Origin of the sequence: Duganella sp. Dugasp56 (genome assembly GCF_047304105.1) — a bacterium.
In the GTDB taxonomy this organism is placed as follows: domain Bacteria; phylum Pseudomonadota; class Gammaproteobacteria; order Burkholderiales; family Burkholderiaceae_D; genus Rugamonas; species Rugamonas hordei.
In genome coordinates this window covers 1-113331 of sequence record NZ_JBGLYQ010000005.1, presented here as the reverse complement: position 1 = coordinate 113331, position 113331 = coordinate 1, and the positions used below count along the sequence as shown (strand labels likewise).

General features: G+C 65.0%; 99 protein-coding genes (1 of these 99 only partly in view). 40 read left to right on the top strand and 59 right to left on the bottom strand.

Translation table 11 applies throughout. From position 1 onward, the window contains the following. Positions 1–1039 carry the 3' portion of a flavodoxin family protein gene (locus ACCD07_RS04645; RefSeq protein WP_413446644.1) on the top strand. Its footprint begins 44 nt before the window's first position, so 1039 of the gene's 1083 nt are visible here — the last part of the coding sequence; its start codon lies off the left edge, out of view; the stop codon is at positions 1037–1039. Between the two features lies 1 nt (position 1040). On the opposite strand, the gene ACCD07_RS04640 is transcribed toward ACCD07_RS04645, so the two are convergent. Then, positions 1041–2432 (bottom strand): MFS transporter, encoded by a 1392-nt coding sequence (locus ACCD07_RS04640; protein ID WP_176651367.1) that lies wholly within the window; start codon positions 2430–2432, stop codon positions 1041–1043. Between the two features lie 74 nt (positions 2433–2506). After that, the gene (locus ACCD07_RS04635) at positions 2507–5383 is read right to left on the bottom strand and encodes a hybrid sensor histidine kinase/response regulator (RefSeq protein ID WP_353403766.1); all 2877 of its coding nucleotides are present in this window, start codon (positions 5381–5383) and stop codon (positions 2507–2509) included. Positions 5384–5533: 150 nt separating this feature from the next. On the opposite strand from ACCD07_RS04635, the gene ACCD07_RS04630 reads away from it, so the two are divergent. Further along, a complete protein-coding gene (locus ACCD07_RS04630; protein WP_176651365.1) occupies positions 5534–6163 on the top strand; it encodes a LysE family translocator in 630 nt (209 codons plus the stop codon). A 146-nt stretch (positions 6164–6309) separates the two neighbouring features. Here ACCD07_RS04630 and ACCD07_RS04625 read toward each other — a convergent pair whose 3' ends face one another. Further along, positions 6310–7041: a YceI family protein gene (locus tag ACCD07_RS04625; RefSeq protein WP_353403767.1), complete on the bottom strand. Its 732-nt coding sequence runs from the start codon at positions 7039–7041 to the stop codon at positions 6310–6312. 400 nt (positions 7042–7441) lie between these two features. Beyond that, complete coding sequence (locus ACCD07_RS04620) at positions 7442–10099, bottom strand: M1 family metallopeptidase (protein WP_413446643.1); 2658 nt, start codon at positions 10097–10099, stop codon at positions 7442–7444. A gap of 156 nt (positions 10100–10255) precedes the next feature. Here ACCD07_RS04620 and ACCD07_RS04615 point away from each other — a divergent pair, with 156 nt between their 5' ends. Then, positions 10256–10882, top strand: a complete 627-nt coding sequence (locus ACCD07_RS04615) for a glutathione S-transferase family protein (RefSeq protein WP_176651362.1) — start codon at positions 10256–10258, stop codon at positions 10880–10882. Between the two features lie 15 nt (positions 10883–10897). Here ACCD07_RS04615 and ACCD07_RS04610 read toward each other — a convergent pair whose 3' ends face one another. The 4 genes from ACCD07_RS04610 to ACCD07_RS04595 form a co-directional block, all read right to left on the bottom strand. Beyond that, entirely contained in the window at positions 10898–11785 is an 888-nt protein-coding gene (locus tag ACCD07_RS04610) for a CheR family methyltransferase (protein WP_413446642.1), read from the bottom strand. A gap of 8 nt (positions 11786–11793) precedes the next feature. Further along, on the bottom strand, positions 11794–16701 hold the full coding sequence (locus ACCD07_RS04605) for a HAMP domain-containing protein (RefSeq protein WP_413446641.1): 4908 nt from the start codon (positions 16699–16701) through the stop codon (positions 11794–11796). 17 nt (positions 16702–16718) lie between these two features. Continuing rightward, positions 16719–18596 carry a putative bifunctional diguanylate cyclase/phosphodiesterase gene (locus tag ACCD07_RS04600; RefSeq protein WP_413446640.1) on the bottom strand — a complete coding sequence of 626 codons (1878 nt, stop codon included), beginning with the start codon at positions 18594–18596 and terminating at the stop codon, positions 16719–16721. A gap of 152 nt (positions 18597–18748) precedes the next feature. After that, entirely contained in the window at positions 18749–20329 is a 1581-nt protein-coding gene (locus tag ACCD07_RS04595; RefSeq protein ID WP_413446639.1) for a CehA/McbA family metallohydrolase, read from the bottom strand. A 178-nt stretch (positions 20330–20507) separates the two neighbouring features. On the opposite strand from ACCD07_RS04595, the gene ACCD07_RS04590 reads away from it, so the two are divergent. Genes ACCD07_RS04590 through ACCD07_RS04570 form a run of 5 tightly spaced genes read left to right on the top strand, consistent with a single transcriptional unit; the run spans position 20508 to position 33682 of the window. After that, positions 20508–23678 carry a CHASE domain-containing protein gene (locus ACCD07_RS04590; RefSeq protein ID WP_413446638.1) on the top strand — a complete coding sequence of 1057 codons (3171 nt, stop codon included), beginning with the start codon at positions 20508–20510 and terminating at the stop codon, positions 23676–23678. A gap of 36 nt (positions 23679–23714) precedes the next feature. Further along, complete coding sequence (recC, locus tag ACCD07_RS04585; protein WP_413446637.1) at positions 23715–27119, top strand: exodeoxyribonuclease V subunit gamma; 3405 nt, start codon at positions 23715–23717, stop codon at positions 27117–27119. Beyond that, a complete protein-coding gene (gene recB / locus ACCD07_RS04580) occupies positions 27116–30865 on the top strand; it encodes an exodeoxyribonuclease V subunit beta (protein ID WP_413446636.1) in 3750 nt (1249 codons plus the stop codon). The genes recC and recB overlap by 4 nt, the downstream gene beginning before the upstream one ends. Beyond that, the gene (recD, locus tag ACCD07_RS04575) at positions 30855–32822 is read left to right on the top strand and encodes an exodeoxyribonuclease V subunit alpha (RefSeq protein ID WP_413446635.1); all 1968 of its coding nucleotides are present in this window, start codon (positions 30855–30857) and stop codon (positions 32820–32822) included. The genes recB and recD overlap by 11 nt, the downstream gene beginning before the upstream one ends. Before the next feature lie 29 nt (positions 32823–32851). Beyond that, the gene (locus ACCD07_RS04570; protein WP_413446634.1) at positions 32852–33682 is read left to right on the top strand and encodes an SDR family NAD(P)-dependent oxidoreductase; all 831 of its coding nucleotides are present in this window, start codon (positions 32852–32854) and stop codon (positions 33680–33682) included. 15 nt (positions 33683–33697) lie between these two features. On the opposite strand, the gene ACCD07_RS04565 is transcribed toward ACCD07_RS04570, so the two are convergent. The 3 genes from ACCD07_RS04565 to ACCD07_RS04555 all read right to left on the bottom strand — a co-directional run bounded on the left by ACCD07_RS04565 (position 33698) and on the right by ACCD07_RS04555 (position 36132). Continuing rightward, positions 33698–34570: a serine hydrolase gene (locus ACCD07_RS04565; RefSeq protein WP_413446633.1), complete on the bottom strand. Its 873-nt coding sequence runs from the start codon at positions 34568–34570 to the stop codon at positions 33698–33700. Positions 34571–34792: 222 nt separating this feature from the next. Next, positions 34793–35014 carry a TOBE domain-containing protein gene (locus tag ACCD07_RS04560; RefSeq protein ID WP_019919846.1) on the bottom strand — a complete coding sequence of 74 codons (222 nt, stop codon included), beginning with the start codon at positions 35012–35014 and terminating at the stop codon, positions 34793–34795. Positions 35015–35109: 95 nt separating this feature from the next. Further along, on the bottom strand, positions 35110–36132 hold the full coding sequence (locus ACCD07_RS04555; RefSeq protein WP_413446632.1) for a sulfate ABC transporter substrate-binding protein: 1023 nt from the start codon (positions 36130–36132) through the stop codon (positions 35110–35112). A 300-nt stretch (positions 36133–36432) separates the two neighbouring features. On the opposite strand from ACCD07_RS04555, the gene ACCD07_RS04550 reads away from it, so the two are divergent. The 5 genes from ACCD07_RS04550 to ACCD07_RS04530 all read left to right on the top strand — a co-directional run bounded on the left by ACCD07_RS04550 (position 36433) and on the right by ACCD07_RS04530 (position 43186). Beyond that, on the top strand, positions 36433–36978 hold the full coding sequence (locus ACCD07_RS04550) for a GNAT family N-acetyltransferase (RefSeq protein ID WP_413446631.1): 546 nt from the start codon (positions 36433–36435) through the stop codon (positions 36976–36978). A 146-nt stretch (positions 36979–37124) separates the two neighbouring features. Continuing rightward, the gene (locus tag ACCD07_RS04545) at positions 37125–40331 is read left to right on the top strand and encodes a type VI secretion system Vgr family protein (protein WP_413446630.1); all 3207 of its coding nucleotides are present in this window, start codon (positions 37125–37127) and stop codon (positions 40329–40331) included. 7 nt (positions 40332–40338) lie between these two features. Continuing rightward, complete coding sequence (locus ACCD07_RS04540) at positions 40339–40878, top strand: hypothetical protein (RefSeq protein WP_413446629.1); 540 nt, start codon at positions 40339–40341, stop codon at positions 40876–40878. Between the two features lie 14 nt (positions 40879–40892). Beyond that, positions 40893–42572, top strand: coding sequence for a LysM peptidoglycan-binding domain-containing protein (locus tag ACCD07_RS04535; protein ID WP_413446628.1), 1680 nt, complete (start codon positions 40893–40895; stop codon positions 42570–42572). An 11-nt stretch (positions 42573–42583) separates the two neighbouring features. Then, positions 42584–43186 carry a hypothetical protein gene (locus ACCD07_RS04530; RefSeq protein ID WP_413446627.1) on the top strand — a complete coding sequence of 201 codons (603 nt, stop codon included), beginning with the start codon at positions 42584–42586 and terminating at the stop codon, positions 43184–43186. Position 43187: 1 nt separating this feature from the next. Here the strand turns inward: ACCD07_RS04530 and ACCD07_RS04525 are convergent, their stop codons facing one another. Further along, a complete protein-coding gene (locus ACCD07_RS04525) occupies positions 43188–43985 on the bottom strand; it encodes a class II glutamine amidotransferase (RefSeq protein ID WP_413446626.1) in 798 nt (265 codons plus the stop codon). 166 nt (positions 43986–44151) lie between these two features. Between ACCD07_RS04525 and ACCD07_RS04520 the strand changes: the two genes are divergently transcribed. Continuing rightward, positions 44152–44982 (top strand): EAL domain-containing protein, encoded by an 831-nt coding sequence (locus ACCD07_RS04520; protein WP_413446625.1) that lies wholly within the window; start codon positions 44152–44154, stop codon positions 44980–44982. A gap of 7 nt (positions 44983–44989) precedes the next feature. Here ACCD07_RS04520 and ACCD07_RS04515 read toward each other — a convergent pair whose 3' ends face one another. Together ACCD07_RS04515 and ACCD07_RS04510 are read right to left on the bottom strand one after the other, a co-directional pair. Further along, positions 44990–45337 (bottom strand): energy transducer TonB, encoded by a 348-nt coding sequence (locus ACCD07_RS04515; RefSeq protein ID WP_176651343.1) that lies wholly within the window; start codon positions 45335–45337, stop codon positions 44990–44992. Positions 45338–45440: 103 nt separating this feature from the next. Next, the gene (locus ACCD07_RS04510; RefSeq protein ID WP_413446624.1) at positions 45441–45611 is read right to left on the bottom strand and encodes a hypothetical protein; all 171 of its coding nucleotides are present in this window, start codon (positions 45609–45611) and stop codon (positions 45441–45443) included. On the opposite strand from ACCD07_RS04510, the gene ACCD07_RS04505 reads away from it, so the two are divergent. Beyond that, a complete protein-coding gene (locus tag ACCD07_RS04505; protein WP_413446623.1) occupies positions 45610–46044 on the top strand; it encodes a hypothetical protein in 435 nt (144 codons plus the stop codon). The two genes, ACCD07_RS04510 and ACCD07_RS04505, sit on opposite strands and share 2 nt — an antisense overlap. Positions 46045–46161: 117 nt before the next feature. Continuing rightward, positions 46162–46887 carry a YcbK family protein gene (locus tag ACCD07_RS04500; RefSeq protein ID WP_413446622.1) on the top strand — a complete coding sequence of 242 codons (726 nt, stop codon included), beginning with the start codon at positions 46162–46164 and terminating at the stop codon, positions 46885–46887. Positions 46888–46890: 3 nt separating this feature from the next. On the opposite strand, the gene ACCD07_RS04495 is transcribed toward ACCD07_RS04500, so the two are convergent. Continuing rightward, positions 46891–47109, bottom strand: coding sequence for a DUF3460 family protein (locus ACCD07_RS04495; protein ID WP_176651341.1), 219 nt, complete (start codon positions 47107–47109; stop codon positions 46891–46893). A 52-nt stretch (positions 47110–47161) separates the two neighbouring features. On the opposite strand from ACCD07_RS04495, the gene ACCD07_RS04490 reads away from it, so the two are divergent. From ACCD07_RS04490 to ACCD07_RS04475, 4 genes are all read left to right on the top strand, one after another. Then, positions 47162–47596 (top strand): hypothetical protein, encoded by a 435-nt coding sequence (locus ACCD07_RS04490; RefSeq protein WP_176651340.1) that lies wholly within the window; start codon positions 47162–47164, stop codon positions 47594–47596. A gap of 22 nt (positions 47597–47618) precedes the next feature. Then, entirely contained in the window at positions 47619–48422 is an 804-nt protein-coding gene (locus ACCD07_RS04485; protein ID WP_413446621.1) for a transporter substrate-binding domain-containing protein, read from the top strand. 2 nt (positions 48423–48424) lie between these two features. Then, positions 48425–49090 (top strand): amino acid ABC transporter permease, encoded by a 666-nt coding sequence (locus ACCD07_RS04480; protein WP_176651338.1) that lies wholly within the window; start codon positions 48425–48427, stop codon positions 49088–49090. A gap of 78 nt (positions 49091–49168) precedes the next feature. Then, entirely contained in the window at positions 49169–51376 is a 2208-nt protein-coding gene (locus tag ACCD07_RS04475; protein WP_176651337.1) for a putative bifunctional diguanylate cyclase/phosphodiesterase, read from the top strand. A gap of 20 nt (positions 51377–51396) precedes the next feature. Here the strand turns inward: ACCD07_RS04475 and ACCD07_RS04470 are convergent, their stop codons facing one another. The 12 genes from ACCD07_RS04470 to flgB form a co-directional block, all read right to left on the bottom strand. Beyond that, positions 51397–52437, bottom strand: coding sequence for a hypothetical protein (locus ACCD07_RS04470; RefSeq protein ID WP_413446620.1), 1041 nt, complete (start codon positions 52435–52437; stop codon positions 51397–51399). Positions 52438–52454: 17 nt separating this feature from the next. Beyond that, positions 52455–53366 (bottom strand): flagellar hook-associated protein FlgL, encoded by a 912-nt coding sequence (flgL, locus tag ACCD07_RS04465; RefSeq protein WP_176651335.1) that lies wholly within the window; start codon positions 53364–53366, stop codon positions 52455–52457. Between the two features lie 11 nt (positions 53367–53377). Continuing rightward, positions 53378–54748: a flagellar hook-associated protein FlgK gene (gene flgK / locus ACCD07_RS04460; RefSeq protein WP_413446619.1), complete on the bottom strand. Its 1371-nt coding sequence runs from the start codon at positions 54746–54748 to the stop codon at positions 53378–53380. A gap of 103 nt (positions 54749–54851) precedes the next feature. Further along, positions 54852–55310, bottom strand: a complete 459-nt coding sequence (locus ACCD07_RS04455; RefSeq protein ID WP_176651333.1) for a rod-binding protein — start codon at positions 55308–55310, stop codon at positions 54852–54854. 9 nt (positions 55311–55319) lie between these two features. Then, the gene (locus ACCD07_RS04450; RefSeq protein ID WP_176651332.1) at positions 55320–56438 is read right to left on the bottom strand and encodes a flagellar basal body P-ring protein FlgI; all 1119 of its coding nucleotides are present in this window, start codon (positions 56436–56438) and stop codon (positions 55320–55322) included. 23 nt (positions 56439–56461) lie between these two features. Next, positions 56462–57130 (bottom strand): flagellar basal body L-ring protein FlgH, encoded by a 669-nt coding sequence (gene flgH, locus ACCD07_RS04445; protein WP_413446618.1) that lies wholly within the window; start codon positions 57128–57130, stop codon positions 56462–56464. After that, positions 57130–57921: a flagellar basal-body rod protein FlgG gene (gene flgG, locus ACCD07_RS04440; protein WP_176651330.1), complete on the bottom strand. Its 792-nt coding sequence runs from the start codon at positions 57919–57921 to the stop codon at positions 57130–57132. The genes flgH and flgG overlap by 1 nt, the downstream gene beginning before the upstream one ends. 33 nt (positions 57922–57954) lie before the next feature. After that, the gene (locus tag ACCD07_RS04435; protein ID WP_176651329.1) at positions 57955–58680 is read right to left on the bottom strand and encodes a flagellar basal body rod protein FlgF; all 726 of its coding nucleotides are present in this window, start codon (positions 58678–58680) and stop codon (positions 57955–57957) included. A gap of 14 nt (positions 58681–58694) precedes the next feature. Beyond that, positions 58695–59963 carry a flagellar hook protein FlgE gene (locus ACCD07_RS04430; RefSeq protein WP_413446617.1) on the bottom strand — a complete coding sequence of 423 codons (1269 nt, stop codon included), beginning with the start codon at positions 59961–59963 and terminating at the stop codon, positions 58695–58697. Between the two features lie 14 nt (positions 59964–59977). Beyond that, the gene (locus ACCD07_RS04425) at positions 59978–60664 is read right to left on the bottom strand and encodes a flagellar hook capping FlgD N-terminal domain-containing protein (RefSeq protein ID WP_176651327.1); all 687 of its coding nucleotides are present in this window, start codon (positions 60662–60664) and stop codon (positions 59978–59980) included. A gap of 3 nt (positions 60665–60667) precedes the next feature. Then, on the bottom strand, positions 60668–61090 hold the full coding sequence (gene flgC / locus ACCD07_RS04420; RefSeq protein WP_176651326.1) for a flagellar basal body rod protein FlgC: 423 nt from the start codon (positions 61088–61090) through the stop codon (positions 60668–60670). A 21-nt stretch (positions 61091–61111) separates the two neighbouring features. Continuing rightward, positions 61112–61474, bottom strand: coding sequence for a flagellar basal body rod protein FlgB (gene flgB / locus ACCD07_RS04415; RefSeq protein WP_176651325.1), 363 nt, complete (start codon positions 61472–61474; stop codon positions 61112–61114). A gap of 146 nt (positions 61475–61620) precedes the next feature. Here flgB and flgA point away from each other — a divergent pair, with 146 nt between their 5' ends. Beyond that, on the top strand, positions 61621–62331 hold the full coding sequence (gene flgA, locus ACCD07_RS04410) for a flagellar basal body P-ring formation chaperone FlgA (protein ID WP_413446616.1): 711 nt from the start codon (positions 61621–61623) through the stop codon (positions 62329–62331). Here flgA and ACCD07_RS04405 read toward each other — a convergent pair. The 17 genes from ACCD07_RS04405 to ACCD07_RS04325 form a co-directional block, all read right to left on the bottom strand. After that, complete coding sequence (locus ACCD07_RS04405; RefSeq protein ID WP_413446615.1) at positions 62312–63085, bottom strand: glycoside hydrolase family 73 protein; 774 nt, start codon at positions 63083–63085, stop codon at positions 62312–62314. The genes flgA and ACCD07_RS04405 overlap by 20 nt on opposite strands. Beyond that, entirely contained in the window at positions 63072–63560 is a 489-nt protein-coding gene (flgN, locus tag ACCD07_RS04400) for a flagellar export chaperone FlgN (protein WP_413446614.1), read from the bottom strand. Before flgN ends, ACCD07_RS04405 begins: the two co-directional genes overlap by 14 nt. Next, positions 63557–63832 carry a flagellar biosynthesis anti-sigma factor FlgM gene (gene flgM, locus ACCD07_RS04395; protein WP_176651322.1) on the bottom strand — a complete coding sequence of 92 codons (276 nt, stop codon included), beginning with the start codon at positions 63830–63832 and terminating at the stop codon, positions 63557–63559. The genes flgN and flgM overlap by 4 nt, the downstream gene beginning before the upstream one ends. Before the next feature lie 40 nt (positions 63833–63872). Further along, positions 63873–64895, bottom strand: a complete 1023-nt coding sequence (locus tag ACCD07_RS04390) for a flagellar motor protein MotB (RefSeq protein WP_176651321.1) — start codon at positions 64893–64895, stop codon at positions 63873–63875. Beyond that, entirely contained in the window at positions 64879–65799 is a 921-nt protein-coding gene (gene motA, locus ACCD07_RS04385; protein ID WP_176651320.1) for a flagellar motor stator protein MotA, read from the bottom strand. Before motA ends, ACCD07_RS04390 begins: the two co-directional genes overlap by 17 nt. Before the next feature lie 55 nt (positions 65800–65854). Then, positions 65855–66592 (bottom strand): FliA/WhiG family RNA polymerase sigma factor, encoded by a 738-nt coding sequence (locus ACCD07_RS04380; protein WP_176651319.1) that lies wholly within the window; start codon positions 66590–66592, stop codon positions 65855–65857. Positions 66593–66637: 45 nt separating this feature from the next. After that, positions 66638–67126, bottom strand: a complete 489-nt coding sequence (locus ACCD07_RS04375) for a flagellar basal body-associated FliL family protein (RefSeq protein ID WP_353403796.1) — start codon at positions 67124–67126, stop codon at positions 66638–66640. 16 nt (positions 67127–67142) lie between these two features. Then, positions 67143–68732, bottom strand: a complete 1590-nt coding sequence (locus ACCD07_RS04370) for a flagellar hook-length control protein FliK (RefSeq protein WP_413446613.1) — start codon at positions 68730–68732, stop codon at positions 67143–67145. Further along, a complete protein-coding gene (locus ACCD07_RS04365; protein ID WP_353403798.1) occupies positions 68729–69007 on the bottom strand; it encodes a hypothetical protein in 279 nt (92 codons plus the stop codon). Before ACCD07_RS04365 ends, ACCD07_RS04370 begins: the two co-directional genes overlap by 4 nt. A gap of 31 nt (positions 69008–69038) precedes the next feature. Further along, on the bottom strand, positions 69039–69428 hold the full coding sequence (gene fliS, locus ACCD07_RS04360) for a flagellar export chaperone FliS (protein WP_176651315.1): 390 nt from the start codon (positions 69426–69428) through the stop codon (positions 69039–69041). A gap of 31 nt (positions 69429–69459) precedes the next feature. Next, positions 69460–70884: a flagellar filament capping protein FliD gene (gene fliD / locus ACCD07_RS04355; protein WP_413446612.1), complete on the bottom strand. Its 1425-nt coding sequence runs from the start codon at positions 70882–70884 to the stop codon at positions 69460–69462. Between the two features lie 102 nt (positions 70885–70986). After that, positions 70987–71418, bottom strand: coding sequence for a flagellar export protein FliJ (gene fliJ, locus ACCD07_RS04350; protein ID WP_413446611.1), 432 nt, complete (start codon positions 71416–71418; stop codon positions 70987–70989). Beyond that, positions 71415–72725 carry a flagellar protein export ATPase FliI gene (gene fliI / locus ACCD07_RS04345; protein ID WP_176651312.1) on the bottom strand — a complete coding sequence of 437 codons (1311 nt, stop codon included), beginning with the start codon at positions 72723–72725 and terminating at the stop codon, positions 71415–71417. The genes fliJ and fliI overlap by 4 nt, the downstream gene beginning before the upstream one ends. Next, on the bottom strand, positions 72722–73432 hold the full coding sequence (fliH, locus tag ACCD07_RS04340) for a flagellar assembly protein FliH (RefSeq protein WP_176651311.1): 711 nt from the start codon (positions 73430–73432) through the stop codon (positions 72722–72724). The genes fliI and fliH overlap by 4 nt, the downstream gene beginning before the upstream one ends. After that, a complete protein-coding gene (locus ACCD07_RS04335) occupies positions 73429–74481 on the bottom strand; it encodes a flagellar motor switch protein FliG (protein ID WP_176651310.1) in 1053 nt (350 codons plus the stop codon). The genes fliH and ACCD07_RS04335 overlap by 4 nt, the downstream gene beginning before the upstream one ends. Further along, positions 74462–76234: a flagellar basal-body MS-ring/collar protein FliF gene (fliF, locus tag ACCD07_RS04330; protein ID WP_176651309.1), complete on the bottom strand. Its 1773-nt coding sequence runs from the start codon at positions 76232–76234 to the stop codon at positions 74462–74464. The genes ACCD07_RS04335 and fliF overlap by 20 nt, the downstream gene beginning before the upstream one ends. 33 nt (positions 76235–76267) lie before the next feature. Continuing rightward, complete coding sequence (locus ACCD07_RS04325; protein WP_176651308.1) at positions 76268–76615, bottom strand: flagellar hook-basal body complex protein FliE; 348 nt, start codon at positions 76613–76615, stop codon at positions 76268–76270. Positions 76616–77231: 616 nt separating this feature from the next. Between ACCD07_RS04325 and ACCD07_RS04320 the strand changes: the two genes are divergently transcribed. From ACCD07_RS04320 to ACCD07_RS04290, 7 genes are read left to right on the top strand one after another with little or no spacing between them, the layout of a single operon-like run. Then, entirely contained in the window at positions 77232–78116 is an 885-nt protein-coding gene (locus ACCD07_RS04320) for a FliM/FliN family flagellar motor switch protein (RefSeq protein WP_176651307.1), read from the top strand. A gap of 4 nt (positions 78117–78120) precedes the next feature. Next, positions 78121–78492, top strand: a complete 372-nt coding sequence (locus tag ACCD07_RS04315; RefSeq protein WP_218087782.1) for a FliM/FliN family flagellar motor switch protein — start codon at positions 78121–78123, stop codon at positions 78490–78492. Next, complete coding sequence (gene fliP / locus ACCD07_RS04310; RefSeq protein WP_176651305.1) at positions 78489–79265, top strand: flagellar type III secretion system pore protein FliP; 777 nt, start codon at positions 78489–78491, stop codon at positions 79263–79265. The genes ACCD07_RS04315 and fliP overlap by 4 nt, the downstream gene beginning before the upstream one ends. Before the next feature lie 12 nt (positions 79266–79277). Continuing rightward, on the top strand, positions 79278–79550 hold the full coding sequence (fliQ, locus tag ACCD07_RS04305; protein ID WP_176651304.1) for a flagellar biosynthesis protein FliQ: 273 nt from the start codon (positions 79278–79280) through the stop codon (positions 79548–79550). Positions 79551–79560: 10 nt separating this feature from the next. Beyond that, positions 79561–80343, top strand: coding sequence for a flagellar biosynthetic protein FliR (locus tag ACCD07_RS04300; protein WP_176651303.1), 783 nt, complete (start codon positions 79561–79563; stop codon positions 80341–80343). Beyond that, positions 80336–81475 carry a flagellar type III secretion system protein FlhB gene (locus ACCD07_RS04295; protein WP_176651302.1) on the top strand — a complete coding sequence of 380 codons (1140 nt, stop codon included), beginning with the start codon at positions 80336–80338 and terminating at the stop codon, positions 81473–81475. The genes ACCD07_RS04300 and ACCD07_RS04295 overlap by 8 nt, the downstream gene beginning before the upstream one ends. Further along, positions 81472–83559, top strand: a complete 2088-nt coding sequence (locus tag ACCD07_RS04290; protein WP_353403801.1) for a flagellar biosynthesis protein FlhA — start codon at positions 81472–81474, stop codon at positions 83557–83559. Before ACCD07_RS04295 ends, ACCD07_RS04290 begins: the two co-directional genes overlap by 4 nt. Positions 83560–83650: 91 nt before the next feature. Here ACCD07_RS04290 and ACCD07_RS04285 read toward each other — a convergent pair whose 3' ends face one another. The 3 genes from ACCD07_RS04285 to ACCD07_RS04275 all read right to left on the bottom strand — a co-directional run bounded on the left by ACCD07_RS04285 (position 83651) and on the right by ACCD07_RS04275 (position 87491). Then, complete coding sequence (locus ACCD07_RS04285) at positions 83651–84598, bottom strand: hypothetical protein (protein ID WP_176651200.1); 948 nt, start codon at positions 84596–84598, stop codon at positions 83651–83653. A 99-nt stretch (positions 84599–84697) separates the two neighbouring features. Continuing rightward, on the bottom strand, positions 84698–85579 hold the full coding sequence (locus tag ACCD07_RS04280; protein WP_353403802.1) for a flagellin: 882 nt from the start codon (positions 85577–85579) through the stop codon (positions 84698–84700). Positions 85580–85862: 283 nt separating this feature from the next. Then, a complete protein-coding gene (locus ACCD07_RS04275) occupies positions 85863–87491 on the bottom strand; it encodes an electron transfer flavoprotein-ubiquinone oxidoreductase (protein WP_413446705.1) in 1629 nt (542 codons plus the stop codon). A 250-nt stretch (positions 87492–87741) separates the two neighbouring features. Between ACCD07_RS04275 and ACCD07_RS04270 the strand changes: the two genes are divergently transcribed. Next, a complete protein-coding gene (locus ACCD07_RS04270; protein ID WP_176651197.1) occupies positions 87742–88518 on the top strand; it encodes an SDR family oxidoreductase in 777 nt (258 codons plus the stop codon). Here ACCD07_RS04270 and ACCD07_RS04265 read toward each other — a convergent pair whose 3' ends face one another. After that, a complete protein-coding gene (locus ACCD07_RS04265; RefSeq protein WP_176651196.1) occupies positions 88519–89079 on the bottom strand; it encodes a LuxR C-terminal-related transcriptional regulator in 561 nt (186 codons plus the stop codon). A gap of 127 nt (positions 89080–89206) precedes the next feature. Between ACCD07_RS04265 and ACCD07_RS04260 the strand changes: the two genes are divergently transcribed. Then, on the top strand, positions 89207–89905 hold the full coding sequence (locus ACCD07_RS04260; RefSeq protein ID WP_176651195.1) for a CoA transferase subunit A: 699 nt from the start codon (positions 89207–89209) through the stop codon (positions 89903–89905). Positions 89906–89922: 17 nt separating this feature from the next. Then, complete coding sequence (locus tag ACCD07_RS04255; RefSeq protein WP_176651194.1) at positions 89923–90573, top strand: CoA transferase subunit B; 651 nt, start codon at positions 89923–89925, stop codon at positions 90571–90573. A 46-nt stretch (positions 90574–90619) separates the two neighbouring features. Here ACCD07_RS04255 and ACCD07_RS04250 read toward each other — a convergent pair whose 3' ends face one another. From ACCD07_RS04250 to tssK, 8 genes are all read right to left on the bottom strand, one after another. Continuing rightward, positions 90620–91366 (bottom strand): hypothetical protein, encoded by a 747-nt coding sequence (locus ACCD07_RS04250; RefSeq protein WP_176651193.1) that lies wholly within the window; start codon positions 91364–91366, stop codon positions 90620–90622. Continuing rightward, positions 91363–92238 (bottom strand): hypothetical protein, encoded by an 876-nt coding sequence (locus tag ACCD07_RS04245; RefSeq protein WP_176651192.1) that lies wholly within the window; start codon positions 92236–92238, stop codon positions 91363–91365. The genes ACCD07_RS04250 and ACCD07_RS04245 overlap by 4 nt, the downstream gene beginning before the upstream one ends. 66 nt (positions 92239–92304) lie before the next feature. Next, the gene (locus ACCD07_RS04240; RefSeq protein WP_413446610.1) at positions 92305–92808 is read right to left on the bottom strand and encodes an Imm72 family immunity protein; all 504 of its coding nucleotides are present in this window, start codon (positions 92806–92808) and stop codon (positions 92305–92307) included. 131 nt (positions 92809–92939) lie between these two features. Beyond that, a complete protein-coding gene (locus ACCD07_RS04235; RefSeq protein WP_176651191.1) occupies positions 92940–93791 on the bottom strand; it encodes a hypothetical protein in 852 nt (283 codons plus the stop codon). After that, positions 93788–95221, bottom strand: coding sequence for a DUF2515 family protein (locus ACCD07_RS04230; protein ID WP_176651190.1), 1434 nt, complete (start codon positions 95219–95221; stop codon positions 93788–93790). The genes ACCD07_RS04235 and ACCD07_RS04230 overlap by 4 nt, the downstream gene beginning before the upstream one ends. 14 nt (positions 95222–95235) lie before the next feature. After that, complete coding sequence (locus ACCD07_RS04225) at positions 95236–98052, bottom strand: type VI secretion system Vgr family protein (protein WP_413446609.1); 2817 nt, start codon at positions 98050–98052, stop codon at positions 95236–95238. Further along, on the bottom strand, positions 98052–98819 hold the full coding sequence (gene icmH, locus ACCD07_RS04220) for a type IVB secretion system protein IcmH/DotU (protein WP_176651188.1): 768 nt from the start codon (positions 98817–98819) through the stop codon (positions 98052–98054). Before icmH ends, ACCD07_RS04225 begins: the two co-directional genes overlap by 1 nt. Positions 98820–98835: 16 nt before the next feature. Further along, positions 98836–100191: a type VI secretion system baseplate subunit TssK gene (gene tssK / locus ACCD07_RS04215; protein ID WP_353403811.1), complete on the bottom strand. Its 1356-nt coding sequence runs from the start codon at positions 100189–100191 to the stop codon at positions 98836–98838. Positions 100192–100411: 220 nt separating this feature from the next. On the opposite strand from tssK, the gene ACCD07_RS04210 reads away from it, so the two are divergent. Genes ACCD07_RS04210 through ACCD07_RS04170 form a run of 9 tightly spaced genes read left to right on the top strand, consistent with a single transcriptional unit; the run spans position 100412 to position 110332 of the window. After that, on the top strand, positions 100412–101017 hold the full coding sequence (locus ACCD07_RS04210) for a tetratricopeptide repeat protein (protein WP_353403812.1): 606 nt from the start codon (positions 100412–100414) through the stop codon (positions 101015–101017). A 17-nt stretch (positions 101018–101034) separates the two neighbouring features. Beyond that, positions 101035–101544: a type VI secretion system contractile sheath small subunit gene (gene tssB, locus ACCD07_RS04205; RefSeq protein ID WP_176651186.1), complete on the top strand. Its 510-nt coding sequence runs from the start codon at positions 101035–101037 to the stop codon at positions 101542–101544. A gap of 1 nt (position 101545) precedes the next feature. After that, a complete protein-coding gene (gene tssC, locus ACCD07_RS04200; RefSeq protein WP_176651185.1) occupies positions 101546–103027 on the top strand; it encodes a type VI secretion system contractile sheath large subunit in 1482 nt (493 codons plus the stop codon). A 44-nt stretch (positions 103028–103071) separates the two neighbouring features. Further along, the gene (locus ACCD07_RS04195) at positions 103072–103563 is read left to right on the top strand and encodes an Hcp family type VI secretion system effector (protein WP_176651184.1); all 492 of its coding nucleotides are present in this window, start codon (positions 103072–103074) and stop codon (positions 103561–103563) included. Positions 103564–103569: 6 nt separating this feature from the next. Continuing rightward, positions 103570–104067, top strand: coding sequence for a type VI secretion system baseplate subunit TssE (gene tssE / locus ACCD07_RS04190; RefSeq protein WP_176651183.1), 498 nt, complete (start codon positions 103570–103572; stop codon positions 104065–104067). A gap of 2 nt (positions 104068–104069) precedes the next feature. Beyond that, positions 104070–105914, top strand: a complete 1845-nt coding sequence (tssF, locus tag ACCD07_RS04185) for a type VI secretion system baseplate subunit TssF (protein WP_353403813.1) — start codon at positions 104070–104072, stop codon at positions 105912–105914. After that, positions 105878–106966, top strand: a complete 1089-nt coding sequence (tssG, locus tag ACCD07_RS04180; protein WP_413446608.1) for a type VI secretion system baseplate subunit TssG — start codon at positions 105878–105880, stop codon at positions 106964–106966. The genes tssF and tssG overlap by 37 nt, the downstream gene beginning before the upstream one ends. Positions 106967–106979: 13 nt before the next feature. Beyond that, positions 106980–109634 carry a type VI secretion system ATPase TssH gene (gene tssH, locus ACCD07_RS04175; protein ID WP_413446607.1) on the top strand — a complete coding sequence of 885 codons (2655 nt, stop codon included), beginning with the start codon at positions 106980–106982 and terminating at the stop codon, positions 109632–109634. A gap of 11 nt (positions 109635–109645) precedes the next feature. Then, on the top strand, positions 109646–110332 hold the full coding sequence (locus ACCD07_RS04170; protein ID WP_413446606.1) for a hypothetical protein: 687 nt from the start codon (positions 109646–109648) through the stop codon (positions 110330–110332). Positions 110333–110367: 35 nt separating this feature from the next. On the opposite strand, the gene tssA is transcribed toward ACCD07_RS04170, so the two are convergent. From tssA to tagF, 3 genes are read right to left on the bottom strand one after another with little or no spacing between them, the layout of a single operon-like run. After that, the gene (tssA, locus tag ACCD07_RS04165; RefSeq protein WP_176651178.1) at positions 110368–111417 is read right to left on the bottom strand and encodes a type VI secretion system protein TssA; all 1050 of its coding nucleotides are present in this window, start codon (positions 111415–111417) and stop codon (positions 110368–110370) included. A gap of 15 nt (positions 111418–111432) precedes the next feature. Further along, the gene (locus tag ACCD07_RS04160; protein WP_176651177.1) at positions 111433–112197 is read right to left on the bottom strand and encodes an OmpA family protein; all 765 of its coding nucleotides are present in this window, start codon (positions 112195–112197) and stop codon (positions 111433–111435) included. 3 nt (positions 112198–112200) lie between these two features. Further along, positions 112201–113187 carry a type VI secretion system-associated protein TagF gene (gene tagF / locus ACCD07_RS04155; protein ID WP_413446605.1) on the bottom strand — a complete coding sequence of 329 codons (987 nt, stop codon included), beginning with the start codon at positions 113185–113187 and terminating at the stop codon, positions 112201–112203. Between the last annotated feature and the right edge of the window lie 144 nt (positions 113188–113331).

Here is a 113331-nt window from a genome sequence, read left to right as displayed (position 1 = left end):
CCCGCTCGGCCGCGACGAATTTCATCTGCAGTTCATGCGTTCGTTCCAGGATCCGGCTTTCGGGCCGGTGCAAACGGCGCTGGCCCAAGTCGAGGAGGTCGCCTGGACCAATTACCGCGACGGCCGCAAGGCGCCTGTCACGCAAAAGGCGGGCGCCGGCTTCGCCGATCCCGGTTACGAGCTGTCGGTGGAATGGAAGGCCACGCGCGACCGCCTGCTGGCCGCCGAAAAAATCCAGAAGGATCCGAACAGCCGCTCGCGCGTGCTGCTGATCGTCGGCGCCGCCCGCAATGACGGCAGCTGTCCCGGCGAGATATCCAAGACCTTCCGCATGATGCGCTGGGCGGAGCAGACGCTGGCCGGCGCCGGCGTCGAAACCGACGTGCTCGACCTGAGCCTGCTGACCTCCAGCTACGACCTGCACATCCATCCCTGCAAAGGCTGCGTGTCGACCGCGATGCCGCTGTGCCATTGGCCCTGCAGCTGCTATCCCAACCACGGCGAGCGCCAGACCAACGACTGGATGGCGGAGATCTACGAAAAGTGGGTGGCCGCGCACGGCGTCATCATCCTGACGCCGGTGTACTGGTACCAGGCACCGTCGGTGTTGAAGTTGATGATAGACCGGCTGGTGTGCGCCGACGGCGGCAACCCCGACCCGAGCAGCACCCACGGCAAGAAGGCGCAGGAAGCCAAGGCGCTGGAACTGGCGGGCTGGGACTATCCCAAGCATCTGGCGGGCCGCGCCTACGGGCTGGTGGTGCACGGCGACGTGGCCGGTATCGAAGGCGTGCGGCGCAACCTGGCCGACTGGCTCGACTGGATGGGATTGATCGACGCCGGCAGGCAGTCGGCGCTGGACCGCTATGTCGGCTACTACGACTCGTATGCTGAAAGCCACGAAGTGCTGGACCGCGACCAGGCGTTCCAGCAGGAGGTGCGCAACGTGGCGCAGTCGGTGGCGATCGCGGTCGGGCAGCTGCGCAGCGGCTGGCTGAGCAAGCCGGACGCCGAGGTGCGGCCGGTGCGGCCAAAATAACTCATTTGCCGCCGACCGCCATCCGCGAAAAACTGGCGATGCTGGCCGCGGCCGCAAACGCGGCGGCCAGCATCAATGCATAGCTCGTGCCGCGCGTGGACGACAGCGTGAAGCAGTAGGCCACCAGCGCGGCGCCGGTGGCCTGGCCGATCAGCCGCGCCGTGGCGACGATGCCGCTGGCGCCGCCGGCGCGGTGCGGCGGGGCGCTGCCCATGATGGCCTTCAGGTTGGGCGCCTGGAAGAAGCCGAAGCCGATGCCGCACCAGGCCATGCGCCAGGCGATGTCGAACGCGGTGACGCCGGTGGACATGGTCAGCAGCGCCACCAGTCCCGACGACAGCAAGGCCAGGCCGATGCCGCCCAATGCACCGGGCGAATAGCGGTCGCTCAGGCGGCCGGCGATGGGCGCCATCACCGCCACCAGCGCCGCCCACGGCGTCATCAGGAAGCCGGTTTCTATCGGCGAGCGGCCCAGCGTGGTCTCGAAATAAAACGGCAGCGAAACGAAGGCCAGGCCCTGCGCCGCGAAGGTGCACACCGCCGTCATCGCGGACAGCGTGAACAGCGGCCGCCGGAACAGGTCGACCGGCAGCATCGGCGCCGCGTGGCCGGCCTGGCGGCGCAGCAGCAGCCAGAAGAACAGCAGCGTGGCGGCCAGCTCTGGCACCAGCTTTTGCCAGCTCTCCAGGTGCGCGCCTTCGCCGAAGGTCAGGATCAGCAAGCCGAAGGCGAACACGTTGTAGACGGCGGTCAGGGCGTCGATCTTGTGGCCGGAGCGCGGCGTCAGCGGCAGCGCGCTGCGGCCCAGCCAGACGGCGAACACGCCCAGCGGCACGTTGATGGCGAACAGCCAGGGCCACGGCGCGACCGACAGGATCAGCGAGGCCGCCGTCGGTCCGACGGCGAACGACACGGCCACCACCAGCGAATTGGCGCCGAAGCCGCGTCCCAACAGCCTGGCCGGATAAATCGCCCGCAGCATGGCGGTGTTGACGCTCATCAGCGCGGCGCCGCCGACGCCCTGCAGCAGGCGCGCCACCACCAGCGACGGCAGCGACCAGGCCAGCGCGCACGCCAGCGAGGCGGCGGTGAACAGGCACAGGCCGAAGACGAAAACGCGGCGGAAGCCCAGCGCCTCGCCCAGCGCGGCGAAGGGCAGCAGCGTGGCCACCATCGCCAGCTGGAATACGTTGACGATCCAGACCGAGGCCGCCGGCGTGGCGCGCAGTTGCTCGGCCATCGCGGGCAGGGCGGTGTTGGCGATGGACGTGTCCAGCGCGGTCATGCCGACGCCGATGGCGACCGACAACATGGCCAGGCGGCGCGCGGCGGGCGGCAAGCCGTCGCGCTCGGCCAGGGTGGTTGCGGTATCTGCGATGCTGGCTGTCGACATATGGTTACGGGGAGATGATGACCTAGACTGTCATTGTCCCGTAAACCGCCGGAGTCTGCTGGCGGCGGCCCGGGTCAGCCGGCCGATGCGCGCTGCGGCGCGTCGCCGTCCCCGCCGTTATCGATGGCGGCGCGGCGCAGGTCGTTGCAGGCCTTGTCCAGCGCCGCTTCCACGCCCGGCAGCATGTCGACCACGCCGGCCAGGTCGCCGGCCGCCGCCGCCTTTTCCAGTTCCGCGCACAGCGTGTGCAGATGCGTGGAACTGAGGTAGCCGGCGCTGCCCTTGAGCGCGTGGATCGCCGCCGCCGCCGCGCTGGAGTTGCCGGCGCCGATGGCGGCGCGCGCCGTCTCCAGCCGGCGCGGGGCCTCGTCCAGGAAGGCTTGCGTGATGCGCTGCATGTGCGCGTACGACAGACCGGCCAGCGGCATGATCTGCACCGTCGACGGGTCGGCGCGCTTGTCGGCGGACGGCGCCACGCCGAACTGCTGGTCCAGCGCCTCGCTGCGCGCCGCCGCCAGCCGCGCGGCGTCGGTCGGGCGCAGCGGACGCCCGCGGCTCAGGTGCTGGGCGATGGTCTTCTCGATCTGGTCGTACAGCAGGCGCTCGTCGACCGGCTTGCTGAGGAAGCCGTCCATGCCCACCGCCAGGTAGCGCGCGCGGTCATGGTCGCTGGCGTTGGCGGTCAGCGCGATGATCGGGATGCCCGGGTCGAGCACGCGGTAGTCCTCGCTGCCGCCGCTGCGGATCAGGCGCGCGGCCTGTTCGCCGTCCATCATCGGCATGCGGCCGTCCATCAGCACCAGGTCGTAGGCGGCGGTGCTCAGCGCGTGCAACGCCTGCAGGCCGTTTTCCACCACGCGGATATCGTGGCCCATGTTCTCCAGCAGCGTGCTGACGATGATCTGGTTGGTGCGCACGTCCTCGGCGCACAGCACCCGCAGGCGGTAGGCGTGATGGTCCTTGCGCGGCAGGCTGGCCGGATCGATGACCGGCGCGATGCCCGGCGCCAGCGGCAGCGTGAAGCTGAACGTCGAGCCGACGCCGACCCGGCTTTCGGCCGCGATCGAACCGCCCATCAGCTCCACCAGCTCCTTGCAGATGGCCAGGCCCAGGCCGGTGCCGCCGTAGCGGCGGGTGGTCGAATGGTCGGCCTGCTCGAACTTCTGGAACAGGCGCGGCAACGAGTCGGCCGGGATGCCGGGGCCGGTGTCGCTGATGTCGAAGCTGACGCTGGTGCGGCCGTCGACGGATTGCAGCGACGAGGCGTCCAGCCGCACTTCGCCGCGGTCGGTGAACTTGATCGCGTTGCCCATCAAGTTAAGCAGGATCTGGCGCAGCCGGGTCGGATCGCCGCGCACGTAGCGGGGCAGGTCCAGCGCCAGGTCGCAGCGCAGCAGCAGGCTCTTGGCGTCGGCCTGGCCCTGCAGGATGCCGATGGCGTCGTCGACCAGCGCGATCAGGTCGAAGTCCACGGTTTCTATCGACAGGCGGCCGGCGTCGATCTTGGAGAAATCGAGGATGTCGTTGAGGATGGCCAGCAGCGACTCGCTGTTCTGCAGGCCGATGCGCAGATACTCCTCGGTCCTGCCGTTCACCGACTGGTCGCGCATGGCGAACTTGATCATGCCGATCACGCCGGCCAGCGGCGTGCGGATGTCGTGGCTCATCGCCGACAGGAAATCGATGCGGTGGCGGCTGACGATTTCCGCATGTTCCTTGGCTTCGCTCAGCTGGGCGGTGCGCTCCTGCACGCGCTGCTCCAGGGTGTTGCGCAGCAGGCGGATCTGGTCGGCCAGCGCGAAGGCCAGCAGCACGCCGTCCAAGGTGCCGCCCAGCAGCGTGAACAGCTGGGCGTTGGTGACCAGCGCCGGGATCAGGCCGACGTTGGCCGGCAGGATGAACAGGCCGGGCACCATCAGCGCCACGAAGCCCAGCACGAAGAAGCGCGCCGGATAGTAGCCGCGCCGCCAGACGACGATGCCGCTGACCAGCGCCATCGTCATCCAGATCGAGATGACGATGGTGGCGATGGTGTGCGCGTAGCTGAGGAAGAAGAAGCAGCTCGGCAGCGTCAGCAGCGGCAGCACGATGTTGACGCGGCTGAACGCGTACAGCCGCGGCGCGTGCTCCTTCAGGCGCAGGAAGGTGGTGTAGAACAGCGTGCTGAGCACCGGCAGCAGGAAGAACGGCACGTAGTGCCAGTGCAGGTTGTGCCAGCCGAACAGGTCGGCCGACATGTGGAAGGTCATGCCCCAGGCGACGGCGTAGCACAGCACGTACAGCGAGTAGTACAGCGACGAGCGGTCGCGGGTGATCGAGTAGATGAAGAAGTTGAACACGGTCAGCGCCAGCAGCGCGCCGATGGAGCCGATGATCAGCACGTTTTCGCGCGCCACCAGTTGCTGGTAGGCGCCGCGCGGCAGCACCGACATGACCGGCGTGCGGGCATAGTAGGGGCTGGAAAAGCGTATCAGCACCTGGTAGCGCTGGCCCGGCTGCAGCTCGACGTCCCTGCCGTAATGCAGCAGGTAGGGATGCGGCTGGCGATAGCCGGTCAGCATCTGGCGGGTGCTGCCGTCGGCGCCGTAGACCTGGATATCGACCATGTCGATCAGCGTGTCGTTGGGATCGATGACCCAGGCCGCCTGGCGGCTGTCGTTGCGCAGCTCGGCATACAGCCAGTAGCTGCCGCCGAGCAGGTCGACCTTGGCGGCCGGCTTCAGCTGCGCCAGCATGGCCGGCAGACCGCCGGCCGTGACGGGGAAGGCCTGGCCGTCGTCGTCGTGGAACAGCTTGCCTTGCACGGCCAGGTCGACGCTGGCGCTGTTCAGGGGGATGGGAGCGGCTTGCGGCTGGGCCTGAGCCGGCGCCTGCCACCACATCAGCACGGCCAGCAGCAAGAATAGTAAGCCGCGTGGCAGGCCGCAGGACATCTCGCTCGCTTTAGTCATTGGTTTCCGAGGGCCGCGGGTCTGGAAAAAGTTGTTTTTTGTATTTTAAACGAGAACTTATTGTTTTAGACAAAAATTGACTGTCGGGCCTGCTTCAAGCGCTGTCGCGCGTCAGGTAAGATGGCGGCTTTGCGCCACAGGATAGCGACCATGCTCATTTCCCCAGAACAATTTATTGGTTTCCTCAGCGCCGCGCTGCTGATCACGCTGTCGCCGGGGCCGGACAACCTGATGGTGCTCAGCGTCGGCATGTCGCGCGGCCGCCGCCAGGGCATGGCTTTCGGCCTGGGCTGCGCGCTCGGTTGCCTGAGCCATACGCTGCTGGCGACGCTGGGCGTGAGTGCGTTGATCAAGGCCTCGCCGCTGGCGTTCGGCGCGCTCAAGCTGGTCGGCGGCGCCTACCTGATCTGGCTGGGCATAGGCGCCTTGCGCAGCCGCGGCGGCGCGCGCGTCGAGGGTGCCGGCCTGCCGGACGAGAGCCTGGGCAGGTTGTTTGGCAAGGGCTTGTTCGCCAACGCCGTCAATCCCAAGGTGGTGCTGTTCTTCTTGTCGTTCCTGCCGCAGTTCGTGGTGGCCGAGCGGGGCGACGCCAGCTGGCAGACCGCGCAACTGGGCCTGTTGTTCACGGCCCAGGGCGTGGTGCTGTTCGGTTTGCTGGGTTATTTCTCGGGCGCCGTCGGCGCCTGGATCAACCGCCATCCCGGCGCGGGCGCGTGGATGGACCGCGTGGCGGGCACCATATTTGTCGGGCTGGGACTGAAGCTGATCGTCAGTCGCTGAAAAAAAGCAAAAAAAGTTCGTACATGGGCGCGTATGTCATCAGGGCGTAATGCTGCACTGCGAAACTGGCTTTGCTCTTTCAAGTCTCTCCCGATTTGAAAAACCTTTGGCCCGCGCCTTTTTGTGCTGCGGGCTTTTTTTTTTGTTTATCGCGCGACCAGCGTGAACTTGAGTTCCAGCTGGTCTTGCACGGCCAGCGCGCCGCCCATCAGCGAGAACGGCACGATGCCGAAGTCGCTTTGCTTCAGGTTGACGGCGCCGGTGACGGTCATGACCCCGGCATTGACGCGGATGTCGACCGGGATCGCCAGCGTGCGGCTGACGCCGTGCAGCGTGATCGTGGTCTGCAGCGGCTGGCCGGGCGCGCCGCGCTCGGCGTGCACCGCGACCAGCGGATAGCGTCCCGCGTCCAGCACCTTGGTCAGCATATTGGTGCGGGTGCCTTCGATGGCGTCGGCCGACGGCTGTTTTTCCAGGCCGGCGGCGGTGCGCAGCGGGGCTTCGTCCACCGTCAGCTGGTCCAGGCGGAACTGGAAGTCGGCGCGGTTTTGCGCCGGCGCGACCGTGCCGCTGACGGTGCGGGCGGCCACCAGGTGATCGTGGCCCAGCCGCGCCAGCATGCCGCCGCGCCGCACGGTGACGGCGATCAGCGATTGCGCCGGGTCGATATGCAGCAGGGGAGCGGTCGCGGTCGCAGCTGCCGTAGGGGGCTTGACGCTGGCCCCGGCCGGCTTGGCAACGGCGGCCGGCGCCGGTGCCGTTGCGGCGGGCTGACTGGGGACTGGCGCGGGGGCGGACGGGGGCGGCGCCGGCAGCTGGCTGCACGCGGCCAGCAAGCTGCACAGCAACATTACTTGCAGGGAGATTTTTATGTTCATGCGTCCTGTACCCGTGGTCATTTGGCCGTCATATAGCCCGATTATGATGCGTGTCGCTGGTCCCAGCGTGCTCCAGCTGGTCGCCGTGCCCAAGCAGGCACGGGATTTCACAAAGCATGACTCAGCAGGCTCGCCGGTGGCCTGAAACACCGGCACCATCCTTCCAGAATTCCAACCTTAATGAAGTCCTAAGCCTGTGGCCGACGATAGCTGGCACAGTAACACCTGTAGCGCGTGGTTCAGCCTCGCGCCCGGTTGCCGGACTCGTTCAAGCCCGGCACAGAATTCGTCCAGGCGGCACCATCGCCGCCGGACCGCAGAACATCCCCACGCTTTCGAGCGTTTTCGAACCAGCATCATCTCACGATGACGCTGGTTTTTTTTGCTCTTCTTTTAACGATCAGCCGTGCTTGGCCAGCCAGGCGTCGATTTCCGGCAGGCGTGTGGTGCGCACTTTCACGCGGTACTGGATCGAGGCGATCGCGGTTTTGGTGTCGCCCTGGGCGTCGGCAGGCAGATGCTCCTTGGCGTAGGCGCGCAGCTTGTCGATCATCGCCGGATCGGCCGAGCGGCCACCCAGGCCGGGGAAGTAGCGGCTGCGCGAGGTGGCGTCGATTTTTTTCTCGACCTGCTCGCGGTGGGCCAGCGCGAAATCGAAGGCCAGGTCCGGATGCTGGCCGGAGACGCGGCCGATGATCGACGCGCCGGTGGTGGCGCCGCCTTCGTCGGTCAGCGCCAGTTCCAGCGCGCGCTGCGCCAGCGCCTTGTCCTTGGCGGTGCCCAGCAGGTCATACAGCTCGCTCTTGATCATCGTCGATTTCTCTTCCTGGGCGGCGGCGTGCAGCTGGTCCCAGGTCGTGACGTCGGCGTTGGCCGCGATCACCGCCAGGATAGGGCGGCGCAGCGCGGCCGGCATGGCGGCTGCGTCGGTGGCCGAGGCGGCGTAGCGGCGGCGCGCTTCGGCCACGACGCCTTCGTCGCCGACCATGCCCAGTGCCGACACCAGCGTCTCGCGCAGGTTGGCGACCGGCGCCGCTTCATCCTTGGCTGCGGTCCAGCCGATGCGGGCCAGCACCGGCGCCAGGCGCGCGCGGGCGAACTTGTCCAGCGCGGCGCGCTGTTCGGGCTTGCCTTCGTAGCTGGCGTGCAGGCTGGCCAGCACGCCGGCGATCTTCTGCCAGACCTGCGGCGCCGCGTCAACCGGCGCGGTGTTGGCCAGGTCCATGAAGCCGGAAGCCGGCATCAGGCCCGCCATGCCCAGCGACCAGGTGTCGGACAGCAGGCCCAGTTGGTCGATGGTGCTCATGCCGGCAAAGCTGCCGGCCAGCGCCGCGAAGGCTTTCGGCGCGTACAGCGTGCGGTAGTAGCCGCTCTGGCCGGCGTTGACCAGCACCGGGCCGCAACCCGGCAGCGTCATGCTGGCCTTGCCGCCGTTGACGACGGTGCGCACGGTGGTGCCGCCTATGGTCTGGGCGATCACCGGCACGCGCCAGCTCAGCGGCTTCTTGTTTTCCTGGTCCTTGCTGAATTCGCCCTGCGTCAGCGCGATGGTGGTCTTGCCGTTCTTGCAGACCGCTTCCGCTACGCGGATCAGCGGCACGCCCGGCTGCAGCGTGAAGTCGTGGGCGATCGCGGTGACCGGCTTGTGCGCGGCCTTTTCGACTTCAACCCACAGGTCGTCGGACCTGGTGTTGCCATAGGCGTGCTTGGCGATGTAGCTGCGCACGCCGGCACGCCAGGCTTCGTCGCCGACGTAGTTTTCCAGCATGCGGATCACCGACTCGCCTTTTTGATAGGTGATGCTGTCGAAGGCCTGGCTGGCCTGTTCGACGGTGGCGATGTGCTGCACCACGGGATGGGTGGTGGCCAGCGCGTCGCGCTCCATCGCCTGTTCGCGCGTGCCCACGGCCTTCAGCTCCCACTTCCATTCAGGATGCAGGCGGGTGGTGGTGCGCGACTCCATCCACGAGGCGAAGCCTTCGTTCAGCCACAGGTCGTCCCACCAGTTCATCGTCACCAGGTCGCCGAACCACTGGTGCGCCATTTCGTGCGCGGCCACCAGGAACGAGGTTTCCTTGTCCGACTGCGTGGCCACGCGCGGATCGAGCAGCATCGCGTATTCGAAGGTGAAGATCGCGCCCCAGTTTTCCATCGCGCCGAAGAACTGGCTGCGGCCGGGTGCGGCGATGTTGTCCAGCTTCGGCAGCGGATACTTGACGCCGAAGTAGTCGTTGTATTCCTTCAGCACGGCGACCGACGAATCGAGCGCGAACTGGGCCTGGCCCAGCGAGCCTTTCTGCGTCACGACGCCCAGTTCGACGCCGCTTTCGACCGCGCTGGCGCGTTCGAATTCGCCCAGGCCGAAGAACAGCAGGTAGGTCGACATCTTGGGCGAGGTGGCGAAGCGCACCAGTTCGCGCCCGTCGGCCAGCTTGCTGGTCGAGGTAACCGGCATGTTCGAGACGGCCATCTGGCCGGCCGGCACGGTGGCCTCCAGCGCGAAGGTGGCCTTGTAGTTCGGTTCGTCCCACGACGGGATCACGCGGCGCGCTTCGGAGTTTTCAAACTGCGTGTACAGCGCGCGCTTCTTTGCGCCGCCGTTCTGGTAGTCCAGCGAGAACAGGCCGGCGGCCTGGGTGCCGATCACGCCGGTGTAGTCCAGCTTGAGCTGGTAGCTGCCCTTGGCCAGCGGCTGGGCGAACTTGAAGGTGGCGGTCTGCTTGTCGTTGTCGACGCCGATGTCGCTGGCGGCCACTGCCGGCTTGCCGGGGCCGGCGCTGATGGCGGCGGCGCTGAACTTGAGGTCGGCCGCGTTCAGCGTCAGGGTATTGGTGGCTTGCTTGATTTCGAGCGCGATCGTCACGCTGGCGCTGAAGGTGCTGTTGGCGGCGTCCGGCACCAGCGATACGGCGTAGTGCGTCGGCACCGCATTGGTAGGTAACTGGGTAGTCACCTGGGCCGCCTTGGTGGCGGGGGCGGCTGCAACCATCGGGGAAGTCAGGCCGGCGGAAACGCCGATGAGCGCCATCACGGCGAGCGAAATCAAGCTGCGTTGCATGTCTAGTCCTTTTTATGTTAGTGGCCTCGTGAGCCAGCGTAGCAATCTAAAGGTAACGGCACGCGATGTCAATCTTGTATCACTCTGTAACAGCGATGTACCGCGTATCAGCTATGATGCGGCTATGACGCGGCTAACAAGAGACAGGAGACTGAAATGAAATTCTATACTTCGCCACGCACACCCAACCCGCGCCGGGTGGTCATGTTCATGGCCGAGAAAGGCCTGACCGGTATCGAGCACGTGACGGTCGATCTCGCCGCGGGGCAGAACCGCAGCGCCGAGTACCTGGAAAAGAATCCGTTCGGCCGCGTGCCGGCGCTGGAGCTGGACGATGGCCGCATCCTGTGCGAAACGCGCGCCATCTGCACCTGGCTGGAAGGCTATGCTCCCGAGCCCAACCTGATGGGCGACGGCTTCGACGAGCGCGCCTTCATCGAGATGACCGATCGCCGCGTCGAGCTGCACCTGTTCCTCGGCATCGCCAACTGCGTGCGCCACACGCATCCGGGCCTGGCGATGCTGGAACAACCGCAGTTTGCCGACTTCGGCGCGTCGCAAGGCGAGAAGATGCGCGAGACCGCGCGCTGGCTGGACCGCACGCTGGCGACGCAGCCCTTCGTCGCCGGGCAGCGCTTCACGATCGCCGATATCACGGCGTTCTGCGCGCTGGAGTTTGCGCGCGGCCTGATGAAATTCCGTCCCGGCGCCGAAGGCATGGACCATTTGCAGGCCTGGCGCGACCGCGTCGCCGAGCGCCCCAGCGCCACCACGCCATATTAAGTATCAAGCCGGGTATCAAGCCACGCGCTTGTACCAGGGCTGGCTCGGGAACACCGGCTTGTAGCGGCCTGTCAGCGGATTGCCCACCTCCAGCGGCCGGTCCAGTACCAGCAGGCCGGATTGCGCCAGGCTGTCGTCGAACAGCCGCAGCGCGCGCTGGCGCAGTGCCGGGCCGAAGTCGGGCAGGGCGCGGCGGGCCATGATCATCTGGAATTCATTGAACGAGGCGTCCGTCACCAGGTTGTACTGGGCCCAGGTGATGCGGTTGCGCAGCCGCGGCAGCAGCACCGCGCGCGCGTGGTCGTCGCTGACCTCCAGGTAATCCAGCAGCGAGCCCACGCCGCCGCTGCGCGCGTAATTTTCCTGCAGCTCGCCCAGGCGGTTCATCGGCAGGCTGGCGTCGAGCGCCTCCGCCAGCAACACGTCGCTGGAGACGGTGGCGTAGATTTCGGTGCGTTCGCCCAGCTGTTCCTGCTCCAGCAGGATGGCCAGCGTCCAGGCCTGCTGGGCGCCGGCGCAATCGGCCAGCCACACTCTCGGCAGAGGGGTGCCGTGCAGGCTCGCACCGAGCGACATGCGCAGCAGCGCCACTTCGGCGGCGTCGTCGAACATCAGCGCCGGTTCCACGTACAGCTGACGCAGCAGGGCGCCGCAGGCTTGCGGGTCGTGCAGCACGCGATCCTGCAGCGCCGAGATGGTCGGCGTTTCGAGCTGCTTCATGGTCGCTTGCACCTGGCGGCGCACGACGTCGCGCTGGTAGCCGCGATAGTCGTAGCCGTGGCACTGGAACATGGCTTCGAGCAGCAGCTCAAGTTCCAGTTCCTCCACCGACGACGGCGAGTGGCGGCGCGCCTCGGGCGGCGGCCGCAGCACCGCCTTCAACGAGGCCAACAGCGAAGTCATACCCGCCATCAGTGCAGCCAGACCCGCATCAGCGACAGCAGCTGCGCCACGTCCACCGGCTTGGTGATGTAGTCGGAGGCGCCGGCCGCGATACATTTATCGCGGTCGCCCTTCATCGCCTTCGCTGTCAGCGTGATGATCGGCAGCGACTTGAATTTCGGTATGCGCCGGATCGCGCGCATGGTGTCGTAGCCGTCCATCTCCGGCATCATGATGTCCATCAGGACGATCTCGATGGTCGGATCCCGTTCCAGCACCTCGATGCCGTCGCGGCCGTTCTCGGCGAACGACACCTGCATCTGCTGGCGCTCCAGCAGCGAGGACAGCGCGAAGATGTTGCGCAGGTCATCGTCGACGATCAGCACCTTGCGTCCCGCCAGGCCGCCGTCGGCCGCGTGGATTTCCTCCAGCATCTTGCGCTGCGCCTCCGGCAGGCTGGCCTGCGAGCGGTGCAGGAACAGCGCCGTCTCGTCCAGCAGGCGCTCGGGCGAACGCGCATCCTTGATGACGATGGTCTTGGCGTAGCGCTTGAGCTTTGCCACTTCCTTGCGATTGAGCTCCTTGGCCGTGTTGATCACGATGGGCAGGTCGCGCAGCGATTCATCCTTGCCGATGATGTCGAGCAGGTCGAAGCCGCTGATGTCGGGTAGCGTCAGGTCCAACACCATGCAGTCGAAGCGCGCCTCGCGCAACGCGTCCAGCGCCGCCTGGCCGGTGTCGACGGCGACGATGTGCAGGTCGGCGTCGCCGATCAGGGCGACGATGGAGTCGCGCTGCATCGGTTCGTCGTCCACCACCAGCAGGCTGCGTTTGCCGCCCAGCAGGAACTTCTGGATGCGGGTGAATTCCTCCAGCAGCACCGCCTTGCTGATCGGCTTGTTCAGGTAGGAGATCGCGCCCAGGCGCAGCGCGCGCTCGCGCTCGCGCAGGCTGGACATCACGTGCACCGGAATGTGGCGGGTGCTCGGATCGCGCTTGAGCCGATCGAGCACGGTGAAGCCGTCGATATCCGGCAGGTCCAGGTCGAGCAGGATGGCCGACGGCAGGTAGTCGCGCGCCAGGCTCAGGGCCGAATCGCCCTGCATGGTGACGATGCCCTTGAAGTTCTTCTCGCGCGCGTAGTCCAGCACGATCTTGGAGAAGCGCTCGTCGTCCTCGATGATCAGCACCGACGGATCGCCCGGCGCCACCAGGCCGCGGTCGTCGCTGCCGCCGTATTCCTCCATGTCGGCGTCGAGCTCCGACAGGGCGTTGATGTTGCTGCCTTCATGCCCGGCCGCAGTCAGTTCGTAATGCGGCGGCGAGTACACCACCTGCGGCGCCGGCATCGGCAGGCGCACCTGCGGCTGGCGGCCCATGTCGTAGTTGATGAAGCCGGCGCGGTTGTACGGCAGGAACAGCGTGAACGTCGAGCCGTTGCCGACCACCGATTCGACGCGGATCTCGCCGCCCAGCAGGCGTGCCAGTTCGCGCGAGATCGACAGGCCCAGGCCGGTGCCGCCGTACTTGCGGGCGGTGGAGCCGTCGGCCTGCTGGAACGCTTCGAAGATCAGCTGCAGCTTGTCGGCGGCGATGCCGACCCCGGTGTCGCACACGGCGAAGGCCAGCACCGCGTCCGCATGCAGCAGGTTCGGGTGGTCGCTGGAGAAGCCGCTGCTGACCATGCCGATCACCAGCGAGACCTGGCCGTGCGTGGTGAACTTGAACGCGTTCGACAGCAGGTTTTTCAGCACCTGCTGCAGGCGCGTGGTGTCGGTCATCATCGCCGTCGGCAGGTTTTCCTTCAGCTCGACGGAGAAGCCCAGGTGCTTGGCCTCGGCCATGTGGCGGAAGGTGCGGTCGACGTAGTTGCGCAGATTCTGGAAACGGTACTCGGAGACGTCCAGCGTCACGGTACCGGATTCGATCTTCGACAGGTCCAGGATGTCGTTAATCAGCGTCAGCAAGTCTGAGCCGGAGCCGTGGATGGTTTTCGCGAACTCCACCTGCTTGCCCGACAGGTTGCCGTCCGGGTTGTCGCCCAGCTGCTGCGCCAGGATCAGCAGCGAGTTCAAAGGCGTGCGCAGCTCGTGCGACATATTGGCCAGGAACTCGGATTTGTATTTCGACGACAGCGCCAGCTGGGTGGCTTTTTCCTCCAGCGCCAGCTTGGCCTGCTCCACCTCGCGGTTCTTGCGTTCCACCTCGATGTTCTGCTCGGACAGCAGGCGGGCTTTTTCCGCCAGCTCCTGGTTGGTCTGCTGCAGTTCCTGCGCCAGCGACTGCGACTGCGTCAGCAGCGACTCGGTGCGGCTGTTCGCCTCGATGGTGTTGAGCACCACGCCGATCGATTCCATCAGCTGGTCGAGGAAGGACAGGTGCGTCTCGGTGAAGCGGTCCAGCGAGGCGATCTCGATCACCGCCTTGACCTGCTGCTCGAACAGGATAGGCAGCACGACGATGTTGGTCGGCGGCGCCGCGCCCAGTCCCGACGAGACGACGATGTAATCGCGCGGCACGTCGGTCAGCCAGATGCGCACCTTCTCCACCGCGCACTGTCCGACCAGGCCCTCGCCCGGCAGGAAGGAGGTCGGCAGCTTGCGGCTGGAACGGTAGCCGTAGCTGGCGATCATGCGCAGGCGGGCGTCGGACTCCTGCGAGTCCATCATGTAGAACACGCCGTGGTGCGCCGACACCAGCGGTGCCAGCTCGGACAGAATCAGCTTGGTCACGGCCTGCAAGTCGCGCTGGCCCTGCAGCAGCCGGGTGAAGCGCGCCAGGTTGGTCTTCAGCCAGTCCTGCTGCGCGTTCTTCAGCGTGGTGTCCTTCAGGTTGCGGATCATCTCGTTGATGTTGTCCTTCAGGTAGGATACCTCGCCGCGCGCCTCCACCTGGATGGAACGGGACAAGTCGCCGCGCGTCACGGCGGTCGCCACCTCGGCGATCGCGCGCACCTGGTTGGTCAGGTTTGCCGCCAGCTGGTTGACGTTCTCGGTCAAGTCCTTCCACGTGCCGGCCACGCCGGACACGTTGGCCTGGCCGCCCAGCTTGCCCTCGGTACCCACTTCGCGCGCCACCCGCGTCACCTCGGATGCGAAGGAGGACAATTGGTCCACCATCACGTTGATGGTGTCTTTCAGCTCCAGGATCTCGCCCTTGACGTCCACCGTGATTTTCTTCGACAAGTCGCCGCGCGCCACGGCGGTGGTCACCGCCGCGATGTTACGCACCTGGCCCGTCAGGTTGGACGCCATGAAGTTGACGTTGTCGGTCAAGTCCTTCCATGTGCCGCCGACGCCCGGCACGTAGGCCTGTCCGCCCAGCTTGCCCTCGGTACCCACCTCGCGCGCCACCCGCGTCACTTCCGACGCGAAGGAGGACAATTGGTCCACCATCACGTTAATCGTGTTTTTCAGTTCGAGAATCTCGCCCTTGACGTCCACCGTGATCTTTTTCGACAGGTCGCCGTTGGCCACGGCGGTGGTCACGTCGGCGATGTTGCGCACCTGACCGGTCAGGTTACCCGCCATCGAGTTCACGCCGTCGGTCAAGTCCTTCCATGTGCCGGCCACGCCGGGCACGTTGGCCTGGCCACCCAGCTTGCCCTCGGTGCCGACCTCGCGCGCCACCCGCGTCACTTCCGAAGCGAAGGAGTTCAATTGGTCGACCATCACGTTGATGGTGTTTTTCAGTTCGAGAATCTCGCCCTTGACGTCCACCGTGATCTTCTTCGACAAGTCGCCGTTGGCCACGGCGGTGGTCACGTCCGCGATGTTACGCACCTGACCCGTCAAGTTACCCGCCATCGAGTTCACCGAGTCGGTCAAGTCCTTCCAGGTGCCGGCCACGCCTTTCACCTGCGCCTGGCCGCCCAGCTTGCCCTCGGTGCCGACCTCCCGCGCCACCCGCGTCACCTCGGATGCGAAGGAGGACAGTTGGTCCACCATCACGTTAATCGTGTTTTTCAGTTCGAGAATCTCGCCCTTGACGTCCACCGTGATTTTCTTGGACAAGTCGCCGTTCGCCACGGCGGTGGTCACCGCCGCGATGTTACGCACCTGGCCCGTCAGGTTGGAGGCCATGAAGTTGACGTTGTCGGTCAAGTCCTTCCATGTGCCGCCGACGCCCGGCACGTAAGCCTGTCCGCCCAGCTTGCCCTCGGTGCCCACCTCCCGCGCCACCCGCGTCACCTCCGACGCGAAGGAGCGCAACTGGTCCACCATCACGTTGATGGTGTCCTTCAGCTGCAGGATCTCGCCGCGCACGTCCACCGTGATCTTTTTCGACAAGTCGCCGTTGGCCACGGCGGTAGTCACCTCGGCGATGTTACGCACCTGCGACGTCAGGTTACCCGCCATCGAGTTGACCGAGTCGGTCAAGTCCTTCCACGTGCCGGCCACGCCCTTCACCTGCGCCTGGCCGCCCAGCTTGCCCTCGGTACCCACCTCGCGCGCCACCCGCGTCACCTCCGACGAGAAGGAGGACAACTGCTCCACCATGGTGTTGGCGGTGGTGGCCGCGCGCAGGTACTGGCCCTTCAGCGGCACGCCGTCGACCTCCAGCGCCATGGTCTGCGACAGGTCGCCTTTCGCCACGGCGCCGATGACGCGCGCCATTTCGGTGGTCGGCCGCACCAGGTCGTCGATCAGCGCGTTGACGGCGCTGACGATAGCGGCCCAGCCGCCGGACATATTGGGCACCTGCGCGCGCTGCGTCAGACGGCCTTCGCGGCCCACCACGCGGCTCACGTCCGTCACCACCCTCACCATTTTTTCCTTGGTTTCGATGATTTCGTTCAGCGTGTCGGCGATCTTGCCGGCCATGCCGGTCCAGTCGGACGGCATGCGGGCGGTGAAGTCGCCTTTTTTCAACGCCATCAGGGTGGACAGTAAGAGCTTGGCGTCCAGCTGCTCGCCCATGTCGGTCATATTATTCATCGGCTAGTCCTCGTTAATTAGGAGGGAACGGTGGTGGTGGTGATCGGTGTGCCATCCGGCTGTGCGGCGCCGGCATGTTCCAGCAAACCCGCAGCCGCAAGCGGCGGGCTGAATAAATCGCCCTGGCAGCTGTCGCAGCCGAGTGATTGTAGTACTTCCAGTTGACGGCTGTCGTCCACGCCCAGCGCCACCACCCGCATCGACAGCGCGCGGGCCAGGTGGATGACGGCGGCGACGATGTCGGTGCCGCCATCGTTGTTGCCGATGGCGTGGACAAACGCGCGGTCTATCTTCAGCGTGTCGAGTTGCCAGCGCTTGCAGGCGGCCAGCGAGGAGCGCGCGCTGCCGAAGTCGTCGAGCGCGGTGCGCACGCCGGCCGTATGCAGCTGTTGCAGCAGTTCCGCCAGCGGTTCGGCCGCGCCGAGCAGCAGTTTTTCGTTCAGTTCCAGGCCGATGCTGCCCGGCGCAAGTTGGTGCTTGCGCAGCGCCGGCAGCAGCACTTGCAGCAGTTCGGCGTTCAGCTGCGGCGCGGCCAGCGGAATCCAGATGCACAGCGGCTCGCCGCCGGGCAGGGCGCCGGCCGAGGCCTGCCACAGCGCCGCCTGCGCGCCGGCCTGCGTCACGACCCAGGTGTCGATACGCTCCAGCAGTCCCCGTTCCTGCACCTGCGGCAGGAACTGGCTGGCTTCCAGCAAGCCGCGATCGGGATGGTGCCAGTAGAGCAACGCCTCGGCGCCGGTCGTGCGGCCGGCCTTGATGTCGATCTGCGGCTGGTAGCGCAGTTCCAGCTGGTCGGCCGTCAGCGCCTTGCGCAGCTCCAGCGTCCATCGTTCGCGTTCGCGCTCACGTTCGTTGAGCGCCTCGTGGAAGAATTGCACCGGCCCGGCGCCATGTCGCTTGGCGTGGTACATGGCCGTATCGGCGTTCTTCATCAGCGTCTGGGCGTCGGCACCGTCTTGCGGATAGATCGCGATGCCGATGCTGGCCGCCGTCTTCAGGCGCTGGCTGCCGATATCGAACGGCAGCGCGCAGGCCATCGCGATTTTCTGCGCCACGCGCGCCGCATTGCCCGTCGCCGCGCGGCCTTCGATCAGCACCACGAACTCGTCGCCGCCCAGCCGCGCCACCACGTCGGCCACGCGCACCGCCGCCGTCAGCCGCGCCGCGACCTGGCGCAGCAGCTCGTCGCCCGCTTCATGGCCGAAGGTGTCATTGATCTGCTTGAATTTGTCGAGATCGAGGAACAGCAGCGCGAACCCATCGCCGCTGCGGTCGGACGTCGCCACGGCGTGTTCGAGCTGCTGGATCAGCGCGCGGCGGTTGACCAGGTTGGTCAGCGCATCGCGGATCGACAGCTCGTGGGCACGCTGCTCGGCCAGTTTACGTTCCTTGATTTCCTGTTCCAGCTCGGCGTTGATGCGCTCCAGGTCCTGCAGGCGCTGCACCCGCAGATCCTGGTTCAGCTTGGCCAACTGGTCGCGGTTTTTGCGCAGCTGGATATTCTTCTTCGTCATCTCGACAAACACCGCCACCTTGGCCTGCAGGATTTGCGGGATCACGGGCGTGAACAGGTAGTCGGCCGCGCCTTTCTGGTAAGCCTTCAGGCGGTTGATTTCGTCGGCGTAGTGCGCGGTGATGAAGATGATGGGCACGCCCGCCGAACGCGGATGGGAGTGGATCGCCTCCGCGGTCTCGAAACCGTCCATGCCGGGCATGCTGACGTCGAGCAAAATCACGGCGAATTCGTGCAGCAGCACCTGGCGCAGCGCTTCCTTGCCGGAAGCGGCGGTGATCAATTGATACTGATGCTGGTCGACGGCGTCGGCCAGCAGGCTCTCCAGCGCATACAGGCTGGCCGGATCGTCATTGACGAGGAGGACTTTAGGGATCGGCACGGCGGGCTGGACGGTTGAGGTAGTGGAGGGTAGTTACAAAGTTGCTGGTAGTAATTATCCCATTTTATCAATTTGACAATCGGCGCGTCAGATTTTTTTCGTCAAAGGAAGACTACTGCAATTAAATTTTCCGTAGCGCACGATTGCAGGGCTCAGCGACCGGCTTGGCTGACCCATATTGGCGCACTCCACAGTATTTTGCCATCATCCTGTGTCACCCGTGCGTAGTAAAAATGTTCGCCGGCCGCCGGCGTGACGACGGCCCTGGTTTTTGCGCCCAGTTTGGTCACCGTGCCGTTGCGTCCGGGCACGCCCTGGAACAGCGCGATCGCGGCGGGATTGTGGCCGTTGCCGCTGGTGTAGCGGACTTGCAGCGTCAGTTTGCCGCGATTGCGGAAGCGTTCGCCCATCGGATGGCCGTTGCCGGTCAACAGCAGTTGGGCATGCTTGTCCATCGTGGCGAATACGCGACGCGCGCGCAGCGCGGCCAGCAGGCTGTCGTTGTCCAGCGCCACGCCGCGCTCCAGCAGCACGCCCGTCCGGTTGCCGTACGCCGCGCCCCAGTTGGCGCAATGGTTGTCCTGGTTGCTGCTGAAGGCCAGGTGATAGCCGGCCTCGAGCAGCTTGTTGCAGGCGGCTTCGTAGTTGCTCAAATGGGTCTCGCCCTCGTCTTCATGGGTGGAAAAGGCGCTGCTGTTCATCACTTCGCACAGCAGCATGACCTCGTCGCCGTCCGCCGTCCACGCCAGCGGCTTGCCCTCGACGGCGAACTGGTCGTTTTGCGGATGGTTGAACTGGCCCGCCCAGCCGCGCGCGCGCATCAGGCTGTACAGGCCGGCGTAGTCGCCTTTCGGCGTTTCCGCGTCTGCCAGCAACTCGCCCTGGGCATTGCGCTCCCAGCCCAGCAGTTCGTTGCTGTTCAGTATGTTGAGGTGGCCGCCATGGTTGATGACGCCCCATTCCTGGCCGTAGATGGCGAGGAAATCCGGGTGCTCCCGGTTCCAGTCCGCCGCCTTCTGCAGGCCGCTGCGGTACAGGGCCAGCGCTGCGGCCCGGTCGGCGCCGGCGTTGGTGCCGTCCGAGCCGTCGTACATATGATTGTGCTCGGACGTCATCAGGAACCGCAGGCCATGCCGCTGCGCGTAGTCGTAGGCGTCCGACGGGCCGAGCGCGGCGCTTTGCGGCGGCTGCGCGCCGTCGCAATGGTCCAGCGCGCCGCCGCCGTCGCTGTGGTTGGTCTGGCTGTGCAGGTTGCCGAGGTGGACGGCGTAGGGCAGGGCGTCCGGCGCGGCCGCGGCCAGCGATGGCGCCAGGGAAGTGGCAGGTCTGACCGCGGCCCGGCCCACCGCGACCTCCCAGCTTTGCTCGATGTCGGGCTCGTTGTCGACGCGCGCCCGCAGCCGCAACCGGTAGATGCCGCTGCGCAGGCCGGGCCGGGGGCGCCACGGTATCGCCACGTCGACTGGCGTATCGGTCAACGATTGTTGCTTGCGCCACAAGCGTATGCGGCGGCCGTCCGGCGCCAGCAGTTCCAGTCGCCAGCGCAGCGTGCGCGTCTGCTGCGCTCCCGGTGCGGAAAAGTGCAGCCGCAGCGTGCGACCGCCGGCGGCGTCCGCCCGGAATGGCGCCACCAGCACGGCCTCGAACTCCTGATGGTCGGCAATGCCGGCATGGCTAGCATGCGGCAGGGCACTGAGAGTTCCCAGGAAAATTATTATGGGAATAGCGCGCATGATGAACTCCTGAACAACAGACTCATCATTTAGAGCGCGCCTTAGCGCATAAGGTTCCCTTCAATAGTGACGATTTATCGCTCTGAATTCTAACCAATTCTTGCACTGGTTCCCGCGCGGCATTAATAGTATGCTGCTGTGATGCAAAATTATCCCAAAATCCCACCGGTGGCGGCGCATGCTGAAAACGGGTAACAAGCCCAAGAAGGTCGCCGGTTCGCGCCTGCTGTTCTGGACGGCCGGCATCGCGCTGGCCCTGGCGGTCGGCGCGGTGCTGGCCGGCGCCGCGTCGCGCATCGTGGATGCCGCCGCCGCCCAGCGTTTCGAGAACCTGGCGCGCAGCGCGCAGTACGGCATCTCGGCCCGCATCAAGTCCTATTCGGACCTGACGCGCGGGCTGGTGTCGCTGTTTCAGACCACCGACAGCCTGAGTCGCCAGCAATTTCACCAGTATGTGGCCAACCTTGATATCCCACGGTATTTTCCGGCGATCGAGGCGGTGACCTGGGCGCCGCTGGTCACCGACGCCCAGCGCGACGCCTTTGTCGCCGGCGTGCGCGCCGACGGCTTTTCCGGCTTCGACATCAAGCCGGCCGGACGCCGCCCCCATTACGCGGTGCTGACCTATCTGGAGCCGGCCTCGATGCAGCAGGAAAAAATGGGCGCCGACCTGGCGTTCAATCCGGCGCAGGACAAGGCCCTGGCGGCATCGCGCGACAGCGGCCAGGTTGGCGCGTCGGGGCTGCCCATCGTGGTCAACGGCTCGACGCCGCACATCGGCCTGGCGATACGGCTGCCGGTCTACCGCCGCAACATGCCGCTCGACGATGTCGCCGCGCGCCGCGCCGCCTACCTGGGATCGGTCGGCATCGGCTTCAGCGTGCCCAAGCTGGTGCAGGGGGCGATCGACGAGATGACGGTGCGCCAGGTGCACCTGGTCCTGTACGCGGACGGCAGCACCGATGTCGAACAGCGCCGCTTGGTGATCGAGAAGACCGACCGCCTGCTGTTCAACGACGACGGCTCGATGACGGCGCCGCGCGCGCCGCAAGCGCAGCGCGGCGATTATTTTGAATCCGTGCTGCCCATCGATTTCAACGGCAGCCTGTGGAAGGCGCATTTCCAGGTGCGCAAGAACGAACTGCTGAGCGGTTTCGATTTCTACTTTCCGTGGATCGCCGGCGGCACCGGCTTCGCCGGCACGCTGCTGTTGTACAGCTACTTCTTCGTGCTGTACGCGTCGCGCCGGCGCGCGCTGAAGCAGGGCGTGCTGCTTGACACGGTGTTGAACAACGTCGACGCCCACGTCTACATGAAGGACCACAACCGGCGCTACATCTACGTCAACGCCAAGCTGGCCGATGCGATGGGTAAGCCGGTGCACGACATCGTGGGCCGGCTCGATCGCGAGCTGATGCCGACCGCCGCCGCCGACGCCGAGTGGGCGCTGGAACAGCCGGCGTTCGCCGACAACGTCAAGCGCTCTGGCGAGGCGCAGCATGTCGGCCGCGACGGCGTGGTGCAGCATCAATGGACCGTCAAGGTGCCGGTAGAAATCGGCCGCACCGTGACGGCGGTGATCGGGCTGTCGACCGACGTCACCGAGCTGCATAGATTGAAGGAAGAGGCGGATACGGCCAACCAGGCCAAGAGCGATTTCCTGTCCAACATGAGCCATGAAATCCGCACGCCGATGAACAGCATCATCGGCATGGCGCACCTGGCGCTGAAATCGGTCACCCATCCCAAGCAGCGCGACTACCTGCAGAAGATTTATCACTCGGGCCAGCACCTGCTGGGCATCATCAACGACATCCTGGACTTCTCCAAGATCGAAGCGGGCAAGATGGAGCTGGAGGTGCTGGACTTTACGCTCGACGCGCTGCTGGCCAACATCTCCAGCCAGCTGGGCGAGAGCGCTTCGGCCAAGGGACTGGAACTGGTGTTCGAGGTGGGAGCCGGCTTGTCGCAGCCGCTGCGCGGCGATCCGTTGCGGCTGGAGCAGGTGCTGCTGAACTTTACCAGCAACGCCATCAAGTTTTCGGAGCAGGGCAAGGTGTACATCCGCGCGCGGCCGCTGGAAGACCGCGACAGCCACACGCTGGTGCGCTTCGAAGTGGAGGACCGCGGCATCGGCATGACGCCGGAACAGGTGCAGCAGCTGTTCCAGTCCTTCCACCAGGCCGACACCTCGACCACGCGCCGCTACGGCGGCACAGGACTGGGACTGGTCATCAGCAAGCAGCTGGTGGAGCTGATGGGCGGCGGCGTCGGCGTCGACAGCGAGCCGGGCTCCGGCAGCACCTTCTGGTTCACCGCGCGCCTGGCCAAGGGCGTCAGCTTGCTGCGCGCCAGCGACGATTCGGTGCAGCCCGATGTGCTGGACACCATACGCGGCGCGTCCATCCTGCTGGTGGAGGACAATATCTTCAGCCAGCAGGTCGGCCAGGAGCTGCTGGAGGACGCCGGCGCCACCGTCTGCGTGGCCAACAACGGCAAGGAGGCGATCGATCTTCTGCTCAAGGAGCGTTTCGATTGCGTGCTGATGGACGTGCAGATGCCGGTGATGGACGGCTATGAGACCACGCGCCTGATCCGCTCGCATCCCAAGCTGTCGGCCACGCTGATCATCGCGATGACCGCCAACGCCGGCCGCGACGACCAGGAGCGCTGCCTGGAGGCGGGCATGGACGAATTTGTCACCAAGCCGATCGCGCCCAAGCAGCTGTTCAACATGCTGTCGAAGTGGATGAGCCAGAGGGCGCGCGCCGCCGCCCCGGTGCGGCCGCTGGCGCCACCGCCGCCGTCCTATTTCACGATGGCCGATGGCGGTCCGACCGCCGCCGCGACCGCGATGTTCGCGAACATGCAGCCGCCGCTGCAAACGATGACGAGCGGCACGGCGCCCGCGCCGGTGCCCATCGCAGCGCCTGCGACGGTGCCCGCGACGGCACCCATCGCAGCGCCTGCGACGGTGCCCGCGACGGCGCCCGACGACGCCGAACTGTTCGACGTCGCGATGCTGGCCCAGACCTTTGGCGGCAAGACCGACAAGATGCGCAAGTACGCGCTGCTGTTCCTGGAATCGGCCAGGGATGCCCTGGTGGAGATCGACGCGGCGCTGGCGCAGGGCGACCTGGCGCAGTTGTCGGAACTGGGCCACCGCACCAAATCGGCCGCTCGCGCCGTGGGTGCCATGCGCTTCGGGAACCTGTGCCTGGCGCTGGAACAGGTGCGCAAGGACCCTGACAGCACCAACGCCGGCGAGCTGGTACGGCAGATGCACGCCATGCTCGCTGTGCTGAACGATCATATCGCTCAGGAACTGCTGGCATACGACCCCGGCTAGAGCGATAATACGGGCACTATCCTCACGAAGAGCCCTATGCATTCGAGCATCACCCCCGGCCTGCTGATTTTGCACGGTAATCAAATGGAGCAGTTGCGCGCCGCCGTGTTCCAGTGGCTGCGCAACCATCCGCTCGGGGCGCTGGAATCGGACATCTTCCTGGTGCAGTCGAATGGCGTGGCCGAATGGCTGAAGATCGCGCTGGCCGAGGAAATGCGGGTCTGCGCGGCCACCCGCGTGGCGCTGCCTGCACGCTTTCTGTGGGAAACCTATCGCGGCATGCTGGGACGCGACCGCGTGCCGGTCCGTTCCGCCTTCGACAAAGGCCCGCTGACGTGGCGCCTGATGCGTCTGTTGCCCACCTTGCTGGCCGATCCCGTGTTCACGCCGCTGCGCCATTTCCTGGCCGACGGCGAGGCGGAGCGGCGGCTGCAGCTGGCCGAGCGCCTGGCCGACCTGTTCGACCAATACCAGGTCTACCGCGCCGACTGGCTCGACGATTGGGCGCATGGTCGCGACCAGATGCGCAACGCACGTGGCGAAGCCGTGCCGCTGCCGGAAGACCAGCGCTGGCAAGGCCAGTTGTGGCGCTCCGTCATCGCCGACGTCGAGCCGCACGAGCGGGATCTGGGCCGGGCCACCGTCCACACCGAATTCGTGCGCGCCAGCGCGGCCGGCGAAGCGCCGCTCGGCCGGCTGCCGCGCCGCATCGTCATCTTTGGCGTGTCGGCGCTGCCGTACCAGAGCTTGCAGGCGCTGGCCTCGCTGGCGCGCTACACGCAGGTGGTGCTGGCGGTGCCGAACCCTTGCCAGTTCTACTGGGGCGACATCATCGAAGGCCGCGACCTGCTGCGTTCCGCGCATCGCCGCCAGCAGCTGCGCAACGGCCAGGACCTGGGCGCGATTCCGCTGGAGGAACTGCATGCGCACAGCCATCCGCTGCTGGCCAGCTGGGGGCGGCAGGGCCGCGACTTCATCCGCATGCTGGACGAATTCGACGAAGCCTCGGCCGCAGCAGCCGCCGAGAATGACGACGTTGCACCGTTGCGCATCGACCTGTTCAGCGAAGGCGAGGGCGATACGCTGCTGTCGCAGGTGCAGGCGGCCATACGCGACCTGCTGCCGCTGTCCGAACACCCGCAGGTCCCTCCGCCGGACGACGACCGTTCGATCGAATTCCACATCACCCACAGCGTGCAGCGTGAAGTCGAAGTGCTGCACGACCGGCTGTTGAAGATGTTCGCCGACGACGGCAAGCTGCGTCCGCGCGACGTGGTGGTGATGGTGCCGGATATCGACACCTTCTCGGCCGCGATCCACGCGGTGTTCGCGCAGTATCGCCGCAGCGATCCGCGCTACATTCCGTTTGAGATCGGCGACGTCAACGACCGCAGCGTCAATCCGCTGCTGGTGGCGCTGGAATGGCTGCTGCGGTTGCCGCAGCAGCGCTGCCGCCAGAGCGAAGTGCGCGACCTGCTGGACGTGCCGGCGCTGGCCGCGCGTTTCGGCCTGAGCCAGGACGATCTGCCGACGCTGGGTTTGTGGATCGAAGGCGCCGGCGTGCGCTGGGGGCTCGATCCCGAGCACCGCGCCGGTTTGGGCCTGGGCGCGGCCGGCGTGCAGAATTCGTGGCTGTTCGGCGTGCGCCGCATGTTGCTCGGCTACGCCAGCGGCGACGGCGAGGCCTTTGCCGGCATCGAACCGTTTTCCGAAGTGGGCGGGCTGGATGCCGCGCTGGCGGGATCGCTGGCGCAACTGGTCGAAGCGCTGCTGCACTGGCGCGAGGTGCTGGCGCAATCGCGCTCGCCGGCCGAGTGGGGCGTGCAGGCCCGCGCGCTGCTGGCGGCTTTCTTCAAGGCCGGCGAGGAGGGCGACCGCCTGACGCTGGCGCAGCTGGACGATGCGCTCAACAACTGGCTGGAAACCTGCGAAGGCGCGGCCTACGACGAAGCGGTGCCACTGGCCGTGCTGCGCGAGGCGTGGCTTGGCCTGCTGGACGAACCGACGCTGAACCACCAGTTCGTTTCCGGCGGCGTCACCTTCTGCACGCTGATGCCGATGCGCGCGGTGCCGTTCCGCGTGGTCTGCCTGCTGGGCATGAACGACGGCGACTTCCCGCGCCGTGCGCCGAAGGCCGACTTCGACCTGCTGTCGCAGCCGGGCATGGCCCGCCCCGGCGACCGCTCGCGCCGCGACGACGACCGCTACCTGATGCTGGAGGCGCTGCTGGCCGCGCGCGACAAGCTGTATATCAGCTGGGTCGGCCGCAATGTCCGCGACAACAGCGAGCAGCCGCCGTCGGTGCTGGTGTCGCAACTGCGCGATTACCTGGTCAACGGATGGCAGCTGGACCCGCACGCACGCACCACGGAACACGCCTTGCAGCCGTTCAGCCGGCGTTATTTCGAGGCCGGCGGCCTGCTGACCTATGCGCGCGAATGGCGCGAGGCCCATGGCGACGAGATCGCCGACGGTGCGAACGCCGAGCTGCCGCCCTACGAAATCGACGACAAGTACCGCCTCAAGCTGTCGACGCTGACCAATTTCATGCGCCAGCCGGCGCGCTTCTTCTTCCGCCAGCGCCTGGGCGTGATGTTCGGCGACGCGGCGATGGTGGGCGAGGACGAAGAGCCGTTTTCCCTCACCGGGCTGGAACGCTATCAGCTGGAAGACGAGATGCTGGGCGGCGACGCGGAGGATGAGGACATCGGCCAGGTCTACGACAAGCTGACCGAACGCGCGGAAGAACTGGTGCGCAAGGGCGTGCTGCCGATAGGCCTGATCGGCCAGCAATACCGGCATCAACTGGTGGAAGCGCTGGCGCCGGTGCGCAGCGCGTGGCTGATCCTGCGCCAGCACTATCCGCTGCCGGCGCCCAAGGTGGCGCTGAACCTGATGCTGGCCGGCGTGCCGCTGGACGACTGGATCGACCAGTTGCGCAGCAACGGCAGCGAGACGGTGTGGCTGACGCAGATGTCGTCCAAGGTCACCGACAAGCAGGGCAAGCCGCGCGGCGACAAGCTGATCGCGATGTGGCTGCGCCAGCTGGCCGTGGCGGCGGCCGGCCTGCCGGTCAGCGGCTACCTGGTGGCGCGCGACGCCATCGTCACCATGAAGCCGCTGCCGCAGGCAGAGGCGCAGGAAGCCCTGCGCGAGCTGGTGTGCCTGTGGCGCGACGGCATGAACCGGCCGTTGCCGACCGCCTGCAAGACCGCGCTGTCGCTGGCGCAGGGCGGCGATCCGCGCGCGGTGTACGACGGCGGCTTCGAGATCTCCGGCGAAAACGATGACCTGTGCCTGGCGCGCCTGTGGCCGGATTTCGCCGCGCTCAGCGCCGAACCGGATTTCGCCGATGTCTCGCAAGCGCTGTATGGCCCGCTGGCCGACTGGCTGGAACAACAGATTACGATAGCCGCGATAGCCGGCGAGGACGCAGCATGAGCAGCATCAGTATCACCGCCAACCAGCTCGATCCGCTGACCTTCCCGCTGCACGGCTCGCGCCTGATCGAGGCCAGCGCCGGCACCGGCAAGACCTGGACCATCGCCGCGCTGTACGTGCGGCTGGTGCTGGGTCACGGCGGAGAGAACGGCTTCCGCCGGCCCTTGCTGCCGGCCGATATCCTGGTGATGACCTTCACCCGCGCCGCTACGCGCGAGCTGTCGAACCGCGTCCGCGAGCGGCTGGTGGAAGCTGCGGCCTACTTCCGCGGCTACGCGGCGATGGGCCTCGGCGGCGGGCATGACAGCTATCTGGACGCCATCCTCGAATCTTACCCAAGCCACGCCGAGCAGCAGCAGGCCGCGCACCGCCTGATGCTGGCGGCGGAAACGATGGACGAAGCGGCCATCTTCACCATCGACGCATGGTGCCAGCGCATGTTGCGCGAGCACGCCTTCGACAGCGGCAGCCTGTTCGACGAAGAGCTGGTCAGCGACGAGCAGGCCCTGTTCGAAGACGCCGCGCACGACTACTGGCGCCAGCAGGTCTATCCGCTCGACGCCGTCGCGCTGGATGCGCTGCTGTCATGTTGGGGCGACGTCGGCGCGTTGAAGAAATCGATACGCGAGTTGGTCAAACGCGCCGACATCATCGGCGAGGCCAGCACCGACACCCTGGCCGGGCTGATCGCGGCCGTACAGCGCGAGCAGCAGGCGCAGCTGGCTGGCCTGAAGGCCGGCTGGGTGGAGCGCGCCAACCGCATGGAACAATGGATCGCCACGGAACGCGTGCTCTCGCCCAAATGCTTCAATGGGAACAAGATGCGCGCCGAGTCGCTGGCCAGCTGGTTCAACGGCTTGCGCGCGTGGGCCGGGGATGCCGCCATGGTCATGCCCGACATTTCGGACACCGCCTGGAAGCGCCTGACGCCGTACGGCCTTGAAGACGCCTTTTCGAAAGGCTACACCGCCGTGATCCCCGACGACTTCGACGCGATCGAGCCGCTGAAAAGAGCGCTGGACGACATCGAACCGCTGTCGCACGCGCTGTACCGCCACGCCGCCGCCGCCGTCGCCAGGCGGATGGACGAGCTGAAGAAACGCGGCCGCCAGTTCGGTTTCGCCGACATGCTGGACCGCCTGAACGCCGCGCTGCAAGGCGAGAACGCCGCCGCCCTGCGCAAGCGCATCACCGACCAGTATCCCGTGGCGATGGTCGACGAATTCCAGGATACGGCGCCGAACCAGTACCAGATCTTCAACCTGCTGTACCGCGTGGCCGACGACGACGCCGAAACAGGCCTGTTCCTGATCGGCGATCCGAAGCAATCGATCTACGGCTTCCGTGGCGCCGACATCCACAGCTACCTGTCCGCCCGCCGCGCCACGGCCGGCCGCCATTACCAGCTGGGCACCAACTACCGTTCCACCAAGCCGGTGGTGGAGGCGGTCAATCATCTGTTCATGCATGCCGAAGGCCAGCCGGCGGAAGGCGGCTTTGGACGCGGCGCGTTCCGCTTCCGCGATCCCGGCACGCGCGACAATCCGCTGCCGTTCGAAGCGGTCGGCGCTAAGGGCCGCGATGAACGAATGGTCAACGCCGACGGCGACGTGCCGGCGCTGGTCATTGCTTGCAGCGCGACGCAGGATTTGAAGGCGGACGGCTATCGCGAATTCTTCGCGTGGCACTGCGCCGAGCAGATCGTCGCGCAGCTCAACGACGAGCGCATTGGTTTCGATGGCCCCAAAGGATTTGTGCGCCTGCAGCCGGCCGATATCGCCGTGCTGGTGCGCGACCGCAAGGAGGCGTCGGCCATCCGTCGCGCGCTGCAGCGGCGCGGCGTTCCCAGCGTCTACCTGTCGGACAAGGATTCGGTGACCGACAGCGAGGAAGCTGCCGATGTGCTGCGCTGGCTGTCCGCCGTCGCCAGCCCGCTGGACGGCGCTCTGGCGCGTGCCGCCTTCGCGACCCGCACCACCGGCCTGCCGCTGGCGGAGCTGGCGTTGCTGTCGTCGGATGAACTGGCGTGGGAAGCGCGCGTCGAGCAGTTGAAGGCGCTGCATATCGTCTGGCAGCGGCAGGGCGTGCTGGCGATGCTGCGCCGCTTCATCCACGAGCTGAAATTGCCGGCCGCCTTGCTGCAGCAACCGGGCGGCGAGCGCCGCCTGACCAACCTGCTGCACCTGGCCGAGCTGCTGCAGTCGGCCAGCCGCCAGCTCGATGGCGAACAGGCGCTGATACGCTGGCTGGCCGAGCAGATCGAAGGTGGCGAGGGCGGCGGCGACGAGCGCGTGCTGCGCCTGGAAAGCGACGCGGAGCTGGTCAAGGTCGTCACCGTACACAAGTCGAAGGGCCTGGAATATCCGCTGGTGTACCTGCCGTTTGCGGTTACTGCGCGCAAGGTCGAGCGCCGCAACCGCAGCTTCTTCGAATTCAGCGACGAAGACGGCGTGCGGCAGATCGACATGGCGTTGACCGATACGGCGATGGAGCTGGTCGAACGCGCGCGCCTGCAGGAGGATTTGCGGCTGCTGTACGTGGCGCTGACCCGCGCCCGCCATTTCCTCTGGCTGGGCGTGACCGCGCTGGCCGCGCGCAAGGCGGGTGACAACACGCTGCACGAATCGGCGCTGGGCTACCTGCTGACCGGCGGCGAGGCGCTGCCGTCAGACCTGATGATGGAGCGCTGGGGCCATGCCTGCAAAGGCTGCGACGGCATCAGCATCGAAACGCTGGACATGGCGATGTCGCAGTTCACGCGCCTGAGCCGCATCGAGGAACGCCCGCCGTTGCTGGACCCGCAGCAGTACACCGGACGCTTCGAGCGCGATTGGTCGGTGGGCAGTTTCAGCTCGCTGGCGCGCCGCACCGGACCGACCGGCACCATCGGCACCGCCGTGGATGCGCCGCAGGCGCCGGTGCCGCGCGACGGCCTGCAGGAAAACCTGCTGGAGGGCGCCGACCTGCCGGCCATGACGCTGGCGGGCCGCGTGGAAGACGCACCGTGGCATCGCTTCCCGCGCGGTTCGGTGCCGGGTAACTTCCTGCACGAGCAATTGGAGTGGATGGGGCAGGAGGGCTTCGCCATCGTCAACCACGAAACGTTCGAATCGCGCCTGACGCGGCGGGTCGAGCGCGCCGGCTGGGGCAATCGCCTCGACGACACGCTGACCTGGCTGCGCGAGATCGCCGGCACCACCTTGCCGTACCTGGATGCGCCGCTGAGCGCCATCGAATCGCCACTGCCGGAGATGGAATTCTGGTTCCCCAGCGAGCGCCTGAGCACCGGTGCGCTGGACGGACTGTGCGCGACGCATCTGCTGGGCGGCGCTGCCCGGCCCGCGCTGCCCGAGCGCCAGCTGCACGGCATGCTGAAAGGCTTTGCCGACCTGGTGTTCGAGCACGAGGGCCGGTTCTGGGTGCTGGACTATAAATCCAACGCGCTGGGCGCCGGCGACGCGGCCTATCACCAGCCGGCACTGGTGGCGGCCATGGCCGAGCACCGCTACGACATCCAGGGCGCGATCTACATGCTGGCGCTGCACCGGCTGCTGCAAAGCCGCTTGGGCGACAGCTACGATCCCGCCGAGCACTTGGGCGGGGCGATCTTCCTGTTCTTGCGCGGCATTGCGAACACGCAGACGCGCGGCTGCTACCTGATCGAACCCGATCCCGAATTATTGGATGGACTGGACCGTTTGCTGGACGATACCGGTGCGAAGCACGAGGCGGCACATGAGCATTGATACCTCCGCAGCGTTGCTTGCGCAAGTCGACACCTATACCGAGAACGGCCAGCTGCGCCGCTTGAGCGGAGCGTTTGCGCGCTTCATCGCCAGCGTCGGCACCAGTTCTCCGCCGCAGTTGATGGCGGCCTGCGTGCTGCTGTCGGAACTCGAAGGGCGCGGCCACAGCTGCCTGATGCTGGACGAACTGGCCGCCGATCCCTCCGCCCAGCTGGGCTGGACCAGCGACGAGTGGCGCGCCTTGCGCGACACCGCCGGCGCCTGGCCCAAGAATGCCGCCGCCTGGCGCGCGCTGCTGGCCGGCTGCGATCAGGTGTGGCCGGTGGGCGACCTGGATTTTCAGCAGCCTCTGGTGCTCGACGGTGAACGGTTGTACCTGCGCCGCTACTGGCGCGACGAAACGCTGGTCGCCGGCGCGGTACTCGGCCGCACGGCCGCGTCCAGTACATTGCCCGACGTGGCCGACATGCGCCGCTGGCTGGACATCCTGTTCCCGCACGCTCCGCGCGGCGGCGCCACCGACTGGCAGAAGATCGCCTGCGCGGTCGCCATGCGCGGCAAGCTGGGCATCATCACCGGCGGCCCCGGCACCGGCAAGACCTATACCGTCGCCCGCTTGCTGGCATTGCTGTTCGCCACGGCCGGCGAACGCCAGTCAGGCCTGCGCGTGGCGCTGGCCGCGCCGACCGGCAAGGCCGCCGCGCGCCTGAAGCAATCGATCGATTCCGCGCTGGACGACCTGGCTGAAAAAGTCGGCTCGACGCTGCCGCTGCGCGAACTGGCCAGCCGCATGGGCGCCGCCCGCACCTTGCACAGCCTGCTCGGCGCACGGCCGGACACACGCGCCTTCCAGCACCACGCCGGCAACCAGCTCGACGTCGACGTGCTGATTGTCGACGAGGCGTCGATGATCCACCTGGAGATGATGTCCGCGCTGCTGGCGGCCTTGCCCACGTCGGCCACGCTGATCCTGCTCGGCGACAAGGACCAGCTGGCGTCGGTGGAAGCGGGCGCCGTGCTGGGCGATCTGTGCCACAACGCCGAAGCCGGCGCCTACGACGCGGAAACCCTGGCCTATGTGCAGTCGTGCACCGGCCAGCAGATACCGGACAGCTACGCCGGCAACGGCGGCGCGATCGCCCGGCAGACCGTGATGCTGCGCGAGAGCCGCCGCTTCGGTGGACCGATCGGCCAGTTGGCGCTGGCCGTCAACGCCGGCGACGCCGCCGCATCGGTCGACGTGCTGCGCAACAGCGAGGACGGCAAGGTCGCCTGGATCGATCCGGCGCAGTCGTCCGACCTGCTGCAACTGGCGCTGGCGGGCCGTGCCGGCGCCGCCGGCGGCTACCAGGCTTATTTGAAAATGATCAAGGCCGGCGGCCCGGAAGGCGACGACGTCGCCCATCTGGCCTGGGTCAAGTCGGTGCTGACGAGCTTTGAAACCTTCCGCATCCTGTGCGCCGTGCGCGAAGGCGAATGGGGCGTGGCCGGCTTGAACGATGTGATCGAGCACCGGTTGCAATCGGCCGGCCTGCTGCGCCGCGGCGGCGAATGGTATGTCGGGCGGCCGGTCATGGTCACCCGCAACGACTACGGCACCGGCGTCTTCAACGGCGACATCGGCCTGACCTTGCCGGATCCGGCACGCCCCGGCGCGTTGCGCGTGTATTTCTCGGAAGGGGAAAACGTGCGCAGCGTGCTGGCCACGCGGCTCAGGAACGTCGAGACCGCATTCGCCATGACGGTACACAAATCGCAGGGCTCGGAGTTCCAGCACACTGTGCTGGTGCTGCCGAAAGACAGTGGCGGCATGCTGGCGCGGGAGCTGATTTACACCGGCATCACGCGCGCGCGCGACTACTTCACATTGCTCACGCCGAACGGCCAGGTGCTGCTCGACGCCATCGCACAACGCACCCAGCGCGCCAGCGGCTTGCGCGGGCTGCTGGGGAACTGACACATAACTACACTACAGGAGAACACAGCATGACATTGAAACTCGACGGCAAGGTAGCCCTGGTCACCGGATCGGGGCGCGGCATCGGCCGCGCGATCGCCCTCAAACTGGCAGGCGAAGGCGCGCGCATCGTCGTCAACGATCTGGACGAGGCGCCGGCGCAGGAGACCGTCGAGGCGATCCGCGCGGCGGGCGGCCAGGCGGTCGCCTGCGTCGGCAGCGTGATGGCGGTCGACTTTGCCGAGCGCTTCATCGGCACCGCCGTCAGCCAGTTCAACGGACTCGACATCATCATCAACAACGCCGGCTACACCTGGGACAACGTGATCCAGAAGATGAGCGACGAGCAGTGGCAGGCGATGCTGGACGTGCACCTGACGGCGCCGTTCCGCCTGCTGCGCGCGGCGCAGCCGGTGATCCGCGCCTATAGCAAGGCCGAGGCCGAGGCCGGCCGGCGCGTGGTGCGCAAGGTGGTGAATATCTCGTCGGTGGCCGGCCTGTTCGGCAATCCGGGCCAGGCCAACTATGCGGCGGCCAAGGCCGGCATCGTCGGCATGACGCAGACGCTGGCCAAGGAATGGGGACGGATGAACGTGACGGTCAACTGCGTGGCCTTCGGCTTCATCAAGACGCGCCTGACGTCAAGCACCGCCGACGCCGCCACCGCCAATATCGACGGCCGCGACATCAAGGTCGGCATCAACGCGGACATGCTGGATGTACTGGAGCGCAGCATTCCGCTGGGACGCGGCGGCACGCCGGACGAGGCGGCCGGCGCCGTGTACCTGTTGTGCATTCCCGAATCCGACTACATCAGCGGCGAGACGCTGATGTGTACCGGAGGCCTGACCGGGTTCTGAGCGTGGTCCGTGCGTTCAGGCCGCGCGGCGGGTGTGCCGGGCGGCTTTGGCGTGCTTCTTGTGGCGCGTGGCCGAGACCGTCATGACTTTCGGTTCGCCCTCCGGACCCGCGACAAAGCGGCGGATATTGAACGCGTCCATCAGACGGGCCGAGTTGGCCTTGGCGTTCAACAGCACCAGCGTGGCGTTCTTGCCGGCCGATTTGAAGCGCATGATCAGGCAGCGGCCGGCTTCCTCGGTGTAGCCGGTCTTGGACAGGCCGACATCCCAACCCTTGGCGCCAACCAGGCGGTTGGTGTTGTGATACTCCACCTTGCGACCCTTGATGTTGATGATGTCCTTGGTGTCGGTGGTGATGCGGCGGATGTCCGGATAGGCGGAGGCGGCGGTGGCCATCTTGACCAGGTCGGTCGCGGTCGAACGGTTGTTCGGCGACAGGCCGGTCGGCTCCTCGATCACGGTCTGGGTCAGGCCCAGCGCCTTGATCTTGGCGTTGACCGCCAGCTTGAACGCGGCCGGGCCGCCCGGATAGGTGCGGGCCAGCGAGGCGGCGGCGCGGTTATCCGACGACATCAGCGCCAGTTGCAGCACGTCGCGGCGGGCGATCTCGGCGCCGACCGGCACGCGCGAGGTGCTGTGCTTGAGCATGTCGACGTCGGTCTTGTCGATGCTGATGGGCGCGTCCATGTCCGGCTTGGAGTCCAGCACCACCATCGCGGTCATCAGCTTGGTCAGCGAGGCGATCGGCACCTGGACGTTGGCATTCTTTTCGAGCAGCACTTTGCCGGTGTCGTCTTCGACCACCAGCACTGACTGCGAACCGAGCGGTACCGCGAGCGCCGCCACGGTAAACGAACTCAGCAATACAGCGACAATTTTCTTGAGCATTTTGGGTATTCTTGGGAAAGAGGAGTTATCGGGCGTCAAGAATTGACGCTGCGCAAAACTAGTCTAGCTATGCGGCAATATTTCCTAAGGATAGAAGATAACATTAAAGTGGTTTCTCGTCTATTGTATGTAACCTACGGATTCCACTATTTTTGTCCCCAAGAATGTAAAAAGCCCTGAAACGGGAGCGTTCAGGGCTTTTTGGCGACTGCGGCGGCAGTTTCAGCTGCTTATTTTCGCTATGGAAACTTCTGTGGACTTCACCAGGGCGATCACTTCGCTGCCCACCTTTAAGTCCAGATCGTGGATCGAGCGCGAGGTGATCACCGAGGTGACGATGCCGTGCTGGGTTTCCACATCGACTTCCGAGACGACCGGTCCAAAGATGATTTCCTTGATTTTGCCCCGGAACTGGTTACGTACATTAATTTCAGAGATGGCCATCGTGCTTCCTTGTCTGTTGATACTGCGCTGGTTGATCCTGCGCTTCCAGATTAAGGGCATTGCGGCCGCTTGCAAACGAATCGATACGACTATCCTTATTTGTTTTGGTAAATCTTGTCGAATTCGCCGCCGTCGTCGAAGTGCTTCTTCTGCGCCGCTTTCCAGCCGCCGAAGACGTCATCCACGGTGAACAGGCTGATCTGGCGGAAGTTGGCGTTGTACTTCTTGAACGCGGCTTCCGAGCGCGGACGGAAGTAATGCTTGGCGATGATGTCCTGCGCCTGCTCGGTGTACAGGAAGTTCAGGTAGCCGGTGGCCTGCTTGCGGATGTTCTTGCGGTCGACCACCTTGTCGACCACCGCCACCGGCGATTCAGCCAGGATGGAGATCGACGGGTAGACCACCTCGAAGTTGTTGCCGAACTCGGCACGCACCAGGTTCACCTCGTTCTCGAAGGTCACCAGCACGTCGCCGATCTCACGCTGGGTGAAGGTGGTGGTGGCGCCGCGGCCGCCGGCGTCCAGCACCGGCACGTTCTTGAAGATCTTGCTCACCAGGTCGCGCGCCTGCGCTTCTGTGCCGCCTTTTTTCAGCACCGAGCCCCAGGCCGCCAGATAGGTGTAGCGGCCGTTGCCTGCCGTTTTAGGATTCGGGATGATGACTTTCACGCCGGGCTTGGCCAGGTCGGCCCAATCCTTGACCTGCTGCGGGTTGCCCTTGCGGACCAGGAACACCATGGTCGAGTAGAACGGCGCGGCGTTGTGCGGGAATTTCTTGGCCCAATCCTGCGCGACCAGGCCCTTGTCGGCCAGCATGTCGATGTCGTTGGCCTGGTTCATCGTGACGACCGCCGCCTCCATGCCGTCGGCCACCGAGCGGGCTTGCTTGGACGAGCCGCCGTGCGACTGGTTGACGTTGATGGTCTCGCCGGTGTTCTTCTTCCAGTCCGCCACGAAGACCGGGTTGATATCCTTGAACAGTTCGCGCGCGACGTCGTAGGAGGCGTTCAGCAGCACGGTTTCCGCGGCGTTGGCCTGCAATGGCAGGCCCAGCATGACGGCGGAAGCGGCCAGGAAGGACGACACGATCAGGCGGCGGGCAGGATTTTTGTTGGTCATAATGAGCTTTCGTAATAACAGTCACCCATGGTGTAAAATTTCGGCCGGAAAAGATACGAATTTTTCGTAATATGCTTAGAAGGTATGGTTCACACCGGGTTTCAGTGGAAACCGCATAACGATTTTTGAAAACATTCGTGGGCAAAAGCAGGGCCGGCCTCTAGGCTTAGCTCAGGCTGTGACGGTCAAGCGGGCGCGCCCGCAACGACTTTCGCCGCTTGGTGTATAGTCGGTTTCAGGCACTGAAGAAGGCGTAGATAAGCGCTTCATTTTTGCTATCGGGAATATTTGTGAGCGTACATGGGTCTTGAAATTCGGAGTCTGGAAATTCGTACCGCCGTTGCGGCCGATGCGGACGCGGCATGCACTGTTTTGCGTCGGTCGATCGCGGAATGTTGTGTGCAGGATCATAAGAACGATCCCGCCATCCTGGACGCGTGGCTGGGCAACAAGACACCGCAGATGGTGGCCAACTGGTTCGGTTCGCCAACCAATTTTTCGGTGGTCGCGGTCAGCGAAGGCGCGGTTGTCGGCGTCGCGCTGCTGACGGGGGCCGGCAAGCTGGCCCTGTGCTACCTGCTGCCGGAGGCGCGCGGCCAGGGCGTCGGCAAGGCGCTGCTGGCGCGTGTGGAGGAGCAGGCCTGCAGCTGGGGCGTGAAGGCGCTGCAGCTGCACAGCACGGCGACGGGGCAGGACTTCTTCGCCCGGCGCGGCTATGTCGACGCGGGCAAGGTCAGGTCGCCGTATGGCGTCGAAACCGTGTTCTACTGGAAGCAGCTCGACGCCAGCGCCGAGGCGCCGGACGGCACCAAGCGCAAGCGCTTCTGCAACTGTAATTCAGTCTGATCTCCCGCTGTTTTCCCGAGGCCGCCGTCCTGGCGGCCGAGCCCGATTCAATTGAATCACTCTTGCTCTAAAAATAATTATCGGGTCTAATTCGCGTTGCAAAATACTAATTTTAGTGTTTCGACATCGCCACGCGAGTTACCTTCATGTCAGCCCTGTTCGACAGCTTTACCCAAGACAGCCGTTTGCTTCGGCTCAGCACGCCGCTTGGCCCGGACCGGCTGGCGGCCGAGTGCCTGCGCGCCGAGGAGGCCGTCGGCGAGTGCTATGTGCTGCAGCTGACCGCCGTGTCGGCCGATGCCGCGATCCCGCTGAAATCGCTGATCGGCCAGCCGGTGCTGGTGGAATTGCTGACGGCGGGCCTGGACAGCTGGCGCCCGTTTCACGGCCATGTCACCGCCGCCGAATGCCTGGGGGCGGACGGCGGACTGGCGCGCTACAGCCTGACCATCGGCCCCTGGTATGCCTTCACCGCCATCGGCCGCGACAGCCGCGTGTTCCAGGACAAGACCGTGCTGGAGATACTCGACGCGCTGTTCGGCGGCTGGCAGGGGCTGGGCAAGCTGGCGCCGGCGTGGCGCTTCGACGTGCTGGATCCGGCCGTTTATCCGCGCCGCTCGCTGACCTGCCAGTATCAGGAATCGAACCAGGCGTTCGCCGAGCGGCTGATGCTGGAGGAAGGCTTGTTCTATTACTTCGAGCATCAGGGCGACGCAGGCAGCCCATCGCTGGGCAGCCATACGATGGTCATCGCCGATCACAACGGCAGCTTCCAGCCCAATGCGCAGCCGGCGATACGCTTTACGCAGCCGGGCGCGGTCATGCAGGAGGACAGCATGGACCGCTGGCGCACCGAACTGCGCTGGATACCCGACGCGCTGGAGATCGCCAGCTGGGACTACCGCAGCAACGGCACCCGCGCGGTCAGCGCGGCCAGTACCGGCGGCAATTCCGGCCTGGGCAGCCGCGACGCGCCCGGCGCCTACGCCTATGCGTCGCGCGAACAGGGACAGCGCATCGTCGACCAGCAATTGCAGGCGATGGAGGCGGGCCGCGAAGTGCATGTCGGCGCCGGCACCGTGCGCACGCTGGCGCCCGGCACCACCTTCACCTTGCAGGGACAGGCGGTGCTGGACCAGGCCGGCGACGACGGCGCGCGCACCTTCGCCGCGCTGCGGGTGGTGCACCTGGCCCACAACAACCTGAGCTCCGGCGTCAAACAGCAGGTCGTCTCCGCGCTGGGCACGAGCGCGCTCGAACAAGCCATCGCGGAGGACCAGGGCGCCAGCCTGCACGCGGTGGGCGACGCGATCGCCGAACGTCCGCTGTACCGCAACCGCGTCGAGGCGATCCGCAGCAGCGTGTCTTACCGCCGCAGCGAGGTCGACGGCCACGGCGTATTGCTGCATCCTAAGCCGACCGTCAGCGGCCAGCAGACCGCCATCGTCGTCGGGCCGGCGGGAGCGGTGGTGCATACCGACCGCGACCATCGTATCAAGGTGCAGTTCCACTGGCAGCGTGGCGAGCAGAGCCACAGCCGCCTGAATCATCCGGAAGCCGACAGCCACACCGGTGCGCCCGGTGACGACGGCGCCGGCACCTGGGTCCGCATCGCGACGCCGCTGGCGCCGGTGGCGGGCGCCAACTGGGGTTCGGTGGCGGTGCCGCGCGTGGGCACCGAAGTGCTGATCGACTTCATCGACGGCAATATCGACCGGCCGGTGGTTGTCGCCAGCGTGTACAACGGCAAGGGGCAGGGCGACGCCCAGCACAACCAGCTGTCGCAAGGCGCGGGCGCGGCGACCGGCAACGCGCCGGCCTGGTTCCCGGGCGAGGCCGGCGCGCACGCGCATGCGGCGGTGCTGTCGGGGATCAAGTCGCAAGTGATGGCGGCCAGCCAGAGCGGCAGCGGCGGCTACAGCCAGATGGTGTTCGACGACAGTCCCGGTGAAGCGCGCATGGCGCTGCAGCGGCACGCCGGCCCGCATACCGGCACGGACGAACTGAACCTTGGTCATCTGCGGCACCAGACCGACAACCAGCGCTTGGCTACCGCCGGCTTCGGCGCCGAGCTGAAGACTGAACATGCGGCCGCGCTGCGCGCCGGCCGCGGCATGCTGCTGTCGGCCGATGCGCGCAACGGCGGCGCCGGCGGCCATCTGGACTCGCGCGAAGCCGAGGCGCAGATCGGGCAGGCCAGTCAGTTGCAAACCACTCTGGCGGACCTGGCGCAAAAGCAGAACGTCGGCCTGAAGGACAGCAGCGGCGCGGCCGAACCGGCGCCTGACAAGCTGCCTGCGCTGGCGGACATGGCGCTCAGCGCCGAGGTCGTCGGCGCCACGCAGCAGGTTGCCGGCGCGGGCGCCTCCACCGGCGGAGCCGGCCAGGCCAGCGCGTACAGCGCCGCGCATCTGCAATTGTCGACGCCGTCCGGCATCGCCGCGGTTACGCCGGCCAGCGCCGTCGTCGCGGCCGGCGCCAGCACCAGCCTGACCGGCGGGCAGGACATCAATTTCGCCAGCCAGGGCAACAGTCTGCATACGGTGCGCAACGGCATCAGCCTGTTCAGCTACGGCAAGGCGACGGGCGCGGCCAAGCCGAACCAGGAAACCGGCATCAGGCTGCACGCGGCCAGCGGCAAGGTCAGCGCGCAAAGCCAGGCGGGCCTTACAACGCTGACCGCCGACAAGGCCATCACCGTGGCCAGCGTGAGCAAGAGCGTCAGCGTGGCGGCCAAGGAACACGTGATGCTGACCGCGCAGGGCGCTTATCTGAAGCTCGAAGGCGGCAACATCATGGTCCACGGCCCCGGCACGATGGCGTTCAAGGCCAGCATGAAAGAGTTGACGGGTCCGCGCGACGGCTCGCTGCCGTTGCCGAAACTGAACGCCGCCGGCAAGCTGGTCTACGATTTGAGCACCAAGGTGGTCATCGACCGGCAACTGCAGGACTTGATGCTGGCCAGCGGCGCCGGCGCGCTGCCCTACCGTTTCATCGATGCGCGCGGCAAGGTGGTGGCCAGCGGCGTGGTCAACGACGCCGGCACCACGGAGCGCGTGTTTCACCCTGCGCCAAGCGAGCTGGTGGTGGAGCTGGGCGAGCAGGGCGATTGGCACCGCGTGGTGCATGATGACGACGAGCCCGGCTGCGGCTGTGGCGAAGAGCACGACCCCGAACACGAGCACGAACATGAGCACGACGGACAAGCCGCCGCTGCGGGCGGCGATGACGACGCGGCGCCGGCGGCAAGTCCGATGCCGGAAATGGATCTGGCGTTTGCGCGGCAGCTGATCGACCAGTTGGTCTTCAGCGACGCCGACGTGCAACAGGCGATACAAGATGGAGAAGAATAGGATGGGAATGCGATACACAATGTGGGCCACGGCGATCGTCATGGCGGTGGCCGGCGCGGCGTCTGCCGCCACGCTCAATCCGGTGCCGGCCGTTGCCCAGATCAAGCTGGCCGAGGGTTATACGGATGTGAAGACGGGCGACATGACCCTGCGCATCATCAAGGCCCATGTCGGCAGCCCCGACGCGAGCGCGTTCGATACCTTTACCGTGTATGTACTGCCGCGCAAGGCCGGCGACCCGTGGCTGCAGGCCACCGTGCCCGGGCAAAAAGGCCTGGGCTACAACCTGCGCAGCTATGAAACGGCGGACGCCAACATCCAGTCGATCGCGTTCTACCAGCAGGGCGGCCAGCTGTACGCGGTGCAGGCGGCGCGCGCCAGCGGCGGCGCGGACACCAATATGGCCAAGGCCCGCGTCGACATCAAGGTCTTCAAATTCAACCGCGACTGGGACGTGCCGAAGTTCGACAACGAAGGCGCGATGAGCACCAAGGGCAGCTACCACGACGCGGCCGACGCCTTGCCGGGCGAATTCTTCGTCCACTGATCGCGAGCCGAGCCATGTTTGTGCGCGCCACCTATTACCGGGAACAAAAGACGGTCCACTACTTCGACGAGAATGGCGAGGAGACGCTGTACATCGGCGGCTCGTTCGCCTGGCGCATGCATAATCCGGGCAACCTGGCCAAGCCGGGCAAGCGCGTCATCACAACCTCGATCGGCCTGGCGCAGCGCACGTCCGACAAGCACAGCCTGTTCCTGATCTTCCCCGACAAGGAAACCGGCGAGAAGGAACGCATCCGCCTGCTGAAGGACGTGTACGGCAAGGACAGCATCGCCGACATGATGGAGCGCTATGCGCCGCGCAACGAGAACGACACCGACGGCTACACCGCCTCGATCAGCAAGGCGGCCGGCGTGTCCAGCGATACCGTGCTGAACGACATGAGCGACGCGCAGTTCGCCAGGATGGTCGAGGCGATGGGGCGCAAGGAAGGCTATATCGCAGGCAAGATCGTCAAGCTGGGCAAGCCGGCCGACGTGGCGCTGCGCGACAAGCTGCAGCAGCCGCTGGCGGGCCAGCAGGTGAAGGCGAAAAGCGGCGACAGGGAGGTGGCGCTGAAAACCGACCGTGCCGGCAACCTGCCTGTGCTGTATCCGGATCTGTTCGGCGACGTGTCGCTGTACTACGACCGGGGCGTGAAGAAGCTGGAGAAAATCGGCGACGTGCTGTCAGAGCATGCGAACTCCGCGCTGACTTTCATCGCGCCGTATTTCACGGTGAAGACGCAGCCGCGTGTGCATGAGCCGGCCAAGCCGCCGGCGCAGCCGGTGATCCACATCGTCAAGAAACATGAAACGCTGGCGGGCATCGCCGGCAAGTACGGCGTCAGCGTCGAAGCCTTGATCAAGGCAAACAACCTGAAGGATCCGGACAAGATTTTCGAGCGTCAGCATCTGCGGGTGCCGGGCAAGGGGGGCGCTGCGGCGGCTCCGACGCCAGCACCCAAGCCGGCTCCCGCGCCTGCGCCCGCGCGCAAGGCAGCGCCATCGCCCGGTCCGACGCCGGCGCCGGCCGCCGCACCCAAGCCGACGCCAGCACCGGCGCCTGCGCCGGCGGTCGCCGTCGATCATCAGCATACGGACAAGGAACACCCGGTGACGGTGGTCAGTTCGCCGACGCTGGAGTTGAGCGGACCCAAGTGGTGCGCGCGCTTCCCCGGCAGCAGATCGCTGGACACGCTGAACGCCAGGTTCAAGCCCAAGGCCAAGGCCTTTATCGACGCCATGCGCGCCGCAGGCATTTCGGTGACGGTCAACGCCACGTTGCGGCCGATCGAGCGTTCCTATTTGATGTATTACGCCTTCCGCATCTGCAAGGGCGACGACGTCACCAAGATTCCGCCTTGGGACGGTGTGAACATCGACTGGGCCCATCGCGACGCCAGCGGCAAGGCGGATGTGGCCGCAGCCAAGGCTGCCGCGCGTAAAATGTGCGACGGCTACAAACTGCATCCCGATTCAGCCAGGCAAAAGGTTGGCCGGCCCGGGCGTTCCCGGCATAATTTCGGCGGCGCGGTAGACATGGACCTGGCGGGCTACGCGCACAAGAAAATGAAAGACGCGAAAGGCGATGAAGTCGCCATTGCCGGATTTTCCTCGCTGGTCGCCATCGGCAGCACCTATGGCGTCAATTACTTCCCTTTAGAAAATATGCACTGGTCGGACACCGGCCACTGATGAAAACGACTATGTTCAATAAATTAATGCCTTGCCTGATTCTTTCCGCCCTGTTCGGCTGCAGCCAGGCCGACAGCGCCCCGGTCGTGGGCCTGTGGGAGAACCAGCCCGTGGTCACTGCGCAGATGAAGGTGCTGGCGCGGCCGAACTATGTGTTCACCGATCGCCAGTTGACGGAGCCGACGGTGTTTAGCGGCCTGCAGAACAACAGCGCCCAACTGATGGTGGTGTGTTGCGTCAAGGTGGGCAAGCCGGTGGCCGTCGATCTGAAAGCGGTGTTGCAAAAGTATGCGGGCGACCCCGAGTTCGTCAAGCACATGAAAAGCATCAAGGGCTTGCCGTATCTGTATGAAGCCGAACCGGTCGACAGCAAGCAATGGACCAGCCTGATGCAGACGGTGATGGATATCGCGTCAGACAAGAACGATCCGTCGCCGTACTCGGTGCCGGTGATCGCCGCCACGTTCGACAAGAAAGACGCGCTGCCGCTGGCCTTCCAGGTCGGCGGCCAGAACGCCAAGCTGACCATGCGCAGGGTGCAGGGCGCCGTACGCTATGAGTTCACGCTGGACGGCAAGGTCACGGGCTTCTCGGAAGACCTGGACCCGCACTGAGCTAGCAGCACACCTCCAGCTGCCATTGCGGCCGCCGCGCCGGCGCGGCGCCGACTTCTTCGCCGCCGACAAACAGCTTCAGCTCGCCCGGTGCGAGCCTGGTCCACGCTTCGTTGGAGGTCAGCGGTTGCGTGGCGATGACGGCGATGCGGTCGTCCAGGTGATTGTGCTTGCTGAAGTCGATGTTCAGGTCGCAATCTACCAGCTGCGCCACCGAAAACGGATATTCCCTCACCACGTAGTGCAGGTCGGTGCTGCAATGGGCGAACAGCATTTCGCCGTTCGACAGGATGAAATTGAAGGTGCCGTGCGCCGCGATTTCGCCGGCCAACGTTTCCAGCGCGGCATACAGGACATGGCGCGGCGGCTGGGCGTCGAAGCGCAGCGCCAGGCCGGACAGCAGGTGGCAGAAGGCGCGCTCGCTGTCGGTGTCGCCCCACGGCGAGTACAGGCTGGGATTCGGATCGAACAACTTCAGGTCGCCGTTGTGGGCGAAGGACCAGGTTTGGCCCCACAGCTCGCGCGTGAACGGGTGGCTGTTCTCCAGCGAGATGCGGCCCTGCGTGGCCTTGCGGATATGGGCGACGACGTTCCTGGCCTTGATCGGATTGTTCCTGATCTGCTCGGCCAGCGGCGAATCGATCGAGGCCAGCGAATCGGTGTACAGGCGGCAGCCGCCGGCGGTGTGCAGCGCGATGCCCCAACCGTCGCGGTGCTCGTTGCCGCGCAGCGCGAAGCCGGCGAAGGAGAAGTCCACGGCGGCGGGTTTGCTGCTGCTCATGGCGAGTAATTGGCACATGGTATGGAAGCGCTCAGTGTCGCGGTAGTGTCGATGTCCCACGATAACGGCCGCGCCAAGCGGACGGAACGAATGTTTTGGCATATCCATAGCTGAAAGCATTCGTTCAGCTTTTGCGAGCGCGGGCCTACGCTGTCGGTATTGCTTGCAACAACCGAGGAGCTTCATGACTTTCCCCATCCTGCAAAAATACCTGGAGCGCTTATCCGAAGCGCGCGGCGCGACCGGTGCCGCTTCCAGCATCTGGCTCGATCACGAGGGCAAGGCGCAGGGACGATTTTTCAATTGCACCATGAGCAGCGCGTTCCAGCCTATCCGGCAACTGGACGGCGGCGCGGTGCATGCGTACGAAGGCCTGGCGCGCAGCGTGTCGGCGCAGGACCAGGGCCTGTCGCTGTGGAAGCTGCTGGACCACGCCGCCAGCGACGACGAATCGATCGAGCTCGACCGGCTGTGCCGCATGCTGCATGCGATTAATTTCTTCCGCCAGGCGGGCGAGGGGAGCGAGGATTTGTTCCTGAACGTGCACGACCGCCTGCTGAGCGCGGTCAGCAGCAATCACGGCCATGCGTTCCGCCGCATCCTCGACGCGCTGGAACTGCCGCTGGACCGGGTGGTGCTGCAACTGCCGGCGGCTTCGCCGCAGCAAGGCTGGCTGCTGAATTATGTGTCCGATAACTACCGTCGCAACGGCTTCCGTTTCGCCGTCAACGTGCAAGGGGCGCGCGAAGCCCTGCATCTGCTGGAGCGCTTGCGTCCGGACGTGTTCAAGCTCGATGTGCGCGACCTGCAGGATGGGCGCGATGTGCTGGACTTGTTGAAACGCAGCGCGGAGGCTGGCGTCAAGGTGGTGTTCAAACGGCTGGAAACGCCGCAGGCGCTGACGGTGCTGCGTCAATTGGGCGAATCGGCCGGCGTGCCGCTGCTGGCGCAGGGCTATCTGCTGGACGAACCGCATGCGCAGCTGCTGGCACCGGAGCGCCAGGCAGCCGCGTAATTCCACATCAGTTCAGGACCCATTTGTATTGCACGACAGCCCAAACGGCGGCGTTAGCGCTATCTTTGGACGCTGGCTCGAACTTGCAGGTGGTGCCGGCGCGCAGCGATGCCTTGTCCAGCGCGCGGTAGCCGCTCGACTCGACGACCTTGGCTTCTTGTACCGATCCATCGGCGCCAACCAGCACGGCCAGGCGGACGACGCCCTGCAGGTCGTCGTCTTGCCATGCGGCGCGATAGGATGGGGTGGAGCAGTCGGCCGATTCCAGGCGGGCGGTCGATTCGGCGGCGTTGGCGGCAAAGGCCGACAGCAACAGGGTGGAAGCAATGGCGGCGGTGCGGATTTTGGCAAACATGGTGGACTCCAGTAAGTTAAGTTCAAAAATATTGCTGGTACGTATTAAATATACTGCGTCGCAGCATATATTGAAAATTTATTGTTGGAATGATGGTCATGGTTTAAACGTATAACTTGCAAACGTTTTCAAATCCGATACGGTTATTTTGCATCGCATCAAAATTTGCATCATTTTTATTTTGGATGCGGCGGGCCAGCCGATAGGGAGATTGCATTTGTACTTCGTGGCGGGGCTGCTTAAATGGAAGCTCCAGTCCAAGGAGGCGCATCATGAAAATTGTGAACTTAGCCGTCGTGCTGGGCGTAATGGCCTGGTTGCCGCCGACACAGGCGCAGCAAACCGAGCAGGATACGGTGGTGCCGATCAAGGCCAGCGAAGGGAGGATCGAACTGCCTGTGAACTACCGCAAGATGTGGCCCGATAATTACCAGGATATCAAGGGCGGCTACACGCTCTCCAACGGCATGACGCTGTCGATCGTCAGCCGCGGCACCGGCATGTACGCCTATGTGGATGACGACCAGCCGCACAAGATCGTCGCCACCGGAAGCAATACCTACGTCGCGCTGGACCGGCAGCTGAAAGTGGAGCTGGTGCGCGAGGGGGACGAGGCGTCGGGCTGGGTCACCATGGTGGTGCCGCCGCGAACGCTGGCCAGCGGCGAGGTGGTGCCGGAAAAACTGCTGGTTTTCGCCCTGCGCTGATCGAAACCGGGGCTTTGCTGTTTTTCTTTTTCCCTCTGCATACGCTATAGTATCCATATCGTTTTTCACGGGTAGTCTATGGCATCGCGCAGAGAGTTTTTACAGCAGGGTTTGGGTGTGACGGCGGCAAGTTTCCTGGCGGTGCCGCTGATAGGATGCGCGTCCGGCAGCAGCGTGCGGCATGCGGCGACCAGCGCCGCCAAGCCGGCCGGACATGCACCGGTAGCGGCGCCGCCGCCCGCTGTGGCGCAGGCCAGGCCGGCCGCCGGCATGGGCCGCGCGTCGGCGCAGTCGGCGCCCAGCGGCAGCGGCGAGATGGAACCGCCGCCGGATATTTTCGACGCCCAGGCGCTGGACCTGGAGTTCTGGCTCAAGCCGCGCACCATCGACGTGATCCGCCCGGCCAGCGGCGAGCGCGCCAAGCTGCTGTACTGGCGGGACGGCGAGATCATCGAATCGGCCTACCAGGACTTGTGCCACTTGCTGCGCGACGTCAACGGCAAGGAAACCGCGCGCATCGATCCCAAGCTGTTTGAAACGCTGTGGGGTACGCAGGCTTTTGTGGCGCGCTACGGCATCGACACGCCTTTGGAGATCCTGTCGGGCTACCGCACGGCGGCCTCCAACCAGAAGCTGCGCGAAGCGGGCGTGCCGGCGGCGCGCCAGTCGTTGCACATCGAAGGGCGCGCGGCCGATATCCGCCTGGCCAACCTGAACGCCGAGGTGCTGGGCGGCCTGGTCAAGAGTTTCCGCCAGGGCGGGGTCGGCTTCTACTACCGCGCCGGCCCGCGCGGCGGCTGGATCCATGCGGATACCGGCCTCAAGCGCACTTGGAAGGGCTGAACCCTACTCGTAGAAATACGAGTGGTAGACGGTCGGCTTCAAGTTGGCCTGGGCCTCGCGGTCTATGCTTTTCGGATCGACCGGCCGCTCCCACCAGATGCGCCAGCCCAGGGTCTGGTCTTGCTGGACTTCGGGATGCTGGTGCAGATAGCCGTCCATGAAGCGGGTGAATTCCGAGACGTATTCGCGGCGTCCGGGGCCGTACGGGTACTTATATTTCATGACTTTCCTCCCATCGAGTAAACTGGCGGCTTGGCAAGCGAACAGGAATGGTATGCAAGACGACAATGAGCAACTGCGTGAGCAACTGCGCGATCCGCCCCGTTTCCGGCCGGTGCCGTGGAGCGGGCTGGAAACGCCGGCCGACGTGGAGCTGTGGATAGCCGAGCACAACCTCAGCCTGCAGGAGCACATCGGCAAGAACGAGACCGGCTACGGGGTCTGCTTCACCTTGGCCGAAGGCGGCGAGATCTACATGCAGACCACGCAGGACGGCGCCCTGATATTGGATGTTACGCCGGAGGCGGAATGGGTGGCGCCCCTGATCATGGCGGCCGCGCGCGTGGACGAGGCGCCGGCGGGCAGGCTGTGGGTGCTGCCGGACGATAAACTGATACAGTTGATGATAGGACTGAGCGGCCTGATCGCCAGTTCCATCCTGGTCGCGGGCCATGATTTCGGCCTGCGTCGACGCATGGGCGCCTGGTAGCGCCTGACAATAAAGGAATTCCATGCAAAAACGCGATTTCACTTTCAAGCTGGCGCAGGGTGCCCTGCTGACCTTGGCCTTGTCCCTTGCGGCGCTGCCTGCTTCCGCCGCCGACCTGCTGGCCACCGTCAAGGCGCGCGGCACGCTCAAGGTGGCGATGGAGGGCACTTATCCGCCGTTCAATTACAAGGACCAGAAAACCGGCGAACTGGCCGGCTACGACGTCGACGTGGCGCGCCTGCTGGGCGCGAAGCTGGGCCTGAAAGTGGAGTTCGTCAGCAGCGAGTGGGCCAGCATCCTGGCCGGGCTGTCGGCCAATAAATACGACGTGATCATTTCGCAGGTCGGCATCAATCCCAAGCGCGAGCAGGCGTTCGACTTCTCGGTGCCGTACATTTATTCGATGCCGCAGCTGATCGTGCGCAAGGACGAGAAGGCCGCCTACAAGGCGCTGGCCGACCTGAAAGGCAAGAAGCTGGGCGTGGGGCAGGGCAGCGTGTATGAACAGCAAGCCAAGGCGGTGCCGGGCATCGATGTGCGCAGCTATGCGGCGGCGCCGGACACCATGTCCGACCTGGCCAGCGGCCGCCTGGACGCGGCGCTCAACGACAGCCTGATGTCGGCCTATCTGCTGAAGATCTCCAAGCTGCCGATCAAGGCCGGCGCGCAGGTGGGCGCGGTCGAGCGCATGGGCATTCCGTTCCAGAAGGGCAATCCGCAATTCAAGGAGGCGCTGAACAAGGCGCTGGCCGACATTTCCGCCGACGGCAGCCTGAAGGCGGTCTCGCTGAAGTGGTTCGGCATCGACGTCAGCAAGGCGCCGTAAGCATGGATGTGCGGGACTTGATGGAGTTGCTGCGCGAAGCGGCGCCGGTCATGCTGCGCGGCGCCGGCTATACGGTGATCTTCGCGCTGGCCTCGATGCTGGGCGGGCTGCTGATCGGCTTCCCGGTGGCGGTGATGCGCATCCTGCCGTACCGCTTGCTGCGCTGGCCGGCCAGCGTGTATGTCAGCCTGATGCGCGGCACGCCGCTGCTGGTGCAGATGTTCGTCATCTATTACGGCCTGCCCAGCGTCGGCGTCGAATTCACGCCGGTGACGGCGGGCATCCTGGCGCTGAGCCTGAATGCCGGCGCGTTCTTGTCGGAAAGCCTGCGCGGCGCCATCGGCGCGGTCAGCAAGGGGCAGTGGGCCGCCAGCTACAGCCTGGGCCTGGGCTACTGGTCGACGCTGTATTTCGTCGTGCTGCCGCAGGCGCTGCGCATCGCGGTGCCGGCCATGAGCAACACCCTGATCAGCCTGATCAAGGACACCTCGCTGGTGTCGGTCATCACGATGACGGAACTGATGCTGTCGACCAAGGAAGTGATCGCCACCACGTTCCGGCCGTTGCCGCTGTACGTGGCCGCCGCGCTGATCTACTGGGTGCTCAGCCTGCTGTTTGAAGCGCTGCAACGGCGCGCGGAACAACGCCTGAACCGCGCGCACCGCTGACGCAGCCGATCCTGGCGCTGCTTTGCTCGACAGCGTAGCGCTTAGATGCTAGTCTGGACCCCTACGCAAAGGGGCGCCATGGAGAAGCTGACACCACTATCCACGAGCGAATCGCACGGTCGGCGGCAGCCGGTTTCCGAGGCCCGGCTCGGCATGCTCAACGACATGGCTATCATGGGCGAAGCCGCCGCGGTGGCCGCCTATGCGGAGTCGGCTGCGGCCGATCCCGCCGTCGAGCAAGAGTGCTTCAACGATATCTACCTGCTGGCGCCGGTCGGCTATTTCGTGCTCGGCTTCGACACCACCATCCTGCAGATGAACGTGGTCGGCGCCGATGTGCTGGGCCTGCCGCGCAGCAATCCTGACCGCGTGCCGTTCCGCGAGTTCATCGCCACGCGTTTCCACCAGGATTTCGACGAGTTCCTGCGGCGCGCGCTCAACAGCAAACTGCCCGAACATTGCGACCTGCAAATGGTGCGCGCGCGCAACCAGCAGGGCTTTCCGGTCACGCTGCGCGCCAGCGCCGACAGCAGCGGCCAGGCGATCCGCGTGGTGCTGGAGCTGGCCGAAGGCAAGCTGGCCGCGCTGGAGCGCAGCGAGGAGCGCTTCCGCCGCATCGTCCACAGCGCCGAGGAGGGCATCTGGGAAATCGACGGCGCCGCCCGCACCAGCTTTGTCAACCCGAAGATGGCGCAGATGCTGGGCTACGCCATCGAGGATATGCTGGAGCAGCCGCTGGTGGCCTTCATGGACGACGAGGGCCGGGCCCTGCTCGAGCGCAACATCGCGCGGCGCCAGCTCGGCGTTTCCGAACGCCACGAATTCAAGTTCCTGCGCAAGGACGGCAGCGAGCTGTGGGCCACGCTGGCCACCAATCCCATCTTCGACGCCGACGGCACCTATCTGGGCGCGCTGGCGCTGGTGACCGATATCACGGCGGACCGCGCCTCGAGCGAGCTGGTCTGGCAACGGGCCAATTTCGATACGCTGACGACGCTGCCCAACCGCCACATGTTTCTCGACCGGCTGGCGCAGGAGGTCAAGAAGGCGCGCCGCGACGGGCTGCAGCTGGCGCTGCTGTTTGTCGACCTGGACGGCTTCAAGCAGGTCAACGACACGCTGGGCCACGACCAGGGCGACGTGCTGCTGGTGGAGGCGGCGCGGCGCATCGGCGCCAGCGTGCGCACCTCGGACACGGTGGCGCGGCTGGGCGGCGACGAGTTCACGGTGATCCTGCCCGGCCTCGACCGCATGGCCGGCATCGACCGCATCGCCGAGGCCATGCTGGCGCTGCTGAACCGGCCGTTCAAGCTGGGCGCGGCCAGTCCGTCGATCTCGGCCAGCATCGGCATCGCGCTGTTCCCGGACGACGCGGATGCACCGGAAGAGTTGCTGCGCCAGGCCGACCAGGCCATGTACGCGGCCAAGCAGGCCGGCCGCAACCGCTACAGCTACTTCACCGAGGATTTGCAGCTGGCGGCCCACGCGCGCCAGCAACTGGCGCTGGACTTGCGCTCGGCGCTGTCCTCGCAGCAGTTCGAGCTGCATTACCAGCCCATCCTCAACCTGCTGGACGGCCGCGTCGAGCGCGCCGAGGCGCTGCTGCGCTGGCGCCATCCGCAGCGCGGCCTGCTGGCGCCGGCCGAGTTCCTGCCGGCCGCCGAATCGAGCGGGATGATGATGGAGATCGGCGACTGGGTATTCCGCCAGGCCGCGCAACAGGCGCGCCGCTGGCAGGACGAGCTGGGCGCCGGCTTCCAGATCAGCATCAACCAGTCGCCGGCGCAGTTCCGCGGCGACGCCGCGCTGTATGCGGCCTGGCTGGCCTACGCGACCGGGCTGGGACTGGCGCCGCGCAGCATCGTCATCGAGATCGCCGAAGGCGTGCTGATGGACAGCACGCCGCAAGTGGCGGAACGCCTGGCGGCGCTGCGCGAGATGGGCTTGCAGGTGGCGCTGGATAATTTCGGCACCGGCTACGCCTCGCTGTCGCACCTGAAGCGGGTCGGCATCGACCTGCTCAAGCTGGACCAGAGCTTCATCGCGCATGTGGCCAGCGACAGCGGCGACCTGGCGATGTGCGAGGCGCTGATCGTGATGGCGCACAAGCTGGGGCTGAAGGTGGTGGCGGAGGGCGTCGAGACGTCGGCGCAGAGCGCCTTGCTGGCGCTGGCCGGCTGCGATTATGCGCAGGGCTATCTGTATTCGGGAGCGTTGCCGGCGGCGCAGTTCGGCGAGCTGGCGCGGCAGGCGCTGGCCAATCCGCCCAAGCCCGGCCTGAGGTGATGTCTTGAGGTGATGCCGGCTTAGCGCAAGCTCAGCAGTGAAATCACGCGCTCGCGGCTGATGCCCGCCAGCGCCGACGTGATCGACAGCAGCGACTGGTAGCCGGGCTGTTTGGCGGTCGAGACGAAATTCTGCGCCACTTGGTCCATGCCGGCGGTGCTGTCGTTCGGCGCCGCGCTCTGCACCCGTTCGCTGACCTGGTTGAGCGCCGTGTGCACCGACGCGATCGCCTGCTCCACCTGGGCCAGCGCCTGCACCACCTGCTGCAGCGTGGTGCGGATGGAATCGGCGTCCGAGGTCTGCCAGCTGTCCGGATCGACCGCCGGCGCTTCGGCCTCGGCCTTGACGCGGTTCATCTGGCCGGTGGGGAAGCGGGTGCCGCCGCCCTGCACGGCGATGGTGTCGCGCACATTGCCCCAGGACGATTCCGGCGTGCTGAATTCCAGCTGGCCGTCGTCGTTGAGGTCGGCGCGCACGCCGGTCGGCGCCAGCGCGTCGTCGAAGCGCTGGGCGATTTCCTGGTCGCTCAGGCCCGGCTCCAGCACCACCGAACGCAGGTTCTGGCCGCCGCCGATGGAGATCGCCAGCACTTCGCGGCCGCCGTTGCGCAGGTTGGCCAGCGACATGCCGCGCACGGTGAAGCGGGTGGTGGTGCTCTTGTTGCTGAATTTGAGGCGGGCATCGAGCGTGCCGCCGGACGCCTGGCTGCGGTTGCGCCAGGTGTTGCTGAACTGGCGCACGCGCGCGTCCAGCGTGCCGTCGCTGCGCTGGCGGTTGGCCAGGCGGGCGCTGAGGTCGGCCTTCAGGTTGCGCAGCTGGGCCGCGCTTTGTTCGAGGAAGTCCAGCGCCTGCTGGGCGCCGGAAATGTCGCCCTGCAGCGGCTGGTCCCAATTGTTCAGCCCGCGCCGCAGCGGCGCCGCCGAGGTCGGCGTCGGCGTGACCGGCAAGGCCGTGGCCGCGTTCTCGCCATTCAGCCCCAGCGCGGTGCCGTCCACCGCGCTGGCATTGCTGGCGCTGCCAGGAACAATGACAGTGGGAGTGGAATTGGGCGAGATTTGCATGACAGTTCAGTCTTTATTTACAGAATATTGAACAGCGACAGGTTGCTGATCTTGGAATACGCCTTGTACGACGATTGCAGGGCCAGATTGTAACCGTTCAGCTGGGTCGCGGCGTCGCCGTAGTCGAGTTGCCCCAGGTCCAGCAGCGCGTTCTGGTTCGACAGGCTGACGTTGGCGTGGTTGCCGTCGAGCGTGCTCATGATGTTTTGCGCGCCGCCCAAGTCGGCGATCTTGCCCGACACCTGGTCCAGCGCCGCCTCGGCGCCGTCCATATTGGCCTTCAACGCGGCTTGCAGCGACGGCGTGCTGGGCGACACGCCGGGCGCGCTCAGTTCGGCGACGGTGGTGTCCATCTGGTTCAGCAGCGCTTCCAGGCCGGACAGGTTGACGTTGGCCGTCTGCGAGATGCCGTTGCCGACCACCACTTTTTGCTGGTTGGTGTTGCCGGTGAAAGTGTAGCGCGAACCGACCGGCTGCGTCGCGTCGTAGGTGATGGAGGGCGTGTTGGTCAGCGTGCCGGAAAACACATAGCGGCCTTCCTGGTCCTTTTCATTGGCGCTGTAGAAAATACTGTCGCGCAGCGAGGACATGGTGTTGACCATGGAGCCGAGGTCGGCGTCGGAGTTGCCGCCGTCCGAGGCCCAGACCAGCTGGTCGTGGCTTTCGGTGATGTCGTTGGTGATACTGGAGAGGAAGGTCTCGTTCTTGTCCAGGCGGATCTTGACCGCCGCGATATTGTCGCGGTACTGGCCGACGATGGCTTCCTCGCGCGTCAGGCGCGACAGGCGCACGTTGGTGACCGGGTCGTCCGACGGCAGCTGGATCTTGTTGCCGGACGCCATTTGGGCGGTGATCTGGGCCAGATGGCTCTGGTTATCCTGCAGGCCGCGGTTCATGGTGGCCTGGAACTGACTGGTGGCGATGCGCATACAGGCTCTCCTTAACCGAACATTTGCAAGGTGGCGTCAAACAAGGTGTTGGCGACGGCGATCACCTTCATGTTGGCCTGGTACATATTCTGGAATTCCACCAGGTTGATCGCCTCCTCGTCGGTGTTGACGGCGCTGGTCGATTTCCAGTCGTCTTCCGATTGCTGGCGGATGGTGGTGGCGGTGTTCAACAGCGCCTGGTTCTGCTGGCTGTCGATGCCCAGCTTGCCGACGATCTGGGTGTCGGCGTCACCCAGCAGCACGCTGCCCAGCGTGGTCAGCGTGATCGGCTGGCCCTTGATGTCGACCAGTTTTTGCAGGTTGCCGCTGTCGCCGGGCGTGCCGTCGCTGGAGAACGCCAGGTCGGCGGTGGTGTAGCCGGTGGCCACCTGCAGCAGGCCGGTGGCGCTGGTCGGATTGAACGTCAGCAGCGGACCGCCGGCGGTGCCGGCGTTGTTGAAGCCAGCCGCCAGCTGGGTATTGACCTTGTTCGACATCTGCTCGGCGATCTCGGAGATCGACTTCTGCAGCGGTTTCAGCGTATTTTCCTGGTAGTCGGCCAGGCCGCCCAGTTGGCCGCCGACCTTGGTGTCGTCCAGGCGGAAGGTGGTGTTGGCGAACTTCAGCGTCAGTTGCTGGGTGCCGGTGCTGGTGTCGAACGCCATCGTCGCCGACAGGTTGCTGACCACCAGCGGCTGGCCGCTCTTCAGCGAGACGCTGGCGGTGCCGTCCGGATTGTTGATCACTTCCACCGCCACCTGCGAGGCGACGCTGTCGATCAGTTGCTCGCGCTTGTCGATCAGCGCCGAGGTGTTGGTGCCGTTGGCGCCGGTGGCGATGATCTGCTGGTTGAGCGCGGCGATGCCGGCGATCGATTCGTTCAGGCCGGGCAGGATGGCCGAGCGCTGCTGCTGGACCGAAATCAGCTGGTTGGCGGTGACGTTGTAAATGCTGTTGAACTGCTGCGACATCGAGTCGGCGGCGGTGATCACCTGCTGGCGCAGCGGGGTCGAGGTCGGGTCGACGCCGGCGGCGTTGAGCGCCTTGAAGAAATTGTCGATACCATAACTCAGGCTGGATTTGTCATCGCTCATGACTTTTTCCATCTGGGTCAGGTAGGGCTGCACCTGAGTGCGCGATCCCAGGTCGGAATTGGCGCGCCACAGTTGCTGGGTCTTGTAAGAATCGCTGAAACGCAGCAGCGAGCCGACCGCCACGCCATTGCCGGGGCTCATGGCGGAGCCATCGCCGGCGTTGGTCTGCAGCAGCACGCCCTGACGGGTGTAGCCTTTGGTCTGCGAGTTGGCGATGTTCTGGCTGACCGTGTTCAGGGCAGCCTGGGCGGCCAGGGCGCCGGACAGTGCGTTGTAAGAGATGCTCATATTGCAAGGGTCTTTCCTGGTGAAGGCCGCAGGAGCAGTAGCTTGCAGTGATCAAGTGACTTCCACCGCCTCCACTGCTCCATTACTCGTAAAGGGCGACCGCTTACCGCGCAGGATTAAGCGTGGCGCCAATTTTTTGCGATTCAGCAACATTCGCCGCGCTGTCGCGGCCCGGCAGCGCGGTGTTCAGCGGCTGCGGCGTGCTGGCCGGCGGCAACAGCTGGCGCAGGATGGCGTCGGCCACGCCGAAGGCGCGCTGGCCGGCCAGCTGGTCGGCCACCAGGTTGTCGGCCATGTCCAGCATATCCTCGTTGATCTTGTCCTTGAACACGCTGTCCTCGGCGGCCAGCTCGCGGGTGCCGGAGCGCATCTGGTGCAGCATGTGGCCGATGAAGAAGCTCTCGAACTTGATCGCCGCCTGGGTGGCCTTGGCGCGGTAGGCCGGGTCGACGCTGTCGTCGCTGCCAGCGGCGGCCACCGGCGCGACGTGGGTTTCGTTCAGCTGGTCGGCCACGCCTACGCGCATGGTGCTGGCATCGAATTGGGAAGGTACCAGGCTCATAGGGATTCCTTAAATGACGACCAGTTCGCCTTCGATGGCGCCGGCCTGGTCGAGCGCCTGCAGGATCGCCATGATGTCGTCCGGCGAGGCGCCGAGGCTGTTGATGACGTCGATGATCGATTGCAGCTTGGCGCCGGCCGGCCACTTGAACATCTGGCCCGAGCCCTGGTCGACGCTGACCTGCGATTGCGGCGTGGCCACGGTGTTGCCCTGGGCGAAGGCGTTCGGCTGGCTGACCTTGGTCGATTCGGAGATCACCACCTTCAGCGAGCCGTGGGTGACGGCGGCGGCGCGCACGCGCAGGCCGTCGGCGATGACCACGGTGCCGGTGCGCGAATTGAACACCACCTTCGGCGAATCGTCGCCGACCTCGATCGACAGCGCCTCCAGCTTGGCCATGAAGGCCACGCGCTGGGTCGGGTTGGCCGGGGCCACCACGTCGATGCTGGTGGCGTCGCTGGTGCTGGCGATGTCGCCGAAGCGCTTGTTGATGGTGTCGACGATGTTGATGGCGGTCTGGAAATGCGGATGGCGCAGCGACAGGCGTACCGTCGGCTTGGTCGAGAAATCGGTGCCGATTTCGCGCTCGATCGCGGCGCCGCTCGGAATGCGGCCGGAGGTCGGGGTGTTGACGGTGACCGAGGAGCCGCTCTTGCCGGAAGCGCTGAAGCCGCCGACGACGACGTTGCCCTGGGCCAGCGCGTAGACTTCATTGTCGGCCGCGCGCAGCGGGGTCAGCAGCAGGGCGCCGCCGCGCAGGCTCTTGGCGTCGCCCATCGACGACACCACGACGTCGATGTTCTGGCCCTTGCGGTAGCCGGGCGGGAACACCGCCGACACCATGACGGTGGCGACGTTCTTGGACTTGGCGTCGGTGCCGTCCGGCACCTTGACGCCGAACTGCTTGAGCATATTGATCACCGACTGGCTGGCGAACTTGACCTGGGTCGAGTCGCCGCTGCCGTTGAGGCCGACCACCAGGCCGTAGCCGACCAGCGGGTTGTCGCGCATGCCTTCGACGGCGACCAGGTTGCGCAGCACCTGCGCGGCCCGGGCCGGCACGGCCGCGAAGCCGAGGCAGAGGGCGAGTGGCAGGGCAAGGGCGCGGGACAGCTTGCGGAAATTCATGAGTTCACCCAATCAAAGACTGCTTAAAACGGATTCCACGGGCCATTGAAAAAGCGCGACAGCCAGCCCGCCGACTGCGTGTCGGCCAGGGTGCCCTGCGCCGAGTAGGCGATGCTGGCGTTGGCGATGCGCAGCGACGACACCTGGTTGTCGGCGTCGATGTCGGCCGGGCGCAGGAAGCCGCGCAGGCGGACGAATTCCTCGCCCTGGTTCAGGGTCAGCGTTTTTTCGCCGGACACGCGCAGCAGCCCGTTCGGCAGCACTTCCTGCACGATGACGGTGATGGCGCCGGTCAGCGTGTTCTGCTGGGTGCTGGTGGCGTCGCCGGCGAAGGAATTGGACGCGCCCAGGCCGATGCCACCCTTGGGGAAGGTCTTGCCCAGGATATTGGGGGCATTGATGGTGTCGGCCGAATTCTTGGAATAGCTGGTGCCGGCCTTCTTGCTGGCCTGCGTGGTTTCCTGCAAGGTCACGGTGACCACGTCGCCGACGCGGAAGGCGCGGCTGTCCGAGGTCAGCGACAGGCCCAGGTCGGTGCTGAAGACGCCGCCGGAAGTACCCTTGGCGCCGATGCTGCGCGACACGGCCGGCGGCTCGGCCGACGGACCGGGCCGCACCGGTGGCGGCGCGAGGCTGGCACAGCCGGCCAGCAACAAGGCCAGGACGGCCGAGGCGGGCAGTGCGGGTTTCATCAGCGGGCGGCCTGCGACAGGTATTGCAGCATATTGTCGGCGGCCGACAGCACCTTGGTGTTCATTTCGTAGGTGCGCTGGGCGGCGATCATGTCGACCATTTCCTCGACCACCTGGACGTTGGAACCTTCCAGCGCGCCTTGCTTGAGCTTGCCCCACTGGGCGTCGCCCGGCTTGCCTTCGGTCGGCGTGCCGCTCGACGGCGTTTCGGCGAACAGGTTCTCGCCCAGGGCCAGCAGGCCGGTCGGGTTGATGAAGCTGGTCAGCGTCAGCTGGCCCAGCTGGCTGGCGGTGGTGTTGCCGGCCAGGGTGGCCGAGACGGTGCCATCTTCGCCGATGGTCAGCGAGGTGGCGTTGGTCGGCACGGTGATCTGCGGGATCAGCGGCAGGCCGTGGGCGTTGACCAGGATGCCGTTGGCGTCGACCTGCAGCTGGCCGGCGCGGGTGTAGGCGGTTTCGCCGTTGGGCTGGCGCACCGACAGGAAGCCGTTGCCCATGATGGCGACGTCAAGCGAGTTGCCGGTCGTTTGCAGGCTGCCGGTGGTGAACACTTTTTGCGTGCCGACCATGTGCACGCCGTTACCCAGCTGTACGCCGGACGGCGCCAGCGTGTTGTTGTCGGCGCGCTGCGTGCCCGGCTGCTGTTCCACCGAGTAGAACAGGTCTTCGAACACCACGCGGTCGCGCTTGAAGCCGACGGTGTTGGCGTTGGCCAGGTTGTTGGCGATGGCTTGCAGTTTTTCGTCCTGCGCCTGCACGCCGGTTTTGCTGATCCACATTGCTGGATTCATAGTATCTCTCCTTGAGGTGTAACGTGGACCGGCTTAGCCGCCGATCAGGCGATTTCCGGTTTCGGCCATCGAATCGCTGGCCTTGAACAATTTCATCTGGATTTCAAACGTGCGGTTCAAACTCATGGTGGCGACCATTTCCTCCACCGCCGACACATTGCTGCCTTCCAGGTGGCCGGGCTTGACCAGCACGGTCGCGTCGGTGGCCAGCGGCTGGCCGCTGCGCGCCACCAGCAGGCCGGCCTCGTTCTTGGTCAGCTCCGACGCCTCGGCCTTGACCAGCTTGAGCTTGTCGATGGTCTGCATGGTGGTGGTGCCGGGACTCTGGATCGACACCGTGCCGTCGGTGCCGATGGCGATCTTGGTGTACTCGGGCAGGGTGATCGGGCCGCCTTCGCCCAGCACCACATTGCTGCCGATGCGCAGCGTGCCGGTCTGGTCCAGGGTCATCGCGCCGGCGCGGGTGTAGGCCTCGCCGGTCGGTCCCTGCACGGCCAGGAAGCCGTCGCCGGAAATGGCGACGTCGAGGTCGCGCCCGGTGGCCTTGACCGTGCCCTGGCGGGTCGATACCGAGTTGGCCTGCAGCTGCGACATATGGCGGTCGTCGTAACCGTAGCCGTTGACGGTTTGCGCCGCCGACAGCTCCATATTGGCGCGGAAGCCGCCGGTGTCCATGTTCGCCAGGTTGTTGGCGTGTACCTGCTGGCCACGCAGGGCCCGTTCGGCCCCGCTCATGGCGGTATAGATCAGCGCATCCATGGGTCAGTGCGTCCTTAGATGGCTTGCATCAGCGATTGCATCATGGTGCTCTCGGTCTGGATGACCTTGGAGTTGGCCTGGTAGTTGCGCTGCGACGTCATCAGGCCGACCAGTTCGGACGTGATGTCGACGTTCGACTGCTCCAGCGAGCTGGTGTTCAGCGTGCCGGTCATGCCGACGCCGGCGAAGTTGACCAGCGGCGTGCCCGAGCCCAGCGACTGTGACCAGCTGGTGTTGTCGATCGCCGTCAGCGCGCCTTCGTCGGGGAAGGTGGCCAGCATCAGCTTGCCGACCGCCTGCTTCTGGCCGTTGCTGTACTTGGCGATCACCGAACCGTCGGTCGCCAGATCGACACCGGCGAAGGTGCCCGAGGCGTAGCCGTTGGCGTTGTTGGTCGAAGTGGTCGCCTCGCCGGCGAAGTAGGTGGTGCCGGTGTAGTTGATCGCCATCGTGGTGGTCGTCGACGCCGGATTGGTCAGCGTGGCGCCGCTGGTGAAGCCGGCCGCCGCGTAGTCGAAGCTGGCCAAGTCCAGCGCGTAACTGCCGTTGTCGGTGGTCGGATCCGGCGCTGGCGTGGTCATCTGGCCGGTAACCGGGGAGAAGACCAGCCCAGTGGCGCCAGCCGGCACGCCGTCGATGACGTAGTTGACCGCGACCTGGCCGGGGGCGGTGGTGCCGAAATACTGGGTCAGCGTGTGTTGGCCGCCCAGCGTGTCGTAGATGACCGAGGCCTTGGACATGCTGAAAGTGGATGGATCCGGCGGCGTGGTCGGCGTGACGGCGGCGGCGTTGAAGGCGGTGACCGGCCAGTCGGCCGACAGGTTGCCGACATAGTTGACCTTGTCGCTCATCACGGCCGGGATCTGGCCGGTCGGAATGGCGATGTCGCCCTGGGCGCCCGGCTGGGTGCTAGGCGGCGTGATGACCGCACCTTGCACGCGGCGGCCCGAGGCGTCGACCAGGAAGCCGTCCTTGGAGGTGTCGAAAATACCCACGCGGGTATAGTTGATGTTGTTGCTGCCGTCCTTGACCATGAAGAAGCCGGCGCCGTTGATGGCCGCGTCCAGCGAGCGGCCGGTGTTCAGCAGGCCGCCCGACAGGCCGATGTTCTGCGTGTGCGAACCGATGTTGACGCCGGTCGGCTGGTCGCCCGCCACCAGCGACGAGAAGTTCGCGCGCGACGATTTGTAGCCGTAGGTGCCGGCGTTGGCGATGTTGTTGCTGGTGACGTCCAGCGCTTCGTTGATGGCCTGGATGCCAGACAATGCGATATCGAAACTCATGATGGATACCTTCCTTAGAGACTAGATTGGGTGGCAGAAGCGGTGGATTTACCGTTGAAAGCAGTGATGGCGGTCGGCGCGACTTCGCCGACGTTGCCGACGTTGAGCACGACGCTGCCGGCGGACGACAGGCGCACGCTGTTCAGGCGGCCCATCACGTCGACCGGCGGCACTTCCTTGGTGCTGGTTTGTACCGTCATCGTGTAGGTGCCGGCCGGCAGGCCCAGCGCGGTCGGGTCGATGGCGAACGGCACGGTGCCGGCCGCCTGCACGCCGAGGCTGACGTTGTGCTTGGTGCCGTCGGTGCCGGTCAGCACCAGCGTGGTGGTGGTGCTGGTGGCGGCCAAGGTCATCTGGCCGCTGACCTTGGTGTGGCCGTCCAGCGTGACCGAACCCGATTCGGCCATGACGTCGGAGCCGACCTGCGCGCCCAGCGCCAGCACCTGCATGCTCTGCAGCACGCTGTTGTTCGCGCTGGTCAGCGTCGACATGTTCTGCAGCGACTCGGTCTGCGACAGCTGGGTCAGCTGCTGCACGAACTGGGACGGATCGGTCGGCGACAGCGGATCCTGGTTCTTGATCTGCGCCACCAGCAGCTTGGTGAACATGTCCGAGGTCTGGCTGGCGGTGTTGCCGGTGATGTTGCTGCCGGTCGTGCCCGTGTTGTTGCCGCTGTTGTTGTTGAGGAGGCTGACTGTCATGGCTTAACCTTCACCGAGTTTTAAGAGGGACTGCTGCATCGTGCGGATGCGGCCGAGGACTTCGACATTGGTTTCAAACGCGCGCGAGGCCGACATCATGTCGGTCATCTCGGCCACCTGGTTGACGTTGGGATAGAACACCATGCCGTCGGCGTTGGCCATCGGGTGGCCCGGCTCGTACACCTTGCGCAGCGGCTCGCTCGATTCGACCACGTCCAGCACCTGCACCTTGCCGCCGGCGGCGCCCATGCCGTCGATGCTGTCGGCCATCACGGCGGAGAACACCGGCTTGCGCGCGCGGTAGGTGTCGGCCTCGTTGCCGGCCACGGAATCGGCGTTGGCCAGGTTGCTGGCGATGGTGTTGAGACGCACGGACTGCGCCGCCATGGCCGATCCGGCGATCTCGGAAATATTCTTGAACGACATGTCAGCGCTCCTTATTGACCGTTATTGTCCATTGATGGCTTTGGCCAGGCCCTTGAGGCTCATGTTGATGAAGGTCAGGCTGGTCTGGAAATCGGAGGCGTTCTGCGAGAATGCCGCCTGCTCGACGCCGATCTCGACGGTGTTGCCGTCGCGGGTGGGGTGGAAGGGCACGCGGTACATCATCGCGCTGTCCTCGTCGCCGCCGATGTCGCCGTTGGCCTCGGATTGGGTGTTGGCCAGCGTGGCCGCGAAGTCCATGTCGCGCGCCTGGAAGCCAGGGGTGTTTTCGTTGGCGATGTTGGCGGCCAGGATGCGCGTGCGCTCGGCGCGCAAATGCAGCGCGTCGGCATGCATGCCTACCGCATCTTTGAAGTTAATGCCCATGTTCTTCCCCTGAGGTGACAAACCGTATTGCATGAGTGAAAAAACCGCTGACTCCCATGTAGAATGGCGGCCGTGTAAGCACGCACATCATAGTAGAGGTATTGCTCATGTTCAACAAAAGTATTGTAACCGGTCTTGGCGCGATCATGCTGTTTTGTGGCATATTTTCTGACGCCGTTTGCGCGCCCGGACCGACCGCCGCCGAACAGGTGCCGGCGCTGGTGGAGACCGCGGCGCGCGAGCACATCGCCCGCTGGGCCGACAGCAGCGGCCTGGTGGAACCGAAATTTGAACTCAGCGTGGTGCGCGGAAGCAGGCCGCTGGCCGCTTGCCGGCAGGCTGCGTCAGTCGAGGCGGTCGATACGCGGCTGCCCAGCCGCATGCGTTTTGCCGCCGTCTGCGCCGGCCAGGACGGCTGGCGATATGAATTCGTGGTGCGCGCGCAGATCTCGGCGCGCATTGCCGTAGTTGCAAGCGATGTGCCTGCTGGGAAAGTTTTGACCGACGAGGACGTGTTGCTGGAGCGCCACGACATCTCCGGCATCGCCGACAGCGTGGCCGATCCGGAGCAGGTGGTGGGCATGAGCGGGCGGCGCGCGCTGCGCGCCGGCGAGGTGCTGCGCATGGCGCTGCTGTCGTCGCCGACGCTGGTCAAGCGCGGCGACGCGGTGCGCATCGTCGCGCGCCGCGAGCAGATCGAGGTCAGCATGGCCGGCGAGGCGCTGGACGGCGGGGCCAAGGGCAGCATGGTGCGGGTGAAGAATGCCAACGGCGCCGTGATCCGTGCCCGGGTGACGGGCGCGGCAACAGTGGAGCCTGTCGATATGCCCGTTTCCACTAATCCCCCGACGGAGTGACGCGGTGGACGCCGCGCTGCAGCTGCGCGGCCAGCTTGCTTAGCTTGTCCGCGTAGGCCGGGTCGGTGGCGTAGCCGCCCTGGGCCAGGCCGCTGGCGAAGGCGCGCGCGTCGCTGCCGGTGTTGAGCGCGGCCTGGTAGCGCGGATTGCTGGTCAACATGTCGGCGTAGTCGCGGAAGGCGCTGGCGGCGTCCGGATAGCTGCGGAAGCGCTCGGTCTTCTTCAGCATCGCGCCCTGTTCGTATTCGGAGGTGGTGACGGCGGCCACGTCGCCCTGCCAGCTGCCGCCGGCCTTCAGGCCGAACAGGTTGTTGGTGTCCATGCCGGCCTTGCGCAGCGGGTTGCGGCCCCAGCCCGATTCCAGCGCCGCGTGGGCGGCGACGATGTCGGGCGAGACGCCCAGCTTGCCGGCGGTTTCCTCCGCCCACGGCTTGATCGAGGCCAGGAATTGCTGTTGCAGCTCGGCGTCGGCGCCGGAGCCGGCATCGATGGCGCCGGCGCCCTGGTGGCGCAGCGCCATCGTCTGCAGGGCCATGGCCGGGCTTGCAGCGCCTGCGTCGGCGGCGCCGCTGGAAAAACCGCCGCCGCCGTTGCTGATGAAGGCGGCCACGTCATGCTGGACCTGCTTGAAGGTGGAGGCGAAGGCGCCGGGCGCGGCAAAGCCGCCGGCTGCCGCGGCGGGGCGGCTGGGGCTGACGTTCGATACGGTTGCGGCGGTCGGTGCGGTAGGCTGCATCCGGTCAAGCTGGCGCATAAATCTGCTCCTCGCCATGCAGCACGCGCTGCATGATGCTGTACTGTTCCACCAGCAAGTCGCTATTGCGCTTGCCCAGACGCTTGCATTCGATAACCATCTGTTCCAGTGTTTTCCAGTCAGCTTCCATTCTCTCGCGTGCCGCATTTTTCAGCAAGGCAAAAGCCTGCATCATGGTCGCTGTTGGCCCCAATAAACGTTGTACCAGCGCCACTCTCTGCTGGCGGCGCTGTTGCATCGCGTCCACCAGCGCCGAAATGGCCTCGGCCACCTCGGTCAGGCGCGGGCCCTGGTGGCGCAGCGCGGCGTCGAATTGCTGCTCGAGCAGGGCGCTCAGCTGCTGGTAACCGGTCAAATCCTCCGCGATCCCGCCCAGCAGCTGCTTCATCGCTTCCTGCCGGGTGGCCGGGGCGGCGCCCGGAGTGCTGACGGCGGTGCTGGCTGCCTTGCCGCCCGGTGTTGCTTCTTGCGTCACTTCTCGCTCCCGTGGAAGCGCTGGATCAGGCCGGCCAGCTTGGCCGGGTCGAACGGCAGCTCGCCCTTGGCCAGCGCATCGCGCAGCATGTCGACCTTTTCCTGGTCGATTTCCGGCATCTCGCGCATCGCCTGCAGCGCCGGCTGCATCACCGCCGATTGCAGCGGCGCCTGCACCGCCGGCGGCGCGACGGCCTCGGCCGCATCCGGCGCGGCGGATTCGGCCACGCGCTGGACGGCCACGCCGTCCGGACTTCCTGTCGAAATTCTCATACGTGTGCCTCTGGTTGGCTTGGTTTCCATACGTCGTACTTTATTTTTTGTGGCGCGGATCGCGCAACGGGCTGTCGCCGCCGAGCTTGCTGCGCAGCTTCTGCAGCAGCGTGGCGTCCGGCAGCGCCGTGTCGACATCCTGGGTCAGCGCGTTGGAGTTCTCCGGCATGCCGAACATGGTGGCGATCGACTTCGCTTGCGCGGTGGTCAGGATCAGCAGTTCGATGCGGCGGTTGACGCCGGCGTCGGCGCGCTTGGTGTCGAGCGGCGCGCGGTCGGCCATGCCCACCACCTGCAGCACCGATTCCGGGTTCATGGTGCCGGCCAGCAGCTGCGAGCGGGCCGACATCGCGCGGTTGGCCGACAGCGTCCAGTTCGAGAAGGCGGCGTAGCTGCGGTCGGCGTACTGCAGCGAATCGGTGTGGCCGACGATCAGCATCTGGTTTTCCATCTGCCGGAACAGCGGGCCCATCTTGCGCAGCAGCATGCGGAACTTGTCGGTCGGCACGGCGGAGCCGCGCACGAACATGCCCTGGCGGTCGGTGTCGTGCAGCATCACGCGCAAGCCGTAGGGCGTGATGATGGATTCGAGGTTGCTGGTCAGGCCGGCCTCGGTGCTCATCCTGGTCAGCGCCTTGGACAGCGCGGCCAGGTCGCTCGGACTGTCGTACTTGACCTTGGCCGGCTCGATCACGGCGGCATCCTCGCCGGTCTGGCGGGTGTTGGCCTCGCCCCGGGCCTTGGCGTCGCCCGGATCCTCGGTGCTGCCGGTGTGCGGCATCGGGAAGCGGTCGATCAGGCTGCCGCGCGGACCGCCGACCTGCTCGGGCATGACGCCCTTGCCCTGGTCGGTCTTGGCGCCGTCGGACTCGGTCAGGATCTGCTCCAGCGACTCGGTATTACGTGCCGCCATCAGCCACAGCACCAGGAACAGGCAGCTCAGCGCCAGGCAAAAGTCGGCGAACGCGACTTTCCACGCGCCGCCGTGCTCGTCATGGGCGTGCTTGCCGCCGCCGCGCTTGACGATGGTCTGCTCATGGCCCTTGTCATGCGACTTTAGCACCGCGGCCTCCTCTGCGTGAGCTGTCTTCGCTCGGTGCGCTGTCGCGGCCCTCGAGGTCGTTGATCCAGCGTTCCAGCTGGGCGAAGCTAGGCTTGATGTTGAGCGGCACCAGGCGGCGGCCGGCGTCGATCGCCAGCAGCGGCGGCTTGCCGGCCACGTGGGTCACCAGCACCACCTTGACGCATTCCTTGTTCGACGCTTCCTGGTTGACCAGCTGCTTCATCATGTTGGAAATCGGATCGAGCACGCCGTAGCAGAAGAAGATACCGATGAAGGTACCGACCATGGCCGCGCCGACGTGTTCGGCGATCTCGCCCGAGGTGGCGCCTTCGTTGACCGTGCCCATGGTGATGACGATGCCCAGCACCGCGGCCAGAATACCGAAGCCCGGCATCGCCTCGCCGATCTTGTTGAGCGACTTGGCCGGCTGCGTCAGTTCCTCGTGGATGGCTTCCAGTTCCTGCTCCAGCACGCCTTCGAGCTCGTGCGCGTTGATCTTGCCCATCGCCATCAGGCGGAAGTTGTCGACGATGAAGGCCAGCAGTTTCGGCTCTTCCAGCACGCGCGGATAGCGCTGGAACAGCTGGCTGTCCTTGGGCGCCTCGACGTGGGCGTCGAGCGCCTTCAGGCCGCCGGCGGCCAGCTGCAGCAGTTCGTACATCAGCAGCAGCAACTGGCGCTGGAATTCCGAGTCGTATTTCTTGCGGAACACGATCTTCTTGATCTGCGTGAACATTTCCTTCAGCACGTGCGGCGGGTTGCCGATCACCAGCGCGCCCAGGCCGGAGCCGGCGATCACGATCAGCTCGATCGGCTGCCAGATTTGATGGAAGGCGCCGCCCATCATGAAGAAGCCGCCGAAGACGCTGCCTAAAACTATGATAATGCCGACTATTTGCTGCATGATGATTCGCCTTTCCGCGTCATTTTTCTAATCTTGCCCTGCCGCCCGTTCTGGATCAGGCGCTCTGCAGTACTGCTCTCATCTTGCCCAGCGCCGCCTTGTTGAGCTGACAGACGCGGGCGTCGGTCAGGTCCAGCACGGCGGCGATTTCCTTGTAGCTGAGCTCGAACTCGTAATACATTTGCACCACCCGCTGCTCGCGCTCGTCGAGCCCGCGCAGCGCCTGTTCCAGGCTGCGCCGCACCACCAGCTGGTCTTCCGGGCTGGGCGCGCTCTCGTTGCTGACGCTTTCCTGCAGCACTTCGTCGAAGCTGGCGATCAGTTCGGCGTTCTCGTCCATCTGGTAAGCCTGGTAGGCTTCCGCCGTCAGGTTCAGGCCGCTCATGATTTCCTGCTCGCTGGGCTCGTGGCCCAGGTTGCGGGTCAGCGCGCGCACGGCGTCGCGCAGCTTGTGGCTTTGCTGGCGCACCGCGCGCGGGCGCCAGTCCTGGCGCCGCAGTTCGTCGAGGATGGCGCCGCGCACGCGCAGGCTGGCGTAGCTGCCGAAGGCGCCGTCCGGCTCGCCGTAGCGGCGCAGCGCTTCAAGCAAACCCATCAGGCCGATCTGCTCCATGTCGTCGCGGTCGATGGCGCCGGCGATCTGCGAATTGAGCTGGCGCACGATGCGCTTGACCAGCGGCGCATAGGCGAGCAGGTGCTTTTGCTCGTCGGCCACGCTGTGCGCGACCGGCGCGTGGCCGTTCTCGCCGTAGCTTTCGGCATAAGCGTCCGCGTATTGCTCTATATATGCCATTGCCGCTCCACTGGTCGCTTCCGTCGTGCTCATATGTGCTGCAATCTACTCAACGATCAGCTTGCCGATCATGACTTCCGAAAACGGTTTTTCCCGGCCCTCATGCTCGTAGGCGTCGTCGAACGCCTTGTTCAGCTGGGCGGCGAACTGGTCGATCGTCATCAGCTGCGCGGTGGCCATCGGCAGGTTGGACAGCGTCCGCACCGCCACGCTGCGCAGCAGCGGCAGGTTTTCCTTGGTTTCCTTCTCGCGCTTGGCGTCGGTGGTCACCACCAGGTCGGCGGACATGTAATGCGTCACCGTGTCGCCGGGCTGGCGCTTGAGCATGATGACCACCTTGTCCACCGTCAGGTACTTGGGCGGCTCGCCGTCCGATTTTCTTTCCTTTTTCTCTTCCTTCTTGGCCGTCTTCTTGACATCCTTGCTTGGCGCCGCCGCCGTGTCGTCATTGCCCTTCGCCATGTACCAGACTGCGCCGCCGGCCACCGCCGCGCCAACCACGGCGACCAGCACCAGCGCTATGATCATTTTCATGTTCTTCATCTACTGATTACTCCCGCTCGGATGTCATGGCAAAGGTGGACGTGGCGCCGTCATCGGACAGGGCGCGGCCCGGCGTGCGGCCTTCGTCCTGGTCGCGCTGCTGCTGGTTGCGGCCACCGCCGTCGGCCTGCGCCTGGGCGCGCGACGAGCTGACCGTCACCGCGACGTCGCCAAACTGGCGGGTGGTCGACAGGTCTTGGCGCACGCTGTCGCCGATGGTGTTGAGCTGACGCACCACCTCGCTGTGATTGGCCGACAAATTCACCTGCAGCGTACCGCCGGACTGGCGGATCGAGATCTCGATGCTGCCCATATTGGGCGGTTCCAGGCGGATGACGGCGTGATCGTTGTTGCGCTGCAGCTGCACTTGCAGGCGGTCGCCCAGCGCTTCGCGCAGCGGCTGCTGCCACTGTTCTGGCGAGCCGGCCAGCTTGACGATGGCGGCGGCCGGCGTGGCGGCCGGCGCGTTCTGGCTGAAGCCGACGTTGTTGCCGGTGGCGGCAGGCGCCGGCGCGGCGGCGCGGCTGGCGCCGCTGTCGTCCTTGACGGCGGCAACGCCCGCTGCCGTGGTGGCGGCGGTGTCGCTGGCGGGGGCTGCATCGGCGCTGCGCTGCGCGACGCGCGGCGCGGCCGGCGCGAAGGCGGCGCCGGAGGCGGCCGTCAGCACGGGAGCCGGCGCGGTCTGGACCGGCGCGGGGGCAGGGGCGGCGCCGTCGGCGGCGAGGGTGTTGCCGTTGCTGCTGTTGCCACTGCTGGCGGCGGCCGGCGCATCGGCCTGGCTCTGCTGCGCCAAGGCGCCCAGGGCGGCGTTGTTGGCCATGGTGTAGATGCTTTGCGGCGTGCTGGCCGGAGCGGCGGTCGCCGGCGCCGGTGTTTGCGCGGCGGTCTGTGCGGCGGCCGATGCGGCGGTGGCGGCCGCGGCGGCGGCGTCGGCGTTCTGGAGCGCGGCGGCCTGAGGCTGCGGCGCGGCGTTGACGGCCACGCTGGCGGCCGACAGGTTCAAGCGGGTGGCGGCATTGCTCAGCGTCGACGTGGCGCTGATGGCCTCGGTACGCGGCGCGTCGGTGTCGGCGCTGGCGCCGCCGGCATTGACCAGCGCGGTGGCGATCGGTGCGGCGGTGGCCAGCAGGGCGCCAAACATGGCGGGCAGCACGTCGGCGGTGGCGGTGCCGGCGCCGCTGTCGGCCTTGGTGTCGGTGCTGTCGCTGTCGGTGGCTGCGGGCGCGGGCGCGGCGGTGCTGGCGCCGGCCAGGTCGGCCAGGTCCAGCAGTTGGGCAAACAGCGGTACCGTCACAGTGGCCGGCGCTTCGTCGGCGGCGGTGTTGCTGTCGCGGCTGTCCTGGCTGGCCTGCGCGCCCTGGCCGGCCTGCGTACGCGGCGGCTGGCCCGCTTGCGCGCGCGGCTGTTGTTGCGGTTGTTGCGGCTTGGCGGCGGTCCTGCTGTCGCTGTTCTGCGCGGTCGACGGCTTGTCGTTGGCACGGGCGTTGGCGGCGGGCGCCGGCGCGCTGTCGGCTGGACCGTTGTTGGCGGCCACCGGAGCGGAGGAGGCGGCTTTCGCGGCGTTTGCCGAGGCCGAGGCGCTAGGGAGTGTCATCATGCTTGGATTCCGGTTTCTGCTTGTTCGCTGTCGAGGGCATAGGCTAGCCAGCCCTCTTTGTTGGTTTGCATTTCTTGCAATCGGCGCCCCAGGTCCTCGGTGGCTTCGTTGCAAACGCGCGTCGCTTCCTCGTGCCGCTGGCGCAAGGCCGCCAGCGCGGCGATCTCGGCGGGACTCCATTTACCCTGCGCCGCCATTTGCGGCAGCGTGGCGGCCATTAACGTGTTAAGCGCCGCCAGCGTCTTCCAATCCTCGGAAGCGATGGCGGCGTTCATTTTTTTTGCCATCTGCAACAGGGTGCGCTGTCTATCCATTTTTGGCCTGAACCCCAAGCCAGCCTTTTTTAATCGTGGTCAACAAGGTCGTCACTTCGTCGATGATGGTCGGGTCGAGGCTGACCCCGGCCGTGTACAGCCGGCCGGCGCAGTAGTCGTACAGGCGGCCCAGGTTTTCCACCACTTCGCCGCCGTTGTCGAAGTCCAGCGAGCTGGCCAGGCCATTGATGATGTCGGTGCACTTGTTAAGGCTGTTGGCCTTGAGCTCGTAGCGCTTGCCGACGATGTGGCCGCGCGCGCGCGCCAGTTCTTCCAGCAGGCCGTCGGTCAGGACCAGCACCAGTTCGATCGGCGAGGCGCGCGCCACCTGGGCATCCAGGTTGGTCGAGTGGTAACTGCTATAGGCTTCGTGATTCAACATGGTGTTCACCGTAATGGATTGACTGACTGTGTTAACTGCTGCTGGACGACGAGAACATCGCCGTAAACATGTTCGAGGTGCTGGTCATCGACGACTGCAGCTGCTGCAGCGCGGTGAATTGCGCCAGGTAGCGTTTGTAGGCGTTGTCGAACTGGCTCTGCACGTTGGCCTGGCGCAGCGTGATGTCGCTCTGCTGCTTGCTGTTGGTCAGCTGGCGGGTCGCGATCAGGCCGGTGCCGGCGCTGGTCCAGCCGCTGACGATCTTGTCCATCGCGCCCATCACGCCGCTCTGCACGCCGGTGCCGGCGCGGCCGAACAGCGTGTCCAGCGAGCCGGGATTGGCGGCCACGGCCTTGTTCAGGCGGCCCGCATCGACCGTCAGCGTGCCGTCGCGGCCGGCCGAGATGCCAAAGCTGATCAGCGACTTGCCGCCGGTGACCGCGCGCAGCGCGCTGCTCAGGCGGTCGCGCAGGTTGGTCACGCCGGCGTCGTTGTAGAAGGCGGCGTCGGCCGCGGTCGGCGATGGCGTGGCGTTGGCGTCGCTCGACTGCACCACCGTGTGGTCGCCCGCCGCGGTCAGCGCCTTGATCGAGGTCAGCAGCGCGTTGTAGGCGTCGACGAATTTCTGCACATTGGCCACGGTGCCGGTGGTGTCCGGCGCCACGGTCAGCGTGACCGGCGCCGCGCCGACGGCCTGCGCCGAGGTGACGGTGAACTTGACGTCGTCGACCACGCTGAAGGTGTTCGAGGCCTGCTGCACCTTGGTGCCGGCCTGGCCGCCGACCCACACGATGGCGTCGTTGGCGGCGGTCAGGGTCGACTGCGCCGACAGGCTGGCCTGCAGGCCGGGATCGTTGAGGCCGGACACGTCGATCGAGGCCACCGCGTTGGCGGCGCCGGTCTGGGTCGACGACAGCACCAGCTTGGAGGTGCCGTTGACGGTCATCACCGAGGCGGTCACGCGCGAATTGTTGTTGGCGGCGATGTTGACGGCGGCGGCGATTTCCTTGGCGGACAGCTGGCCGTCCATATTGCTGTCGGCGTTGGCCAGGTCGACCTGGAAGGTCGAGCCGTCGGCCAGCACCACGTTCATGGCGCCGGCGTTGGTGGCGGCGCTGTCGGCCACGTTGTACGACACCTGGCCGGCGGTGGCCAGCTGCTCGACGTAGAACGAGTAGGTGCCGGCCACGGCGTTCGAATTGGCGGTGGCGTTGGCGACCGCGGTGTTGCTGAAGGTGGCCGAGTTGGCGCTGACGGTGCTGGTGCCGGTGGCCAGGCCGCGCATGGCCGACTGGAAGGCGGTCAGCGCCGAGTTGAGCGTGGTCAGCCCGCTGTCGGTGGCCTTGGCCTTGTTCGACTGCAGGTCCAGGATCGCCTTCGATGGCGCGACGTAGGCGTTGGCCAGGTTGGTGGCGGTGGTGGTCGGGTCGTAGGTAGGACTGCTGATGACTGCCATGATCGTGCTCCTGGAAGGATGATTGAGTGTACCCTGATATAAGGCGACCTTAATCGTTTCCCTATGAAAATATTCCTGACTATTTTTTCGCGGCGGCGATTATCACTTCTGGCCGCGCATCCATAGCTGTGTTGCCAACTCATCATGTTGCTTGCGTTCCTGCGTGTTTTGTTGCTGCAACACGACTTTTTGCTGCTTGCTGAGCACCTTGCCCAGCACTTCGCGCCTGGCCCAGGCGGTGTTGAGCGCCTGCTGCGACACCGCCATGTCGGCCTCGTGCATATGCAGGTCGAGGCGGTGGTTGTCGGCCATCTGCATCACGGCCTGCTTGAAGTCGCCGCAGTTGCCGGCCAGCGCGGGATGCAGATTGCCGCTGGGGCCGCTGTTGGTGTAGAGCCCGGTCAGGCGCTCGAGGTTCTTTTGATACCGTTCACGCAGGCTTTCCTTTTCCGCCAGTTCCGTCTGCAGGCGCTCCACTTCGGTGTTGCGCAGGGCCACCAGGGTGGTCAGGTTACGGATGTTGTGGTGGCTCATGTCATCAGCTTTTCAAGTTGGTTGATGCACGGTGCGAAGGGCGCCTCTTCTTTGGTGCCCTGGCACAGGAAGTCCTCGACTTTCGGGTGCAGCAGCACCGCCTTGTCGGTAACCGGGTCGGCGCCGGGCACATAGGCGCCCAGCGGTATCAGGTCGCGCACGCGGTCGTGGCGGGCCATGCTGGCCTTCAGGGCGCGCGCCGCCATCAGGTGTTCGTGGGTGATGACCTGGCTCATGCAGCGGCTGATCGAGGCGGCGATGTCGATCGCCGGGTAGTGGCCCCGCTCGGCCAGCTCGCGCGTCATGACGATGTGGCCGTCGAGCACGGCGCGGGCGGTGTCGACCACCGGATCCTGCTGGTCGTCGCCCTCGGCCAGCACGGTGTAGATCGCGCTCATGCTGCCGGTCTGGTTTTCGCCGTTGCCGGCCGATTCGACCAGCTGCGGCAGCGCCGTGAACACCGACGGCGGGTAGCCCTTGGTGGCCGGCGGCTCGCCCAGCGCCAGCGCCACCTCGCGCAGCGCCATCGCGTAGCGGGTCAGCGAGTCGACCAGCAGCAGCACGTTCTTGCCCTGGTCGCGGTAGTGGGCGGCGATCGAGTGGCACAGTTCGGTGGCCATGATGCGCATCAGCGGGCTTTCGTCGGCCGGCGCGATCACCAGCACGGCCTTGGACAAGCCTTCCTTGCCCAGCGACATGTCGACGAATTCGCGCACCTCGCGCGAGCGTTCGCCGATCAGGCCGACCACGACCACGTCGGCCACGGTCTGGCGGGTCATCAGGCCCAGCAGCACGGATTTGCCGACGCCGGAGCCGGCCATCAGGCCGACGCGCTGGCCCTTGCCCAGGGTCAGCATGGCGTTGATGGCGCGCACGCCGACGTCGAGCGCCTCGGTGACCGGCTTTTTCTTCAGCGGATGGATGCGCGGCGGCAGCGGTTCGAGCGGGAAGTCGCCGGACAGCTTGCCGAGGCCGTCGATCGGCTCGCCCAGGCCGTTGACCATGCGGCCGAGCCAGCCGGAACCGATCTGCAGGCTGACTTTTTCAGGGGAGGGCAGCACGCGGGCGCCGGTGGTCAGGCCGATGGCCTTCTTGAACGGCATCAAAAACGACAGCTTGTCGCGGAAACCCACCACCTGGGCGTCCAGCCATTCGCCGCCGACTGTCTCTATCTGGCAACGCTGGCCCGTGTGCAACGGGCAACCGACCGCCTCAAGCAGCAAACCGGACGCGCCCACCAGGCGGCCCGTCGGGGTCGCCATGGGAACTGAACCCAGCTCGAGATTGCGTAAGGCGTCAGCGATCACTCTTCGCTCTCCGGTTCGTCGCCGCCGTCGGCAGCTTGAAGTTGATTATCGACCTGTTCCATGACAGCCGCAAGACGTTGATGACATCCGGCATCGACTTCATTGTCGCCAGCCTTGATGCGGCATTCGCCGGCGTCCAGGCGGGCGTCCGGGATCAGGTTCCAGCGCTTGGAACGTTTCGGGTCCAGCTCGGCGATGCGTTTGAGTTCTTCCGGGTTCAGGAACACGTCGATTTCCTCGCGGGTAGGCGGCATCGACGCCAGCGTTTCCTCGACCAGGGCCATCAGCTGCACCGGCTGCAGCGCCAGTTCGGCGCGGATCACCTGGCGCGCCACCTTGGCCACCAGGTCGACCACTTCCTTGCGCTGGGCGGCGCGGTAGTCCGAGCGCAGCTTCTTCAGGCTCTTGAGCATGGCGTCCACCGGGCGCGCCATCTGGTCGTAGGCCACCAGCGTTTCGTGGCGGCCTTCCTCGCGGCCCTGTTCCTGGCCGGAGGCGCGGCCGGCCTCGAAGCCGTCTTCCTGGCCGCGGGCCAGGCCGATCTCGTAGCCGTCGCGCTGGCCCTGTTCGAAGCCTTCGCTGACCGAGGCCGCCCACTGGGCGCCGCCGTCGCCGTTCTGGCTGTGGCTCTGCGCCACCGCGCGCTGGTGCGCGAGGTTGGTGAACTGGGCCAGCGGCGGGAAGCGGTAGGCGCGGAATTGCTTCATTCGACCACCTGTTCGGCGAACAGCTGGATTTCGATTTCGCCGACGTCGGCCAGCGCCTTGACGGTGGCCATGATTTCCTGGCGGGTCTGCTCGATGCGCGACATCGGCATCGGGCCGGCGCGCCGCATCATGTCCTCGAAGGCCTGGGCTTGGCGTTTCGGCATGGTCTTGAGGATGGCGTCGCGGATCGACACTTCGGCGCCCTTGAGCGCGATCGCCCATTGCTCCAGCGGCACTTCCTCGATGATGCGGGTGATCGCCACCTCGGACTGGTTGCCGAGGATGAAGAAGTCGTACATCGACAGCTCGATCTGCGCCACCACTTCCGGGTCGTGGGCGCGCAGCAGCTCGACCATCTGCGCGCGGTTGCCCGGCAGGCGGTTGAGGATCTCGGCCGCCTGGCGTATGCCCTCGACGCTGGTGCTCTGCGAATCGAAGGAGGACAGGCAGCGCACCACCAGCTCGTCGAGCTCCTGCAGCAGGTCGCGGTCGATCTCGTCCAGGCGCGCCAGGTTCAGCAGCACCAGGTCGCGGCCCTCCTGCGGCAGCGCGTCGATGATCTGGCCGGCCAGCGCCGGCGGCAGGAAGGCCAGGAACACCGCCTGCATCTGCACGTGCTCGTTGGAGATGTATTCGGCCAGCCACTTCGGCGAGGCCCACTGCAGGCGCGCCATCTTGGGCCGCAGCTCGTCGCCGTAGATGTTGTTCAACACGGTGTTGGCCAGGTCGCCGCCCAGCGCCAGGTCCAGCGAGCGCTTCAGGTAGCTGCGCGAGGCGCCGTGCACACCGGACTGCTGGCGGTAGTCGTCGAAGAAGGTCTGCATCGCCGTCTTGACCGACTCGACCTTGATGCCGCTCATGCGCGACATCACCTGCGTCACCTCCAGCAGCTCTTCGCGCGTCAGGCAGCGCAGCACGGCCGCGGCCGGCTCCTCGCCTATGCTCAGCAGAACGATGGCCGCCTGCTCCACCGGCGACAGCTGGGCGTTGCGGACGGCGCCGGCGTAGTCTTCGTCGGCGTCCTGCGGGTTATTGTTGAGTTCGGCCATTTTTCTGCATCCATTGTTTGACGACTTCGGCGACACGTTCCGGTTCTTTTTCGGCCAGCACTTTCAGGTGGTCGACCATGACGTCGACCGCCGAGCCCGGCGGAGGCAGATCGTAGTTTTCCAGCAGCGGCACCACCGGCATGCCCGGCTGGCCGGCGGCGCCCGGCAGCGCGGGGGCGCCCGGCGTGCCCGGCGCGCCGATGGCCGGCGCGGCTGCCGCGGCTTCCTTGGCGGCCGCTTCCTTCGCTTCCCTGGCGGCGGCCACGGCGGCCTGCTCGGCGGCGCGGCGCTCGCCGGCGATGCGCTGCAGCTCGCGCGGATCCGGCGCGAAGCGCACGGTGACCAGGCGCATCAGCGGACGCAGCAGCAACAAATAGCCGAGGATGATGCCGACCGCGTACATCACGTAGGAGCTGATGTCGACCACGTTGTCGCGTTCCTGCCACCATGGCGCCACGGCGGCCTTGGGCGGGAAGTTCATCGCCGACACCACCAGCTGGTCGCCGCGCTCGGCGTTGATGCCCAGGCCGTTGCGCAGGATCTTGTCGATGTTGGCGATTTCGTTGGCGCTCCAGCCGGTCTTCGGCGTGGGCGAGGCGGCCTGCGCCAGCACCACGGCCACGCTGAGCTTTTCCAGCCGGCCGCGGCTGCGCTTGGTCTGGGTGATGCTGCGGTCGTAGGCGTACTGGCGGGTGGTGGCGTTCTTGCGGGCGGTGCCGTCGGCCGGGTTGTTCGGGTCGTTGGCGGCGGCCGGCTTGGCGGCGTTGGCCGGGTTGGCGTCGGCCGGCGGCGGCCGGTTCGACAGGGTGCCCGGCACGCCCATGGCCACGCGGTTGCGGTCCTGTTCCTCGCGCATCGCCTCGCTGGTGACTTTCGGATCGGCGCCGTATTTCTCCACCGTCTCCTCGATCCGGTCGTTGTCGACGGCGGCCATCACGCTCATGCGGAAGTTGTCTTCGCCGATGACCGGGCCCAGCAGGTTGCGCACATTGGCCTTGACCTCGTCCTGGATGCGCTTGCCATTCTCGTTGCTGGCGCTGCCGGCGTCGAAGCCGTCGGTCAGGTCGACGTGCGAGGACAGCAGGTTGCCGGTCTGGTCGACCAGGCTGACGCGCTGCGGGCTCAGGCTGGCGACGCTGCCGGCCACCATGTTGACGACGGCGGCGATCGCCTCCGGCGACATGGTGTGGCCGGGCTTCAGCGCCACCACCACCGAGGCCGACGACTTCTCGCCGTCGGACGACACGAAGGAGGTCGACTTGGCGATCGACAGGTGCACGCGCGCGTGGGCGATCGCGTCCAGGGTCATGATCGATTGCGCCAGCTCGCCTTCGAGGCCGCGGCGGAAGCGCACGTCCTGCACGAACTGCGACACGCCCAGCGGGTCGTTCTTGTCCATCAGTTCCAGGCCGGCCGGCAGTTGCGCGGTCACGCCCTTGGCGGCCAGCAGCATGCGCACCTTGCCCAGCATCGACGACGGCACCAGCACCTGGCCGCTTTCCGGATGCAGGCGGTAGGGGATGTGGTCGGAATCGAGCACGGTCATCATGTCCGAGGCGGAGACTTTCTCGCGCGCGCCGAACACCGGCTTGTAGCCGGACTGGTCGCTCCACAGGTACATCAGCACCATCGCCGTCACGCCGATCGCCAGCAGCATCACCGGATACAGGTTCTTCAGCAGGTTGGGCGGCAGCGATACGGCGGCGGGGCTCGCGCGCCAGCGCTCGAGGGCGGACTTGAAGGGATTGATCACGTTGTTGGCTTTCGCGTTGAACTGGGTGCGCCGTTACAGCGGCAGTTTGATGAGCTCGTCCATGGCGCCCATCACTTTGTTGCGCACTTGCATCAACATCGAGAAGGACAGGCCCGCTTCCTGGCTGGACAGCATGGCGCCGACCAGGTCGTCGCTGGCGCCGGAATCGACGTCGGACATTTTTTGCGCCGCCGAGGCGTCGGCCTCGTTGACCTTGCTGACGGCGTCCTTCATCGATTGGGCGAAGGAGAAGGCCGGCTGGGTGTCGCCGTGGCCGGCGAACTGGGCGGCCGGCGCGACGGTATTGCTGGCGAGGTTGCTCGCGGCATTGGTCAGCGCGGCCAGGTCGGCCTGGATCAGATTCGAGATTCCGTTACTCATCTTGATTTCTCCCGTTTTTGCAACGTTAGTCCCACATGTCTACCATATCGAGATTGCCGGAAAGCAGCAAGCTCTCTGATGCATATCCGATGGCGGCTTATGGTTATCGTGCTACACATGCGGTTTGCATGTCACAGTCTTGTAAGAAAGATAGTGTATGGCTGTCGGTCAAAACCGGACGCGGCGATGTAATGCGGCGGCCGGGCGGCGGGGTGCTGAAAACAGGGGAGGCGACGGCAGGTTGCTGGAAAATGAACACTGGGCGCTTGCCCTGCGGCACTGTTTTTCTAAGGCAAATATCGTTATAAAACATTCACTAAGCGCCAATTATTCATGTATGTTGCGGAGCAGCGTCAGACCTCAGACACTGCGAATAGCTTACCGGCTAGCAATTTTCTTGTAAAGGTTTATTTGCCCTCGGGCACTACTTGATCAAATATTGTTGAATGGAAATAATGTGAATTTTGATGTATCCTGTGTGTATCCTGCGCTACCGCCAACGTCGCGCTTACGTTACGATTGGAAATATTCCCGAATAATGCACTGGAAGTAACCAGTTTTTAGCTGGATAGTGCGATGATGGAGGCGTAGCAAAGAAATTCGACATGGCCCAAACATGACAACCACAAAACAGACAGCGCAACATCAAGTTCTGGATCCATGCCTGCTGGGGCGGCCCGTCCATCTGCTGCATATCTTTGCGGCGCAACTGCGCGACGACCTGGCCCAGGCCATGCGGCTGAACATGAACCGCCGCTACTGGGGCGGCTTCGAGGTCGACGACGTCGCCTTCACCCGGCTCGAGGGCGACGAAGTGCGCAGCCGCTGGCTCAGCTTTGCCGCGCCGGCCGGTCAGATCGCCTTTTCGCTCGAGCGCAAGGTGTTGCTCAGCGTACTCAACTTCCGTTATGGCAGCGGCAAGGCCGACAGCGCCGCCACCGACGAGAGCACCGTGCGCGTGACGGCCACCGAGGAGCGCCTCGCTGTGGTGCTGGGGCAACAGTTGGCCGCCACGCTGGCCGGCCGGATCGAACTCAACCTTCCCGCCATCGACAAGCCGGCCGCCCAGGGCGACGAGGCCCAGGCCGACGCCGCCGACAGCGAATTCAAGCCGGCGCCCGGCGCGCAGCCGCCCAAGGGCAGCTGGGTGATCGCCGTCACGGTGGCCGACGTCGCCAGCCACGCCACCGGCCAGTTCTGGTTCGCGCTCGACAAGACGCTGATGTCCAGCGTGCTGCGCGGCCTGTTGCGCGACCGCGACGGCGGCAAGAAAGCCAAGGTCGCCAGTCCGCTGGCGCAGCGGCTGCAGGTCGGCCTGGTGGGCCGCCTGGCCAGCAAGGAAGTGCTGCTCGGCAGCCTGTACGACTTGCAGGTCGGCGACGTCATCCCGATCAGCTTGAACCGCGCGGACGTCCTGCTCGAAGATTCCCGCCTGTTTACGGCCGCGGTCACCGAGCACAAAGGCAAACTGTGTTTAACCTCTTTTGAAGACGCCGAATAACATGATGAACATGAACGTAGCCAACCCAAGCGACGCCCTGCTGGAAGACCTGTCCGAAGAGATGATCATCGACCAGGTCAGCACCGAGCTGACCGACCTGCCGGCCACGCCGCCGCGGCGCGACCTGCCGGCCATGATGCGCAAGATCCCGGTGACGCTGACCTTGGAAGTGGGCTCGGCGCGCATCTCGCTGCAGGACCTGATGGCGATCGGCCCGGACAGCGTGGTCGAGCTCGACGTGCTGGCCGGCGAACCGCTGGTCATCAAGGTCAACGGCACCGCCATCGGCCGCGCCGAGGTGGTGGTGGCGGGCGAAAATTACGGCCTCAAAGTGATCGACCTGGACGGCCTGAATCTCGACATGATGACTCCATGACCTGGAGTGTGAACGCGCCGCCGGGCCGGCGCCTGCTGCCGGGCGCCTGCGCCGCTGCAGTGCTGATGATGCTGGCCTGTGCCTGTATGCCGGCCCACGCGGTCGACCTGCTGGCCAACGTGGTGCCCGGCGCCAAAACCGAACTGACGGTCAAGACCCAGATCCTGATCATCATGACCTTGCTGGGCTTGCTCCCGGTGATGGTCATGATGATGACCAGCTTTACCCGCTTCGTCATCGTGCTGTCGCTGCTGCGCCAGGCGCTGGGCCTGCAGCAGGGCCTGCCCAACCGCATCATCACCGGGGTCGCGCTGATCCTGACCTTGCTGGTGATGCGCCCGATCGGCGACCAGATCTGGTCCGAAGCCTTCGTGCCCTACGACCAGGACAAGATCGGCCTCGAGGTGGCGCTGCAGATCGCCGAGAAGCCGGTGTCGCGCTTCATGCTGGCGCAGACCAGCAAGGCCGCGCTGCAGCAGATCGCCCACCTGGCCGGCGAGGACAAGATCACCGAACCGTCGCAGCACGCGTTCACAGTCAAGCTGGCGGCGTTCGTGCTGTCCGAGCTGAAGACCGCGTTCCAGATCGGCTGCATGCTGTTCATTCCCTTCCTGGTGATCGACCTGGTGGTCTCGTCGGTGCTGATGGCGATGGGCATGATGATGCTGTCGCCGCTGGTCATCTCGCTGCCGTTCAAGCTGCTGCTGTTCGTGCTGGTGGACGGCTGGACCCTGACCGTCAACACGCTGGTCACCAGCGTGCAGGCGTACTGAAAGGAGTAGCGCATGCTGACACCCGAAGTGGCCGTCGACCTGGTGGTCGAATCGCTGCACATCGTCATGCTGCTGGTGGTGATCCTGGTCGTGCCCGGCCTGATCACCGGCCTGGTGGTGGCGCTGGTGCAGGCCGCCACGCAGATCAACGAGCAGACGCTGAGCTTTCTACCGAGGCTGCTGGTGACCCTGCTGGCGATTATCCTGATGGGGCGCTGGATGGCGACCTACCTGATGGATTTCTGCGTCTCCATTTTCAACCGCGCGGCCACGCTGGTCGGCTAGCTGGCTTTTCATGGAACCGATCCTGGCCCAGTTGCTGCCGCTGCTCACCGCGATCTGGTGGCCGTTCTGCCGCATCCTGGCGATGTTCATCGGCGCCCCGGTGCTGGGCGAGGCGGTCACGCCGGTGACGGTGCGCATCCTGATCGCGCTGGTGCTGGCGGTGCTGATGCTGCCGCTGACCACCACCGGCGCGCCGATCAATCCGTTTTCCATGCACGGCGTGGTGGCCTCGATCGAGCAGGCGCTGATCGGCTTCGTGCTGGGGCTGGCGTTCCACTTCGCCATGTCGGTGATCGGCGTGCTCGGCTTCCTGGTGTCGTCGCAGATGGGCTTTTCGATGGCGGTGATGAACGACCCGATGAACGGCCAGTCGTCGGACGTGGTGTCGGCGCTGCTGTCGGTGCTGTCGATCATCGTGTTCTTCGCCATCGACGGCCACCTGGTGATCGCCAACGTCATCGGCCAGAGCTTCAAGGCCTGGCCGCTGGGCCACGGCTACAGCCCGCTGCTGCTGCAGGCGATCGCCTACAACGTGGCCTGGATCTTCTCGGCCGCGATGCTGCTGGCCATCCCCATCGTGTTCTCGACCCTGGTGGTGCAGCTGGGCTTTGGCTTCCTCAACCGCGTCGCGCCCAGCCTGAACCTGTTCGCGCTGGGCTTTTCGGTGATCACCATCTTCGGCCTGATGATGCTGGCGCAGGTGGTGCGCTTCATCCCCGAGCACTATGTGCGCATGACCAATATGGTGCTGGAGCTGATACGCCAGCAGATGCAGGCGGCCGCCCATGGCTGACAGCGAGACCGGCGACAAGACAGAAAAGGCTTCACAGCAGAAGCTGAAGAAGTCGCGCCAGGAAGGGCAGGTGGTGCGTTCGCGCGACCTGTCGACGGCGATCGGCATCCTGGTCAGCCTCAAGCTGTTCGTCTACCTGCTGCCCGACTACATGGCCGAGTTCCACGAGATCTTCCACCAGAGCTTCGCGCCGCTGGGCGCCACCGGCGCCATCGACAACGCGATGTCGACCGTGTTCAGCAGCTCGATGTGGCTGCTGATCAAGATGGTGCTGCCGCTGTTCGTGGTGCCGCTGTTCATCGTGCTGGGCGCGATGGTGCCGGGCGGCTGGGTCATCAGCACCAAGCACTGGGAGCCCAAGATGGAGCGGCTCAGCCCGGCCGCCAACCTGGGGCGGCTGTTCGGCGCCAAGCACGCGTTCGAGTTCCTGGTGTCGGTCGGCAAGGCCGGCGTGCTGATCGCCGTGCTGGTCCACGTGGCGCGCTCGACCGTGAAGGATTACACCCAGCTGCAGCACATGCCGATGGGGCAGGCGATGATGTCCGGCTCCAACCTGATGCTTGACGGCTTGATGTCGCTGATCGCGGTGTTTATCATATTCGCCTTGATCGACGTGCCGGCGCAGGCGTATTTCTTCGCCAAGAACCAGCGCATGTCCAAGCAGGACCAGAAGGAAGAGCACAAGTCGACCGAGGGCCGGCCGGAAGTGAAGAACCGCATCCGCCAGCTGCAGCGGGCGATGGCGCGGCGCAGCGCGCGCAAGACGGTGCCGACGGCCGACGTGGTCATCGTCAACCCGGAACATTACGCGGTGGCCCTCAAGTATGACCAGGATCGTGCCGAAGCGCCGTATGTGATCGCCAAGGGCGTGGACGAGATGGCGCTGTACATCCGCCAGCTGGCGGTGGAGTTCAAGGTCGAGGTGATGCCGCTGGCGCCGCTGGCGCGCGCCATCTACAACACCAGCCAGGTCAACCAGCAGATCCCGGTGCAGCTGTACCAGGCCGTGTCGCAGGTGCTGAACTATGTGCTGCAATTGAAGGCATTCCGTACCGGACGGCGTAGCGCCGAGCCGGCGTATCCGAAAGAAGTTGTCGTACCCACATCCATGAGCGAGGTCAAGGAGTCATGAATTTTCTGAACAGGCTGGTAGCGGAAGCGCGCCGCCACAAGTTCGCCACGCCGGCATTCCTGCTGGTGATCCTGGCGATGATCATCCTGCCTTTGCCGCCGGTGCTGCTGGACGTGATGTTCACGTTCAACATCGTGCTGGCGCTGATCGTGATCCTGGTCTCGGTGTCGGCGCGCCGGCCGCTGGACTTCTCGGTGTTCCCGACCGTGATCCTGGCCACCACGATGATGCGGCTGACGCTGAACGTGGCGTCGACCCGGGTGGTGCTGCTGCACGGCCATGAAGGCACGGCCGCGGCCGGCCAGGTGATCGAGGCCTTCGGCAAGGTCGTCATCGGCGGCAACTACGTGGTCGGTATCGTCGTGTTCGTGATCCTGATGATCATCAACTTCATGGTGGTGACCAAGGGCGCCGAGCGGATATCCGAAGTGTCGGCCCGCTTCACGCTGGATGCCTTGCCGGGCAAGCAGATGGCGATCGACGCCGACCTCAACGCCGGCCTGATCAATCAAGAGAAGGCGCAGGCGCGCCGCCAGGACGTGGCGGCGGAGGCCGACTTCTACGGCGCCATGGACGGCGCCTCCAAGTTCGTGCGCGGCGACGCGGTCGCCTCGATCCTGATCCTGATCATCAACATGGTCGGCGGCGTGGCGATCGGCGCGCTGATGCAGGACATGTCCTTCGGCGACGCCTTCCGCCAGTACGCGCTGCTGACCATCGGCGACGGCCTGGTGGCGCAGATCCCGGCGCTGCTGCTGTCGGCCGCCGCCGCGATCCTGGTGACCCGTATTTCCGACTCCGGCGACTTCGAGCAGCAGGTCGGCGGCCAGGTGCTGGCGTCGCCGCAGGTGATGCTGAGCGCGGCCGGCATGATGATGATCCTGGCGCTGGTGCCGGGCATGCCATGGCAGATGTTCGGTCCGTTCGCGCTGGTGCTGGCCTATGTCGGCTACCGGCTGCTGCAGCGGGTCAAGGCGCCCGACACCACCAATCTCGACGCGATCGAGGCGGCGCTGCGCGAGGAGCGGGCGCCCGAGCTGGACTGGCACAGCCTGCCGGCGGTGCAGCAGCTGCAGGTGGCGCTGGGCTACAAGCTGGTCGGCCTGATCGACAAGGCGCACGGCGAGCCGCTGACCAAGCGCGTGCGCGGCGTGCGCCAGAGCCTGTCCGAGGCGATGGGGCTGCTGCTGCCGCCCATCATCGTGCGCGACGACCTGGGCTTGAAGCCGTCGCAGTACTCGGTGATGCTGTCGGGCAGCGTGGTGGCGCAGGCGGAGGTGTTTGCCGACCGCCTGATGGCGATCCCGTCGCCCAACATCTACGGCCAGATCGACGGCATCCCCGGCATCGAGCCGGCCTACGGCATGCCGGTGACGTGGATCGAGACCAGCGAGAAGGCCAATGCGCTGGGGCTGGGCTACCAGGTGGTGGAGGCGCCGAGCGCGATCGCCACCCACGTCTCCAAGCTGATCCGCGAGTACCTGCCGGAGCTGTTCCGCCACGAGGACGTGTCGGCGCTGATGGACCGGCTGACGGCGCTGTCGCCCAAGCTGGCCGGCTCGCTGGACAAGGCGCTGACGCACACGCAGATGCTGCGCGTGTTCCGCGTGCTGCTGGCCGAGAACGTGTCGCTGAAGGATATCGTGCCGATCGCCACCACGCTGGTCGACAGTTCGGAGACCACCAAGGATCCGATCTTGCTGGCGGCCGAGGTGCGCTGCGCGCTGCGGCGCCAGATCGTCACCGGCCTGTTCGGGCAGAAGACCGAGATGCAGGCCTTCAACCTGGGCGGCGACCTCGAGAACATGCTGCTGGGTTCGTTGAACCAGGCGCGCCAGAGCGGCAAGGTGGTGCTGGACAACTATCCGATCGATCCGCACCTGCTGGCGCAGCTGCAGGTCAACATGCCGGTGGCGCGCGAGCAGATGAAGCAGCAGGCGACGCCGCCGCTGCTGCTGGTGCTGCCGCAGATCCGTCCGCTGCTGGCCCGCTACGCGCGCCTGTTCGCGCCCGGCCTGCACGTGCTGTCCTACAACGAGATTCCGGAGAACCGCGAAGTCAGCATCATCGGCACCGTCGGCTAAACCCGGGGTCAGATCCGACATTCGGACACGAACTCTGCCGTAGCAGCCGCTACGGCAGAGCTCGTGTCCGAATGTCGGATCTGACCCCGGATTAGGCGGTTTCGGAGAACAGGTCGTCGGGCGGCATCGGCTGCGACAGCAGCACGGCCAGCTCGGCCATCGCCTTGAAGATGGCCTGCGTCAGCGCGGCCGTGTGCATGCGGGTGGGGTAGGAGTGCTCGCCGGTGGCCGGCGGCAGTTCGCGCCGCAGCCGGCAGCGCAGTATCGTCAGGCCCGACCTGCTCACCGTCGACGCCAGTTGCGGCAGCATCTCGCGCATGTGCTGCATGGCCGAGGTCTGCGCCGCGCCCACTTCCAGCACCACGCCGTTGCCGCTGGCCGGTTCGATCTGGATCACCACCCGGCCCACGCCCGGCAGCATCAGTTCCAGCCGCAAGGCCACCCGCGAGCGCTTGCGGCGGTTGCCGCGCTCCGGCTCGTCGTCGTCCTTGACGATCACTTTCAGCACCAGCCGCTCGGCGCCCCAGGCGTAGACGGCGAAGCGCCACGGCTCCATTTCCGTCACCAGCGGCAGGCCGGGGCGGCCCTGCATCGCCGCCGGCGTATGGTCGGCCATGAACAGGCTGGACGGCACGTGCTGGCCGCTGGCCTGCTCCAGCCACGCGGCGCGCTGCTCGCCATAGGTGCGCACCATCACCTGCCACGAGGCCGCCATCATCGCGGTGTCGGGCGGCTGCCAGACCAGCTGGCGCGATAAAAAGACTTGATTGGGCCGCATCGCGGCCGGGTCGGCGGCGTTCGGCACGTCGGCCAGCGCGGCGGCCAGCGCTTCCAGTCCGGCCTGCGGCATCGGCAGGCCGTCGGGGCCGTCCAGCAGCACGCCGACCGCGCCCGGGCCGTTCGGCGCCACCGGGCCGACCGGGTAATCCGCATCGACCGGCACTTCGCCCGGCGCGCGCGCAACCGGGCCTGGCTGCGTCGGCTGCCGGTCCGGGATGCCCACGGGGCGTGAAGTAGGTCCGATGCGGTCTAAAGCCATCAGGCTGACTCTCAAAAATACGGCTTAAAAAAAAGCCAACCGAAAATCCGGTTGGCTCCTTGTTGTCCCGGTCCGCGAGCGAACCGGGAAGCGCTACGATTACTGCAGCAAGGACATAACCAGGGACGACGTGCTGTTCGACTGCTTCAGCATGGCGGTACCAGCTTGCAGCAGCATCTGGCTGGAGGTCATGTTCGACGATTCAGCAGCGAAGTCGGTATCCATGATACGGCCTTGTGCGGCTTTGGTGTTGGTCGAAACGTTGGCCAGGTTGTTGTAGACGTGGTCCAGGCGGTTCGAGACAGCACCCAGGGCCGAGCGGACGGTCGAGACGGAGTCGATGGCGGTGGCCAGCGTGTCGATCGCGGTGTTGGCGGCGCCGGCGGTGGCGATTTCAGCGCCGGTGGCGGCTGGGTCGACGCCGGTCGAGGCGAAGTTGGCCGTGGCGCTGGTCAGCGCGGTTTGCATCGCGGTCAGGTTGGCGGTCACGTCGACGTTCATTTTTTCGCCCGACGAGGTACCGATCTGGAAGCTGACGGCGGCGTTGAACTTGGCGTCGGCCTTGGTGCCCAGCAGCGAGGTGCCGCCGAATGCGGTGTTGCCGATGATGTTGGTCAATTCCTTGCCCAGCGCATCGAATTCGGACTGCATCGCGGTACGGTCGGAGTCGGTCGAGGAACCGTCAGCCGATTGGGTCGCCAGATCCTTCATGCGGATCAGGATGTTGGTGGTCTCGTCCAGCGCGCCTTCGGCGGTCTGCATCATCGAGATCGAGTTCTGGGTGTTACGCATCGCAACGGTCATGCCGCTGGTCTGGTATTTCAGACGGGTTGCGATTTGCAGGCCTGCAGCGTCGTCCATGGCCGAATTGACACGGAAGCCGGTGCTCAGGCGGGTCTGCGAAGTCGACAGCGCCATCTGGGTGCGGGAGATCGAGTTCTGTGCGGATAAGGCCGCAGAATTAGTGTGAAGGCTCAGCATGAAATAACTCCTGGTAGGTGGATTCAGTTCGGAGCAACGAATCTTTTGTGCTCTCCCAAGTACAAGACGACCGTATCTGGAAGGACATTAAATGCTTTATGGAAATTTATAAAATATTTTGTAACAGAGAGCCGGTTAAGCACTGTTTTAGCCGTTTTCCACCCGGTCGATTATGGTCCGGTTTGCCATTCCGTTGCAACAAATCCTTCCGCGCATAAAAAAACAGCACGTCCATGACGGGCGTGCTGTTTCGACGTTGTTGCTTTTTTGTTGATTTTTTGACCTACATGTTCGGATAGTTAGGGCCGCCGCCGCCTTCCGGCGTGATCCAGACGATGTTCTGGGTCGGATCCTTGATATCGCAGGTTTTGCAGTGCACGCAGTTTTGCGCGTTGATCTGCAGGCGGTCGGCGCCGTCGTCGGTCTTGACGAACTCGTACACGCCGGCCGGGCAGTAGCGCGCCTCCGGACCGGCGTACTGGGCCAGGTTGACGTCGACCGGCACGCTCGGGTTCTTCAGCGTCAGGTGGACCGGCTGGTCTTCCGCGTGGTTGGTGTTGGAGATGAACACCGACGACAGGCGGTCGAAGGTCAGCTTGCCGTCCGGCTTGGGATAGCTGATCGGCGCGAACTGCGAGGCCGGCTTCAGGCATTCGTGGTCGGCGTGGCTGTGGTGCAGCGTCCATGGCGCCTTGCCGCGGAAGACCAGCTGGTCGATGCCGGTCATCAGCGAACCCAGGTACAGGCCCTTGTTCAGCCATGGCTTGACGTTGCGCGCCACGTGCAGTTCCTCGTGCAGCCACGATTTCTCGAAGGCGACAGGGTAGGTGGCCAGCTCGTCGCCCTGGCGGCCCGCGCCCAGCGCCTCGAACACCGACTCGGCGGCCAGCATGCCGGACTTGATCGCGGCGTGGCTGCCCTTGATGCGGCTCATGTTGAGGAAGCCGGCGTCGCAGCCGATCAGCGCGCCGCCCGGGAAGACCAGCTTCGGCAACGATTGCAGGCCGCCGGCGGTGATCGCGCGGGCGCCGTAGGAGATGCGCTTGCCGCCTTCGAAGAACGATTTGATGGCCGGATGGGTCTTGTAGCGCTGGAATTCCTCGTACGGCGACAGATAAGGATTCTCGTAGTTCAGGCCGACCACGTAGCCCACCATGACCTGGTTGTTTTCCAGGTGGTACAGGAAGGAGCCGCCGTAGGTCTTGCTGTCCAGCGGCCAGCCGGTGGTGTGGATCACCAGGCCGGGCTGGTGCTTGGCCGGGTCGATTTCCCACAGTTCCTTGATGCCGATGCCGTACGATTGCGGGTCCTTGCCCTTGTTCAGGTCGTACTTGGCCATCAGCTGCTTGCCCAGGTGGCCGCGCGCGCCTTCGGCGAACAGCGTGTATTTGCCGTGCAATTCCATGCCCAGCTGGAAGTCCGGACCGGCTTCGCCGTCGCGCTTGACGCCCATGTTGCCGGTGGCGACGCCCTTGACCGAACCGTCTTCGTTGTACAGGATCTCTGCGGCGGCGAAGCCGGGGAAGATTTCCACGCCCAGCGCCTCGGCCTGCTGGCCCAGCCAGCGCACCACGTTGCCCAGCGAGATCACATAGTTGCCATGGTTCTCGAAGCAGGCCGGCAGCATGAAGTTCGGGGTCTTGTAGGACTTGGTTTCGGTCAGGAACAGCACGCGGTCTTCGCTCACCTCGGTGTTGAGCGGCGCGCCTTTTTCCTTCCAGTCGGGGATCAGCTCGGTCAGCGCCTTAGGATCCATCACGGCGCCGGACAGGATGTGCGCGCCCAGTTCGCCGCCTTTTTCCAGTACGACGACCGACACTTCCTGGCCTTTTTCAGCGGCCAGCTGCTTGATCTTGATCGCTGCCGACAAGCCCGCAGGCCCGCCGCCGACGATCACGACGTCATACTCCATCGCGTCGCGTGGGCCGTACTGTTCTACTAGATTTTGTGGCTGTGTCATGGTCTGTTCTTATAGTGTTTAACAAGGATGGGAAAATTTAAGCACGAGTGTGCTTCTTTTTCGTCCAGAATGCAATGTGGGCGCCATTTTGAGGGACATTATTAGACACTGCAATCTAATACTGGCGATTTGTGTAATCATAACGATTCGACAGCCACGCTGTCGGGAATTCATCACTTAATATCAACACTAGGAGTAGCTCGTGGGCATAGAAGTCAACTTTGAGGGAAAAATTGCGCTGATCACCGGCGCCTCCAGCGGTCTCGGAGCCCGGTTTGCCAAAGTGCTGGCCCAGGCTGGCGCCCAGGTGGTGCTGGCGTCGCGCCGCACCGAGCGGCTGAAGGAACTGCGCGCGGAGATCGAGGCCGACGGCGGGGCGGCCCACGTGGTCAGCCTGGACGTGACCGACTACGCCAGCATCAAGTCCGCCATCGCCCACGCCGAGACCGAGGCCGGGCCGATCGACATCCTGGTCAACAACTCGGGCGTGTCGACCACGCAGCGGCTGGTCGACGTGACGCCGGAAGATTATTCCTTCGTGATGGACACCAACCTGCGCGGCGGCTTCTTCGTGGCCCAGGAGACCGCCAAGCGCATGATCGCGCGCGCCAAGGGCGACCCGACCAAGAAGCACCGCATCATCAACATCGCCTCGGTGGCGGGCTTGCGCGTGCTGCCGCAGATCGGCGTGTATTGCATGAGCAAGGCCGGCGTGGTGCAGATGACCAAGGCCATGGCGGTGGAGTGGGGCAAGTACGGCATCAACACCAACGCCATCTGCCCCGGCTATATCTCCACCGAGATCAACGAGGATTATTTCGCCAGCGAGCAGGGCCAGAAGCTGATCGAGATGTTGCCGCGCAAGCGGCCGGGCAAGCCGGAAGACCTGGACGGCCTGCTGCTGCTGCTGGCCGGAGAGGATTCCAACTTCATCAACGGCGCCATCATCTCCGCGGACGACGGCATGACCGCCATGTAGTTACAGATGCAGGCCGACCAGCTTGTGGACCAGTTCCGACGAGGTGGCGGCCGAGAATTTTCGCATCAGCTTGGCGCGGTGCATTTCCACCGTGCGCGGGCTGAGGTCGATCTGGCGGGCGATGGTCTTGCTGGTCTTGCCTTCGACCAGCAGCGCGGCGATTTCCCGCTCGCGCGGCGTCAGCTCCGCCGTCACCGGACGCTTTTCGCTGACGTCCTCGAAGGTCCAGATGCCGGGGCCGAGCGGTTCCGAGGCCTTCATCGAATGGCCGGTGACGTGGCACCAGAACAGCTCGCCGTTCGCGCGGCGCATGATGCGTTCGTCCGAATAGCGGCCCTTGGCGTTCATGATGGGGATGATGCGGTCGCCGGTGCGCAAGAACTCGTCCATGGTGGGATACAGCACGCGGAACGACAAGCCGTCCAGCTGGGCGCGGGTGTAGCCGAACATCGCGGCCAAGGCCTCGTTGCTCGACTGGATGACGCGATTTTCCGAGATGCACATGCCGACCGGCGCGTGCAGGAAAATGGATTGGTAATCGATGACAGGCTGTGCGCTCATGTGTTCCAACGGCAGGTAGTTCTACGGTATTGTGCTTTTGATGTGCGTATTCTATGCTGAGACGCCTCGTAGCTAGCGCATTTAACAACGTTAGCAACGACTATTGCAACATAAGATAAGGGACACCATGAATAAAATCTATCCGGACGCCACAGCCGCCTTGGCCGGTGTCGTACAAAATGGGCAAACCATTGCCGTCGGCGGCTTCGGCCTGTGCGGCATTCCCGAGGCCTTGATCGCCGCGCTGCGCGACTCCGGCGTGACCGGCCTGACCGCGATCTCCAACAACGCCGGCGTCGACGGCTTCGGCCTGGGCCAGTTGCTGGAGACCCGCCAGATCAAGAAGATGATCGCTTCCTACGTGGGCGAAAACAAGGAGTTCGCGCGCCAGTACCTGGCCGGCGAACTGGAACTTGAATTCACGCCGCAGGGCACCCTGGCCGAGAAGCTGCGCGCCGGCGGCGCCGGCATTCCCGCCTTCTTCACCAAGACCGGCGTCGGCACCATCGTCGCCGAAGGCAAGGAAATCCGCGAATTCGACGGCGAGCAATACGTGATGGAACGCAGCCTGGTGGCCGACGTGGCGCTGGTCAAGGCGTGGAAGGCCGACAAGGCCGGCAACCTGGTGTTCCGCAAGACCGCGCGCAACTTCAACCCGAACGCGGCGATGGCCGGCAAGATCACCATCGTCGAAGTCGAACAGCTGGTGGAAATCGGCGAGATCGATCCGGACGCCGTGCACCTGCCGAGCATCTTCGTGCACCGCATCGTGGTCAACGCCACGCCGGAAAAACGCATCGAGCAGCGCACCGTGCGCGCCAACTAAGAACATCGGAGATTACTATGGCATGGACTCGTGACGAAATGGCCGCGCGCGCGGCGAAGGAATTGCAGGACGGTTACTACGTCAACCTCGGCATCGGCTTGCCGACCCTGGTGGCGAACTACGTTCCGGAAGGCATGGAAGTGTTCCTGCAATCGGAAAACGGCTTGCTGGGCATCGGCCCGTTCCCGACCGAAGATGAAATCGACGCCGACCTGATCAACGCCGGCAAGCAGACCGTGACGGCGCTGCCGGGCGCGGCCTACTTCAGCTCGGCCGACTCGTTCGGCATGATCCGCGGCGGCAAGATCAACCTGGCGATCCTGGGCGCGATGCAGGTGTCGGAGCAGGGCGACCTGGCCAACTGGATGATCCCGGGCAAAATGGTCAAGGGCATGGGCGGCGCGATGGACCTGGTGGCAGGCGTCAAGAAAGTGGTGGTGCTGATGGAGCACGTGGCCACCGCCAAGGACGGCTCGACCTCGCACAAGCTGCTGAAGAAATGCGACCTGCCGCTGACCGGCGTCGGCGTGGTGGACCTGGTCATCACCGACCTGGGCGTGATGGAGGTGACCCCGGCCGGCCTGAAGGTCACCGAACTGGCGCCCGGCGTGACCAAGGACCAGATCAAGGCTGCCACCGGCGTGGAGCTGGATCTGTCGGCCGTTTAAGTTCGGATCGCGGATGACCTATGGCACGCTGCGGCGTGCCATTTTTTTACGTGATGATTTTTTCAACCATTATCCATTTGCAGGGGCGCTCGGCGTAAATAGGTTCATTGTCGTATATTAACCCTGTATCCGGCGCTAGCAGCGCTCGTTCGCTGACGAGGACAATGGCTTCCGGAGCTGTTTCAGTCCAAAGGAACTGGGCACAGCTGTCCTCAATATCTGGAATGTAGATTCCTGGTTCGAGCACGGATGTACCAGATAAAACAGTCACCGTTGGCGATAGCTTGTAATCCGGCCAATGCATTGGCGCATTCAGCGGGCCGCGAGAGCTTTCATCGTAGTCAAGGGAGAGTTTCAGCGGACTCCAGTAGGCTTCTTTTGTCGCAACAATGTTCCTCGCCATAAGCACCGCCTTGTTTAATAGCGCACCGTAGAGATTTTCGTCATCTCGTATCATCCATCCTGACCAATAATCGCTTTGCCCCTTCAAATCATTCAACGGGCCGTGCGCATGTCCCAGTCCGGCGAGATCGCCTGACTGCAGCGCTGAGCATCCTTCGTTCAAGGATTTTAGTGTGTCGTGGAAGTTTGGAACGACATGTTCGCGCCATACGATGTCGGGCCTGTCTGGCGGCCGCCACCGGAAGAAACCTGAGAGCAGATTGCGTACGAAATCTTCCATACACTTCTCAAGATGAATAATCATCTCGGCCCAGGTGTCGCGTAATTCGCTGAAGTAGGCGACAGAGGTGTAGCGCTCCAGCAGAAAGATCTCCTGCGGTATCAGCTTCACGACGAGCCTCCTTTAGTTCGAATGATCACTCTTGACCGAATTTGCTCGACATATATCCAATCGCATGGACGGTTGGTAAAGGCATTGCGGGCGACCAGGCTGGGTGCCAATTTGGGTTTGGCGGTGCTGCGACTGAATAACGGATCACAGGTCAGACGCGGATCGTTCAGATGCGCTTGCACGAACGCGTGCATGCTGTCGTCGTTGACCCAAAGATCAGCGCGGCCAACTGCCGCCACTGCTTCCAATCCCAGGTCATTGAAGGTGCTGCATTCCAGCAGCTCGCCGGCGGGACTGCCGGTCCAGCAGAATTGCGGCGTGCCATGTGGATCGTCGATCGGCAGATATACCCCTGTACGCACGGGCACCATGCCGGTCCGGCCAGTGACGTCGGGACGCAAGCGCAATGCCGGCACTTGTGCCAGGGCTTCCGGGTCCTCATGTCGCCGAAGCGCCAGGCTGAAGTCATCCCAGCGTGTAGTTTGACCGGAACGGTCCATGGTGTCGTCAATGTTCATCGCATACAGCGATATTTGCTCAAAGCGTGTCTCGAAGTCGCTCTGCTCATCAGGCGTCATCCAGTCCAGCGATATCTCGGCCAAACCGCGACCGCATTGGTTAGCACCGGTAATCGAATACACCTCGAACGCGCGCTTCGCGATGTGGGTGGCTGCCGACAGCTCAAAATCGGCCAGGAACGACCAGCCATTGTTGGCCCGCTGCTGCAGCTTGGTCAAATCCAAGGTTGGATCGATGAACGCCATCAGCGCATGCAGCCGTTGCTGCAAACCTTTGAGGTAGTCCAACGAGGCATAGTGGTAAAGCATCGACACCTGTTGCCTGCGCACTGGGGACAATTCAGTTAATCTCATGGCGCGTGTATCAAGAATAAATACGTCAGATCAAGGCCAGCACTCGGATTGTCCTTGCCGCACGTCTCAGCTTTCAGCAAGCACCCAGCGTACTTCGCGGCCTTGGTACAGCGGCAGCTTCTCACCTTTTTGCAGCATGACGCTTGCGTACAGATCAGATTCGACCAGCCATTTTCCGGTGAATGGAACTGTATTTCCGCTCTCCGCCCACACGGTTTCTTTCGGCGCCCAGATGGCGGGGGCCGGAGGCTGCACCTGATCGGGTTTGGTGAAGCGATAATGGGCTTCTTCTTCGGGTACCGTACCGTTGATATAGCGGTCATCTCGCCACAGCAAACACCATGTCGTATCAAGAGAAAAACTATCTCCGGTACTATGAAAAGTAAATTCGAGTCCTGTCGCAGAGTCGAGCAGTTTGCTGGTTTTGGCGCCGTTCGCGAAATCGTGGCCGACTTTGTTCAGCAGTTCCTTGAAGTCCTTTTCCAAAAAGAAGAACGCTTGCGTTGCGCCACCTGGCAAATATTGTCCGGGGATTTTTTCACCAAATTGTTCCGAAACTGTACCGACCACTGCTTTAGGTCCTTTGCTTCCGGTCAGAGTGTCATTCTAAGAGGAATGGCCCACTTATTTGACCCTTGGCGTCATCACATCTTTCATATTCGGCGGCAGGGGTAGCTGTCGATTGTGTTCATGCAAAGTATTCATCGGTTGACGAGGTGGTCTCCGCGTCGGACAGCATTGGCTTCCAATAGCTGAATGAGTTCATGTCGCGAGGCTAGGTATTTTTGATGTTTCTCCGTGCTTTTCCACCCCTTTTGGTCTTCCTCCTTGAGACTGGCCTGAAGGCGTTGTTCGATTTTTCGCTTCTTGACTGGCAGATCATCAAACTCCATAAAGAAGTTGTAGGTGATGCCGCGGCTGTCTTCGCTGTAGGCGATCTTGAAGGTAGCCAGCACTCCGTCTCCTAACCACTGATAGGACTGCTCAATGCGCATCATGTGTATCCATTCCTCGCGGGTTAGCGTGTAAGCCGGATCGAGAGGGCAAGTGCCAATTTGCTCAAGCTTGCCTTCTGCATTCATGAAAGACGAGCGTCCGCTCACTGCGGGGCAAAGTTCATCGATGTAACGTACCCACTTCTTTTTATTCATCTCTGCGATAACACCTTCCGCAAACTGCTTCCCCGCTTCGTGGGAAGCAAAGGGCTTGGTCGAAAATTGCAAAGTGACGTTTTCTACACCCAGATTGTTTTGATTCTTTTCATCGGCATACATCGTTAATGCAAACAGCGGCGAAAAGCTGACTTCATATCCATCGCGGACATAGCGCGCTGGAACATCAGCCGGAATGTCGTTGACGCTATAAGAAATATAGCCGTCCACGTTGGCTGTGCTGTACTTAGGGACGCCGGATTTGCGCGCCGTCTCCACAATGTTAGTTTTGAGCTCGAATTTAATTGCTGTCATGTCTTTATCTCTGAATAAAAAAAACAGTACGACTGCGGTTGCTACCAACCCCGTTGCAGCTAAGCCGAGCTTGATCAAATTATTCATGCGTCGAGCCACCCTTGGATTTTCCGCAACTCACCGTCCATGTAGCTCCGTCTTTCATCCATCAAGCGGTTGAAGTTACGTGCAATTTGCCCCACAAATTCCATGCGATCTTTCTGGTTCGGCAGGCTTTTCACTTTGCTCTTGAACCGGTCGCGCAACCCTGTCGGAGCATCGAAAACCGCTTCGAGGCTGGGATCCTTATTGGCGGGTGCAAAGCTGTATATCACCTTGAACTGCGGTGACAGCCATCCGCCCGTCATTCGGCTAAAACGGTGATTCATATCCATTGTGGCCGTTAAAAAAGCGTCGTTGTAAATCAAAGGTTGGAGAACATTAATCTGTTCTTGCTCCGCAATGGCGACAAGTTCCAATTTTTGAAAAGATTTTTTTTCTTCCCTATCGCCGGACGCGTGGCCCTTTACCATAAGCTCATACGCGCGGCTCACCGCAGCGGTGCCGGCGAAATGGCGACATTTGGTAAGTGCCGCCAGTGCTGCACGATCTTCGGCAACGCGTTTGAGCTCAGTGTGCTCCGCCTCCATGATGTAATACGCTTCTTGAAATTTCCCCCAGTATTTGGACGGTGGCGTACGGTAGCCGTTGTCGTACTCTTTAACATGAGTACGACAGTACCGGTGGGCGGAAAATTCCGCAGCCACCTGTTGACCGTAGCCTTCGCCACTACTCCATACTGGTGCTGAGTCGAAGTATTTCTCTGCCGCTTTGAATACAGGATCATCAGATAGGCGTTGCTTTAGGCGATCAAGCCAATGCGGCCCGAATGGCAATTCTTCGACGGCTTCTTTAGAGGCGATCTGGAAGGTATCCCAGTCCCTTTCGGCTTGGCACGCTTCAATTCGTTTCTTGTTCAGCGAGCCGTCAGCATTGATGCCGTATTCCAGGAAAAACCATAGCCAAGGATGGATATCCATGAAAAGCCATAGATTTCCTTTCGCTAGCGCTGCGTAAGTACGCAAGACGTGCTGGTATGGGGAGTCGCCGCTCATGGCTAAACTACCAATGTCCGCTCCCACATTGTTGCGTGCAATGCTCGCGGCACTGTTCCATTCACGCTGCAGTACTTCTTCACGCGAAAAACGATACGCCTCCACGATATCCTTGACTACAAATGCGGCTAACGCCGGCCAGTAAAATTGAAGCTGACCTTTGGATTTTTCGGCACTCTTAAAATAGAGATCCGCATAGTTTGCCGCTATGCGTTTCGCTCGCCGTTCCGGGTCTTGTATCAACCTGTAGCAACCGTCGCTCAGGCTTTTATCGCTCACTGCGATCAGCGCTGCTTGCTGTGCAAAGGACCATAGGTGCCGATACTCGACCTTGGCATCATGTTGCGATCCCTGCGTAGTGTTGGTCGTGCACTGTCCCAAAACTTCCAGAGAAACTCCGTTGTCGGCTGCTGTGTTGGTCATGATTAATCAGATTTCTACTTGAACTTAAACACTGCATAGCGCAAAGCGTATTCCAGCGGCTCGGCTTTTTTTGTGCTCAGTCGTTGGAGTGGACCCTCGATAGGGGTGGTGTCGATGAGCTTTTGCTGCTCGTTGTCCTTGTTTGCGACAACAAAAGGCAATTTGGAGATAGGTACTCCATGTATGTCTTTGTAGACTATCTGTTCGTCGAAATTTGTCAGCAATGTTTTTCCGATAGGGACAATAGTGGCGACTGTATCCGGCAGACCGCCGAGTTCCGTTGAGGAGCTACTACCGCCATCAAAAATATGCTGCCCACCCTTTACAGTGAAATTACCCGGGCAAGCAAACGTGATATCTCCGCCCTCGAGCGTGATCGACGATTGCCCGGCCTGCAGCACGATCTTTTGATTGGCCTTGATCTCGATAACATCGTTGACCGAAATAACCTTGATCGACTTGTCCGCCAAAATCTCCAGCTGGTCGGTATGCGCCTGCAGCGACACCGGGCCGTTGGCGGCGATGGCCTGGATGCCGCCGGCGTGGCTGAAGTAGCCGGCAGCGTTGGCCGCCACCGACGACAGTGTGTACGCCGCCGTCATATGCATATCGCCCTGCGTGGTCCAGTGCAGCTGCTCGCCGGCGAACAGCACCGTCGATGCCGGCGTGGCCCAGTTGATGCTGGCCGGCGCGTCCATCAGCACCAGCGGGTCGGCGAACTTTTCCACCGGCTGCGCGGCGTCGAGCTCGCGCGCGCCGGCCGGCGCCTTGCTGGCCGGCTGGCCGTTGACGGCGCCGTCATGCCTGCCCTTGTCCGCGGGATCGATGCGCGACAACAGCTCCTGCTGCGCCTTGGCCGCATCGGCGCTGGTGAGCGCGGCCTGCTGCCTGGCCGCGTCGCCCAGCACCTTGCCCAGTTCCTGCGCCGCCTGCAGCGACTTGACCGCTTCCGCCGCGTCCATCTGCGTCGACGCCACGCCGCTGCCTTGCGCGGCGCGCGCGCTGGTGGTCAGCAGCACGCCTTCGCCGCCGCGCAGCACGGCCCAGGCGTCGGTGCGCAGCTCGAAGCCGGCGCCGCGGTAGGCGCCGCGCTGCGCGCTGCCGGCCGACTGCGCCACCAGGTAGCCCAGATTCAGCTGCGTGGCCGCGCTGCTGGTGGCCAGCCGGGTGCGCACCTGGCCCGGCGTGTCGTCCAATTGCCACTGGTTGTAGCCGCCGCCGTCGAAATTGTGGCTGTGGATGCCCGACAGCGTGCCCGCATGGTTGGCGCCCGAATCCTCGCCGGCCGCATACGGCGGCTGGTCCGAGCCGGTGTACAGCTGCGCCACCACCAGTGGCCGGTCCATGTCGTTGTCGATGAAGTCGACCAGCACTTCGGTGCCGATGCGCGGCGTGAATTGCGAGCCCCAGTTCGGGCCGGCCAGCGCTTCGGCCACGCGCACCCAGGTGCCGCTGCTGTCGTCGCCGGGCGCGCTGCCCTTGGCGTCGGTGTCGTGCCCGATGCCGCCGGCGTTGGCGCCCTGGCCGCGCTGCCAGGCGAACTGGATGCGCACCTGGTGGTCGCGCGTGGTGGTGGCCACCGCGTCGGCGGCGCCGACCACGATGGCGGTCTGCGGCCCCAGCGCGGTGGCCGCCTGCGGCGCGGCGATCGCGCGCGGGACGACGGCGACGCTGGCGCGCACGCAGCCGAAGCTGTTGCGGTAGGTGCCGGCCTCGATGGCGTCGGCGCCCGGCGCCTTGCGCACTTCGGATTGAAAATTATTGCGCGCCTCGTGCCGCACCCACAGCACGGTGAAGCGGTTGTCGTCGGCGTAGCGCTCGTGCTGGGTCAGCGCGAAGGCGTGGCCGGCCGCCAACTGGCGCACCGCGCCTTCGCCCTCGAACACCTTGTTGTCGAGCTCCAGCGCCTGCAGCATCAGCTGGCTGTACTGATCCGGCTCGCCGCTGGCGCTGGCGACACGTTCGCCGCCGCCGTCGTACACGGGCAGCGACGGCAGTTCGCCCGCGTCCAATGACGACTGCTGTTCCGCGCCGGGCGCCAGCAGCTGCGCCGGGTCCCAGCTGCTGATGCCGACCGCGTTGGCCCGCACCTGGCGGCGCGCGGCAAAGCGGTCGATGGCGTCGGCGCTGTCGGTGGCGCGCACGCCGTGGAAGCGGATCTCGGCGTCCCCAGGCATGTCGGGTGCCTCGGCCTTGCTGTCGAAGATCACCAGCCGGTGTCTGGCCTGGCCGTCCGCGCTTTGCTCGTCGGCCTGGTCGTGCTCGAAGCGCCAGCTCAGGCCTTCGGAGGCCAGCAGGCGCTGGAAGAATTCCAGGTCGCTTTCGCGGTACTGGGTGCACACCGGGCGCGGCGCCAGCGTCTGCGTGACGTCGAATTCAAAGCGCAGCTGCGGATAGTCGGCCAGCAGTTCGGTGACGATGTCCTGCGCGTTCTTGTCCTGGAAAATATAGCTGTCGCGGCGCAGCCGCAGCAGCGCCAGCGCCGGCTCCAGCAGCAGGCGGTAGCGCGCCGTACCACCGTCCGCGCCCAGCCAGGCGGCTTCGGTGCAGATGCCGTGCCACGCGCGCCGGCTGCCGTCGGCCTGCAGCAGCGTGACGGTCAGCTCTTCGCCGATGAACTGCTGCAGATCGAGGTCGGTGGAGGTGCTGAGCGCATCGACTTCGAACGCATACAGCTCATTGATCCCTTCGCGTCCGGCGAAGCGCTCGGCCACCAGCGCCTGCGGCAGCGACGAGTCCTGCGCGCTGGCCAGCGTCAGCAGGCGCGCGTGCTGGCTCAAGCCGGTGCCGAACAGGCCCAGCGCCGACGGTATCAGCGAGGCGATGTCCATTACGGCAGCGTGATGGTCAGGTTGGCCTGGCGCGGGGCCAGCTTGACGATGTCGTTATAGGCGGCCACGCGCTGTTCGGTGCCGTGGTCCAGCGAGGTGCGCAGGCCGATGTAGCCGAGCACGCAGATCAGGCCGAACACCGAGCACAGTACCCACAGCGGCAGGTCGCTGCGCAGCTTGTGGACGATCTGGTCGGGCCGCTCCGCATGCGGCGCGAAGCCGCCGCGCTTGCCCTTCATGTGGGCGATTTCCTCGCCCAGGCGCGCCGTCAGGTAGTTCAGTTTTTCCGAGCCTTCGAGGATGTAGCGGCCCTGGAAGCCCAGCAGCAGGCACATATGGTAGACCTCCAGCGCCTGCAGGTGGGCGCTGCCGCGCGCGCGCAGCGCTTCGAGCCGGTGGAAGAAGTTTTCGCCGGCCAGCTGCTCACCGAACAGCGCCAGTTGCAGCGGGCGCCGTTCCCAGGCGTCGCGGATCGAGAAGGTCGAGCGCAGGATGATTTCGTCGACCGCCGCGCAGAACGCGTACTTGGCGGCGTCCACGTCGTCCGGCGAGGCGCCGTGCTTGCGCGCGCCACGGCCGAAGTCGTCGAGGAACTGCGTCATCTTCTGCGCGAACTCGGCGTTCTGCTGCGGGCCGTTGCCGTTCTTGAGCATGAACAGCGCGTAGAAGCCGTCGTACATCAGGTCGAGCAGGGTTTGCGGCGCCGTATGGCCGGCGGCGGACGGCGGCGCGGCGCCCATCAGGGAAGGTGCGGTGGCGGTATTCATGGTGACTAACCTCGGTTCAGGATGTGACGGCGACCAGGTCCAGCTTCAGGTCGTTCATGCCGCCGGGGACGTAGATGGAAATCGACTGGGCCTGCAGCATGCGCTCGTACATCTGGCCCTTGGCCTCGATGGCGAAGTAGCAGGCGTCCGGGCGCACCGGCACCGCGGCCGGCACCTGGGGCGCGTGCTGCAGCCGCACGCCGGGCATGGCCGACAGCACGAACTTGTCGACGTCGTCCGGCGCGCCGACCTTGAAGCGCAGCGGCACCACGTCCACCAGTTCGCTGGCCGGCATGGCGGCCGAGACGGCGATGTAGAAGGTGGTCTTGTCGTCGATCTTGCCCGAGTCCAGCATGCCGTGGTGGTACGAAGGCTTGACCTCGCGCAGCGCGATGGCGAAGTAGCGCGACGAGATCACCGTGTCGAGCAGCTCGCGGATGATCTGGTGCAGCGTGGCGAAGGCGGGGCCGGCGTCGGCGTGCTGGTAGGCCGGCAGGTCGGCCAGGGTCCAGCTCTTGGAAAAGGTCATCAGCGCGCCGGCCAGGCTGAGCAACTGCTCGTACAGCCGCTCCGGATGCAGCGCCGGGTGCTGGAAGTAGTGGGTCAGCGAGGCGAAGGCGGAACTGGCCGTGTGCAGCAGCCAGAACGAGGACATGTCGCCGGAGCGGAACTCGATCACGTGCTTGCTCGGCTCGCGGTGGTGGCCGTACAGCGCGCTGACCTTGGCCTGCAGCGCGTCGAGCAGGCGGCGCAGCTGCAGGAACAGCAGCGGCGCGCTGCGGATGGTCAGGCTGGGCGGCACGAACGCCGCGTCCAGCTCGAAGCCGCCGGTGGCCGCGCGGCGCAGGCGCAGCAGCGGGAAGTGGGTGTACGAGTCGCGCGGCTCGAACTCCGACACCAGGCGCAGCGTCTTCTTCAGGTAGCTCAGCTGGGCCGGCGCGGCGTGCGTGTACAGGTCCGGCGTGTCGGCGTTGTGCTGCTGGTAGCGCACCGCGCTGGCGCCGGTGCCGGCCGCACGCTCGCTGCCGTCGCCGAAATTGCCGCCAAAGGACTTGAAGGCGGGCAGGGCGGCGTAATAGGTGATGGTCTGCTGCGACTGCTGCAGCTGGCCCAGGTCGACCGCGTCGGGCAGGTCGTCGGCGCCGGGCGCGTCGTAGAACTCGCCATCCTGAAAGCGCAGCGACAGTTCCAGCAGGCGCAGGCTGTTGTTGGCCAGCGCGTCGCGGTCGATCTGCAGCTGGTTGACGCCCCAGGCGTAGGGATGCAGCGCTTGCACGCTCTGCAGCAGCCGCTGCTCGTGGTAGCGGTCCTGCTGCTGGAAGTGTTGGGGCCGAAGGAACAGTCCCTCGCCCCAGAGAATTTTGCTGCTCATGCTATGGCGCGTCCTTTTTTTCGGTCTGCTACATATTTGTTATTTGTAAAGTAGCAGAACAATAACATTTCTTTTTTTAAAGAGGCGCACGGCTGTGTTTGTACCGTGCGCACGGTTGAATTCAATTGAACGCGGTCAATAATAAATTTCTGATAACGTGGCGCCAGTTGCAGAAATTGTTAATTAAATATTGTTTTTTGATATCGAATTTGAGGCTAGCATGACAACCCAACATACCCTCCGCCGCATCGGCCAGCTGGCTGGCGCCGTCGTCTGCGTGGCGGCGCTGAGCGCCTGTACCACCGCTCCGGTGGCGCCGCAGGCGGCGGCCAAGCCGGCGCTTCAATCGATGCTGGCACAAGCCGGCGCCGCCTCCAGCGCGGGTCAGAAGGAACAGGCCGTTACCTTATGGAAACAAGCGGCGGTCGCCTATCCGGCCGATAAATCGCCTTGGCTGAGCATCGCGCAGACCCGCTACGAGGCCGGCCAGTACGGCGACGCCATCATCAACGCCCAGGAAGTGCTGGTGCGCGACCCCAACGATACGCTGGCCAACAGCATCATCGCCATCAGCGGGCTGCGCCTGTCGACGCGCTCGCTGTCCGACCTGAGCCGCCAGAACAACCTGTCCGGCTCGATCCGCACCGAATCGCAGGACCTGGCCAAGCTGCTGCGCGAGAGCCTGGGCGAGAACGTGCTGGTGCCGCCGGCGCCGGCTCCTGTGCAACAGGCCGCGGCGCCGGCGCGCGGCAAGGCGGCCGCCAAGAAAGGCCGCGCCAAGCAGCAAGACGAGGCCAGCGCCGATCCGTTCGGCGCCTTGAAATAATCGAAGAGGGGAATCTCATGTCCAAAAGCGTAAGTGTGCAGAAGAAGCTGCAAAAAATCCGCCCGCCACGGGTGCAAATGACCTACGACGTTGAAATCGGCGACGCCATCGAGAACAAGGAGCTGCCGTTCGTGATGGGCGTGGTCGGCGATTTCGGCGGCAATTCGGAAGTCGAGCAGAAACGACTGAAGGAGCGCAAGTTCGTCAACATCGACCGCGACAACTTCGACGAAGTGCTGAAGGGCGTGGAGCCGCGCGCGGCCTACCGCGTCAAGAATGAGCTGAGCGGCGAAGGCGGCGAGTTCGCCGTCGACCTCAAATTCAAATCGATGGACGACTTCCGTCCGGAATCGGTGGTGCAGCAGGTGGACCCGCTGCGCAAGCTGCTGGAGGCGCGCACCAAGCTGGCGGACCTGCGCAACAAGCTGGCCGGCAACGACAAGCTGGAAGACATCCTCAACGACGTCCTGCACAGCACCGAGAAGCTGGCCCTGCTGGGTCAACAAACCGACAAGAAGGAGGACTGACATGTCCGCACAACTGACCCCGGGCGGCGCGCCCGCCACCACGGAAATGGCGCTGCTGGACCAGATCGTCGAGCAGAGCAAGGTCGCCAAGTCCAGCGTCGAGCACGCGCGCGCCAAGGACCTGATCTCGGAACTGGTCAGCCAGGTGATGGACGGCACGGTCGTGGTGTCCGACAACCTGGCCGCCACCATCGACGCCCGCGTGGCGGAGCTGGACCGCCTGATCTCGGCGCAGCTGTCGGCCGTGATGCACGCGCCGGAATTCCAGAAGCTGGAAAGCAGCTGGACCGGCTTGAACTACCTGGTCAAGCACACCGCCACCGGCCAGAACCTGAAGATCAAGATGCTCAACGCGACCAAGAAGGAGCTGGTCAAGGACTTCCAGAGCGCGCTGGAATTCGACCAGAGCACCATGTTCCGCAAGGTCTACGAAGAGGAATTCGGCACCTTCGGCGGTGCGCCGTTCGGCGCCCTGATCGGCGATTTCGAGATCACCCGCCAGCCGGAAGACATGTACTTCGTCGAGCAGATGTCGCACGTGGCCGCCGCCGCGCACGCGCCGTTCATTTCCGCCGCCTCGCCCGAGCTGTTCGGGCTGGAGAGCTACAGTGAGCTGGGCAAGCCGCGCGACCTGTCGAAAGTGTTCGACACCGTCGAATACGCGAAGTGGAAGTCGTTCCGCGAATCCGAGGACTCGCGCTACGTCGGCCTGACGCTGCCGCGCTTCCTGGGCCGCCTGCCGTTCAACCCGGCCGACGGCGCCACCGTCGAAGGCTTCAACTTCGTCGAGGACGTCGACGGCACCGACCACCAGAAATACCTGTGGTGTAACGCCGCCTACGCCTTCGGCACCAAGCTGACCGCGGCCTTCGAGGACTTCGGCTGGTGCGCGGCGATCCGCGGCGTCGAGGGCGGCGGCCTGGTGGAAGACCTGCCGACCCACACCTTCAAGACCGACGAAGGCGAAGTGGCGCTCAAGTGCCCGACCGAGATCGCCATCACCGACCGCCGCGAAAAGGAATTGAGCGACCTCGGTTTCATCTCGCTGGTTCACTGCAAGAACACCGACTACGCCGCCTTCTTCGGCGCGCAGTCGGCGCAGAAGGCCAAGAAATACTCCAGCGACGCCGCCAACGCCAATGCGGTGCTGTCGGCGCAGCTGCAATACATCTTCGCGGTATCGCGCATCGCCCACTACATGAAGGCCATGATGCGCGACAAAATCGGCAGCTTTGCCGCCGCATCCAACGTCGAGGACTTCCTCAACCGCTGGCTGACCCAGTACGTGCTGCTGGACGATAACGCCAGCCAGGAACAGAAGGCCCAGTTCCCGCTGCGCGAAGCCTCGGTGCAGGTGTCGGAAGTGCCGGGACGTCCGGGCGTGTACCGCGCCGTGTCGTTCCTGCGCCCGCACTTCCAGCTCGACGAATTGTCTGTTTCCCTCCGTTTGGTCGCGGAGCTCCCGGCATCGACCAAAAACTAAGTCATTGCATCTCGCAATAACATCAACTCATTGAAAGGATTACTATGGCTATCGACGTTTACCTGCAAATCGACGGGATCAAAGGCGAATCGGCCGACACCACCCACAAGGATTGGATCGAGTGCCAATCGGTCCAGTGGGAAGTGCTGCAACCGAAATCGGCTACGGCCTCCACCGGCGGCGGCCACACCGCCGAGCGCACCGAGCACAAGGACATCGTCATCAGCAAGCTGGCCGACCTGGCCACGCCACTGCTGCTGCAAAACTGCTCGTCGGGTAAAACCCTGGCAAAGGCAAAGCTGGAATTCCTGCGCGCCGACGGCCAGGGCGACCGCGTCAAGTACTTCGAGATCGAACTGGAAAATGTGCTGATCTCCAGCGTATCGCCTGCTGTCGCACCAGGCAATATCCTGACCGAAGACCTGGCGCTGAAGTACTCCAAGGTCAAGTGGAAGTACACCCAGCAAAAAGTCGGCGGCGGCTCCGGTGGTAACACCTCCGGCGGTTGGGACCTGTCGGCCAACAAGACTGCTTAAGCTGGAATGAAAGGATTTACTCCGGGTTTGTTCGATCGCCTGATGGACGCGCCGCTCAACGGCAACGCCAGCGGCACCGTGCCGCGACAGTCGATCGAGGACCTCAAGGATTCGGTGGCGCGCGATCTCGAAGCGCTGCTGAACACCCGGGCCGTCATCCCGGAGGATCTCCTTAAACGCTTTCCCGAATGCGGCCGCTCGATCGCGACCTACGGCCTGAACGATTTTGCGGGCCTGTCGCTGTCGAGCACGGACGATCGCGCTTTCATCTGCCGCAGCCTGGAAAGGGCGATCGCCCGCCACGAGCCGCGCCTGCGCAATGTGCAGGCGTCGCTGGAGTTGCGGGCGGACGCCGTCAACCGGCTGAATTTCTCCATTACCGCGCTGCTGGTGGTCCACAGCGCGCACGAACCTGTTAACTTCGACGCCGTCCTGCAGCCCTCAAGCCTGCATTACACCATCAGCAAAGCGCGCCGCGTGAGCCCGACACCGCTGGGAGCCTGAGATTGGAACAATTATTACCGTATTACGAACGGGAGCTGGGATTCCTGCGCCGCTATTCGCGCGAATTCTCCGAACGCTACCCGAAGATCGCCGGCCGTCTGCTGATCGCCGGCGAGGTGTGCGAGGACCCGCACATCGAACGCATGATCGAATCGTTCGCGCTGCTCAATTCGCGCATCGCCAAGCGGCTCGACGACGACTACCCTGAATTTACCGAAGCACTGTTCGAGGTGCTGTATCCGCATTACCTGCGGCCGTTTCCCTCGTGTTCGATCGCGCGCATGGACTTCAGCGGCGCCGCCGCGCAGCTGACCACCGCCAGCGAGATCCCGCGCGGCACGCAGCTGACCACGCGGCCCGTGCGCGGCGCCACCTGCACCTTCCGCACCGCATATCCGGTCACCGTGGCGCCGCTGGCGCTGACGGCCGCCCACTTCGCCGCCATCATCGCCGCGCCGGAAGCGCTGCGGCCGCCGCAGCAGGCCACCTCCAGCATCAGCCTGACCTTGTCCAGCACCGCCGAGCAGGTCACGCTGGCGCAGCTGGGCCTGGGCCGGCTGCGCGTGTTCATCGACGGCGAGCCGTCGTTCTGCGCCGCGCTGCGCGACGCGCTGTTCACCCGCGCGGTGGCGGCCTACGCCGAAGCGGACGGCAATGGCCGCTGGACGCCGCTGCACAAGGTGCCGGTGTCGCCGGCCGGCTTCAGCGAGGACGAATCGCTGATCGATTTTTCCGCGCGTTCGCATACCGCCTACCGGCTGCTGACCGAGTATTTCTGCTTCCCCGAAAAATTCAACTTCTTCGACATCGACCTGCACGCGATCGCCGGCGTGCTGCCGGCCGGCTGCAAGTCGGTCACGCTGCACCTGGCGCTGTCGGGCATGCGCACCGATTCCAACCTGGCGCGCATGCTGTCGACGCTGTCGACCAACAACGTGCTGCTGGGCTGCACGCCGGTGGTCAACCTGTTCCGCCAGCGCGGCGAACCGATACGGCTGACGCATGCGTCGGCCAGCTACCCGGTGCTGGCCGATGCGCGCCGCGCCTTCGCCTATGAGGTTCAGGCCATCGAGTCGGTCAAGCTGGTGCGGCAGACGCCGCAGGGCGAGTCGGTGCAGGAGTTCCGGCCGTTCTATTCGCTGCGCCACGGGCAGACGCCGGAAAAGAACGGCCACTACTGGGTGGCCCGGCGCGACGAGGACATCGCAGGCAAGAGCCCCGGCTACGAAACGCAGATCTCCATCGTCGACATCGACTTCGATCCGGCCGAGGTGGAAACCGATACCCTGAGCCTGGAGCTGAGCTGCACCAACCGCGATCTGCCGGCCTCGCTGAGCTACGGCATGCGCGGCGGCGACCTGTTCCTGGAAGGCGGATCGAGCGTGCGCGCGATCAGCTTCCTGCGCAAGCCGACGCCGTCGTACCGCTTCGAACGCGGACGCGGCGCGCACTGGCGCCTGATCTCCCATCTGTCGCTGAACCACCTGTCGCTGACCGGCGGCGGTCTGGACGCCTTCCGCGAGATGCTGACGCTGTACGACCTGCCGCGCTCACCGTCGTCGCAGCGGCAGATCGGCGGCATCGTCGCCGTCTCGCACAAGGCGGCCAATACCTGGCTGCCGGGGAACCCGTTCGCCTGCCTGGTGCGCGGCATCGAAGTCACGCTGACGGTGGACGAGGAAGCCTTTGTCGGCAGCGGCATCCACGCGTTCGCGCAGATTGTCGAGCGCTTCCTCGGCCTGTACGTGCACGCCAACAGTTTCGCGCAGCTGGTCATCAAGTCGGATAAAAATGGAGAGGAACTGCTGCGATGCCTGCCACGAAGCGGCGATTTGAGCCTGCTGTAATCGAGCGGCTGTTCGCGCAGCCGCAGCGGTTCGAATACTTCCAGGCGGTGCGCCTGCTGGAGCTATGGCTCAAGCGGAACGGCGCGCCGCAGGAGGGCGCGGTGGCGAACTTCCTGCGCTTCCAGAATTCGACTTCGCTCAGCTTTCCGGCCAGCCAGCTGGAGTCGCTGCAGCCGGAACCGCGCGACCTGCCGATCGATGCGTCCAGCCTGGGCGCGGCGCTGCAGTCGGCGCAACTGCGCTACATCCGCATCACCCCGGCCTTCATGGGCTTCCTGGGCACCAGCGGCACGCTGCCGGCGCACTACACCGAACGGATCGCCGCGCATGCGCTGTACCAGAAGGACGACGGCCCGCGCGCCTTTCTCGACACCTTTTCCAGCCGCGCGCTGGCGCTGTTCTATGAAGCGTGGCGCAAGTACCGGCTGGAACTGAAGTACCAGATCGACGGCAAGGACGGCTTCCTGCCGCTGCTGCTGTCCTTGGCCGGCATGCACCAGCCGTCGCTGCGGCAGCGGCTGTCGGACGACGGCAACGGCGTGCTCGATGAGTCGGTGGCTTATTTCGCCACGGCGATGCGCCAGCGTCCGGCGTCGGCGGTGCAGATCGCGCGCGTGCTGTCGGAGTACTTCCGTCAGCCGGTGCGCGCCGAACAATTCATCGGCTGCTGGTACGACGTGCCGGGCAGCCAGCAGACCACGCTGGGCATGGCCAACGCCGTGCTGGGCGGTGGCGCGATGGCGGGCGAGCGCGTGTGGCAGCGCGACCTGCGTCTGCGCCTGGTGATCGGTCCGCTGGACCGGGAAGGCTACGAATCCTTCCTGCCCGGCGCCAAGGCGGCGCTTGCGCTGGAGAGCATGCTGACCATGTTCACCGGCCTGACGCTGGAATACGAGGTGCAGCTGGTGCTGCGCGCCGAAGACGTCGAAGGTGCGCGCCTGGACGAGCAGGGCAGCGGTGGACGCCTGGGCTGGGACAGCTTCCTGGTCACGGAGGCGCAGCAGCACGACCGCAGCGACGTGCGGTATGACATACACGCAATGACATCATAAAAAGGATAACAACATGAGCACCAACCTGAAAACGCTGATCGGAAAACTCAACGATACCAGCCGCACCGCCGCCACGCGCGCGGCCAGCCTGTGCATGTCGCTGGGCCATTACGAGGTCGATATCGAGCATCTGTTCCTGGCGCTGCTGGAGCAGCCGGCCAGCGACGTGGCGCTGATCGCCCGCCACAGCGACATCAGCATCGGCCAGCTGGAAGCGGACTTGCGGGCGGAGGTCGGACGCTTCAAGACCGGCAACGCGCGCACGCCGGTGTTTTCGCCGCGCCTGCCCAAGCTGTTCGAGAACGCCTGGCTGATCGCGTCGCTGGATTTGCAGGACAACCCGCAGGCGCGTATCCGCAGCGGCCACCTGCTGCAGGCGATGCTGACCGAGCCGGAACTGGCGCAGCTGGCGGCGCGCAGTTCCAGGCTGTTTAGCCGCTTCGACGTGGAACAGATCAAGCACAATCTCGACAAGATCACCGCCGGTTCCGACGAAACACCGCTGGCATCGTCCGCATCGCAGCCGGACGAGGGCGGCGATCCGGTCGGCGAACTGGCCGCGCGCGCACCAGGCAAGACGCCGGCGCTGGACCAGTTCACCACCAACCTGACGCAGCGCGCGCGCGAAGGCAAGGTCGATCCGGTGATCGGTCGCGACCAGGAAATCCGCCAGGCCATCGACATCCTGATGCGCCGCCGGCAGAACAATCCCATCCTGACAGGCGAGGCCGGCGTCGGCAAGACCGCCGTGGTGGAAGGACTGGCGCTGCGCATCGCGCAGGACGACGTGCCGGACGTGCTGAAAGGCGTGGAGATCCACACGCTGGACATGGGCCTGCTGCAGGCCGGCGCCAGCGTCAAGGGCGAGTTCGAGAACCGTCTGAAGAACGTCATCGACGAAGTGAAGAAAAGCCCGCACGCCATCATCCTGTTCATCGACGAGGCGCATACGATGATCGGCGCCGGCGGACAGGCCGGCCAGAACGACGCGGCCAACCTGCTCAAGCCTGCGCTGGCGCGGGGCGAACTGCGCACCATCGCCGCCACCACCTGGGGCGAGTACAAGAAGTATTTCGAGAAAGATGCCGCGCTGGCGCGGCGCTTCCAGGTGGTCAAGGTGGAGGAGCCGAGCGAGGAACTGGCCTGCGCCATGTTGCGCGGCATGGCGCCGCTGATGGAGAAGCACTTCGGCGTGCGCGTGTACGACGAGGCGATCACCGAGGCGGTGCGGCTGTCGCATCGCTACATCATGGGCCGCCAGCTGCCGGACAAGGCCATCAGCGTATTAGACACCGCCTGCGCCAAGGTGGCGCTGGGCCAGAACGCGACACCGGCCCGCATCGAACAACTGGCGCGGCAGATCGAGCGCATCGACGTCGAGGCCAGCTCGCTGGAACGCGAGCAGGCCGAAGGTGGCGCCGCACAGAAGGCGCGCCTGCAGGAGCTGCGGGAGACCCGCGCCGCAGCCGATGCGCAGCACATGACCTTGTCCGAACGCTGGGAAAAGGAAAAGGCGCTGAGCGCTAAGATCATCGCCGCGCGCGTCGAGGCGTCCGCGCAGGCGGGCGATAGTGGCGGCCAGGGGCGCGATATCCAGGCGATGGTGGCGGAACTGCGCGAACTGCAAGGCGAAACGCCGATGGTGCCGGTGCAGGTCGACGGTCACGTGGTGGCGGAAATCGTCGCCGGCTGGACCGGCATCCCGCTCGGAAAAATGGTCAAGGACGAGATCAAGACCGTGCTGCGCCTGAAGGAAATGCTGGAACAGCGCGTGCTGGGCCAGCCGCATGCGATCGAGGCGGTGGCGCAGCGGGTGCGCACCTCGCGCGCCAATCTGGACGATCCGAACAAGCCGAAGGGCGTGTTCCTGTTTGTCGGCCCGTCCGGCATCGGCAAGACGGAAACCGCGCTGGCGCTGGCCGATGTGCTGTACGGCGGCGAGCGCAAGCTCATCACCATCAACATGTGCGAATACCAGGAAGCGCACAGCGTCTCCGGCCTGAAAGGTTCGCCGCCCGGCTATGTGGGTTACGGCGAGGGCGGTGTGCTGACCGAGGCCGTGCGCCGCAATCCCTACAGCGTGGTGTTGCTGGACGAAGTGGAAAAGGCCCACCCGGATGTGCTGGAGCTGTTCTTCCAGGTGTTCGACAAGGGTGTGCTGGACGATGCCGAAGGCCGCGAGATCGACTTCAAGAACACTATCATCATCCTGACGTCGAACGTGGCGTCGGCGGCGATGATGCAGGCTTGCCTGAACAAGCCGCAAGAGGAACTGCCGTCGGTGGGGGAGCTGGAGCAGCTGATACGTCCGCAGCTGATGAAGCAGTTCAAGCCCGCGTTCCTGGGGCGCCTGAAGGTGATTCCATACTATCCGATCGCGGACGATGTGCTGGTCGATATCATCAAGCTCAAACTGGGCAGGATCGAGCGCCGCATCGCCGCCAACCACAAGGCGGAGTTCAGCTACGACGAGGCGCTGGTGGAGGCGGTGCTGGCGCGCTGCACGGAGGTCGACTCCGGCGCGCGCAATGTGGACAACATCCTCAACGGCACGCTGCTGCCGGAGATCGCGGAATCGGTGCTGGCCCGCATGGCGGAAGGCGCCGCGATCGCGAAGATCAAGGTCAGCGCCAACAAGCAGGGTCAATTCAAATACACAGTCAAATAAGGAGAATCTCCATGAAACGCCAAGTTACCATCGCAGTATTGATGTCCACGCTGATACTGACGGCGTGCCAGAAGAAGGACAAGCAGGAGGAGGTACCAGCCGCCGCGCCGGCGCCGGCGGCAGCCCCCGCGCCAGCGCCTGCAGCAGCGGCGCCGGCAGCAGCGGCTCCGACCGCAGAGCAGGAAGAACTGGCCAGGAAACAGGCCTTGCTGGACTACGGCACCATGGAGGACAAGTACCTGAACGATCCGAAGGGGCAGTGGGCCGCGACGGCAAAGGCCAGTTCGACCTTCGGCGACGACAATGGCAGGGAGCCTTCGCCGGTCAATATGGCAAAGAACGCCGCCGGTCCATCGGATGACAACGATTGGAGCAACAACAACCAGGACAAGGGCTTCGACTGGCTGGAGCTGGGCTACGCCAAGCCGGTCAACGCGACCGAGGTCCGCGTCATCGTCCCGGGCGGCGACGGCGTGGAGGCGATCAACAAGGTGGAGCTGCAGGACACGGACGGCAAGTGGAACACCGTCTGGTCCGGCATCAGCGACGTCAAGCAGGACCGGCGCGGCAACCGCACCTGGTTCGTGCGGACCTTCGACAAGACCGCTTACAAGGTCAAAGGCGTCAAGATCACCATCGCCAACAATATCCAGCGCGGCTACAAAAAGGTCGATGCGGTGCAGCTGGTCGGCGAATGACCGTGCCGGGGCCGTTAAGGCGGCCCCGGATTTTTTCAGTTCGGCGGCTGGACGCCCAGCAGCTCTTCAATGTGGGCCAGTGACGCCTGGTCCTTCACCACAGTGCGCAGCCAGGTGTGCAGGTCCTGCTCGCCGGCCGCCGCCGCCTTGTCGGCGTAGTAGGACGAGGGGCTATGCGGCTCGGTGCGGCGGAAGAACTCCGCCACGGCGCGCAGCAAAGCCACAGCCTGCGCGCGGTTGGCGATGACGCCGGGTGCGGTTGGCGCCTGGACGTATTCGTTGCCTGATTCCGGCATCGGCATGCCGGGCAAAACCACTGGACTGCCCGGCGCGGCAGGCTGCGTGCCATTCCCGGATACCGCATTGGCCGGTGCCGGCATCGCATGCAGCATCGCCTTCACCGCGTCGCGGGCGGAGGAAAACCCCGGGCTGTCGTTGCCGAGTTTTGCATCGGCCACGCGTTCCAGCTGCTCCAGCGCCTCGACGCAGAATTGTGCGTCGGCGCGGAAGCTGGCGGCAAATTGCGCCGAGTTGTTGCGCCTGGCCGTTTCAATATCGGCCAGCTTGGGCGCGCGGTTTTGCAGCGCCTCGTCGTTGCTGGCCGCGCGCCTGCGGGCCTGCTCGAAATCGAGGGTGGAATAGTCGCCGTTTTCGGTCAGGCCGATCTCGCGCACCAGCGCCGGCGTGCGGGCCAGTATCCAGCCAAGGTTGCCGACGCGCTGGTCGTTGTCGCCATTCTCGGCTTCCGGATACAAGCCCTGGTCCCAGTATTGATCGCAGAGGCCGGCCAGCAGCAGATAGCCTTCGCCCAGTCCGCGCAGCTGGTGGACACGCGCGCCGGCCTCCGTCAGCCAGACGGCCAGCCGCAGGTCCTTGCTGGTATTTTTAAGCAGGTGGGCGCAGCGGTCGACCACCAGCGGCCAGTCGGCCTCTTTCAGTTCGGTGACCCATTCGCCCTGGTCCAGCGACGGATCGTCGAATTTTCGCGCCTGCGCGATGGCGTCCAGTTCCGGGGAAAACGTCAGGTCGGCGCCGGCGGGCTGGGTGTCGTTGATAGGTTGCAGCAGCTCTTGTGCGGAATACATCGTGTCCTCTTGGGTTTATTGCGCCATGCGGAATTCAATGCGGCGGTTGCGCGCGCGGCCTTCGGTGGTGTCGTTGCTGGCGACGGGACGGTCCGGTCCCTGACCGCTGGCGGTCAGCAGGTCGCCATTGATGCCGTGGCCCGACAGGTAAGCCTTGACCGCCTCGGCGCGCGCCTGGCTCAGGCCCTGGTTGGTGGCGCGCAGGCCGGCGCTGTCGGTGTGGCCGATGATCTCGACCTTGCGGTCCTTGAGCTTGCGCAGCGCGGCCACCATCTCGTCGAGGATGGCGCGGCCGGCTGGCGTCAGCTCCGCCTTGCCGCTTTCGAATTCGACGATGCGGTTGGCCAGTGCGCTATCGAGCACGCCCTGGTCGGCCGCCGATACGCGCAGGCCGTTGTTGACGGTATAGGTCGGATTCAGACTGGTGGCGATATTGCTGGCGATGCGCTGGCGGACGGCCTCGTTGCCCACTTCGCCGCGCAGGCTGACGGTGCTGCCGTCGATCTTCAACTGGCCGCGGCCGATCTGTTTCAGGTCGGCGGTGATCAGCTTTTGCACGTAGTTGTTCCAGTTGGCGGGCGTGGAGACCTTGTCGATGGAGATCTGGTCGACCACCTTGTCGGCGCCGTACACCTCGCGCAGTTTGGCCAGCACCGCCGCCTTGCTGGCTTCATCGGGCAAGGTGCCGCTGGCGAGCACCTGGCCAGGCTGCGGCGCGGCGGCCTGCGCGAATGCGGCGCCGGTGGACAACAGCAGCATGCTGAAAAGGAGAGTGCGCATGATTCAGGTTCCGATAAACGCCGCGCTGACGGATTCCAGCGCGGACTTGAGTGACAGGGAAGGTTGCGACAGATAGGTGGAGAGCTTCTTGACGCCGTAGTCGCTGTCGGCCTGCTCCTCGACCCATTCCAGTTCCTCGAAGGCGATCTGCCGCTCGCGCGCGGCCTGCGGGTCCATGATGCCGTGCAGCGTTTGCGGCGACGCGCCGCTGAAGCCGACCAGCAGCACCTGCTGCTCGCGCAGGCGGGTGAGGAACAGCGCCAGTTCGAAATCGGCGCGCGCCAGGAACGGCGTGATCAGATGCATCCAGAACGCCGCCACCAGGTTGCGGTACATCGGATCCCTCGGCAGCGGCAGCAGCAGGGTTTTGTCCAGGCGGCTGGAGCCGCTGGCCAGTACCGGCTGCAGCAGCATGCCCAGGGCCAGCAGCACCTGGCGCGCCGAACCGCGAAAGCCCGCTTCCGCCAGCAGCATATCGAGTCCGCCCACGGTCTGCAGTTCGAGGAAATCGTCGAAGCTGGCCTGGTAGGCGGCGCCGCGCAGATCCAGCTCGACCGCCTCGCTGGCCGCCAGCTGCAGCGGCACGGTGGGGTCGCCGGCGTTGACCACGCCGCTGCTCAGCGCCGCCAGCCGCGTCCACAGCCGGTTGAACACCAGCGGCGAAGTCGCGACGAAAGCGGAGGGATCCGCCACCTCGACGCTGCTGGTCATCAGGAAGGGGAAGCGGCGCTGCGACTGGTCGCTGCTGGCGACGATGTGGCCGGCGATCGCGTGGCGCCGGCGCGGGCCGACGAAGGCGAAGTGCAGCGGCGCGACGGCGTCGTAGTTGAGTTTCCAGCGCGCGTCTGCGCTCATCAGGTCCATGGCCTGGGCCAGCCAGTCGTCCAGCACCTTGATCAAAGCCGGGCTGTCGCCGCCTTTGACGAAGTCTCCGCGTCCGGGCACCTTGCCGAAGTAGCCGATGTTGGCGGTGGTGGCGCCCCGGCTCATGGCTGTGCTCCCGCGGTGCGGATCACGCCGACCGGCGTTGGGGGGGGGGGGGGGGGGGGGGGGGGGGGGGGGGGGGGGGGGGGGGGGGGCCCCCCCCGGGGCCGGCCCCCCCCCCCCCGGGGCCGCCGCGGCCCCGGGGGCCCC

What these genes read in the sequence shown, in the direction of transcription:
- ACCD07_RS04245 (WP_176651192.1), bottom strand. Translation starts at nt 92,238, where the DNA reads ATGAGATTAACTGAATTGTCCCCAGTGCGCAGGCAACAGGTGTCGATG.
- tssK (WP_353403811.1), bottom strand. Translation starts at nt 100,191, where the DNA reads ATGAGCAGCAAAATTCTCTGGGGCGAGGGACTGTTCCTTCGGCCCCAA.
- tagF (WP_413446605.1), bottom strand. Translation starts at nt 113,187, where the DNA reads ATGAGCCGGGGCGCCACCACCGCCAACATCGGCTACTTCGGCAAGGTG.
- ACCD07_RS04370 (WP_413446613.1), bottom strand. Translation starts at nt 68,732, where the DNA reads ATGATGACACTCCCTAGCGCCTCGGCCTCGGCAAACGCCGCGAAAGCC.
- ACCD07_RS04620 (WP_413446643.1), bottom strand. Translation starts at nt 10,099, where the DNA reads ATGCAACGCAGCTTGATTTCGCTCGCCGTGATGGCGCTCATCGGCGTT.
- ACCD07_RS04485 (WP_413446621.1), top strand. Translation starts at nt 47,619, where the DNA reads ATGCAAAAACGCGATTTCACTTTCAAGCTGGCGCAGGGTGCCCTGCTG.
- ACCD07_RS04610 (WP_413446642.1), bottom strand. Translation starts at nt 11,785, where the DNA reads ATGACTTCGCTGTTGGCCTCGTTGAAGGCGGTGCTGCGGCCGCCGCCC.
- flgL (WP_176651335.1), bottom strand. Translation starts at nt 53,366, where the DNA reads ATGCGCATCGCCACCAGTCAGTTCCAGGCCACCATGAACCGCGGCCTG.
- ACCD07_RS04430 (WP_413446617.1), bottom strand. Translation starts at nt 59,963, where the DNA reads ATGAGTTTCGATATCGCATTGTCTGGCATCCAGGCCATCAACGAAGCG.
- ACCD07_RS04425 (WP_176651327.1), bottom strand. Translation starts at nt 60,664, where the DNA reads ATGACAGTCAGCCTCCTCAACAACAACAGCGGCAACAACACGGGCACG.
- tssB (WP_176651186.1), top strand. Translation starts at nt 101,035, where the DNA reads ATGTCCAAAAGCGTAAGTGTGCAGAAGAAGCTGCAAAAAATCCGCCCG.
- ACCD07_RS04290 (WP_353403801.1), top strand. Translation starts at nt 81,472, where the DNA reads ATGAATTTTCTGAACAGGCTGGTAGCGGAAGCGCGCCGCCACAAGTTC.
- ACCD07_RS04195 (WP_176651184.1), top strand. Translation starts at nt 103,072, where the DNA reads ATGGCTATCGACGTTTACCTGCAAATCGACGGGATCAAAGGCGAATCG.
- ACCD07_RS04455 (WP_176651333.1), bottom strand. Translation starts at nt 55,310, where the DNA reads ATGAGCCTGGTACCTTCCCAATTCGATGCCAGCACCATGCGCGTAGGC.
- ACCD07_RS04170 (WP_413446606.1), top strand. Translation starts at nt 109,646, where the DNA reads ATGAAACGCCAAGTTACCATCGCAGTATTGATGTCCACGCTGATACTG.
- ACCD07_RS04255 (WP_176651194.1), top strand. Translation starts at nt 89,923, where the DNA reads ATGGCATGGACTCGTGACGAAATGGCCGCGCGCGCGGCGAAGGAATTG.
- ACCD07_RS04515 (WP_176651343.1), bottom strand. Translation starts at nt 45,337, where the DNA reads ATGTTTGCCAAAATCCGCACCGCCGCCATTGCTTCCACCCTGTTGCTG.
- recB (WP_413446636.1), top strand. Translation starts at nt 27,116, where the DNA reads ATGAGCAGCATCAGTATCACCGCCAACCAGCTCGATCCGCTGACCTTC.
- ACCD07_RS04265 (WP_176651196.1), bottom strand. Translation starts at nt 89,079, where the DNA reads ATGAGCGCACAGCCTGTCATCGATTACCAATCCATTTTCCTGCACGCG.
- tssC (WP_176651185.1), top strand. Translation starts at nt 101,546, where the DNA reads ATGTCCGCACAACTGACCCCGGGCGGCGCGCCCGCCACCACGGAAATG.
- ACCD07_RS04480 (WP_176651338.1), top strand. Translation starts at nt 48,425, where the DNA reads ATGGATGTGCGGGACTTGATGGAGTTGCTGCGCGAAGCGGCGCCGGTC.
- flgM (WP_176651322.1), bottom strand. Translation starts at nt 63,832, where the DNA reads ATGAGAATTTCGACAGGAAGTCCGGACGGCGTGGCCGTCCAGCGCGTG.
- ACCD07_RS04365 (WP_353403798.1), bottom strand. Translation starts at nt 69,007, where the DNA reads ATGAACGCCGCCATCGCTTCCGAGGATTGGAAGACGCTGGCGGCGCTT.
- flgH (WP_413446618.1), bottom strand. Translation starts at nt 57,130, where the DNA reads ATGAAACCCGCACTGCCCGCCTCGGCCGTCCTGGCCTTGTTGCTGGCC.
- fliQ (WP_176651304.1), top strand. Translation starts at nt 79,278, where the DNA reads ATGCTGACACCCGAAGTGGCCGTCGACCTGGTGGTCGAATCGCTGCAC.
- ACCD07_RS04625 (WP_353403767.1), bottom strand. Translation starts at nt 7,041, where the DNA reads ATGAACATAAAAATCTCCCTGCAAGTAATGTTGCTGTGCAGCTTGCTG.
- ACCD07_RS04590 (WP_413446638.1), top strand. Translation starts at nt 20,508, where the DNA reads ATGCTGAAAACGGGTAACAAGCCCAAGAAGGTCGCCGGTTCGCGCCTG.
- flgC (WP_176651326.1), bottom strand. Translation starts at nt 61,090, where the DNA reads ATGTCGTTCAAGAATATTTCCGAGATCGCCGGATCGGCCATGGCGGCG.
- ACCD07_RS04605 (WP_413446641.1), bottom strand. Translation starts at nt 16,701, where the DNA reads ATGAATAATATGACCGACATGGGCGAGCAGCTGGACGCCAAGCTCTTA.
- ACCD07_RS04295 (WP_176651302.1), top strand. Translation starts at nt 80,336, where the DNA reads ATGGCTGACAGCGAGACCGGCGACAAGACAGAAAAGGCTTCACAGCAG.
- tssG (WP_413446608.1), top strand. Translation starts at nt 105,878, where the DNA reads ATGCCTGCCACGAAGCGGCGATTTGAGCCTGCTGTAATCGAGCGGCTG.
- flgK (WP_413446619.1), bottom strand. Translation starts at nt 54,748, where the DNA reads ATGAGCATCTCTTACAACGCACTGTCCGGCGCCCTGGCCGCCCAGGCT.
- ACCD07_RS04550 (WP_413446631.1), top strand. Translation starts at nt 36,433, where the DNA reads ATGGGTCTTGAAATTCGGAGTCTGGAAATTCGTACCGCCGTTGCGGCC.
- ACCD07_RS04520 (WP_413446625.1), top strand. Translation starts at nt 44,152, where the DNA reads ATGACTTTCCCCATCCTGCAAAAATACCTGGAGCGCTTATCCGAAGCG.
- ACCD07_RS04335 (WP_176651310.1), bottom strand. Translation starts at nt 74,481, where the DNA reads ATGGCCGAACTCAACAATAACCCGCAGGACGCCGACGAAGACTACGCC.
- ACCD07_RS04545 (WP_413446630.1), top strand. Translation starts at nt 37,125, where the DNA reads ATGTCAGCCCTGTTCGACAGCTTTACCCAAGACAGCCGTTTGCTTCGG.
- fliD (WP_413446612.1), bottom strand. Translation starts at nt 70,884, where the DNA reads ATGGCAGTCATCAGCAGTCCTACCTACGACCCGACCACCACCGCCACC.
- tssA (WP_176651178.1), bottom strand. Translation starts at nt 111,417, where the DNA reads ATGTATTCCGCACAAGAGCTGCTGCAACCTATCAACGACACCCAGCCC.
- ACCD07_RS04615 (WP_176651362.1), top strand. Translation starts at nt 10,256, where the DNA reads ATGAAATTCTATACTTCGCCACGCACACCCAACCCGCGCCGGGTGGTC.
- ACCD07_RS04510 (WP_413446624.1), bottom strand. Translation starts at nt 45,611, where the DNA reads ATGATGCGCCTCCTTGGACTGGAGCTTCCATTTAAGCAGCCCCGCCAC.
- ACCD07_RS04435 (WP_176651329.1), bottom strand. Translation starts at nt 58,680, where the DNA reads ATGGATGCGCTGATCTATACCGCCATGAGCGGGGCCGAACGGGCCCTG.
- ACCD07_RS04570 (WP_413446634.1), top strand. Translation starts at nt 32,852, where the DNA reads ATGACATTGAAACTCGACGGCAAGGTAGCCCTGGTCACCGGATCGGGG.
- ACCD07_RS04495 (WP_176651341.1), bottom strand. Translation starts at nt 47,109, where the DNA reads ATGAAATATAAGTACCCGTACGGCCCCGGACGCCGCGAATACGTCTCG.
- ACCD07_RS04230 (WP_176651190.1), bottom strand. Translation starts at nt 95,221, where the DNA reads ATGACCAACACAGCAGCCGACAACGGAGTTTCTCTGGAAGTTTTGGGA.
- ACCD07_RS04560 (WP_019919846.1), bottom strand. Translation starts at nt 35,014, where the DNA reads ATGGCCATCTCTGAAATTAATGTACGTAACCAGTTCCGGGGCAAAATC.
- flgA (WP_413446616.1), top strand. Translation starts at nt 61,621, where the DNA reads ATGCTGTTTTGTGGCATATTTTCTGACGCCGTTTGCGCGCCCGGACCG.
- ACCD07_RS04375 (WP_353403796.1), bottom strand. Translation starts at nt 67,126, where the DNA reads ATGAAAATGATCATAGCGCTGGTGCTGGTCGCCGTGGTTGGCGCGGCG.
- ACCD07_RS04325 (WP_176651308.1), bottom strand. Translation starts at nt 76,615, where the DNA reads ATGAGTAACGGAATCTCGAATCTGATCCAGGCCGACCTGGCCGCGCTG.
- ACCD07_RS04640 (WP_176651367.1), bottom strand. Translation starts at nt 2,432, where the DNA reads ATGTCGACAGCCAGCATCGCAGATACCGCAACCACCCTGGCCGAGCGC.
- flgG (WP_176651330.1), bottom strand. Translation starts at nt 57,921, where the DNA reads ATGAATCCAGCAATGTGGATCAGCAAAACCGGCGTGCAGGCGCAGGAC.
- ACCD07_RS04565 (WP_413446633.1), bottom strand. Translation starts at nt 34,570, where the DNA reads ATGCTCAAGAAAATTGTCGCTGTATTGCTGAGTTCGTTTACCGTGGCG.
- ACCD07_RS04540 (WP_413446629.1), top strand. Translation starts at nt 40,339, where the DNA reads ATGCGATACACAATGTGGGCCACGGCGATCGTCATGGCGGTGGCCGGC.
- ACCD07_RS04300 (WP_176651303.1), top strand. Translation starts at nt 79,561, where the DNA reads ATGGAACCGATCCTGGCCCAGTTGCTGCCGCTGCTCACCGCGATCTGG.
- ACCD07_RS04630 (WP_176651365.1), top strand. Translation starts at nt 5,534, where the DNA reads ATGCTCATTTCCCCAGAACAATTTATTGGTTTCCTCAGCGCCGCGCTG.
- ACCD07_RS04490 (WP_176651340.1), top strand. Translation starts at nt 47,162, where the DNA reads ATGCAAGACGACAATGAGCAACTGCGTGAGCAACTGCGCGATCCGCCC.
- ACCD07_RS04555 (WP_413446632.1), bottom strand. Translation starts at nt 36,132, where the DNA reads ATGACCAACAAAAATCCTGCCCGCCGCCTGATCGTGTCGTCCTTCCTG.
- ACCD07_RS04235 (WP_176651191.1), bottom strand. Translation starts at nt 93,791, where the DNA reads ATGAATAATTTGATCAAGCTCGGCTTAGCTGCAACGGGGTTGGTAGCA.
- fliH (WP_176651311.1), bottom strand. Translation starts at nt 73,432, where the DNA reads ATGAAGCAATTCCGCGCCTACCGCTTCCCGCCGCTGGCCCAGTTCACC.
- ACCD07_RS04405 (WP_413446615.1), bottom strand. Translation starts at nt 63,085, where the DNA reads ATGCGCCAGCTTGACCGGATGCAGCCTACCGCACCGACCGCCGCAACC.
- recC (WP_413446637.1), top strand. Translation starts at nt 23,715, where the DNA reads ATGCATTCGAGCATCACCCCCGGCCTGCTGATTTTGCACGGTAATCAA.
- ACCD07_RS04210 (WP_353403812.1), top strand. Translation starts at nt 100,412, where the DNA reads ATGACAACCCAACATACCCTCCGCCGCATCGGCCAGCTGGCTGGCGCC.
- ACCD07_RS04320 (WP_176651307.1), top strand. Translation starts at nt 77,232, where the DNA reads ATGACAACCACAAAACAGACAGCGCAACATCAAGTTCTGGATCCATGC.
- tssH (WP_413446607.1), top strand. Translation starts at nt 106,980, where the DNA reads ATGAGCACCAACCTGAAAACGCTGATCGGAAAACTCAACGATACCAGC.
- ACCD07_RS04525 (WP_413446626.1), bottom strand. Translation starts at nt 43,985, where the DNA reads ATGTGCCAATTACTCGCCATGAGCAGCAGCAAACCCGCCGCCGTGGAC.
- ACCD07_RS04380 (WP_176651319.1), bottom strand. Translation starts at nt 66,592, where the DNA reads ATGGCATATATAGAGCAATACGCGGACGCTTATGCCGAAAGCTACGGC.
- tssE (WP_176651183.1), top strand. Translation starts at nt 103,570, where the DNA reads ATGAAAGGATTTACTCCGGGTTTGTTCGATCGCCTGATGGACGCGCCG.
- ACCD07_RS04470 (WP_413446620.1), bottom strand. Translation starts at nt 52,437, where the DNA reads ATGCAAATCTCGCCCAATTCCACTCCCACTGTCATTGTTCCTGGCAGC.
- fliJ (WP_413446611.1), bottom strand. Translation starts at nt 71,418, where the DNA reads ATGAGCCACCACAACATCCGTAACCTGACCACCCTGGTGGCCCTGCGC.
- flgB (WP_176651325.1), bottom strand. Translation starts at nt 61,474, where the DNA reads ATGGGCATTAACTTCAAAGATGCGGTAGGCATGCATGCCGACGCGCTG.
- fliS (WP_176651315.1), bottom strand. Translation starts at nt 69,428, where the DNA reads ATGTTGAATCACGAAGCCTATAGCAGTTACCACTCGACCAACCTGGAT.
- ACCD07_RS04280 (WP_353403802.1), bottom strand. Translation starts at nt 85,579, where the DNA reads ATGCTGAGCCTTCACACTAATTCTGCGGCCTTATCCGCACAGAACTCG.
- motA (WP_176651320.1), bottom strand. Translation starts at nt 65,799, where the DNA reads ATGCAGCAAATAGTCGGCATTATCATAGTTTTAGGCAGCGTCTTCGGC.
- ACCD07_RS04450 (WP_176651332.1), bottom strand. Translation starts at nt 56,438, where the DNA reads ATGAATTTCCGCAAGCTGTCCCGCGCCCTTGCCCTGCCACTCGCCCTC.
- ACCD07_RS04530 (WP_413446627.1), top strand. Translation starts at nt 42,584, where the DNA reads ATGTTCAATAAATTAATGCCTTGCCTGATTCTTTCCGCCCTGTTCGGC.
- ACCD07_RS04260 (WP_176651195.1), top strand. Translation starts at nt 89,207, where the DNA reads ATGAATAAAATCTATCCGGACGCCACAGCCGCCTTGGCCGGTGTCGTA.
- ACCD07_RS04475 (WP_176651337.1), top strand. Translation starts at nt 49,169, where the DNA reads ATGGAGAAGCTGACACCACTATCCACGAGCGAATCGCACGGTCGGCGG.
- ACCD07_RS04285 (WP_176651200.1), bottom strand. Translation starts at nt 84,598, where the DNA reads ATGGCTTTAGACCGCATCGGACCTACTTCACGCCCCGTGGGCATCCCG.
- icmH (WP_176651188.1), bottom strand. Translation starts at nt 98,819, where the DNA reads ATGAATACCGCCACCGCACCTTCCCTGATGGGCGCCGCGCCGCCGTCC.
- ACCD07_RS04160 (WP_176651177.1), bottom strand. Translation starts at nt 112,197, where the DNA reads ATGCGCACTCTCCTTTTCAGCATGCTGCTGTTGTCCACCGGCGCCGCA.
- recD (WP_413446635.1), top strand. Translation starts at nt 30,855, where the DNA reads ATGAGCATTGATACCTCCGCAGCGTTGCTTGCGCAAGTCGACACCTAT.
- fliP (WP_176651305.1), top strand. Translation starts at nt 78,489, where the DNA reads ATGACCTGGAGTGTGAACGCGCCGCCGGGCCGGCGCCTGCTGCCGGGC.
- ACCD07_RS04535 (WP_413446628.1), top strand. Translation starts at nt 40,893, where the DNA reads ATGTTTGTGCGCGCCACCTATTACCGGGAACAAAAGACGGTCCACTAC.
- ACCD07_RS04595 (WP_413446639.1), bottom strand. Translation starts at nt 20,329, where the DNA reads ATGCGCGCTATTCCCATAATAATTTTCCTGGGAACTCTCAGTGCCCTG.
- ACCD07_RS04315 (WP_218087782.1), top strand. Translation starts at nt 78,121, where the DNA reads ATGAACATGAACGTAGCCAACCCAAGCGACGCCCTGCTGGAAGACCTG.
- ACCD07_RS04225 (WP_413446609.1), bottom strand. Translation starts at nt 98,052, where the DNA reads ATGGACATCGCCTCGCTGATACCGTCGGCGCTGGGCCTGTTCGGCACC.
- ACCD07_RS04505 (WP_413446623.1), top strand. Translation starts at nt 45,610, where the DNA reads ATGAAAATTGTGAACTTAGCCGTCGTGCTGGGCGTAATGGCCTGGTTG.
- ACCD07_RS04635 (WP_353403766.1), bottom strand. Translation starts at nt 5,383, where the DNA reads ATGACTAAAGCGAGCGAGATGTCCTGCGGCCTGCCACGCGGCTTACTA.
- ACCD07_RS04275 (WP_413446705.1), bottom strand. Translation starts at nt 87,491, where the DNA reads ATGGAGTATGACGTCGTGATCGTCGGCGGCGGGCCTGCGGGCTTGTCG.